Below are 113,141 nucleotides of genomic sequence, written 5' to 3' on the forward strand. Positions count from 1 at the left end.
GCGCGTCGCGCTCGGCCTGATGTTCATCGCCCACGCCTATCTCAAGCTCGCGATCTTCACCGTGCCGGGCTTCGCCGGCTTCCTCGGCCAGCTCGGCCTGCCTGGTTTCCTGGCCTGGCCGATCATCCTCGCCGAACTCGTCGGTGGCCTCGCCATCCTCACCGGCTTCTACGGCCGCTATGTCTCGCTGGCGCTGCTGCCGGTCCTGCTCGGCGCGCTCGCCGTCCACGCCCCCAATGGCTGGCTCTTCACCGCGCCGAACGGCGGCTGGGAGTATCCGGCCTTTCTCGCCCTGACGGCCTTCGCCCATGTGCTGATCGGCGACGGCGCCCTCGCCCTACGCTCCGGCCCGCTCCCGGGCTTGCGCCGGGCGGCCCTTGCCTGAGCCGCCGATTTCCGGCTGAACGGGTGGCGGGTTGCTGCAACCCGCCGCCCGCACCATTTTACGGGAACCCGTTCAAGGGCACCCTGCCCCCGGAGCCGACGCCTTGCCGAACCCGCCCTACACAGTCGCCTGGGACGATTTCCGACTGATCAAGGCGATCGCCGAGGCCCGCAGCCTGCCGGCGGCGGCAGAACTGATCGGCCTCAACCATTCGACGGTGTTTCGCCGCCTCGGCCAGATCGAGGAAGCGCTCGGCACGCGCCTGTTCGAGCGTCATCGCAGCGGCTATGTGACGACGCCGGCCGGCGAGGAGATGGCGGCCCTGGCGGAACGGCTCGACCATGACATCACCGGCTTCACACGCCGCCTCGCCGGGCGCGAGATCCTTCCTGCCGGCGAGTTGCGCGTCACCACCAATGATTCCCTGCTGGTCGAGTTGCTGACACCGCTCTTCAGCGCCTTCATGCGGCAATGCCCCGACATCCGGCTCGACGTCCTGCTCGGCAACCAGGCCCTCAACCTCAGCAAGCGCGACGCCGACGTCGCCATTCGTGCCACCGACACGCCGCCGGAAAACCTCGTCGGCCGGCGCGCCGCACGGATCGGCTGGGCTCTCTATGGACGCGGCGAGGATTTCCCGGAAGGTCCGCCCGCCGAGCAGAGCAAGCTCGCGCAGGCGCGCTGGGTTTCGCTCAACGACCAGTTCGGCGCCTTCAAAGTCGTGCAATACGTGCAGAAGCACATCGAGCCGGAACGCGTCGTCTACAAGCTCAACACGGTGCTCGGCTTGGCCGAGGCCGTCGAGGCCGGGATCGGGATCGGCTTCCTGCCCTGCTTCATCGGCGACAAGCGCCCCGGGCTGAAGCGTCTCGGCCCCCCACAGGCCGGCTATGCCGCCGATCTCTGGCTCCTCACCCATCCGGATCTGCGTCAGGCCCCGCGCGTGCGGCTGTTCCTCGATTTCATGGCGAGCGAGCTCACCCGCCTGCGGCCATTGGTCGAAGGTGTGCCCGAGGCAGCGATCCAGCAGCGCGCGAACGCCCCGGTCTCACAAAAGGACTGAACGGGCGCGGCTCACACCGCCGGAAATGCGCTGCTTCCTGTCTTTGATGTTTCCATCGAGCTGTGCTGCGCCCTAGACTGCAGCCATGGAAATCGCGATCCCGCTCATCATGGGGCTGACGCTGATCTGGCTGATCGGCCGCGGCACGCCATGGAACGCCAAGCTCATGACGCTCGTGGTGACGCTCGCCGTGATCGTCGTGATCCTGCTGCTGGAGCGCAATGGCTTCTGGCCCGACGCCTTCCGGCGCTGAGGCGGGCGGGCGAAGGCCCGCCATGACCGCCTGCCGGCCCCGTCAGGCTTCTTCGGCACTCTCGACAGTGCTCAAGGCGCCATGCAACAGGCGCCGGCACTCCGCGAGCTCGTGCAATGTCGCCTTGAGGAAAGCCAGATCGTCCTGGCTGGGCCATTCCGGCTGGGACGCTTGCGGCAACGAAGAGAGCAGCGCTTTTGCAGCGAAGCCCGGTTCGCCGGCCGGCCGCGACTGTGACGCGGCGGCCTCGCCGGCAGCCGCCATTCCGGTCGGAACCGCGGCGGGCCGCATCGCAGCGCCGGACTGCGGCGCAATCTCGGCTCCACGGCCGATCGCCTGGACATGGCGCGGCCCCTGCTCCTTGAGGATCCGCTGCAGGCCCTTGATCGTGTAGCCCTCGCCATAGAGCAGGCGGCGGATGCCCTTGAGCAGGGCGACGTCGTCGGGGCGGTAATAGCGTCGGCCGCCGCCGCGCTTCAGCGGCTTGATCTGGGAGAAGCGCGTCTCCCAGAAGCGCAGCACATGCTGGGGTATGTCGAGATCTTCGGCGACCTCGCTGATCGTACGGAAAGCGTCTGGGCTCTTGGTGTCCAATTCGGCCTCGGTATCGCCGTTGTGGAACTCCAGGCTCACTCCTCGTCACCCTCGCCATTCTGCCCGTTGATCCGGGCCTTCATCACGTTCGAGGGCTTGAATACCATCACGCGACGCGGCTCGATCGGAACTTCTACGCCAGTCTTGGGATTACGCCCGATTCGCTCGCCCTTGTCGCGCACGACGAAGGAGCCGAACGAAGAAAGTTTGACGTTCTCGCCACGCGCCACGGCGTCGCAGATCTCGTCGAGGACCGCTTCGACGAGCTTGGACGATTCCGTCCGCGACAGGCCGATCTTCTGATAGACCGCCTCGCACAGGTCCGCGCGCGTCACAGTTTGCCCTGCCATCAGCTCCCTCCAAAGGCGTTACCGAGCAGCCACTACCTTGTCGAAGCATCACGCACCGGAATAGCGGATGCCAGAACCGGGCGCTTTCGGACGGGCGCAGCAGCGCTCCGATCCGAAACTCGCATGCGGCTCTCAACCAAGTGTCGGCACGGGCGCGCTCTGGATGACCGCCCCCGCATTTTCGCCTTCTGCTCTAGGCGCCAAGGTCATTCCGGTCAATCCTCGCGCTGCACGCAAGGGTTGAATTCTTGATATTCGTCAGCAATTTACGTCAAAAAAAAGCGATAAATCGAAACAACTTAGCCAAAAGGTCGAGAGGGCGTCACCAGCGGATCAGGGCGGAGCCCCAGGTGAAACCGCCCCCCATCGCCTCGATCAGCACGAGCTGGCCGCGCTTGATCCGCCCATCAGCATGGGCTTCGGCCAGGGCAAGCGGAATCGAAGCCGCCGAAGTGTTGCCATGCCGGTCGACGGTGATGACGACCCGGTCCTCGCCGATGCCGAGCTTGTGGGCGGTGGCGTCGATGATGCGGCGATTGGCCTGATGCGGCACGAACCAGTCGATATCGTCTCCGGACAGCCCGGTCTCCTCGAAGGTGTGGCGCACGGTCTCGGCAAGGTTGATCACCGCGTGCTTGAAGACCTCCCGGCCCTCCATGCGCAGGAACCCGACCGTCTTGGTCGAGCCGGGCCCGCCATCGACATAGAGCTTGTTCTTGTAGCGCCCGTCGGAGCGGATATGGGTGGTGAGTACGCCGCGATCGGCCAGGGTGCCTTCGCCCCGCTCGGCGGTGAGCACCACGGCGCCGGCGCCATCGCCGAAGAGGACGCAGGTGGTGCGGTCCTCCCAGTCGAGGATGCGCGAGAAGGTCTCGGCGCCGATGACCAGCGCCGCCTTGGCGGCACCGCTCGTCAGGAATTTGTCAGCGGTGGCGAGGCCGAAGACGAAGCCGGAGCAGACCGCCTGCAGGTCGAAGGCCGCGCCATGCGTGATGCCGAGATCGGCCTGGATCTGCGTCGCGGTCGCCGGGAAGGTGTTGTCGGGCGTCGCCGTCGCGACGATGATCAGATCGATCTCGCTGGCGTCGATACCGGCATCGGCGAGCGCCGCCTGGGCCGCCTTCAGCCCGAGCGTCGCAGTGGTCTCGCCCTCGGCCGCGACGCGACGCTCGCGAATCCCGGTTCGCTGAACGATCCACTCGTCGGTGGTGTCGACCTTCTTGGCCAGATCGGCGTTGCTGACGATCTGCGCCGGCAAATAGGAGCCGCAGCCGCGCAGGACGGATCGCAGGATGGACAAAGGAGCGTCTCTCTTCCCTATTCGCTGACGGCCGTCTGCATGCTCTTCGGGCTCGCATCCGGGCGCGAGGTCGCCGCGACCATCTCGCGCACCTTCGCCATCAGGTTCTCTCGTGCCATCTCGTAGCCCATTTCGGCGGCACTGGCGAACCCGATCGCATCCGTGCCGCCATGGCTCTTGATGACGATGCCTTCCAGGCCGAGGAAGACGCCGCCATTGACCTTGCGCGGGTCCATCTTGTCCTTGAGCGCCGAGAAGGCACCACGCGCGAAGAGATAGCCGATCTTCGACATCAGCGACCGGCTCATCGCGGCGCGCAGATATTCGCCGATCTGCCGGGCCGTGCCCTCGGCGGTCTTCAGGGCGATATTGCCGGTGAAACCTTCGGTGACGACGACGTCGACCGTGCCCTTGCCGAGATCATCGCCCTCGACGAAGCCCTGATAGTCGAGATGGGCGAGATTGGCCTCGCGCAGGATGCGACCGGCTTCCTTGACCGCCTCGACGCCCTTGATCTCCTCGACCCCGACATTGAGCAGGCCGACGCTCGGACGATCGATGTCGAAGACGACGCGCGCCATGGCCGCGCCCATCACGGCGAGATCGACCAGATGCTGCGCATCGGCGCCGATGGTCGCGCCGACATCGAGCACGACGCTCTCGCCGCGCACCGTCGGCCACAGGCAGGCGATCGCCGGGCGGTCGACCTGCGGCATCGACTTCAGGCAGAACTTCGACATCGCCATCAAGGCACCGGTATTGCCGGCCGAGATGGTGACATCGGCCTCGCCGGTCTTGGTCGCGTCGATGGCGCGCCACATCGAGGATTTGTAGCGGCCATAGCGCAGCGCCTGGCTCGGCTTGTCGTCCATTTTCACGGAGACATCCGTGTGGTGGAAGACGGTGGCGGCCTTGAGCTTGGGATGCGCGTCGAGCAGCGGCTCGACGATCGCCTGATCGCCGAAGATCACGAATTTGGCGTCGGGGCGGCGCTCCAGCGTGAGGGCGGCGCCGGGGATGACGATGGACGGACCGTGGTCGCCGCCCATCGCATCGAGCGCGAGTGTAACCGGACGTGTCATGAGGAGGCGATCAGTTCCAGGGGCGGCGCCCCTGGCTGGAGCGGCTCGACGCGGCCGGACAATAGCGAGTTGAACGCGAGCCGCAAGAAAAAGCGGCGACCAGGGCCGGTATCATTCCTCCCCCTTCAGGCGTGCCAGCGCCGCGAAAGGCGATTCGGGGGCAGCTTCAGGCGCAAGCTCGTCGAAGCTGGCGCCGGGCTTGCGCGGATAGGGGTCGAGCGCCAGCGCCAGGAATTCGAGGGTGATCGCGCCGAGATCGATGACGCCGTCGACGATCGGCTCCGGCGGATCCTCCTCGTTGAGCAGGACTTCGATGTCGATCTCGCCTTCGCCTTGGTCGGCCCCGGCCGCGGCGACGATCTCCGCCTCCGGCAGGAAGTCGAGCTTGACCGGCACGGTCAGCGCGACGGGAAAGGCCTCGAGCGAGACGACGCAAATCTGGTGCAAGGCCGCGCCGATCTTGCCTTCGAGCTTGACCCGATCGCCATTGCGGGACAGCGAATAGCTCGCCGTCAGCTTCTCGACGGAGGCGACGCCGAGATGGCGCGCGATCGCGGCGAAATCGGATTGCGGCGCCGCGAGCTCGAAGGTCATCGGCCGCAGCGTGATGGTCTCGACGCGAACGGGATGGCGCAGCGGCAACGCGTCCTTGCTGGCGGAACTCATTTGGACAGGCTGCTCTCGAACTTGGGAAAAATCGGATCGGCGGCGAGGATACCGTCGAGATCGAGGGTCGCCAACTGTGCCGCTACGGCACGAGCATGGCGGGCGAGCGCCTCGGCATCAGCCTGTGGCGCAATGTTCCGACTCAGCGCGACGGCGAGTGCGTCGGGCCCGGCCGTCGCCGCGAGCGCGTCCTCATAGGCGCCGACCCGGCCATAGAAGCTGCGGCCGATCTTCTTCAGGCGCTTGGGCACCGAGACATCGCCGACGCCCCCCTGGCGAAAGCCGAGCTCGAGATAGCTGAAATTGGCATCGACGAGGTCCTGGGCCACATCCGCCGCCGGTTCGGGCAGCTCGCGCAGCCGCCGCAGGACCAGGAAGACATGAAGCGTCAGCGCCTCGAAGCGACCCTCGAAATCATCGGGCACGCCGCCTTCGAGATAGAGCGCGGGCTCGCGCGAAGCGGAGACAATGCGCCCGAGCAAAGCGTTGACCGGCACCATCCGGTCGGTCCTTCTGCCGAACAGACCGAAAATCACCGCCGCCACCCCACAGTTTGCGCTCGCCTTGCCAAAGCCATGCTCGGGCGTTACGCCAAGCATACCCCTCATGACAAGCGCGGCCTCGCTGTCGCGTGCCTGCCGTTGGACCCTCTCCGCATGACTGCTCCGACCCGCCGCACTGTCCTGATCGGCTCGCTCGCCGCCATGTTGCCGCTCGCCGCCTGCAGCGGCACCAATCTCGGCTTTCGCGTCCCGACCTCCGCCGGCCTGAACGAAGAATTCACGCGCGGCTTCGTCATGGATGACGATCTCATCGCCAAGGTCAGGCCAGGCATGGATGTGCAGACGGTGCTGACCACGCTCGGCACGCCTTCGACGACCTCAACCGTCGGCAACCGCACCTTCTATTACATCAGCCAGACCGTGCGCCGCCGCTTCCAGTTCCAGGACTTCACGGTGATCGACCAGCGGGTGCTGGTGATCTATTTCAACAAGGCCTTCAAGGTCGAGCGCATCGCCAATTACGGCCTGCAGGACGGCGTGATCTTCGACTTCATCAGCCGCACCACCCCGACCGGCGGCGAGGAGCAGAGCTTCCTGCGCAACCTGTTCCGCGGCGTCACCAAGTTCAACCCGCTCGGCTCCTGAGCGGTAGGCGAGCAGCATGACTGCGCTTGATCCGCATGAGCAGAAATGCCTTGCCGACATAGAGCAGTATGGCTGCCACATTCTCCATATCATGGAGGGAGATGGGTACCCTCCCTTCTCCTATTCGGTTGGCATAAATCGCTCGTCCGACGCTCCTGAATTGATCGTCATAGGACTGTCGCGAGAGCTCTCGCACAACATCATCAACGAGTATTGCCACAGAGCCCGCACCGGGCGGCGTTACCAGGCCGACGATGTCGGCGAGGAATTCCTGGATGGCTTCTCCTGCCACTTCAGAAAAGTCGCCCGAGAGCATTATCCTTGGCATTTCGGCTGGAACCTCTGGCTCTATGACGGGCCGCAGTTCGAGGCTCTGCAACTCGTATATCCCGACACCCGGGGCATCTGGCCATGGCAGGTCCCCGAGGACGACCCTTTCAGACGGTGGCAACCGCTCCTGGACGTATCCGGAACGGCTTAGAAGGAGCGCCAGTCAGCTGGCGGACTTGCGCCCCGGCAGTGTCATCGCGAACACGCCGATCACGACCAGCGCGAGTCCGGCCCAGGCGGTCGGGCTCAGGCGCTCGTCGAGAAAGATCACGCCAATGGCGACCCCGGTCGGCACGCGCAGATAGGCGACAGAAGTCGCCCCGACCGTGCCGAGCCGGTCGATCAGCCGGAAATAGATGATGAAGGCGAGCGCGGTCGAGAACAGCGACAAGGCCAGCAGCGCCTGGATCGAGCTGGCCGACGGCGCGAGCGTCCAAGGCCGGTCGACGAGCAGGCTGAAGGGGATCAGGATCGCAGCGCCGCAGATCAGCGAGCCCGCCGCCGGCATGATCGGATCGAGCCCCTTGAAGTTGCGGCCGAACAGCGCCGCGCCGCCATAGCAGGCCGCGGCCGCAACCAGAGCAAGCTGCGCCCAGAGCTCGCGGCCGAAACCCGACAGCGCCTCGACGCCGATGATCAGACAGACTCCAAGCATGCCGGCGGCGACGCCGAAGAGCTTGCGCCCGGCGGCCGCTTCGGCGCGGAAGAACAACAGGCTCAGCAGGAAAGCGAAGATCGGCGAGCCGGCGTTCAGGATCGAAGCCAGGCCCGCCTCGACGCTGGTCTCGGCCCAGGCGATCAGCGTGAAGGGCACGGCGCTGTGCAGGCAGGCCTGGATCAGGAATCGCCGCCAGATCACGGGCTCGCGCGGCAGGGCGAGTCCGCGCAGGTGGATGACGACAAGCAAAATCGCGCCGGCGATCAGGGTGCGCGCCGCGATCAGCGTCAACGGCGGGATCGTCTCGACGCCGAGCCTGATGAAACTGTAGGAGGCGCCCCAGAGTGTCGCCAGCACGAGCAGCAGGGCAATGTCCGTCACGTGTCCGGAGCGTGCAGGGACGTAAGCGGCTGGGGCGGTCATCGGGCTCTCCTTGGATCGGTCGACCATGACAGCTGGCGATACGCCGGTCGTGCAGGAACACTACGGATCTGGCCGTAGGCTCGGAGCTTGATTCAGCTGCCTCGCGAATTGATTCCGTTTCAGCGCGCAAGATATTGCGAGCAAAAGAAAAACCCCGCGGATCGCTCCGCGGGGCCAGGCCTTGTTCAGGCGGGTCTCGCCGCTCAGCTATGCGCCAGGATGGCGAGCAGCAAGAGCGCGATGATGTTGGTGATCTTGATCGCCGGGTTCACGGCGGGGCCCGCCGTGTCCTTGTAGGGGTCGCCGACGGTGTCGCCGGTGACCGAGGCCTTGTGAGCCTCCGAGCCCTTCATGTGGCGCACGCCGTCCTTGTCGACGAAACCGTCCTCAAAGCTCTTCTTGGCGTTGTCCCAGGCGCCGCCGCCCGAGGTCATCGAGATCGCGACGAAGATACCCGTGACGATGACGCCCATCAGCATGGCGCCGACCGCCGCGAAGGCCTGGTTCTTGCCGGCGATGGCGTTGATGACGAAGAAGGTCACGAAGGGCGCGAGCACCGGCAGCAGCGAAGGCACGATCATTTCCTTGATCGCGGCCTTGGTCAGCATGTCGACGGCCCGGCCATAGTCCGGCCGGTCCTTGCCTTCCATGATGCCCGGCTTCTCACGGAACTGCCGGCGCACCTCCTCGACGACCGAACCGGCGGCGCGCCCCACCGCCGTCATCCCCATGCCACCGAAGAGGAAGGGGATCAGGCCACCGAGCAGCAGGCCGACGACGACGAAGGGGTTCGACAGCGAGAAATCGACGCTGACGCCCTTGAAGTACTGGAAGGTCGTCGAGCCCGCCTTGTTGGCCTCAGCCACGAAGTAGTTGAGGTCCGAGGTATAGGCGGCGAACAGCACCAGCGCGCCGAGCCCCGCCGAGCCGATCGCATAGCCCTTGGTGATCGCCTTGGTGGTGTTGCCGACCGCATCGAGCGCGTCGGTGGACTGGCGGACCTCCTTGGGCAGGCCGGCCATCTCGGCGATGCCGCCGGCATTGTCGGTGACCGGGCCGAAGGCGTCGAGCGCAACGACGACGCCGGCGAGCGCCAGCATGGCGGTGGTGGCGATGGCGATGCCGAACAGGCCGGCGAGGCCATAGGCGACGATGATGCCGGCGATGATCACGATGGTCGGCAGCGCCGTCGATTCCAGGGACACAGCAAGGCCCTGAATGACGTTGGTGCCGTGGCCGGTGACCGACGCCTGGGCGATCGAGACCACCGGGCGCTTGCCGGTGCCGGTGTAGTATTCGGTGATGACGACGATCAGCAGCGTCACCGCGAGGCCGACCAGCGAGCAGGCGAAGAGGCCACCCGAGGTGAAGGCGACGCCCTGCCCCGTGGTGAACTGGGTGCCGAAACCGCCGAACATCACATGCGTCACCGCCGCGATCGCACCGATCGAGAGCACGCCGGCGGCGATGAAGCCCTTGTAGAGCGCGCCCATGATCGACTGGTTGGCGCCGAGCTTGACGAAGAAGGTGCCGATGATCGAGGTCACGACGCAGGCCGCGCCGATCGCCATCGGGTAGAGCATCATCGTGTTGAGAACCGGCTGGCCGGCAAAGAAGATCGCGGCGAGCACCATGGTCGCGACCAGGGTCACGGCATAGGTCTCGAACAGGTCGGCGGCCATGCCGGCGCAGTCGCCGACATTATCGCCGACATTGTCGGCGATGGTCGCCGGATTGCGCGGATCATCCTCGGGAATGCCGGCCTCGACCTTGCCGACGAGGTCGGCGCCGACATCGGCGCCCTTGGTGAAGATACCGCCGCCGAGACGGGCGAAGATCGAGATCAGCGAGGCACCGAAGCCGAGCGCCACCAGCGAATCGATGACGACGCGGCTGGAGGGCGCAAAACCCTTCATCGAGGTCAGGAAGCCGTAATAGACGGCGACGCCGAGCAGGGCGAGGCCGGCGACCAGCATGCCGGTGACCGCGCCGGCCTTGAAGGCGACGTCGAGCCCCTGGCCGAGCGACTGCATCGCGGCCTGGGCAGTGCGGACATTGGCGCGCACCGAGACGTTCATGCCGATGAAGCCCGCAACGCCGGAGAGCACGGCGCCAATCAGGAAGCCGATGCCGACATAGGCCCCGAGCAGCCAGGTGAGGCCGACGAAGAGCACGACGCCGACCATAGCGATGGTGACGTATTGCCGCTTGAGATAAGCCTGCGCGCCCTCTGCGACAGCGCCGGAAATCTCCTGCATGCGCTGATTGCCGGCGTCGCGTTTCATCACGTCGCTATAGGCCCAGATGCCGTAGACGATCGAAAGCGCACTCAGAAGTATGATGATGAGCAAGGCCGACATCGACTTTCCTGTCCCTGAGATCTGCATCTGGGGCAGGACGCCCCGACGGAGCCGGCTTGTCGCCGGTCTGTTGAACGCCAGGGACTGCTCTTCCGGGCTCTAGAATCGCGCCCGTAGCGCCGATCGCCAGTGTCTGCCGAATTGTTGCCAAGTTTCCGACGGAATCGCAAACCCGACAACTGACAATTCGGCAGACTTGTCAGGCGGCGGCGGAACGGCGACGCAGACCCTGCCAGGCGACCAGGACGAGCGCGACCGCGACCGGAGGGAAAACCAGCCAGTTGACGCTGTCCCAGCCGCCGGCGCTGAGCAGGCCGCCGGCCGAGAAGGAGGCGATGGCGACCGAGCCGAAGACCAGGAAATCGTTGGCGGCCTGGACCTTGACCCGCTCCTCCGGGCGATAGCAGTCGGTGACCAGCGCGGTCGCGCCGATGAAGCCGAAATTCCAGCCGACGCCGAGCAGGACGAGCGCGATCCAGAAATGCGCGACGCTGAGACCGCTGAGGCCGACGATCGCGGCAACGGCCGTCAACAACAGGCCGAGCGCAGTAATCTTCTCCTTGCCGTAGCGGGCGATCAGGCGCCCCGTGAAGAAGCTCGGCCCGAACATCGAGAGCACATGCCACTGGATGCCGAGGGCGGCATCGCCGATCGAGTGGCCGCAGGCGACCATGGCGAGCGGCGCCGCGGTCATCACGAAGCTCATCAGCCCGTAGGCGACAAGCGCCGCCGTCACCGAGGCGATGAACTTCGGCTGGCGCATGATCTCGGAGAGCGGCCGGCCGCCGCCGGAACGCTTCTCCACCACTGGGGGAGCGCGCAACAGGAGGACCACGCCGACGGCGAGCAGAGCGAGCCCGCCCTGCGCCAGGAAGCTCGCGGCGAAGGGCGCGGCCGGCGTCAGGTCGCGCGTCCAGTAGACCGATTGCGGGCCGATCACGCCGCCGACCAGCCCCCCGAGCATCACCCAGGAGATGGCGCGCGGCTTGAAGGCTTCGCTCGCCGTGTCGGCCGCGGCGAAGCGATAGCTCTGCACGAAGGAGCCGTAGACACCACAGAGGAAGGTGCCGATGCAGAACAGCCAGAACAACCGGCTGCCGGTGCCGCTGGCGGCGATGCTGGCGCCGACGATGCCGATCAGCGCCCCGATCAGATAGCCGTTGCGGCGGCCGAGCCGGCGCATCAGCATCGCGGCCGGGATGACGCCACAGGCGATGCCGAGCTGCATCAGGCTGACCGGCACGGTGGCGAAGGCCTGGTCGGTAACGAGCTGCGAGCCGACGATGCCACCGAGCGAGACGACAATCGCGGGGCTGGCGCCGCCGAGCGACTGGGCGCAGGCGAGGACGACCGCATTGCGCTTCGCCAAGGTGTCGTCGCTCACCGGAACATGCTGGTTCATTTGCAGGCCGCCGACTTTCCGCGGCCGGGGCCGCTCTCAGAAATGAACGAAGGAGCCTCGCGCAAAGCTGCGCGGCCTGCCCGCCTCGCTGTATCGCACGGTCCCTACCTCCGCCGTGACGCGGCCGATGCGCGCAAGACCGAGCCCTGCCGCCTGTGCCGCTGCGGCAAGGGAAGGAAATTCCACCTCGGACGCCGTGCAGAGAATTTCGTAGTCGTCGCCGCCGGTCCAGGCCAGTTCCGCCAATGCGGGATCAGCCATGACGGCATTGCGGGCCGCGGCCGAGAGCGGCACCGCGTCGAGCTCGATCTCGGCGCCGACGCGCGAGGCCGCGAGCAGCTTGCCGAGGTCGCCGACGAGCCCGTCCGAGACGTCCATCGCCGCCGAGGCATGAAGCTGCAGGGCCTGGGCGAGCGCCAGGCGCGGCTGCGGATGCAGATAGCGGTCGGCCAGGAAGGCGCGGTCGGCCTCGCAGAGGCGGGCGACCCAACCCGGCCTGTCCGGGCCGTGCGCCCGCAGCCCGAGCGCGCCATCGCCGATCGTCCCCGTGACCAGCACGAGATCGCCGGGCTTGGCGCCCGAGCGCAGCACCATCCGCCCGGCAGGCACGCTGCCGAAGGCGGTGATCGAAAGCGTCAGCGGGCCGGTCGTCGAGACCGTGTCCCCGCCGATCAGCGGGCAGCCCGCCTCGCCCGCGACAGCCGCGAGCCCCGCGGCGAAGGCAACGAGCCAATCCTCGGCCCAGCCCTTGGGCAAAGCGAGCGTCAGCACGAAACCGTCAGGACGCGCGCCCTTGGCGGCGAGATCGGAGAGGTTGACCGCCAGCGCCTTGCGCGCGATCGAGCCGGCGGGGTCGTCCGGGAAGAAGTGCACGCCGGCGACCAGCGCGTCGGCGGTGACGACGAGCTCGTAGCCCCGCGCCGGCCGCAGCAGCGCCGCATCGTCGAGAAGCCCGAGGCCGTCACGACCGGCGATCGGTGCGAAATGCCGGGCGATCAGCTCGAATTCGCCGGGGCGCACGTCTTCTCTCGACATTGCGATCTCACTTGCCAAGTGCACCCTCATCCTGAGGAGCCCCGAAGCGGCGTCTCGAAGGATGCTTCAGAGGATGCCAAGGGTGCAATCTGGTTCATCCTTCGAGACGCCGTTCCTGGCGGAACGGCTCCTCAGGATGAGGGCTCGGAGGTTGCCCTCCTGCTCACGCCGCCGGGACGTCGAATTCCTCGGCGCGGAACTCGCGGGCGAGCTTGTCGAGCACGGCGTTGACCATGCCGATCTCCTCACCCTGGTAGAAGGTGCGGGTCACCGCGACATATTCGGAGATCACGGCGCGCGCCGGCACGTCCTTGCGGAAGGCGAGCTCGTAGGCTCCGGCACGCAGCACCGCACGCACCACCGCCTCGACGCGCTTCAACGGCCAACCCGCTGCGAGCGCATCGTCCACCGCGCGGTCGACCAGACGCTGCTCGCTGACGACGCCGCCGAGCAGGTCGCGGAAGAAATTCAGTTCGGCCTTCGGCAGCTCGATATCCTCGACCTCCTTGCCGATCCAGAAATGCTCGAACTCGGCCATGGCCTCGACCACGCCGCGCCCGCCGACCTCCATCTGGTAGAGCGCCTGCACGGCCGCCAGCCGCGCGCCGCGGCGCATTTCGGCCCGGCTCATTTCGACTCCTCCACCAGCGAGCGCTTGTAGCGCAGCACCGAGAGCGCAGCTTCAGCCGCGCCGCCGCCCTTGTCCATCTCGGAACGATTGGCACGGGCCCAGGCCTGGGCCTCGTTCTCGACGGTCAGGATGCCGTTGCCGAGCGGCAGGGCGAAGGCGACGGAGAGGTCCATCAACGCGCGCGAGCTCTCGCCGGCGACGATGTCGTAATGACCGGTCTCGCCCCGGATCACGGTGCCGAGCGCGACCACCGCCTCATAGGGATCGACAGCCTCGTCGGCGGCGCGCAGGCCGATGACGATCGCAGACGGGATCTCGAGCGCGCCGGGAACGGTGACGCGATCGACGCGACAACCGGCCTTTTCGAGCACGGCGAGCGCGCCCTGCAGCAGTTCGTCGGCGAGGCCGTCATAGAAGCGGGCCTCGACCACGAGGACGCGTGCGCCGTCGAGCGGAGCGGCTGAGGCAGCCGATGATTGCCGGGGTCCGGCCATGCGGGAATTCCTTCTGGTATCGTCGAGGCGCCTTCGACCGGGTCGAAAGCAATCAAGCCCTCGTCCTGAGGAGCCGTTTCGTCAGAAATGGCGTCTCGAAGCATGGTCCAGAGCGCGCTGGACCATCCTTCGAGACGCCGCTGCGCGGCTCCTCAGGATGAGGGCTGAGGCAGGACCGGCTCTTAGCCCTGCCCGCGCGCCTCCGCAAGCCGCGCGGCATACCGCGCCATCAGATCGACCTCGACATGAACGCCGTCCTCCTGCTTGCGCTGCCCCCAGGTAGTGACGCTGAAGGAATGCGGGATCAGCAGGACGGTGAACACGTCGTCCTCGACGGTGTTGACGGTCAGCGAGGTGCCGTCGAGGCAGATCGAGCCCTTGGCCGCGATGAAGCGGGCGAGGCCCTGCGGCGCGCGGATATGGAAGCGCGCTGTCGCGCCCCAGGGTTCATCCGGATCGGGCGCGATGGCGTCGACCTTGATGATCCTGCCGACGCCGTCGACATGGCCGGTGACCAGATGGCCGCCGAGTTCGTCGCCCATCTTCAGCGAGCGCTCGAGATTGATCGGCGTCCCGACATCCCAGTCGCCGACCAAGGTCTTGGACAGCGTCTCGGCCGCAGCCTCGACCTGGAAGACGCAGCCCGGCTCGCCATCCTCGCGCGGGCTCAGGGCGGTCACGGTGAGGCAGACGCCGGCGCAGGCGATCGATGCGCCGATCTCGATGCCCTCTGCCTCCCAAGGGCAGGAGATGGCGAGCCGCTTCAGGCTCGGCCCCATCTTTCGCGCCTGGGTGACGGTGCCAATGGCGGTGACGATGCCGGTGAACATCAGGCAATCCTCGTGAAGTGCTGGAAACGGTCCTGGCCGATGATCCCGGCTTCGGCGATGGCGTACATCTTGGGATCGGCGAGCAGCGCCGCAAGGCCCGGCCGCACGGCGACGACGCCGGCTTCGCCGAGCACGATCGGCGAGGTCGAGAGGATGACCTCGTCGGCAAAGCCGGCCAGCGCCAGCCTTTCACCGATGGTCGGCCCGCCCTCGGAAAAGACCCGGGTGATGCCGCGTGCCGCGAGCAGCCGCAGCGCCTCGCCGAGATCGAGATGGCCGTCGGCGGCGCGTCCGACGCGCATCACCTCAACGCCGGCGGCGACGAGGCGCGCCTCGGCCTCGACCGGCGCGTCCTCTGCCGCGATCACCCAGACCGGCACCTCGCCGGCGCCGCGCACCAGCTGGGAATCCAGCGGCAGGCGCAGATTGGAATCGAGCACGACCCGGACCGGCGAACGGATCTCCAGCCCGGCGAGCCGCACGGTCAGGAGTGGATCATCGGCAAGGACGGAGCCGATACCGAGCATGATCGCGTCGTAACGGGCACGCTCGCGGTGAACCCATTCACCGGCTTCCGGACAGGAAATCCTGATGCGGGCCCGCCCTGCCCCACCGGCGAAGCCGTCGGCGGTACGCGCCACCTTGAAGGTCACCATCGGCCGGCCCTGCGTGACGCGCAGCACATGGCCGCGATGGCTGCGCTGCGCCTGATCTTCGAGCACGCCGGTGACCACCTCCACCCCGGAACTGCGCAGGAGTGCATGGCCGAGCCCGGCGATGCGGGGGTTGGGATCGGCCATGGCCGAGACGACGCGGCGCACGCCAGCGAGCAGGGTGCGCTCGACGCAAGGGGTGCCGCCGCGCAGGGTCCGGTGCGAGCAGGGCTCCAGCGTCACATAGAGCGTGCCCCCTGCCGCCGCGGAACCGGCCTGCTCGAAGGCCATCGCCTCGCCATGCGGTCGGCCGCCAGGCTGAGTGTGGCCGGCCCCGACGACGACCGGTCCCTCCGGCCCATTACGGGTCACCACGGCCCCCACCGATGGGTTCGGCCAGGTCTGGCCGAGGCCGCGCGCACCGAGCTCCAGCGCCTGGCGCATGAAGGCGCGGTCGATCTCGTCGCGATCAGACATCGTCGCGCGGCCTGGCCCCTTCGCCGACGGGCTCGGCTTCGCCCTCCCCCTCATCGCTGCTGAGCTGGCCGAGCAGCTCCTCGAAATCTCGGGCCTCGCGGAAATTCCGGTAGACCGAGGCGAAGCGGACATAGGCGACGTCGTCGAGCGATTTCAGCCCTTCCATCACCAGCTCGCCGATGGTCGAGCTCATGATCTCCGCCTCGCCCGAACTTTCGAGCTGGCGCACGATACCGTTGACCAGCCGTTCGATACGCTCGGGAGCCACGGCGCGCTTGCGCAAAGCGACCTCGATCGAGGTCTGCAGTTTGTCACGATCGAAGGCGGTGCGCCGGCCCGAGCGCTTGACCACGGTGAGCTCGCGCAGTTGCACCCGCTCGAAAGTGGTGAAGCGGCCCCCGCAATCCGGGCAGACGCGCCGGCGCCGGATCGAGGCGTGATCGTCGGTCGGCCGCGAATCCTTCACCTGGGTGTCGAGCGAGCCGCAATAAGGACAGCGCATACCTTGGGCCTCGAGGGTTGCTTGAGGGACAATACCGTCCGCGGCCCTTCCTTGCCCCAGCCATGCCGTCGCAGGCCAGCGAAAAACGACCGGGCGGCGGCAAGGGGGCAAGCGCAATATCGCATGGCGCTATGGCCGATGAAGGGAAACGCCTCGCAAAAAAGACGCAGGGCGAACTGCCTTCTCATGCCAAGATGGAGCCTGCGACCCGCATGCCCTTCACCGTTTGCGCTGCCTGCCGATCCCCATCGCTCGCCAATCGGAGTTTAGCAGATGTCCAACGACACTACGGGCGACGCCTTCGGCGGCCTGGTCGTGCTGGCGTTCGACCTTCTCGACAGCGAGATCCACAGGTCTCCCGAACGTCTCGCCGAGATCCTCAAGAGCCCGGTCGTGCTGGCGACCGCCCAGAAGGGGCTCTTGAGCTTCGCGAATGCCAAACTCAAGAGCCAGACCACCCAGCTCTCGCCGGACGACATCCAGAAACTCCGCTCGATCGGCGACGATGTTCTGTCCAAGGCCGCCGACGAATACTTCAAGCAGATCAAGAAATCGTCGGCGTACAAATCCCTGGAGAAGCAGGTCGATGCCTTCAAGCAGGCGGCCGGCTCGTCAGCGCTCGGCGTCTGGGTCGATCAGCACAAAGGCGTCGTCTATGTCGTCGGCGCGGCGCTCGCGCTCGGCGCAGGCGCGGCACTGTTCGTCACCAAGCCGAACAGCGGAGCGGTGACGCTCGGCCTGCAGCAGCTGGAGAAGCTGCAGTTCGAGGTCGTCAAGCTCGGCGCGCTGAAGCTCGGCGTCGGCGGCATCGTCTTCGACCCGACGGCCGAACTCGTCGGCGCCAAGCTGACAAGCAAGCTGAAATGGGACAGGCTGAAGCTCGATCTCTCGCTTCAGGTGGTGACCAGATCTGCGGCCATCGACAAGGTGGAAGGCGAGGTCATGGTCAAATACGGCTCCTTCGACCTCACCGGCATCGTCAAGAAGGACGTCAGCAAGCCGACCGTCGATCTCAACCTCAAGCTCAGCGCGACGGAGGATCACTTCAACGTCGCGGTCGCCGCACAGGTCAAGGACGGGCAGTTCGGCGGCAGCGCCGCGGCCGGATACAAGGTCACGAAGGGGCTCGACCTCAGCGCGGAACTCAGCCGGACCGGCCGGGGCGACGCGCCCGGCGGACCGGAGAACCTGTTCATGATCAAGCTGACCGGGACGTTCCCCTAAAGATCGCCCCGGCCGGAGCCTGCTCAGTAGATCGGGAAGCGCGCCGTCAGCGCCTGCGCCTTGGCCTTCACCGCCTGCTCGACCGCGGCGTTGCCCTCTTCGCCATTCGCAGCAAGCCCATCGAGCACCTCGGCGATCAGCTCGCCGACGCGCTGGAACTCGGCGACGCCGAAGCCGCGCGAGGTCGCCGCCGGGGTGCCCAGGCGGATGCCGGATGTGACCATCGGCTTCTCCGGATCGAAGGGGATGCCGTTCTTGTTGCAGGTGATGTGCGCGCGTCCCAGCGCGGCCTCGGCGGCCTTGCCGGTGATCTTCTTCGAGCGCAGGTCGACCAGCATCAGATGGTTGTCGGTGCCGCCGGTGACGAGGTCGAAGCCCTTGCTCTTCAGCGTCTCGGCCAGCGCCTTGGCATTGGCGACGACGGCATGGGCATAGGTCTTGAACTCGGGCTGCAGCGCCTCGTGGAAGGACACGGCCTTGGCGGCGATGACATGCATCAGCGGCCCGCCCTGCAGGCCCGGGAACACCGCCGAGTTGATCTTCTTGGCGATCGCCTCGTCATTGGTCAGCACCATGCCGCCGCGCGGGCCGCGCAGGGTCTTGTGCGTGGTGGTGGTGACGACATGAGCGTGCGGGAACGGCGAGGGATGGGCGCCGCCGGCGACGAGACCGGCGAAATGCGCGATATCGACCATGAAATAGGCGCCGACCTTGTCGGCGATCTCACGGAAGCGGGCGAAATCCCAGTGGCGGGCATAGGCCGAGCCCCCGGCGACGATGAGCTTCGGCTTGTGCTCGACCGCGAGGCGCTCCATCGCGTCATAGTCGATCTGCTGGTCGACGACGCAGACGCCGTAGGGCACGACCTTGAACCACTTGCCCGACTGGTTGACCGGCGCGCCATGGGTGAGATGGCCGCCGGCGGCGAGGTCGAGCCCCATGAAGGTGTCGCCGGGCTGCATCAGCGCCATGAACACAGCCTGGTTGGCCTGACTGCCGGAGTTCGGCTGGACATTGGCGAACCCACAGTCGAACAACCGGCAGGCACGCTCGATCGCCAGCTTCTCGGCGATGTCGACGAACTGGCAGCCGCCATAATAGCGCCGGCCGGGATAGCCCTCGGCATATTTGTTGGTCATCACCGAGCCCTGTGCCTCGAGCACGGCGCGCGAGACGATGTTCTCGGAGGCGATCAGCTCGATCTCGTCGCGCTGGCGACCGAGCTCGAGCTCGATGGCACGGGCGATCTCGGGATCGCGATCGGCGAGCGAAGCGGCGAAGAAGGAGTTCGAGAGATGCTTCTCGGGGGCGGCGTCACGGCTCATGGTCTGCTCCATCGACGCGCCGCCTGCGGCCGGCACGGTGCCGACCCGAGGCGCGTCCGTTTGGCTTGGTCGCGAGGCCGGCGCAACCCTTGCCCGGCGCTGGCGCGTGCTTAGACCATGCCCGGCAAAAGGGGAATGCGGTTTTGTCGCCGTAGAGGCGCAACCGGTGCGTGCCGTCGTCGCGTCAGAAGAGTCCGCTACAAGCGCCGTCGCAATTTCGCCGCCTCAGCGGCGGAACCATGGCGAAGTTCGGGCGTTGCTCATCCAGCGGCGGAGGCGACCATGGGCTTCGGACTTCTCGAAATCGCGATCGTGATGAGCTGCATCTCGATCCTCGGCTACATCATCGCCGACAATTTCGTCTGACGGCGGGATCGAACGCGCCGAAGAGAACACTGACAACAGAAAGGGCTCCCGGACAGCTGTCCGGGAGCCCTTATCAACTGGACGGCAGGAAAGACCTGCTCAGATGTCCTGCTCGCCCTGGAGGCGGGCGACCGGGACCGGGCCGAGCCCGTCCTTGTTGTAGATGTCCTCGCGGAACTGCACGCCGCCATCGGGCGTCGCCCAGGCGGTGATGTAGACCCAGTAGCAGGGTACGGGGTTGGCGATGCGGGCGTTGATGCGCTCGCCGGACTGGATCGTCTCGTCGATCTTGGCGCGATCCCAGCCGGGGGTCTCCTTCAGCAGGAAGGTGATGTAGTCGCGCACGTTCTGGACGCGGATGCAGCCCGAGGAGACGAAGCGGAAATCGTCGCCGAAAATGCCCTTGGCCGGCGTATCGTGCATGTAGACGCCATGCGGGCTGGGGATATTGATGCGCACGAAGCCGAGCGAGTTGAACTCGCCGCCCGGATCCTGGCGGAAGGTGTAGCGCGTCGCCTCGTCCGAGTTCCAGTTGACCCGCTCGGGCGCGATCTCGCCGCTCGGGCCGATGATGCGGATCCGGTTCTCGGTGAGATAGCCCGGCTGCTTGCGCATCATCGGGATCAGATCCTTGCGGATGATCGAGGCCGGCACGGTCCAGGTCGGGTTGAAATTGACCTCGGGAATCTTGGTCTGCAGCAGCGGCGACTGGCGATCGGCCTTGCCGACGCCCGCGGCGTGGCGGGTCGCGACATGGCCGTTCTCGACGGTCTCGATCGCAGCCGCCGGGATATTGGCGACGACGTAGCGGTTGCCGAGATTGCCCGACCAGGTGCGCAGCCGGACGACGTTGGTCTCGAGCTGGCGGATACGCCGCTCGATCGGCACGTTCAGCGCGTTCAGGGTGGCGCGGTTGACGCTGCCGGTGGTCGACAGGCCCATGCGTGCCTGGAAGCGGCGTACCCCGCCCTCGACATAGGAATCGAAGACATTGCTGGTTCCGACCGACGCATCGAGATCGCCGGTGATGATCAGGCGCTGGCGCAATTGCACGACGCCCTGCCCCTTCGAGCCCACGGCGAGACGATCACCGACCTGCAGTACCGGCCAGCCGCCGCGCGCGGCGAGATCGCGATAGTTCGCGATCGCCTGCTCGGTCGCGGCGAGCGCCGCCGGGGACAGCATCGGGGTAGAGGAGCGCAGCACCACATTGCGGGCGCCCGCATCGTAGTTCTGGCGCCATTCGGCCTGCTGGGCGAAAGCCGGCAGGCTGACGCCGGCGGCGGCGCTCGAAAACAGGGCCAGCACCGTCTCGCGACGCGTCAGGCTGATATGCGGCATCGATCGTACCCCTCGGACTTCGCAGTCAACATAAAGCGGGACGAAATCCGCCCCTTCAGCACGGCCGGGCCGCGCTGGTTGCTGGGGACGATCCCCTACCACAGTTAACACGCTATGATGAGAGCGGCATTTTTGGGGCGACGTTGCGTCGCGTTCAATTGTGCTTGATCGGTGCCGGGCTATCGCCGGCAGTCGCAGCGGCGCACCCCGGCCCTCCGGCCGGGGGGATTTGCGGATCGGACGGCAGCGCGCGGCCGGCCGCGCGGCCTCAGAGCTTGTAGCGGATCTGGTCGGTCCAGAAGCGCTCGAGACGCAGCAGGGCGTTGTTCATGCGCTCGAAATCATCGGTCGCGATGCCGCCGATCTGCTCGACCGTGCGAACGTGCTTGTCATAGACGCCCTTCACCAGGTTGTGCACCTCGTGGCCCTTCTCGGTCAGGCTGATGCGCACCGAACGCCGGTCGATCCGCGAACGGGCATGGTGCAGGAAGCCGAGCTCGACCAGCTTCTTGACGTTGTAGGACACGTTCGAGCCGAGATAGTAGCCGCGGGTCCGCAACTCGCTGGCGCTGAGCTCGGCATCGCCGATATTGTAGAGCAGCAGGGCCTGGACGCTGTTGACGTCGTCGCGGTTGCGACGCTCGAATTCGTCCTTGATGACATCGAGCAGACGCCGATGCAGGCGCTCCACCAAGGTAAGCGACTCAAGATAAAGCGGCTTCACCTTGAGTTGAACTTCCTCTGACACGGCCGGAGCCGCAGTCTTTACGTTGGTTTTCATGGTATATCCCGCCTGTTGTATACCGGCCAGGATTTGTCTCCCGGTCCGCTTCTGAGAGACACCATAGGGAGGGCGGATGAAAACGAGTTTAAATATCAGGATGAATCAGGGATTTACCCATTTGGGTGAATGCGAAATGAACCGCAAATCCCTTAAGCTAAAGCGTTTCTTACCATGGCCACTCGCATTCGAGCGGCCGCGGCGCGTTCAGTCCTCCTGGTTTTCGGCCGCCCAGGTCGCGACGAAATAGGCCAGCATCAGCATGACATAGCTGCCGATCAGCACCGGCGAGAGCGGCAGCCAGCGCGGGAAGAAGAAGCCGAGCAAGAGCTGGCTCATCGCCGCCAGCAGCCAGAGCACGCCGCCCCAGGTCGCGGTCAGCCAGAGGCCGACGGCGGCTACGAGATCGAACACCGCAAAATAGACGGTGATCGCCTGGAAGGTCAGCGGACGTGCTTCGAAGGGGGGGACGGCATCGGCGCCGAGACCGAGGATCACGGCCCATTGCAGCAGCCCCTTGGCCATCCAGGCGACGGAGAGCAGGCGCAGCAGCCAGACCAGCATCGTCCGCCAGCGCCTGCCGCCGGACTTGCCCTCACCGGCAGCGCCGCCGGACTGGCTGCGCAGGACATCGCTCTCGCGCGTCAGGCTCACGCCGGGCGGCCCAGCACGAGCTCAGTCGCCCCCAGCGGCGCGAAATGGGCCTCGACAGCGGCCGGATCAAGCGCCTCGATGCTGGCCGGCTGCCAGACCGGAGCCTGGTCCTTGTCGATCACCACCGCCCGGACGCCCTCATAGAAATCCTGACCATGGGCGATACGCGAGACGATTCGGAACTCCAGCGCCATGGCTCCGGCGAAATCGAGGGATGCACCGCGGCGCATCTGCTCGAAGACGATGGCGACACTGGTCGGCGATTTCGCCCTGATGATGGCGAGCGCCTTGGTGGCGAAGGCGTCGCCTGCGGCGGCGCCCGCCTCCAGACGCGCGAGAATGCCGGCCAGCGTCGGCGCGCCGAAAGCGGCGGCCATGGCCTGGCGCTCGGCGAAGAGCTTGCCAGGCGCGACCGGCTGCGCGAAGGCGGCGAGGATCTCGTCGACCGGCGCGGTTCCGGTCAGCGCCTCGGCGAGTTCGCCCATGCGGGCCGAAGCGGCGGCGTGCGTCGCCAGACCGAAGGCCAGCGCATCGCCCTGGCCGACACGGTCACCGGTCAAGGCGAGGTAGACGCCGGCGGCATCCGGCAGGCGCGGCAGCGCGAAGGTCGCCCCGACATCCGGGAAGAAGCCGATGCCGACCTCGGGCATGGCGAAGAGATAGCGCTCGCCGGCGACGCGATGGCTGCCATGCAGCGAGATACCGACGCCGCCGCCCATGACGATGCCGTCGATCAGCGAGATATAGGGCTTGGGATAAGCCTTGATCCGCGCATTCAGGATGTATTCCTCGCGCCAGAAGGCGAGCATCTCGTCCTGCCGGCCGGCCTTGCCGAAATCGTGGAGGGCGCGAACGTCGCCGCCGGCGCAGAACGCCTTCTCGCCGGAGGCGGTCACGACGATGCGGGTCACCGCCGGGTCGTTCTCCCAGGCGTCGAGCGCGCGCGCAAGCTCGCGCACCATGCCATGGCTCAGCGCGTTGAGTGCCTTGGGACGGTTGAGCAGGACGAAACCCGCCGCACCGCGCCGCTCGCAGATGATCTCCTGGTCCTGCGTCATGTCCGAAATGCCATCCTGCTGTCGCTTCCGGTTCTGGAAGCCGTGGCCGGGCTTGTCAACGCGAGGCGGCGGACACCCCGCCCGGGCCTGGGCGCACGGCGCGACACGCCGGGCCGGCATGCGACGCCAGTACCTGTTTTGGAATGGTTCCGATGTGCTAAAGCAACGCTCAAGACTGCCGTCGGGCAGGTTGGAGGCGTTCATGGCATCTCGGGTTGTGCGGTCCTTTCCCGCCCCGCAAGCAAGACTGGTCGAGGCCCCGACCTCGACCTCCCTCGGCCTCACCCGCCGCTTGCGCCGCAACCGCAAGGCCGACTGGTCGCGCCGCCTCGTGCGCGAGAACCTGCTGACGGTCGACGACCTGATCTGGCCGATCTTCCTGATGGATTCGCGCGAAGCGCGCTCCCCCGTCGCCTGGATGCCCGGCGTCGACCGGCTCAATATCGACGAGGCGGTGCGACAGGCGGCGGAGGCCGCGGCGCTCGGTATCCCGGCCATCGCGCCCTTTCCCTTCGTCGAGCGCGAATTGCGCGACCCGACCGGCTCGGAAGCGCTGAACAGCCGCAATCTGATGTGCCGGGCGGTGAGGGCGATCAAGGCGGCGGTGCCGGAGATCGGCATCATCTGCGACGCCGCGCTCGACCCCTACACCTCGCATGGCCATGACGGCGTCATGGACGGTGAGAAGGTGCTGAACGACGCCAGCGTCCATATCCTGACGCAGCAGGCCCTCGCTTTGGCCGAGGCCGGCGCCGACGTCATCGCGCCCTCCGACATGATGGACGGGCGCGTCGCCGCGATTCGTGCCGAGCTCGACGGCGCCGGGCTCGAGGACGTCCAGATCATGGCCTATGCGGCGAAATACGCCTCGGCCTATTATGGCCCGTTCCGCGACGCGATCGGCACCAATGCCACGCTGATCGGCGACAAGCGCACCTATCAGATGGACCCGGCCAATTCCGACGAGGCGATCGCCGAGGTGGCGCTCGATCTCGAGGAAGGCGCCGACATGGTGATGATCAAGCCCGGCCTGCCCTATCTCGACGTCGTGGCCCGGGTGAAGGAGACCTTCGCGGTACCGACCTTCGCCTATCAGGTCTCCGGCGAATACGCGATGATCATGGCCGCCGCCAATAATGGCTGGCTCGACGGCGACAAGGCGATGCTGGAGAGCCTGCTCGCCTTCAAGCGCGCCGGTGCCGACGGGGTGCTGAGCTATTTCGCGCCGAAGGTCGCGCGGATGCTGAAGGAACGCGGCTGAACAAGGGCCGTCATTCTCGGGCGCAGCGAAGCGCAGGCCCGAGAATCTCCTGAAAGAGATGCTCGGGTCGAGCCCGAGCATGACGCTCTACATGAGACATGTTCCGCGCAGCCATGAAGCGCGTTAGCCTCAGCGTCGATGCGCGCGCTGCTCACGTCGATTCTGCTCTGCCTGGCGCTCGCCTCCTGCGGGCAGCGCTTCGACACCGACCAGCGGCGCGCCTGCCGGCTGGCGATCCCGGCGCTTAACCCCGGCGACAGCACGATCGTGATCGAGGGCAGCGGCCAGGGCCCGCGCCCCGGCATATTGCGCATCGTCTACCGGGTCGAGCGCCCCGACCTGCAGCCGAGGCGACGCACCATCGACTGCATCTTCGCCGGCGAGGGCACGCCGCTACCGCGCGGCGCGCTCGCCGGCCTCGCCTCGGACGGGCGCCCGATGACCGATGCGAGCTTCCTGCTGCTGCGGCGCTTCTATCTCGAGAACAAGGCCGATCCGCCGGTCGACCCCGAGGCGACGCCGATCGCGCACCTGCCGCTGCTGCCGCCGGGGCTCGCCTATTTCCTGCAGCAGGCGCTATCCGCCCTGCCCTCGGCCGCGATCTACGCCCTGCTCGCCAGCGCCTATGCGCTGATCTACGGGCTGAACGGCCGCATCATCCTGACCTTCGGCGAATTCTCGGCCCTGGGCGCCGCCGCCGCCGTGGTCGGCGTCGCCGTGGTCTTCTCGCTCGCGCCTTCGACCCCGGCCTCCGGCCTCGCCATCGCCTTCCTGGTCGCCATCGCGGTCAGCGCCATACACGGCTTCGCCATGGGTCGCTTCGTGCTGCGCCATCTCGACAAGGCCAATGGCCAGCAGGTGCTGATCGCGACGATCGGCCTCGCCATCGCGCTATCCGAGTATCTGCGCCTCGCACAAGGTGTCGAACTGCGCTGGCTGCCACCGGTGTTCAACGAGCCGCTGCCGCTGGCCCGGGCCGAGAACTTCATCGTCACGACCACGCCGGTCGGGCTCGCCATGACGACCGGTGGATTAGCTGCGGCGCTGGGACTGATCCATTACCTGCGCCGCTCCGCCTATGGCCGGGCCTGGCGGGCCGTGGCGGACGATGCCCGCACCGCCGCCCTGTTCGGCGTCGATGCGCGCGCCGTGCACGACCGGGCGGTGATCATCGCCTGCGCGGCCTGCGGCGCGGCCGGCGTGATCGTCACGGTGATCTATGGCGGCATGGGTTTTTCCGGCGGCTTCACGCTCGGCCTCAAGGCGCTGGTCGCGGCCGTGCTCGGCGGCATCGGCTCGGTTCCGGGCGCCTGCCTCGGCGGGCTCGCCATCGCCGCCTTCGAGATGGCGTGGTCGACGGCGATGCCGCTCGAACAGCGCGACATCGCCGTCTATAGCTTGCTCGCCGTGACGCTGATCCTGCGTCCCGGCGGCTTCTTCGGCGATGGCGCGCTGTCGCCGCGCCAGGTCTGAAAAGCGCTCCGGGGGGAAAACGTGGCAGAGACCGCATTCGCCGTCAGCTTCGCCGATGTCGAGGCCGCAGCGCGCACCATAGAGGGCCATGTGCTGAGGACGCCGCTGATGCCGGCGCCGCGCCTATCGGCCCTGACCGGGGCCGAGATCCTGGTCAAGCACGAGAACATGCAGGCCACCGCCTCGTTCAAGGAACGCGGCGCGGTCAACAAGCTGCTCAGCCTCTTCGACGAGGAGAAGCGCCGCGGCGTCATCGCGATGTCGGCCGGCAATCACGCCCAGGCGGTCGCCTATCATGCCAGGCGCTTCGGCATTCCGGCGACGATCGTGATGCCGGAGCCGACGCCGCTGGTGAAGGTCGAGAACACCCGCGCCCATGGCGCCGAGGTCGTGCTCTTCGGCGAAACATTGTTCGAAGCCGCCGAGCAGGCCCGCAAACTAGCGCAGGAGAAGGGGCTGGTCTTCGTCCACCCCTATGATGATGCCGCGGTGATGGCCGGCCAGGGCACGGTCGCGCTCGAAATGCTGCGCGAGGCTTCGGATCTCGACGTCCTGCTCATCCCGATCGGCGGTGGCGGGCTGATGGCCGGCAATGCGGTCGCTGCCAAGGCGCTGAAGCCGGGCATCGAATTGATCGGCGTCGAGGCGGCGCTCTACCCCTCCTTCCACAATGCGCTGCACGCAGCCGAGCTGCCGATCGGCGGCGCGACGCTGGCCGAGGGCATCGCCGTCAAGACGGTCGGCGTGCAGACCCTGCCGATCGTCAGGGCGCTGGTCTCAGACATCGTGCTGGTCGGCGAAGACCTGATCGAGCGCGCCGTCAACGCCTATGCCTGCCTGCAGCATACGCTCGCCGAGGGCGCCGGCGCGGCTGGGCTCGCAGCCATGCTGCAGCAACCCGAGCGCTATCGCGGCCGCAAGGTCGGGCTCGTTCTCACCGGCGGCAATATCGACACGCGGCTGCTCGCCGCGATCATGGTGCGCGAGCTCGAACGCGAGCAGCGCATCGCCGCCTTCCGCCTGACCGCCAGCGACCGGCCGGGCCTGCTCGGCAAGGTCGCGAGCCTGCTCGGCGCGCTCGGCGCCAACATCCTGGAGGTCAGCCATGGCCGGCTCTTCCTCGACGTCCCGGCCAAGGGCGTGACGCTCGACGTCACCGTGGAGACCCGCGACGAGCACCATACCGCGGCAATCGAGCAGGCGCTGTGCCGGGAAGGCTTCGCGCCTCGGCGCATCTATCCGCGCGGCCAGGAGCCCGGCCCCTCCGGGCCGTGAGGTCGCCTTGCAGTCTTCGGCATCCCACTTGCGGAACCGGGTAACCGATCAAACATTGTTGGAGCGGGCGCCAATTCCGATCAGCAGCCTGCCCGCACGGACAAGGAAGGTCGACCACCAAATGAGCCAGCCCTCTTCCTATCGCCAGCAGCCCCTCCCGTTGGAGGAGCGCCCGGTACAGGATACGCGCGGCGTGCTCGGCTCGCGGCTGTTCGCCTGGATCGGCGACGTCGTCATCCTGTTCTTCCTGACCTGGATCGTCCTCGTCCTGCTCGGCATCCTCGGCATCGTCACCTTCGGGCTGACGTGGCTCCTGATGGGCGGCGCGACCATCGGCGTCGCGCTCGGCTACGCCGCCATCACGATCGGCGGCCGCAAGCAGGCGACGTTCGGCATGCGCATGGCGGGCCTTCGGGTAGAAACCGCCTCCGGCGGGCGCCCGGATGCGCTGGCAGCCGCCGTGCACGCGCTGTTCTTCTATGTCGCGGCCGGCACGGTCGCGCTCTGGTTCCTCGACATCCTCTGCGGCCTGGCGCGCTCCGACCGGCGCCTCGGTCACGATCTGCTGACCGGCCTGGTCGTAGTGCGCGCCTGAACCGCGCAGCGCTTGTTGCCGGCGTCGTGGGTGCTACACTCGCAGCACGCGATTGACGGAGCCCTTCGAACGTGACGCGCCCCCTGCGGGATGCTCCGCAATTCTATCTGACCTCGCCGACGCCCTGCCCCTATCTGCCGGGCCGCGAGGAACGCAAGGTGTTCACCCACCTTGTCGGCGGACGTGCACGCGATCTCAACGACGTGCTCTCGCAGGGCGGCTTCCGGCGCTCCCAGAGCATCGCCTACCGCCCGGCCTGCGAGACCTGCCGGGCCTGCATCTCGGTCAGGATCGTCGTCGACGATTTCCGGCCATCGCGCAGCTTCCGCAAGGTGCTGTCCCGCAACAGCGACCTGATCGGCGAGGCGCTGCCGCCGCAGCCGCGCTCGGAGCATTACTCGCTGTTCCGCACCTATCTCGACGTGCGCCATCCCGAAGGCGGCATGGCGACGATGTCGGCGCTCGATTTCGCCATGATGATCGAGGACACCCATGTCGAGACCAGCCTGGTCGAATATCGCCGGCGCGGGCCCGATAGCGGCTTCACCGGGCGCGGCCAGGGCGATCTCTTCGCGCTGGCGCTGACCGACCGGCTCAGCGACGGACTCTCCATGGTCTATTCGGTCTATGATCCCGATCTCGAGCTGCGCTCGCTCGGCACCTTCATGGTGCTCGACCATGTCGAGCGCGCCCGCAAGCTCGGCCTGCCTTATGTCTATCTCGGCTATTGGGTCGATGGCTCACCGAAAATGGCCTATAAGGCGCGCTTCCTGCCGCAGGAGCGGCTGATGCCGCAGGGCTGGGAACGCGTCGGCTGATCGCCGAGCGGCACCGACGCCGGAAAGGCGGGAGCCATGTCTAGCGCCGGCCCGTGAGTATCTAAATCGTTTGAGATGCACGACCGGGCTGCAGAACGAGCACTTGCCCATGCGGGCGGCAACGGGCGATAGCTAGCCGCGAGGGCCGCCGCCCTCTCAGGCGGCCCGTATTGGAGGAAATATGGTCGACCAGCTGACCGAGCGCCTTGAGCGCTGTTACACCGGCGTAATTCACGACATTCTTCGCGAAATGGGGCTGAAGGACTTCGTCCTGCCGTCCGAACTGCGCCCGCTTCTGCCCGGAACCAAGCTGGCGGGTCCGGCCTTTACGCTCGAAGGCAAGACCGGCGAGTTCGACGCGCATGAGACGCTGCTCGCCTGGACCGGCCTGCTCTCGCGCGCCAAGCCCGGCCATGTCTGGGTCTGCCAGCCCAACACCGAGGGCTGCGCGCTGATGGGCGAGCTCTCGGCCGAGACCCTGAAGAACAAGGGCGTGCGCGGCTGCGTCATCGACGGCCTGGCCCGCGACACCGAGTTCATGATCGACATGGGCTATCAGGTCTACTTCAAGGCCTATACGCCGCGCGACATCGTCGGCTTCTGGCAGCCCAAGGCGGTCGAAGAGCCGATCAAGATCGGCGATGTCTGGATCCGTCCGGGCGACTTCATCCTGGGCGACCGCGACGGTGTGGTCCGCATCCCCGCCGAGATCATCGAGGAAGTGCTGACCAAGTCCGAGACCGCGATCACGGCCGAGAACAAGGTCCGCACCGCAATCCTCGCCGGAACCGACCCCCAGCAGGCCTATCTGCAGTTCGGCAAGTTCTGATGAGCCACGACCCGCGCCTGATCCTGCTCGATCCCCGCGACAACGTCTTCGTCGCGCGCACCCGCCTGCCAGCCGGCGAGGCGATCGAGACCGGGGCGGGCGCGGCGACGCTCGACCGCGATGTGCCCCTGGCACACAAGGTCGCACGCCGGGCGATCGCGCCCGGCGATAAGATCCTGAAATACGGCGCGCCGATCGGCGTCGCGACGGCCGCGATCGCACCCGGCCAGCATGTCCATGTCCAGAACATGCGAAGCGACTACACGCCGACCCATCATCTCGAAGACGAGCGCGAGGCTGGAGCAACCCGATGACCGAGCTCAGGGGCTATCTGCGCAGCGATGGCCGCAAGGGCATCCGCAATGTCGTGACAGTCGCCTATCTCGTCGAATGCGCACATCACGTAGCCCGCGAGATCGCCCTGCCCTGGCGCGAGAACGAGGTCCACGCCATCGGCTTCCCCGGCTGCTACCCGAACCCTTACGCCGAGCGGATGATGGAGCAGCTTTGCACCCATCCCAATGTCGGGGCGGTGCTGCTGATCTCGCTCGGCTGCGAGAGCTTCAACAAATACGCGCTGGAGCGCGTCGTCCGCGCCACCGGCCGGCCGGTGAAGACGATCGTCATCCAGGGCACGGGCGGAACGCGCGCCTCGATCAAGGAGGGGCGCGCCTGGGTCGAGGAGCAGCGCACCCTGCTCGACGAGACCGAGACCGTTCCTATGGCGGTGAACGAACTGGTGATCGGCACGGTCTGTGGCGGCTCCGACGGCACCTCCGGCATCACCGGCAACCCGGCGGCCGGCCGCGCCTTCGACCAGCTCATCGCCGAGGGCGCTGCCTGCATCTTCGAGGAGACCGGCGAGCTGATCGGCTGCGAGCACATCATGGCGGCGCGCGCGATCACGCCCGAGCTCGGCGCCGAGCTGGAAAAATCCGTCGCCAAGGCGGCGCGCTATTATGCGACGCTGGGTTATGGCTCCTTCGCCGCCGGCAATGCCGAGGGCGGGCTCTCGACCATCGAGGAGAAGTCGATGGGCGCCTATGCCAAATCGGGGGCATCGCCGATCTCCGGCCTGATCAAGCCGGGCGACATCCCACCCAAGGGCGGGCTCTATCTTCTCGACGTGGTACCGGATGGCGAGGTCCGCTTCGGCTTCCCCAACATCAACGACAATGCCGAGATCGCCGAGCTGATCGCCTGCGGCGCGCATTGCGTGCTGTTCGTCACCGGCCGTGGCTCGGTCGTCGGCTCGGCGATCTCGCCGGTCGTGAAGATCTGCGCCAACCCCGAGACCTATCGCCGGATGAGCGACGACATGGATGTCGATGCGGGCCGCATCCTCGAAGGACGGGCGAGCCTCGACGAGGTCGGCACCGAAATCCGCGATCTCGTCGTCTCGCTGGCGCAGGGCGTGCGGACCAAATCCGAAGAGCTCGGCCATCAGGAGTTCATCCTGACCTATAAGAGCTTCGAGCCGCTCGGCCCGGCCTGTCTGCCGGCCGCCTGAAGCGCCTCAGCCACCGCTGGCAGCGGGCGGAGCAGCAGAGCCGCCGCTCGCAGGAGCCGACCAGTTGGTGGTCCAGGTCTCCGTCAGCGAGCGCAGGGACGTCCGCAGGAAGAGGCGCAGATCGGTGCTTTCGCCGGGGCGCAGCGCCACATCGACGATGGCCCGGAAGCCTTTTGCCGCGAAATTGGGAGCCAGGATCGTGCTGGTGACGGCCCCGGCCGATACCGAGGCGACGGCTGTGACGCGCTTGGGATCACTCAGGTAGAACTCGAGGTCGCCGGCGTTGAAATCGACGATGAAGCGCTTGCGGACCAGCCCCGCAGCGGTATCCGGCACATCGTCGGCCGCAAAACTGCTCTGGACCTGCCCCATGGCGTGCAAGGTCTCTGTCGTCGAGACGCTCGTCATCCGGTAGTTCAGCTCGGTCTGGCGCCCCGGTTCGAGCGGCGTCTTCGGAGTCCAGCAGCAGACGATGTTGTCGAACTCCTCGCCCTGGGTCGGGATCTCGATCAGATCGACGCGCCCCTCGCCCCATTCGCCGACCGGTTCGATCCAGTAGCCCGGCCTCGCATGGTAATGCGCCTCGAGGTCCTGATAGTGGCCGAACTCCCGATCGCGCTGGATCAGACCGAAGCCGCGCGGGTTCTTGTCCTGGAAGGAGGAAATGGTCAGCGCCTTCGGGTTGCGCAGCGGTCGCCAGATCCATTCGCCGACGCCGGTATGGAGCATCAGCCCGTCGGAATCGTGGATCTCGGGACGGAAATCCGTGCGCTGCTCGCGGTCGCCCTCGCCGGCCAAGAACATCGAGGTCAGCGGCGCGATGCCGATGCGCTGGATCGGCTTGCGCGGAATGATCGTCGCCGTCACCGCAACACTGGTCTGGGGTCCGGGCGTGACCACGAAACGGAAGGCGCCGCTGACCGAAGGGGAATCGACCAGCCCGTGGATCACCAGATCGAGGCTTTCCGGCTTTGGCCGCTCCAGCCAGAGCGAACGGAAGAATGGAAACTCCTCATCCGCCTCGCCGCCGACATCGAGAGCGAGCGCCCGCGCCGACAGGCCGTAGCGATGGCCACGCCCGAGAAAACGGAAATAGCTGGCGCCGAGGAAGGAGATCACCTCGTCCTGCAGCTTCAGGTCGTTCAGCGTCGTCGTGACCGAAAAGCCGGCAAAGCCCAGCGAGACCGGCAGCTTCTGCGGCACAGGCGCCTTGCCGAATTCGAACAGCGCCATGTTGTACGGAAGCGGAATTGCATTGCCGTTCGAGACGACATGAATCTGGACGGGCCGGTCGTGCAGGAAGCCGAGATGGAACAGTTGCAGACGGAAATCCGCTCCGTCCTGCTGCCAGAGCGCCTTGTCGCGACGAAACCTGATCTCGCGATAGCTGTCATAGGTCAGCGCCTTCAGCGCGTCAGGGATATCGGGCTGCGTATCGTCGAAGGGCCGCTCGGCGAGTATCCGGGCTTGATTGACGACCTCGGCGTAGCTGAAACTGCCCTGGCGCGGCGTCCCCGGCACCGGAGCATCCGGTGCGGCTCCGCCCGGCGGATTGGCGGCATTCTGGGCCAGGGCAGGCCCGGCGAGCGCCGCGCTCGAAGCCAGAAGGGCGAGAACCGAGCGGCGCGAAGGCGGGATGACGGCCGCCTGCCGACGAGGCGGCTGGGAGATGACGGGACGAATCTTAGGGTCTCGGGAGGAGAAGTTCACGCAAGGCTCCGGGCAAGTATCCTTCTGTCGCCACATGCCGTGGCCGGTGCCTCGAAAACATGGCACTCGGAAGGAAGTTCCGGGGCAGCCCGGCAGAGACGACCTGCTGCGCGGTCGGAACTGGCTCACCGCGCCCTGTGCCCGCGATCCCAAGCTTGTCGAACCGCCCAAATTGGGCCTTCGGCTTAAGACTAAATCAAAGAGACATGAGGCAGATTGCGGTCTTCGCTCGCAGCGTCGCGCGCTCACAATGGCCGGACCTACCCATGTTGCAGTCGCTCTCCCGCATGCCGGCGGACATGTCCTCGGACTCGCGGCGCCAGCTTCTCAATGCCGTGACCGACCTGTTCCTGCTCGACGGCGAACCCAGCGACATCTCCAAGGAGCATTACGGCGACATCGCGCTACGCACCCTGCCGCATCTCGACAGCGAGGACCGCAAGCAATACGCCGATAGCGTCGCGGCGACGCCGAGCCTGCCGCACCAGGTCGCGGTTTCGCTGGCCGAGGACGCCGATTCCGAGGTGGCGAAGCTCGTGCTGAAGCTGTCTCCGGTCCTCACCGACACCGACCTCGCGGCCATCGCGGTGAGCCAGACTCAGGCGCATCTCAATGCAATAGCCGAACGCGCGCGCCTTTCGGAAAGCGTCACCGACATCCTGGTCGAGCGCGGTGACAATGCCGTGCTGCGCACCGTCAGCGGCAATGAAGGCGCGCAATTCTCCGAGCACGGCTTTGACCGGCTTCTCGAACGAGGCGGCGACGATGTCGCGGTCGGCGAGGCGCTGGTCCGTCGCAGCGACCTCTCGCCGCAGCGCGTCCAGCGCGTGCTGCGCATCGTCGAGCAGGTCGCCGAGCAGGGCGAACGCAGCCAGGATTCGGCCGCGCTCGCCAGGCAAGCGCGGCAACAGCGACTCGAGGTCAAGCTTTTGCTGGCCGATCTGCGAACGAAGGTCCGCACGCTCGCCGAAGTGGTGACCATGCTAGCCGACGAGGACCGGGCCTTCCATCTCGCCCAGGTGCTGGGCGCGGCCGCGGAGATCAGCAACGAACAGGCATTGCGGGTGCTGTTGCAGCGCGACGTCAGCGGCATCGCCGTGCTGGCCCGCGCGCTCGACCTCGACCAGGAAACCTTCCGGGCGGTCCTCAGCCTGCGCGGTCGGCGGCTCTACTTCGCGGCCAAGACGCTCGAGGATGATCTGCGCAACTATACGAGGCTCGACAGTGCGACCGCCGACCGAACCATGCGCTTTCTGCGGCTGAAGACCAAAGTCGCCTGAGCCGGCCTGAGCCGACGCCACAAAAGCGCGACAATCGCGCCCTCATCTGCTAGGTCATGAGCATGAGCGCGCCCGCATTCCTGGCACGAGCGAGAGGTCTTGCCCTTCTCGCCGGATTTGCGAGCCTGACCTGCGCCGGAACATCGGCCCAGGCCCAGGCCTTCCTGCCCTTCACGGGGTTCGCGACCCTGCCGAGTTTCGCCTGGTCACAGCCCACGCTGGCGCCAGGCGGGGTCAAGTGGGAAGGCTCCTACGCCCGCATCTCGAGCGGCTTCCAGGTCACCAGCTCGAAGCATTACGGCACCTCGGCGGGGCCGACCATCGGCCTCGAAGGCGGCAAGATGTGGCGCGACGGCGACTTCGTCTACGGCATCGTCGGGGCGCTGGAATATGCGCCGGGCTTCGGCGGCTACAGCAATCCCGGATTCGGCCAGGCGAGCTTCACCCGCGACATCGCCGGCGCCTTCCAGATCAAGGCCGGCGTGCTCGCGACGCCGGACGTGCTGCTCTACACCAAGCTCGGCATGGCGGCCGCCAACGAGACCTATCGCTACGGCGCGACGCCGTTCTCTGCGCCATTCTCGCGTTCCGACATCGCTGTCAGGCCGGAGGTCAGCGCCGGTGTCGAATGGGCGGTCACCGACAAGATCACGCTTGGGCTCGAAGTCGGCATGGTCGGCCCTGCGATCCGCTGAGAGATTGAATCAAGCCGCTGACGGATTGATTCCGGAGTTCCGCGCAGACCCCTGAAATAACGTCACTTTTTGACGAGGCGAGGCCCTGTATACTCCAGAGCGCTTCAAATGCTGGCCGGTGCCTCTGTCTGCGAGAAAGGCTCGGGTCTGCGCCCGAGGACGACGCTTCGACTACCCCCCGAACTTGTTGCTCTTCGGGAAGCCCTTCGGCGGCAGGCGACCAGCCTCCGCCCGGTGACCGAGCCACTCCAGCAGCTCGGCCTGTGCCACCGTCCAGGTGCGTGCCGAGGTGTCGAGCCAGGTCAGCCCGTCGGCCAAAGCGAAGACCTTGGCGTCGGAGAGCCCGCCATCCTTGTAGCGCTGCAGCTTGACGCCCTTGCCCCGGCTCATCTCCGCGACCTCCGAAATCGGGAAGCAGAGCAGCTTGCGGTTCTGGCCGATGATCGCGACATGGTCGCCCTCGACCGGCACGGCGAGCATCGCCTCGACCGGCGTATCGACGTTCAGCACCTGCTTGCCCTTGCGGGTATTGGCGACGATGTCGTCGCTGGAGACCACGAAGCCGCGTCCCTCGGTCGTCGCCATCAGCAGCTTGAGCCCTGGGCGATAGGGGAAGGCGGCGACGATCTCGGCGCTCTCCTCCAGCTCGATCATCAGGCGGATAGGATCGCCGAAGCCGCGCCCACCGGGCAGCTTCGAGGCCTCCAGGGTGAAGATCTTGCCGTTGGTCGCCATCACCAGGATCTTCGCCGTCGTCTCGGTGAAGAAGGCGGTGCGCAGCCCGTCATCGCCCTTGAAGGACAGGCCCGACAGATCCTGGACATGGCCCTTCAGCGCCCGGATCCAGCCCTTTTTCGAGATCACCACCGTCACCGGCTCGCGTTCGACCATGGCCTGCGTCAGGTCGATCTCGGTCGTCTCGGGCATGTCGGCGAAGCTGGTGCGACGCTTGCCGATCGCGGTCTCGGGGCCGAACAGCTTCTTCACCTCGCGGATGTCCCAGGAGATGGTCTTCCACTGCGTCGCGTCGGAGGCGAGCAGCCCCTCGATCTGGCCCTTCTCGGCGGTGAGTTCGTCGAGTTCGGTCTTGAGCTGCATCTCCTCGAGCTTGCGCAGGGCGCGCAGCCGGGTGTCGAGGATGGCGTTGGCCTGGATCTCGCTGAGCTCGAAGACGCGCATCAGCTCGATCTTCGGCTCGTCCTCCTCCCGGATGATTTTGATCACCCGGTCGAGGTCGAGATAGACGATCAGCAGGCCGCGCAGGATCTCGAGCCGCTTCTCGATCTGGCCGAGACGAAAGCGCGAGCGGCGCAGCAGCACGTCGCGGCGATGGTCGAGCCAGGCGCGCAGCGCCTCGGCGAGACCGAGCACGCGCGGCACCAGTCCGCCGGTCAGCACGTTCATGTTCATCGGAATGCGCGATTCGAGCTCGGAGAGCCGGAACAGCGATTCCATCATCAGGGCGGCGTCGACATTGCGGGCCCGCGGCTCGATGACGATGCGGATGTCCTCGGCCGACTCGTCACGCAGATCGGCGACCAAAGGCAGCTTCCGCTCGTTCAGGAGCTCGGCGATCTTCTCGATCAACCTGCCCTTCGAGACCATATAGGGGATCTCGGTGACGACGACCTGCCAGGCACCGCGCTCGAGCTCCTCCTTCACCCAGCGGGCGCGGGTGCGGAAGGCGCCGCGCCCGGTGCTGTAGGTCTCGATCATCGAGGTCCGGCTCTCGACGATGATGCCGCCGGTCGGGAAATCCGGTCCCGGCACGAAGGTCATCAGTTGCTCGGAGCTCGTCTCCGGGTGCTGGATCAGATAGAGCGCCGCGTCACAGAGCTCGGCGGCGTTGTGCGGCGGGATCGAGGTCGCCATGCCGACCGCGATGCCCTGCGAACCGTTGGCCAGCAGGTTCGGGAAGGCGGCCGGCAGCACGACCGGCTCCTCGTCCTCGCCATTATAGGTCTCGCGGAAATCGACCGCGTCCTCGTCGATACCGTCGAGCAGCAGGCGCGCGACCTCGGTCATGCGCGCTTCGGTATAGCGGTAGGCGGCGGCGTTATCGCCGTCGATATTACCGAAATTGCCCTGTCCGTCGACGAGTGGATAGCGCTGGGCGAAATCCTGCGCGAGGCGCACCAGCGCGTCGTAGACCGACTGGTCGCCATGCGGGTGGAACTTACCGATGACGTCGCCGACGATGCGGGCGCATTTCTTGTGGACCTGGCCGGGATCGAGCCGGAGCAGGCGCATGGCGTGCAGGATGCGGCGATGGACCGGCTTCAGCCCGTCGCGCGCATCCGGCAGAGCGCGATGCATGATGGTGGAGAGCGCATAGGCGAGATAGCGCTCCTCGAGCGCGGTCTTCAGATCGACGCGCTCGGACTCCTCCTCCGGCGGCGGCTCGACAGGCTTACCCATGGTGCACTCAACCTCGACTTTGCGGCCGCGTCCGGCCGCGAATCACTTCCCATGAAGATGCAGGCCCGCGCTGGCAACTGCAAAGTTTACCGATGCGCCCGCCGTGAAAATCAGTGGATTTTCGTGGCCAGCTCCAGCAGCCGAGCTCGTTCGGGCGGTTCGGCGAGCCCGCGCGGCTCGTAAAGGTATCGTCGCAGGAAATGCCCGGTCAGCGCAAAGCCGGCGGCGATCTCGGCCGGCAGCGGCTGGTTCGCGCCCTGCCCTTCGCTGAGGAAGCGCGGAAGGGCCAGCAGGCGGTCGAGATAGGGCTCCGCTGCCTTGCGGCTCACCGCCTTTCCCGATTTCGGCGAGACATGGCTGAGCTCCTCGCGCACACCCGTCACGGCGCAGCGGTTGAGCTCGAGCCCGAAGCCGAGTTCACCCAGCATGGCGAGCTCGAAGCGCACGATCAGCGCCGGCGCGAGACGGACCTCGTCGAGATGCTCGATCAGCACGCCGAGCCCTTCATGCAAGGCGGGATGCGGATCACGTTCCGGCAGGAGCCGCAGCAAAGCGGCGATGCTGGCGAGCCCGTAGAGCGCGACCGGTTGCGCCATCAGGCGGGCGGCGTGGGAGCTCAGGAGCTCGACCTTGTACTCGCCGAGATGCTCGTCGAGCCGCGCTCGCCAGGTCAGCGAAACCGCGTTCCCCGGCTGGAGAACGGGCTGCTGCCGGCTCGAGCGGCCACCGCGGACGAGACCGAGATGGCGACCATGGAGACGCGTCATCACCTCCAGGATCACGGCGCTCTCGCCATGCCGGCGGACGCCGATGATCGTGCCCTCGTCGCTCCATTCCATGATGCGCAGTTAGGGTGCCGCTGTCGTGCAGGTCAAATGACGCGTGTCATCCCGGGCGAAGCGCAGCGAAGACCCGGGACCCATTCCTGATCCACTCCGGCATGGATCCCGGATCGGCGCGGCTTCGCCGCTTGTCCGGGATGACTTACTGGAAAAGTGTCACGCCACATACTGAGCGATCCCACCGCCGAACGACCAATCCTCGCGCTTGACCTCGACCAGGCTGATGAAGATGTCGTCCGGCCTAAGCCCCGGCTCGCGCTGGAGGTTCGCGGCGATCGCGGCATAGAGCGCCTTCTTCTGGGTGACGCCGCGGGTGTTGGCGACGGTGATCTGGACGATCACCAGACGGTCCGAGCGCTGAAAACCGAAATAGTTGGCATCGAAGACGAATTCCTCGGCCTCATGCTGATGGACGACGGCAAACAGGTCGTTCTCGGGGACCTCGAAGGTGGCGCGCAGGGCGCGATAGACACCGTCGACGATGGCGGCGGGATGCGAGGCCGGGTGGCCGCGGCGCATCGAGATTCGGATCAGGGGCATTGCAAACTCCGTTGGCAAGCGGGCGAGCCCGCGAACACCCCAAAGCTAGGCTTGTCCCATAAATCCGAAAATCGTATCAATGATGATATCAGTGATATCTATTGATGATCATATGACCACCACGCTCGATCTCGACGCCGTCAGCGCCTTCCTGCGCACGGCCGAACTCAGCAGCTTCACCCGCGCGGCCGAAGCGCTCGGCACGGCGCAGTCGCTGGTCAGCACCAGGATCAAGCGGCTCGAGGCGAGCCTCGGCCAGAGCTTGCTGCAGCGCCATCCCCGGCTGGTCCGGCTCACTCCGGACGGCGAGCGCTTCCTGCCGGCCGCACGCGAACTGATGGCGGCGCATGAGCGAGCCCTTCAGGCCTTCCGGCAGCCCGCCGAACGCATCATGATCGGGATCAGCGAACAGGCGGTCGGCGCCGACGCCCCTACCCTGCTGGCGCGGCTGGCACGGCAGGATTCGACCCTCGTCATCGGGTTGCGGATCGAGCCTTCCGCAGCGCTGGAGGTGGCCTATGAGCGTGGCGAACTCGATGTCGCGGTCATACTGCGTCTCGGCCAGGGACGGACGGGCGAAGTGCTGCGCCGCGACGTCTTCGGCTGGTTCGCAGCCCCTGCCCTGCCACGGCCCGACGGGCCGCTGCCACTGGTCAATCTCGTCGCCGAATGCCGCCTGCGGCTGCATGCCGTCGCAGCGCTGGAACACGCCGGCCGGCCCTGGCGCGAATCCTTCATCGGCGGCGGCATGGCGGCGGTGCTCGCAGCTGTGGAAGGTGGGCTCGGCGTCTCGCCGCTCGCGGCACGGATCGCGCCACGCGGGTCGGTCGATGTCGGCGCCGCGTGGGGCCTGCCCGTTCTCGGTGCCTCCGAGGTGGTGCTACGCAGCAATGTCGTGACGCCGCGCGCCAACGCCTTCGTCAGAGAACTCGCGGCGGCGTTCCGGGCGGGGTGAACAAAACCGTATCTCGAACCATCATGCGCGCCCTTGTGGCGAGCATCCACGTCTTGAACACCGCCTTGCCCGAAGGAAGACATGGATGGTCGGGACAAGCCCGACCATGACGGAAGCGCCTACGCCACCACCCGCTCGACCCGGCTGATCACCCGCTTCTCGCGCAGCTCGCTGACGATCGCCGAGAGGTGCTTCAGGTCCCAGACCGTCAGGTCGATGGTGACGTCGGTGAAATCCGGCGTCGGACGGACCATCTGAACCGCATCGATATTGCCGTCATGCTCGGCGATCGTCGTGGTGATCTGGGCGAGCGAGCCCGGCTCGTTGATCGAGTTGAGCTGGATGCGCGCCGGGAAGCGCTGCGGGCGCTTGTCGTCGAGGTCCCAGCGCACGTCGAGCCAGCGTTCCGGCTCGTTGTCGAAGGCGGCGAGCGAGGGCGACTGGATCGGATAGATCGTCACCGCCTCGCCCGGCGTCAGGATGCCGACGATGCGGTCGCCCGGCACGGCGCCGCCGCCCGGCGCGAAGCGCACCGGCAGGTCGCCGCCGAGGCCGCGGATCGGGATCGCATCGGCGCCGGGGCTCTCTTCCGGCAGTTTGAACTTCAGGTTCTCGCCGCCCTGGCGCAATTCGAACCAGCCCTTGCCGGCCGCGCCGCCCTTGCTCTTGGCATCGAGCGCGAGGCGCTTTTCGGGCTCCAGATCCGGATAGACCGCCTTCACCACGTCGCCGGAGAACATCTCGCCGCGGCCGACGGCCGCGAAGACATCGTCGACGGTGCTGCGCGCAAGGCGCTTCAGCGCCGCCTTGAGCTTCTCGTCGGAAAAGGCACGTTCGGCGCGCTGGAAGGCGCGTTCGAGGATCTGGCGGCCGAGCCCGGCATATTGCCGGCGCACGGCGGCGCGGGTGGCACGGCGAATGGCAGCGCGGGCCTTGCCGGTGACGGCCAGCGATTCCCAGGCAGCCGGCGGCGCCTGCCCCTCAGCGCGGGTGATCTCGACCTCGTCGCCGTTCTGCAACTCGGTCAGGAGCGGCGCGATCCGGCCATTGATCCTGGCCCCGACCGCGGTGTTGCCGACATCGGTATGGACGGCATAGGCGAAGTCGATCGGCGTCGCGCCGCGCGGCAGCGCGATCAGCCGGCCCTTCGGCGTGAAGCAGAAGACCTGATCGTGGAAGAGCTCGAGCTTGGTGTGCTCGAGGAACTCCTCGGGGTTGTCGCCCTCGGCCAGGAGATCGACGGTGCGGCGCAGCCATTGATAGGCGCGGCTCTCATCCGCCTCGCCGATCGCGCCGGCGGTACGCCCGTCCTTGTAGCGGGCATGGGCGGCGATGCCGTATTCGGCGACGCGGTCCATCTTGTCGGTGCGGATCTGCAGTTCGACGCGCTGGCGGCCGGGACCGACCACGGTGGTGTGCAGCGAACGGTAGTCGTTCTGCTTCGGCGTCGAGATGTAGTCCTTGTAGCGACCGGGAACCATCGGCCAGGTCATGTGCACGATGCCGAGGACGCGATAGCAGTCCTCGGGCTTCTCGACGATGACGCGGAAACCGAAAATGTCGGAAAGCTGCTCGAAGGAGACGGATTTGCGCTCCATCTTCTTCCAGATCGAATAGGGGCGCTTGCGCCGGCCATAGACCTGCGCCTCGATGCCGCGCTCGGCGAGCTTGGTTTTGAGATCGTTCTCGATCTCGCTGATGACGCGGCCCTCGCGCTGGGTCACCTCCTCCAGTCGCTTCGTGATGGTCTCGTGGGCTTCCGGCTTGATGTGGCGGAAGGCGAGCTCCTCGAGCTCCTCGCGCAATTCCTGCATGCCCATACGGCCGGCGAGCGGCGCATAGATCTCGACCGTCTCCTCGGCGATGCGCAGGCGCTTCTCGGGCGCCATGTAGTGCAGGGTGCGCATATTGTGCAGACGGTCGGCGAGCTTCACCAGGAGCACGCGGATATCGTCGACGATGGCGAGCAGCAGCTTGCGGAAGTTCTCGCCCTGCGCCGCCTTCTTGGAGACGAGATCGAGCTTCTTGATCTTGGTCAGCCCGTCGACGAGGCGGCGGATGTCGGGACCGAAGAGGTTCTCGATCTCCTCCAGCGTCGCCTCGGTGTCCTCGACGGTGTCGTGCAGGACGGCCGCGACGATGGTGGCGTCGTCGAGCTTGAGATCGGTGAGCAGCGCCGCGACTTCCAGCGGATGGGCGAAGAAGGGATCGCCCGAGGCGCGCTTCTGCGTGCCGTGCGCACGCATCGCATAGACATAGGCGCGGTTGAGGAGCTCCTCGTCCGTGTTGGGATTGTAGCGCTTGACCCGGTCGACAAGCTCGTATTGCCGCATCATGCCCATGCGGGCCCCGCTCCGCCTATCGCCGTCATAGAATTCATCCAATATCTGCATAGGCCTGCCGGGCGGCAAGGCGGTATGCCGCGCATCGGGCATGAAAAAGCCCGGCAGGGCCGGGCTTTAGCAATCATCGTCAACAATTGTTCACACTGCCCGGCCTTGGCCGAGGCGCATGCGCTCAGTCCTCGTCGTCGGCGCTCTCGGTCGGCGGCACGAGCCCATCGAGGCCGCGCAGCAGGTCCTCTTCGCTCATCCGGTCGAACTGGACTTCCGAATCGGGCGTGGCGACATGCGACTGCGAGGTCAGCAGCGGCACCGGGTCGGCCTCGGGCTCGTCGACCTCGACATGCTTCTGCAGCGAATGGATCAGATCTTCCTTGAGATCCTCGGGGGTCAGCTTCTCTTCGGCGATCTCACGCAGGGCAACGACGGGGTTCTTGTCGTTGTCGCGCGGCACCAGGATCGAGGAGCCGGAGGCGATCATGCGGGCGCGATGGCTCGCGAGCAGAACGAGCTCGAAGCGGTTCTCGACCTTGTCGATGCAATCCTCAACGGTAACGCGAGCCATCCCGCGGGCTCCTTCCAGATGTCGTCGATGCGATGGAAACGATGAAGGGCGCTCTTACAGGCAGAACGCCACAGATGCAAGGTTTTACGCCGCCCTGCGCGGGCCGCCGGCAGGCACCCATGCCCGTCACGGCGCCGCGACCGACTTGAGCCACTGCCGGGCGGCCTGGACGTCGGCCCTCGCCGCGCCTTCCTCGGTGGCGAGCAGATGATAGGAATGTCCCTCGACGACCGGCCCGAACGAGTGGACGAGGACGCCGCGGGACAGCTCGTCCTCGACCAGGACCAGACTGGCGATCGCCACACCCTGGCCGGCGATCGCCGCCTGGATCGCGTGGTTCTCGTCAGTGAAGCGCAGGCCGGCTTCGGCGTTCATCCCCGTGATCCCGGCCGCGGCCAGCCACCGCGCCCAATCCGGCTGCCAGTCCCGGCGCTGCCACTCCGAATGAATAAGTGTGACACCCCGCAGGTCGGCCGGCCCCTGGATGCCGAGCGCGGGGCTGCAGACGACCCCGAAACGTTCCTGGCACAAGGGTTCCGAAACGAGGCCTGCGAACGGGCCTGGGCCGTAGCGCACCGCCAGATCGGCCGTATCGCGCGACAGATCGACGGTCGCATCCGAGGCATGCAGCCTCAGCGTGATCTGCGGCCACTGCGCCTGGAAGGCGTTCAGAGCCGGAATGAGGCGGCGGGCAGTGAAGAGCGTCGTCGCGGTAACGGTCACCGCCCTGACCTCGCTCTGCGGGCCGAGATCGGCGATGGCGCGCGCGAAATCGTCGAAGCCATCCCTGAGCACCGGATAGAGCCGCTCGCCGGCCGGGGTCAGCGAGACGCGCCGGACATGCCGATGAAACAGCGAAAGGCCGAGCGTGGCTTCCAGCAAGCGAAGCTGATGGCTGACCGCGGTCGGCGACACCGCCAGCTCCTGGGCGGCCTTCTGAAAGCTCAGATGCCGAGCCGCCGCCTCGAAGGCGCGAAGCGCACCGAGCGGCGGGAGTTTCCGGATCGCGCTCATGGCTGAATTGAAATCATCTATCGGCTGAGAAATTCGCTTTTGTCTGCAATTTCTTAGAGCGATACCTGAGGAGAAGCGAGAGTTTCGCATGAGAAATTCGACTTCATGGAGCCCCCTCATGACACCGCTTCACATCCTGCAGATCGATGCCAGCGCCCGCCCCGGGCGGTCTGGAACTGATCCTCGCGGGTCGCATACCCGTCGACTGACCGATCGCTTCGTCAATCGCTGGCGAGCTGCGCGACCGCAGGACAGCCTGACCTATCGCGATGTCGGGCAGCAGCAGCCCTCGCCCGTCAGCGGCGACTGGATCGCTGCCGCCTTCACCCGGCCCGAACGCCGAGACGGCCCGGCGCAGGCGCTGCTCGCCGAGAGCGACCTGCTGACGAGCGAGCTTCTCCGTGCCAACCTGATCGTGATCGGTGCGCCGATGTACAACTTCGGCCTTCCGGCGCAGCTCAAGGCCTGGGTGGACAATGTCGTGCGGGTCGGTGTCACCTTCGGCTTCGACCGCAGCCGGCAAGGCGAGCCGTACTGGCCGATGCTGCCCGCCGGCAAGCGGCTGGTCATCCTCTCCTCGCGCGGCGATTACGGCTACGGTGCCGGCGGGCGCCTGGAGGCCATCAATCTCGTCGAACGCAGCCTGACCGTGCCGATGGGCTATATCGGCCTCACCGAAACGCATGCGATCGCCATCGAATACGACGAGTTCGCGGACGAACGTCTGCGCGCATCGATTGCCGCTGCCGAGACCGCCATCGACGGGCTGGTCACAAAGCTCGTGCACCAGGCCGCTGCGCCGGCGGATCGGGCGCTGGAAACGGCCTGACGCATCGGCGGCGGCGCCCCCCGATCTGCGGCAATCAGAGCCCGCGCATGCGGGCCACGAGCTCCTCGAGGCCGAGCTCCGGCCGGCCTGCGGTTCCCGACCCGTGACCAGCCATGGCCGGAAGCTCCTCCGGTCGCTGGTCGAGGAAACGCATGCGCATCGTCGTCGCGACCGCCTCGCCGAAGGCGATCGCCTCGCGATTGCCGATCGAAGGCAGGAAGGCAAGCGTGCTGGCCGAGGCGTCGGCAATCGCCGCGCGGATGATCTGCTGGTCGGCGTCATTGGCGAGGCGCATGGCGAAGACCGTCGAGCATTGCGACAGGATCGTCGGATCGAGCTCGCCCGGGCGCTGCGTGACGATGCCGAGATAGGCGCCATATTTGCGGCCTTCCCGTGCGATGCGGGCGATGGCGTGGCGCGTCGGCGCGAAACCCAGGCTCGGATCGTGCGGCACGTAGCGATGCGCCTCCTCGCAAAGCAGCAGGATCTCGTATCCGCCCCGGCTCGAGATTGCGAGATCGAAGGCCAACCGCGCCAGGCTCGAGGCTACCGCGTTCACCACCTCGGAAGGCAGGCCGGCAAGCTGGAAAACCGTGACCCGCCGGCCCTGATGCGGCACGCGGAAGATCTGGCCGATCACCGGCGCGATCGTCTCGATGCTGTTGGCATGGGCGAAGAGAAAACCATAGCGCGGATCGGCATGCAGCGTCTCCAGACGCACGCGCAGCGAGCGCAGCGCAGTACGCGGATAGCGCTGCTCGTGCAGGCCGATCAGCTCGTCGATCGCAGCGAAGAGATCGACCATGCGATAGGGCACGGCGAGGCCCGCCGCTCCGCCCATTTCCGCCGGGCGGCGCGCGCCCAGATCGAGCGGCCGCTTCAGCACGCTGCTGCCGAGGTCGCGCGCCATATCGTGGGCGGCGCCGCTGCGGTAACGGCTGCGCGCGACGGCGATCACCTCGCGCAGGATCTCGGCCTCCTCCTCGACCAGCGGGCGGCCGCGGAAGACGATGTCGGCGAACTCGTCGAAACGAAAGGTCCAGAACGGCAGGTCGAGCGTCTGGGCGTCGATACGGACCGAATTCTCGGGAAAGGCGTGGGCGTATTCGTTGTGTGGATCGAGGATCAGCACGCGCAGATTCGGCTTCGCCGCCACAGCCTTGCGCAGCAACAGGGCGACCGCGCTCGACTTGCCGACCCCGGTGGTGCCAAGCACGGCGAAATGGCGCGAGAGCAGGCGCTCGACGCTGACCGTCGCAGGAATTGCGCCGTCCTGCGACAAGGTTCCGATCTCTGCGCCTTCCTGGCCCCCGAGATCGTGGACGGCGGCAAGGTCGCGCGAACGAATACGGTGCGCCAGCGCGCCCAGCGGCGGATAGGTCGAGATGCCGCTCTGGAAACGGCAGCTCCCATCCGGCCGGTCGACGACCTCGCCCAGAAGCTCGACCTCGATGCCGATCGCGTTCGCGCCGCTCTCCTCCCAGCCCGGATTCATCACCCGCATCTGATAGACCATGCCGACGATGCGGCTCTCGCCGAGATTGATCGAGATCAGGCGGCCGACGGCCCAGATATTGTTCGGACCGAGGGCCGGCCCGGAGACCGTAGCGGCGATGGTCGCGCGCGCGCCTGAGCACGAAACCACCCGGCCCAGCGACCGATCGGGTGACTGGCTGGCGTCGCGCCGATCCGGCGAAACGTCCGCTTCGAAATGTTTTCGGTCCGAGACGGAGTACTGCATCGCCGCAGAATAGCGCGCAGGCCTTAACAACAGATCGCTCCCCGCACAGGCGGCCGGCGCGAAAAAATCGCTGATGGCGCTGCGACCGATCAATAACGCTGAAGAAGCCGATCAACTCCGTTGCCTTGAGCCGGAGCCGGCCAGGGCGTAGAGGCTGGAGCAGGATCTGGGGAGCGTGACGATGCCGAAGAACCGCCTGCGCCTTGGTGTGAATGTCGACCACGTCGCCACGGTGCGCAATGCCCGCGGCGGTGCCTTGCCCGATCCGGTTCGCGCCGCCCATCTTGCCATCGCCGCCGGCGCCGACGGCATCACCGCCCATCTGCGCGAGGACAGGCGCCATATCCGCGACGTCGACATGGCGCGGCTCGCACGCGAACTCTCCAAGCCGCTCAATTTCGAGATGGCGGCGACCGAGGAGATGATCGGCCTCGCCGAGAAGCTGAAGCCGCATGCCGCATGCCTCGTGCCGGAGAAACGCGAGGAGCGCACCACCGAGGGCGGGCTCGACGTTGTCGGTCAGGCGGCAGCTCTCGCCCCCGCGATCACGCGCCTGGCGGCCGCCGGCTGCCGTGTCTCGCTGTTCATCGAGCCGGACGAGGCACCGATCGCGATGGCGGCGAAGCTCGGCGCCCCGGTGGTCGAGCTCCACACCGGCACGTGGTGCCACGCCGTCGCCGATGGTCATGCCGACAAGGCCGAGGCTGAATTCCAGCGCCTCGCCAGCGGCGCCGCCTTCGCCGCCTCGCTCGGCCTCGAGGTCCATGCCGGCCACGGGCTCGACTACGACACCGCGCGCAAGCTCGCGACCGTGCCCGGCTTCGTCGAATTCAACATCGGTCATTTCCTGATCGGCGAGGCGATCTTCGTCGGCCTGGCAACCGCGCTGGCCACGATGCGCCGGGCGATGGACGAGGGCCGCGCCGCCGGATGATCGTCATTGCGGGCGCAAGCGAAGCAATCCAGAGAAACGCCCTGGCTTGCTTCGTCGTTGCGCTCCTCGCAATGACGGTGGAGTTCCCAGCGAAGTCCTCATCGGCTAAAGCCTCGGCATGATCCTCGGCATCGGCTCAGACCTCTGCGACATCCGCCGCATCGAGAATTCGCTGGCGCGTTTCGGCGAACGCTTCACGCAGCGCATCTTCACCGAAGGCGAGCAGGCGAAATCGGACCGCCGGGCGACCCGGGCGGCCTCCTATGCCCGCCGCTTCGCCGCCAAGGAGGCCTGCGCCAAGGCGCTCGGCACCGGCATCAGCCATGGTGTGTTCTGGCGCGACATGGAAGTGGTCAACCTGCCCGGCGGCCGGCCAACCATGAAGCTGACGGGCGGCGCCGCGACAAAGCTCGCGCAGATGACCCCGCCAGGGCATGAGGCCATCGTCCATGTCTCGCTGACCGACGATCCGCCGATGGCCCAGGCCTTCGTGGTGATCGAGGCCAGGCCGAAGCAAGCCTGAAGAGGCCTACCGCTCAGGGCGACAGCTTGCGGTCGAGCACGCCCGTCAACAATTGCGTGATGGTGGTGTCGCTATACCCGCAGAGGATGCCGACCAGAAGCGCGGCATAGACGTCGCTCCTGTACTCGTACAACTTCAGATCGTTGATTTCGGGCCTGAGCAGCCCGGCGCTCATCAGGATGCAAAGCAGCGCGGTGATCACCCCGACGAGCGTGAATCGCAACCATGGCGAGAGATGCGCCGCGTCGAAATTGCCGAGACTGTCGAAGCTCAGGGTCAGATTGCGGACGAACGCAAAGAACACGACCCCGAGACAGACGCCGATCGCCAGAAACATGACCGTCGCCATGAAGCCGTTCGCGACGGCGAGCCCCGGAAGATAGGCTGCGAGGAGCTGCACCGCATGCGGCAGCAGCGATTTCAGAAGGATGACGCCGACGACGACCCACAGGGCTGTCCGCAAAGTCGCGATCAAATGGCGCTTGCGGATCGCCGGCCCCTCCTCCGCCACGAACTCGGCTTCGAAATGGCCGAGGGCAAGCATAGCATTGCTGATCTGCCCCTCTTCCAGCCCGTGCTTGGCATGGCTTTCCAGCGCGGCGAAATGATGCTTGCGCGCCGCCTCGCCCTTCACCAGCAAGCCGACCTTGCGGCAGGCGTTTTCGAGACGGTCCAGGAATACACGCACATCGGGCGGCACCGGATTTTCGAGCCAGGGCGGCGCCGAAACATGCAGATCGCCATTGTCGTCGATCCAGGTCTTGAAATAGCGGATACGCAGGTCCTCCTGCGAGAAGGCCTCGTAGGCAGCATTGCCACGATCGAGATCGCCGCCTTCGAGCGCGGCCTTGACCTCGTCGAGCAGGCCGCTGAGGTAAATGGCACGCCCCGGCGTCGGAGGAACCCGCACGCGAATACGGTCGAACAACGTCCGAAACCGCCTGCCCAGTTCGTCGGCCACCGGTGACGGCGCCGCGCCCGGCACCGGCTTCAGCAGCAACGCCCCGCTCGCGCTGTCGATCTCGACTTCGAAGAAGACGGCCGCCATTGCCCGCTCCGATTGCCTGATTGTCTCGATGGTCCGCTGAAGAACGTCCCGAAGCCGGCAGCCTTGCAGGATGGCGCCGGTCAAGGAGTATCGCCGCTACGATGCGGTCACTTTTTCGGTCCGAGGACCGGAGGCCAGGGATCGATGAAAATCTTCATGACCCTGCCGTCCTCCGGATCGATGCCGATCCACGCCCTGGACTGCTCGCCCATCGCCGCGCCCGGCCCCGGGCCCGGCGCCGAGGATGGAGCCGGCATCGTCACAGTTCTGGCGGCGTCCTTGAACGCTCTTTGCAGGAGATCGACATCCTCAGGCGAGCGCGCCCCCGCCGCGCCGAAGACCGCAATTGCTTCAATCGCCTGTTGGAGCTGTACAATGCCGATCTTTGGCCGGTCGTCTGCCCCCTGAGACATCTCGATGCCCCCCCGCAATCGACCACCCGCTCGTCGCAAGTCATGCTCGCGACATCGGATAGCGCAGGGAGATTGCGCCACTATTGCGTGTATATCAAGGAGAATAGTCATCCTGCGTGCAAAGAAAAACCTCGCCGCGCGGCGAGGTTTTCATTGCCACCCGCGGGCCGGAAAAGGCAGCGCTGCACTGCCTTCTCTAGCCCACGGGGCGTTCTGTAAAACGGCCATCAGGCCTCGTCGTTGATCCAGCGATAGAGCACACCGCCAAAGATGCCGCCGAGGATCGGGGCCAGCCAGAACAGCCAGAGCTGCGAGATCGCCCAGCCGCCGACGAACAGCGCCGGGCCGGTCGAGCGCGCCGGATTCACCGAGGTGTTGGTCACAGGAATGCTGACGAGATGGATCAGCACGAGCGCCAGACCGATCGCCAGGGGCGCGAAGCCGACCGGAGCCTGCTTGCTGGTCGCGCCGAAGATCACGAAGAGGAAAACCGCCGTCATCACGAATTCCATGACGAAAGCCGAGCCGAGCCCGTATTTGCCGGGCGAGTGTTCGCCATAGCCATTGGAGGCGAAGCCCTTGGCGACGTCGAAGCCGGGAGCGCCGCTGGCGATGAAGTAAAGTACCGCCGCGGCCGCGATGCCGCCGATCAACTGCGCCACGACATAGGCAGGCACCTGCCCTGCAGGGAAGCGGCCGCCGGCGGCGAGGCCGATGGTCACGGCGGGATTGAAATGGCCACCCGAGATATGGCCGACCGCATAGGCCATGGTCACGACGGTCAAGCCGAAGGCGAGCGCGACGCCGAGCAAACCGATGCCGACCTGCGGAAACCCGGCGGCGATCACGGCGCTGCCGCAGCCCGCGAAGGTGAGCCAGAAGGTGCCGATGACTTCGGCGGCATACTTCTTTGCACTCATGTTGATTCCCCCAAAACGTCAGTCATCGGCAAGACTGTTCTTGCGCGGCACTTTCGTCAACGCGGATCGCTTTCCTTCCCGCGCACCAAGCAAGCCGGCCATGCGCCTTCCGGAGGCTGCACCGCGCACGAGGCCGTGACGCGATGCGCGTTGTCCCTCGCCCGACATTCGGCTAGACCGCGCATTCGAACAGGTAGCCAGCGGGAGCCCCTTGTGGCCAACGACGCCGAAATCAAGAGCAAGGCCAAGGACGAAGGCGGGTTCCTGGAGACGGTCAAGGTCGTCGTCCAGGCGCTGCTGATCGCGCTGGTGATCCGGACCCTGCTGTTCCAGCCCTTCAACATTCCCTCGGGCTCGCTGATCCCGACGCTGCTGATCGGCGACTACCTGTTCGTCTCGAAATACACCTATGGCTATTCGAAGCACTCGGTGCCGTTCAGCCCGCCGCTGTTCAAGGGACGAATCTGGGCTGCCGAGCCGAAGCGCGGCGACATCGCCGTGTTCAAGCTGCCGAGCGATAATTCGACCGACTACATCAAGCGCGTCATCGGCCTGCCGGGCGACCGGATTCAGATGATCGACGGCGTGCTGCACATCAACAACCAGGCGGTGAAGCGCGAGCGCATCGCCGATTTCGTCACCACCGACCCATGGGGCCGCACCACCCCGGCGATCCAGTATCGCGAGACGCTGCCCAACGGCGTCAGCCACCAGATCATCGAGCGCGAGGGCGACACCGGCACCTTCGACAACACGCCGGTCTTCCAGGTTCCTGCCGGCCACTTCTTCATGATGGGCGACAACCGCGACAACTCGCTGGATTCGCGCGATCGCAGCGTCGGCTATGTGCCTTTCGAGAATTTCGTCGGACGCGCCGAGATCATCTTCTTCTCGATCGACGAAGGCGCCTCCGCCTGGCGCCTCTGGGAATGGCCCTGGACGGTGCGCTGGAGCCGCATGTTCACGACGATCAAGTGACGAAACCTGGTGAAACCGGCCGCAAGCTGCCGGATCTCGCGCGGCTGGAAGCACGGCTCGGCCATCGCTTCGCCGAGCGCTCCCTGCTGGAGACGGCGCTGACCCATATGAGCGCCGATCAGCGGCGGCTGGCCAGCTATCAGCGCCTCGAATTCCTGGGCGACCGGGTGCTCGGCCTCTCCATAGCCGACATGCTGTTCACCACTTTCCCGCAGGCCGAGGAAGGCGACATGTCACGTCGCCTCGCCGATCTCGTGCGCAAGGAAACCTGTGCCGAGGTCGCCACGACCTGGGAGCTCGGCCCCAATCTGCGGCTCGGCGAAGGCGAGATCCTGGCCGGCGCCCGCAAGAACAAGGCGATCCTGGCCGATGCCTGCGAAGCCGTGATCGGCGCCGTCTTCATCGATGGCGGCTATGCGGCCGCCCGCAAGCTGGTCGAGGCCGGCTTCGGCCAGCGCCTCCTCAAGCCCGCAACGCCGCTGCGCGACGCCAAGACGGCGTTGCAGGAATGGGCGCAGGGCCAGGGCCATCCGACGCCGACCTATGCCGAACTCGGCCGCTCCGGGCCCGACCATGCCCCGGTGTTCCGGATCGTGGTACGGATCGGAACCCTGGTGGAAGCGGAAGCCGAGGGACGCTCGAAGCGTCTCGCCGAGCAGGCCGCCGCCGAAACACTCCTGCGCCGGCAGGGCCTGTGGAACGAGAATGCGGAGGGCGAGCATGGCTGAGCCTCAATTGCCGACCCGATGCGGCTTCGTCGCGCTGATCGGCGCCCCCAATGCCGGCAAGTCGACGCTGCTGAACCAGCTCGTCGGCGCCAAGGTTTCGATCGTCTCGCGCAAGGTGCAGACCACGCGGACCCAGGTACGGGGCATCGCGCTGTCCGGCCCGGCCCAGATCATCTTCGTCGACACGCCCGGCATCTTCGCGCCGAAGCGCCGGCTCGACCGCGCCATGGTGACCAGTGCCTGGGGCGGCGCAAGCGATGCCGACCTGATCGGCGTGCTGATCGATGTTGAGCGCTTCGACCATGAGGAGAACACCCGGCTGCTCGAGAAGCTCGCCGAGCTGAAGCAGCCGAAATTCCTGATCCTCAACAAGATCGACACGGTCGCCAAGGAGAAGCTGCTCACGATCACCGCGCAGCTCAACGAGCGCGACAAGTTCGAGACCACCTTCATGATCGCGGCCCTGACCGGCTACGGCATCAAGGACATCCTGACCTGGCTCGAGACGCGGCTGAATCCTGGTCCCTGGCTCTATCCGGAAGATCAGATCTCCGATGCGCCGCTGCGCTTCCTCGCTGCCGAGATCACGCGCGAGAAGATGTTCGAGCGGCTGCATGACGAGCTGCCCTATCGCTCGACCGTCGAGACCGAAAGCTGGCAGCAGCGGCCGGACGGCTCGGTCAGGATCGAGCAGACGATCTATGTCGAGCGCGAAAGCCAGCGCAAGATCGTGCTCGGCCAGGGCGGACAGACGATCAAGGCGATCGGCCAGAAGGCTCGCGTCGAGATCGCCGAAGCGGCCGAGGCGAAGGTCCACCTGTTCCTGTTCGTCAAGGTCCGCGAAAACTGGAGCGACGATCCCGAGCGCTACCGCGAAATGGGGCTGGAGTTCCCGAAGGGCTGAGGCGCACGCCCCTGCGGCGAGGATAATGACCTCGCCAGCCGGGCGCCGTGCAGGCACCGCTCCGGCGAGGTGCCACGGAATTTCCCGCCCGCGCCGGAATTTCGACCGTCAATAGACATTGTTAGACCGTCATTTTTCTCGATCCCTTTTGTCGAAGCCTATTTGAGCGGGAGTTATTGCCATGGCAGCCGAGTCACGCATCGCCCTCTTCATCGACGGCGCGAATCTCTATGCGACCTCGAAGCAGCTCGGCTTCGACATGGATTATCGCCGGCTGCTCAAGGAGTTCCAGGGCCGCGGCAACCTGATCCGCGCCTTCTACTTCACCACCCTGATCGAGAGCGAGGAATACACCTCGATCCGCCCGCTGGTCGACTGGCTCGACTATAACGGCTACCGGGTCATCACCAAGGCGGCGAAGGAGTTCACCGACGCGAGTGGGCGCCGGCGCGTCAAGGGCAATATGGACATCGAGCTGGCGATCGAGATGCTCGAGCTCGCCCCCTATCTCGACCATATCTATCTCTTCTCGGGCGATGGCGATTTCCGTCCGCTGGTCGAGGCGGTGCAACGCAAGGGCGTCAAGGTCTCGGTGGTTTCGACCATCAACACCAGCCCGCCGATGATCGCCGACGATCTGCGCCGGCAATGCGACGAGTTCGTCGAGCTCGGCAACCTCATGCAGAAGGTCGGGCGCGATCCCACCGAGCGGAGTCCGCGCGGTCCCGCCGGCCATGGCGCTCCCAGCCATCCCGGTCTCGAGCGGCGCTACGGCATCCGCCAGAGCGACGAGCCGACCGACAGCTGAGAGCCCAATAGTTCGTTCGCCCTCCAAATGCCTCAGCCCGCCTCTTCCCGTCATTCCGGCCGCAGCGAAGCGGAGCGCCGTAATCCATCGCAAGGCTCTGCGTCCTAGGATGGATTCCGGAGCGGAACGGCTGCGCCGCTTGTCCGGAACGACGATGATGGTCGGGTTAGAATAGCCGCGGCGACACTATCCGCCGGTCTTCAGGATTCGCGCCTTGTCGCGGTTCCAGTCGCGGGCCTTCTCGCTCTCGCGCTTGTCGTGCAGCTTCTTGCCCTTGCCGAGACCGAGCTCGACCTTGGCCCGGCCCTTCTCGTTGAAATAGACCTTGAGCGGAATCACGGTGAAGCCCTCGCGCTGGATCGCGCCCATGAGCTTGTTGATCTGGCGGCGGTGCAGCAGCAGCTTCCGCGGCCGGCGGACATCGTGGTTGAAGCGGTTCGCCTCGAGATATTCCGGGATATGGGCGTTGAACAGGAAGAGCTCGTCGCCCATCGGGCCGGCATAGCTCTCGCCGATCGTCGCCCTGCCGCCGCGCAGCGACTTGATCTCGGTGCCCTGCAGGGCGATCCCGGCTTCCAGCGTCTCGGTGATCGCGTAGTTGTAGCGGGCCTTGCGATTATCGGCCGCGAGCTTGTAGCGCTCGGGATCAGGCTTGGTCATTCAGGAAACTCCGGCGTCCGGCGGCCGCGACTGGCGGCCGCCGACAGCCTCACTTAAGCATTGAGCAGCCCGGCGTGAACCATGGCGCCGCGAATGATCTCGCCAGTGGCCGGCGTCACCGGCAATAGCGGCATGCGGACCTCCTCCCCGGCCCGGCCGAGCAGCTTCAGCCCGTGCTTGGCTCCGGCCAGGCCCGGCTCCTTGAACACCGCGTCATGCAGCGGCACCAGCCGGTCCTGGAGCTTCAGCGCGCCGGCATAGTCGCCCTTCAGCGCGCAGACCATCAGCTCGGCGCAGAGCTTGGGCGCGACATTGGCGACGACCGAGATGCAGCCATGGCCACCGGCGGCCATATAGGCCAGCGCCGTCATGTCCTCGCCCGAGAGCTGGATGAAGTCCGGCCCCATGGCATGGCGCTGCTGCGAGACACGCGCGAGATTGGCGGTGGCGTCCTTGACGCCGGCGATGTTCTTCAGCTCGTAGAGCCGCTTCATGGTCTCGACCGACATGTCGACCACCGAGCGCGGCGGGATGTTGTAGATGATGATCGGGATGCCGATCGCGTCGTTCACCGCCTTGAAGTGCTGGTACAGGCCCTCCTGGGTCGGCTTGTTGTAATAGGGCGTCACCACCAGAACGCCCTGCGCGCCGGCCTTCTCGGCATGCCTGGCCAGCGAAATCGCCTCGATCGTGTTGTTGGAGCCGGCGCCGGCGATCACCGGCACCCTGCCCTTGGCCTGATCGATGACGATCTCGGTGACGCGGCCATGTTCGTCATGGCTCAGGGTCGGGCTCTCGCCGGTGGTGCCGACGGGCACGAGCCCGTGGCTGCCACTCTCGATCTGCCAGTCGACCAGCGCCCGAAGGCATGCCTCATCGATTTTGCCGTCCTTGAACGGCGTCACCAGCGCAGTGAGCGAACCGGTGAAAGGCGCATGCTTGGTCATGGGCGGTCCTGAAATCGACATAGTTGCGCGAGAAACGGGCGACAGACATAGCCTTTCAGCCGCAGTCCGCAAAGCCGGCAACCCATCAAAAATCGTGGCCGCATAGTTAGGACTTCGTAAAGCTCCCTGCGGGAGCATGGCTTACTGCTACGATCCGGCTTGCTTGGGGGGACCCCTTGATGGCGCTATCGCCGGGCCGACGGTTCTTCGGAGCTGGCCTGACGCTCATTCTGGTGGCAACCGGACCCTGCACCGCGGGTCCAGACGGCTCGCACCCCTTCCAGGAGGAGCGACTGGCGAGCGTCGACACGCGCGCAGCAGATGCCGGAAGCAGCAATGTCGATGTCGGCGTCACCGCCTCGCTCGCGCCGCAGACGGAGCCGCCCGCCTCGCCCCTCCCCCCGGCCGAAATCATCCAGCCGGAAGAGCGGATCGACCTCGCCCCACTGAAGAAGGCGGTCGCCGCCTATCGCACCGGCAAACTCGAGGAAGGCGACGGCATCGCCCGTGGCATCGACGACAAGGCGGTGCGCGGCATGCTGGAATGGGTCGCGCTGCGCAGCCTGACCAATGTCGTGAGCTTCGAACGCATCGCCGAGTTTCTCGACGAATTCCCGAACTACCCGGGCACCACACCCTTCCGCCGCCGGGCCGAAGCGGCCTTGGTCACCGACCGGCGCCGGCCCGACACCATCCGGCGGTTCTTCCATGGCCGCGAGCCGATCAGCCCGGCCGGTCGCGTCGCGCTCGCCCGCGCACTGGCCGCAGAGGGACGTCAGGACGAGGCCTTCGCGCTCGCGCGCCGAACCTGGCTGGAAGACCATCTCGGCGCCGGACTCGAGAAGATCGTCCTCGACAATTTCGGCGACAAGCTGACGCCCGCCCATCACCGCCTGCGCGCCGAGCGCTATCTCTTCGCCGGGAATGGCGAAGCGGCACTGCGCAATGCCGCCCGCGTGTCGAAGGACTATGTCGCGCTGGCGAAAGTCAGGCTTGCCTCGGCAAAGGCCAAGGGGCCGATCGCTCAAAAGCAGATCGAGGCCGTGCCGGCCGCCCTGAAGAAGGACATTTCCTTCGCCTTCCTGCAGGCGCAGCAGGCCCGCCGCAGCGGCAAGGCGGCCGAGGCGGCCAAGGCCCTGGCCGATATCCCGCGCGATCCGGCCCTGCTCGGCGATGGCGATGGCTGGTGGACGGAACGTCGGCTGGTCGCCCGCAAGCTCCTCGACGAGGGTGACGCCAAGGCCGCCTATGCGGTCATCTCCGGCCACGGCGCCGAGGACGCCGCCGAACGCATCGACGCCGAATGGCATGCCGGCTGGATCGCATTGCGCTTCGAGAAGGACGCCGAGCGGGCGGCTAAGCATTTCGCCGAGGCCGCCAAGATCGCGGAGACGCCGATCTCGGTGGCACGCGCCGCCTATTGGCAGGGCCGCGCAGCCGACGCGCTCGACAAGGCCGAGGCGGCACAAGCCTTCTATGCCCGTGCCGCCGAGCACCCCGTCGCCTATTACGGCCAGCTCGCCCGGGCCCGGCTCGGCCTCAACGACCTGCCGGTCCGCCGCACCGTCGCGGCGCCGCTCGCGCATCTGCCCGGCTTCAAGGCGGCCATGCTGCTCTACGACATCGAAGCGCCCGACCTTGCCGGCCAGATGCTGATCGACCTGTCGCAACGCCTGCATGATACCGCTGCGCTCGAGGCGATCGCCGACATGGCGCGCCAGCGCGCCGACGCCAAGACTCTGCTCACCATCGGCAAGATCGCGCTGCAGCGCGGCTTCCCCCTCGACGAGGCGGCGTTCCCGACCTTCGGCGTGCCGGAATTCCCGACCGTCGGCGATCCGATGGAGCGGGCCATCGTCCATGCCATCGCCCGCCAGGAAAGCGCCTTCGATCCGGCGGCGGTCTCGCATGCCGGAGCGCTCGGCCTGATGCAGATGATGCCGGCAACGGCGCGCGAGACCGCAAGGCGGGCCCAGCTGCCCTTCGAGCTCGAGCGCCTGACCAGGGACCCGCTCTACTCGGCGCAGATGGGGGCCGCCCATCTCAACGACCTGCTCGGCGACTGGCGCGGCTCCTACATCCTGACCTTCGCCGCCTATAATGCCGGGTCTGGCAATGTGAAGAAATGGATCACCGCCTATGGCGATCCCAGGCTGCCGGAGGTCGATGCCGTCGACTGGGTCGAGCGCATCCCGTTTACCGAGACGCGCAACTATGTCCAGCGCGTCATGGAGAACCTGCAGGTCTATCGCCAGCGGCTGAACCAGCGCACCGCCTACATGATCGACCAGGATCTGAAGCGCGGCGGCAAGCGCGAGTGAGGCGAACGGCACCATGGCCCTTGGCCATGGCAGGCGAGCCATGTCACAAGCAGCGTGAATGCGCCGTTCCCGTCACCTGAAAACACGCGTCATTCCGGCTGCCGCGATGCGGAGCAGTTCCGGAATGGCGCAGCTGGAAAACATGGGTCGCCATGGACGCCGATAGCGGATTCCGCTCGCTCTTCATCAGCGCCCGCGACGGGCTGAAGCTGCATGTGCGCGACTATGGCTCGCTTGCGGCCTTGTCGCTGCCCGTGGTCTGCCTGCCGGGCCTCGCCCGCACCGCCGCCGATTTCCACGAGCTGGCACTGGCGCTTTCCGGCGACCCGGCGCAGCCCCGGCGGGTTCTCGCACTCGACTATCGCGGACGCGGCGGCTCGGAATACGACCGCGACTGGCGCAACTACGAGATCCGCGTCGAGCTCGACGATCTCATGCAGGTTCTCGCCGCCACCGGCATCGAGGAAGCCGCATTCGTGGGAACTTCCCGCGGCGGGCTCCTGACCATGGCGCTCGCAGTGGCGCGCCCCGGCCTGATCAAGGGCGTGGTGTTCAACGATGTCGGCCCGGTGATCGACGCGCGCGGGCTGCTGCGCATCCGCGGCTATGTCGGCAAGCTGCCGACGCCGCGCAGCTTCGCTGAGGGGGCCGAGATCCTGAAGCGGCTCGCAGACCAGCAATTCCCGCTGTTCGGCGATGCCGAATGGGAGATCATGGCGCGGCGCACCTGGAAGCAGCGCAATGACACGCTCGTTCCCGACTATGATCCCAGGCTGCTGAAGACGCTCGAGGAGCTCGATCTCGAGGCGCCTCTTCCGGTTCTCTGGCCCTATTTCGCAGCCCTCAACCACGTCCCGGTACTGGCAATCCGCGGCGAGAACTCGGACCTCCTGGCCGAGCAGACATTGCTCGAAATGGGCCAGCGCCATCCGCATTGCGAGATCTTCACCGCGCCCGGACAGGGCCACGCCCCGCTGCTCGGCAGCCGCGACATGACCAGGCGGATCGGCCGGCTGATCGGCCGGGCGGAGAAGCACGCCGCCTGAGCCTGCCCGTTTCGCGAGCGGGCGCGGCCGTCAATCCTTGCCGCGCCGCTCCTTCTCGGCGCGCGAATGCGCTGTCTCGCCGCCGGCGGCGAGGATGCGGGCCTCGACCCGCCATTGCTCGGCGACATCGCGTCCGGGAAAACCGGTATGATGGGCGAGATAACGCAATTCCTCGCTGCCGAGCGGGGCGATCTGGTCGAAATGCCAGATGCCGAGCCGGTTCAGCTTCTCGGCGACCACCGGGCCGACCCCATCGATCAACGTCAGATCGTCGGGCTTGCCGCTGCGCGCGGCCGACAGAAGATTGCCCGGACAGATGCCCTCGAGAGCAGCCCCGGACAGGGCCACCGGCTCGGCCTGATCGGCGGTTGGGGCCGCGCCGGCCAGCGCCTTGGCCTGTGCGACCCATTCCTCACGCTCGATCCGCCCGGGGAAGGCGAGATAGGCGCCGACCCATTCGACGTTCGCGGGCGTCCAGGCGGCGATCTGGCTGAAATGCCAGATGCCGAGCGCATGCAGACGCTCCTCGTTCTGCGGCCCGACGCCCTTGATCAATTTGAGATCGTCGGCGGCGCCGCCGCGCGCCGCGACATAGCCGGCCGGCCGGAGCCCGACAATGGCCTCCTCACCGTCGAGCTTGGGCATGGGCGCTGGCTCTGGCGCGACCGCGGAGCCGGCCCGTGCCGCCATGCCCGGGGCGGGCAAGGCGCGCGCCGGTTGCGGCAGCGCCAGACGTGGCGCCGGCAGGGCGAGCGCTGCTTCGGGGACCGCCGCAGCCCCCTTGAGCAGGGAGCCGACGACGCAGCCGGCCGCATAGACCGCAACATAGAGCAGCCCGGTCTCGACCCAGAAGGCCGGCTGGTTGTTCAGCACGCGCAGCCAGACCAGCGCGGCGGCGCCGGCCCAGAGCAAGGCGACCAGCATCGCCGGACCACCGAACAGGGTTCGCAGACCATCGCGGCTGGTCAACCAGCCGAACACCAGGCCGATCGCGAAGGCTGCGACCAGGAACCAGACGAAATGGAGCGCAAGATATAGCATGGCGTGCGGCCCTATTTCGCGACGGTGAACTGAACGCGGCGGTTCTTGACCTTGGCGTCGGGGTCGCCATGGGCGACCAGCGGCCGGTCGACGCCATAGCCCTTGACCTCGAGCTGTTCGGGCTCCAGCCCGCGCCGGATGAGTTCCTCGCGCACACGGAAGGCGCGCCGGCGCGACAGATCGAGATTGTTGAAGCCGGCGCGCTCGCCGTCCATGTTGGCATGGCCCTCGACGGTGACACGCGTATCCGGGCAATGTTTCAGGATCGCCGCGGCCTCGGTCATCGCCCTTTCGGTCACCGAATCGAGCGTCACGACCGCCGTGCCCTGGCCGAACATCACATAATAGCGCTGGGTCAGGGCATCGAGATCGTTCTGGCAGGTGCTCGGCGGATCGATGACGCAGCCGGTCTGGCGCATCCCGATCTCGGCCTTGCCGGTGAAACCTTCCGGCAAGCCGCTCGCGGCGTTGGTCTCGACCTCCGAGCGGATCAGCTCGCGGCAGGTCAGCCCCTGAACACTGACCTCGTGGTCGACGAGATCGACGGAGCCCAGATCGAGCCGAAGCAGATCCTGCACGGCGCTGCGGGCCGCGACCCCGAAGCCGGCCGGAGCCGCAGGCACGATCGTCGTCTCATCGCGAATCTTGCCGCGCAAGGGCGAGGCCTCGATCAGCTCGGCGATCGCCTGCTTCGAGCCGGCATCCGGCAGATGGCCCGACAGCGTTCCGCCTGTCCTGTCGACCGCGGCGGAGAAGCCATAGCGGCTGAGGGTCAGCAGCGGCGCGCCGGACAATCCCAGCCCCGCGGGCAAGGATTGCGCCTTCAGTGCCTCCTGCAAGGCCGTCCAGCTCGCCAGATCGCGCGCCGCGCCGGTCACCGTGAGATTGCCGCCGGCCAGGCTGACGCTGCCGCGCTCGATCTTCTCGAGCAGTCCGAGGGCGAAGCGCGTGACGGCGTCGAAATCGGCGGCGTCGCGCAGATTGGGCTCGACACGCGTCCGGTCGGTCAACGCGCCGCCCCGCAGAGCGGCGCGGGCGAGTTCCGCCGCAGCGGCCTGGGCGGCGGCGTTGGGTGCGATGCCCGAGAGCGCGATGCCAGCCTCTGTCTTCTCGGCACGCCATTGCAGCGGACGCGCCGGCACTGGCGCCGTCGCCGGCGGGGCGGGCGGAGCCACGACCACGGCCGGAACCGATGGCGCCGGCTTCGGTGCCGGTTGCGGCCCCGGTGCAGGCGTTGGCGCAGGCGGCGCGAAGCTGAGATCGAGCGGCGGCGCCTCCGGCAGCGGCGGCATCACCGGCGCCGGCGGTGGCGGCGGAGGGGCCGGCGGGCAGGAGATCGCCGCCAGTGCGACCGATTCCGGACCATCGGCCTGGGCGATGTTCAGGCGCAAGGCCTCGCAGGCGGCGAAGTCCTGCGGCCCCTCGCCGCCGATGCGGTAGCGCGTGCCGTCGATCTCGACCTTGCCGCTACGCAGGCGCGCCAGCTCGGAGAGGGCCCGGCCGACCCGCGCCAGGAAGGCCGGTGGCTCGCCGCTCGCCGGCTGGGTGCGGTCAGTAATGGCGCCCGCCCCGGGAAAGGCCCGCGCCGCAAGGCCCGAGACTTCGTTCTTGACGGCTTCAGACGGATAGAAGCCCGACAGGCTAACCGCCCCAGCCGCATTTTTCTCGGCGCTCCAGACATAAGGAGAGACGACCGGCGGGTTGAGCGCGCAATCGACCCGCGAAAAGCCGGCAGGAGGGGCTGCCGCTGCGGCAGCGCGCAGCGCCAGGAAGGCTTCGGGCGACGAAGCCGTCCCCTCGACACAGAAGCGCGTATCGTCGAGCGCGACCTTTCCGGCAGAGAGCCTGCCGAGATCCGCGATCATCGCCCCGGTCAATGCCGGGAAACCCGCCGGCGCACCGAAGGCGATCTTCTGCTGGTCCTCGATCCGCAAGGCAGGTCCGAGACCGCGCGCAGCGGCGAGATTGGCTTTCGCAGTGCTCTCGTCAGGCACGAAACCCGTCAATGTCACCTTGTCGGCTTCACGGCTCGCCGACCAGCTATAGGGCTTCTGCGCGACGACCTGTGTCAGACCCCCGAGAACCCGCCGGACACCGAACTCCGCCTTCAGCTGCGCCAGCGCCTTGGCGGCGCCATCGGCGCTCGTCGCCTCGCCATCGAGATAGACGTCGCGTCCATCGACCCGGGCCGAGACCTCGCGGATCCCCGGAGCCGCGCCCGCGAGCGCACCGGCGGCTAGAGCTCGCGCCTCGACATCCTTGCGCACCGCTTCGCTCTGAATCAGGTTGGCCGAGCTCCACAGCACTGCCAGCGGAACGAACCCCCACAGCCAACCGGCCTGCCGTGCCATCCCCGATCCTCGCCCCTGCCACCGACTCGAACCGAATCCGGTCCCTCGCACCGGTGAGAATCAGGCCTCATCACACTGGCAAGTCAAGCAAGCCGGCAAGCTTCTGCCCTGGAATTCGCCCTTCCCCTCCCGGCTGGCGGCCAATGGTGCGCGAAATCCTCAAAACGAAAGAAGCCCCGGGTTTCCCCGGGGCTTCCATCATCACGATCGGAAGATCGATCAGAAGTCGCGCTGGATGCGGAAGCGGCCAGCCCAGGCGTCGTCCGCCTTCACGAGCGAACCACCGTTGGCCAGAGCAACCCGGTTGCCGAGGTTGTTCGAGGCCAGGACCGACTGGCGCATGTCGGTGCGGGTGTAGAGCACCTCGACGCCGATATCCAGACCCGAAACCGGCGACCAGATCAGGTTACCAGCAACGATGAGCTCCTTCGGATCGAGCGGACGCGAAATCTGGCCAGCGACGGCCTGATTGGTCAGCACGTAGCCGAGCTTCAGCTCAGAGTACGAAGCGATGAGCTCCGAACGCAGGGTCGGGGTCCAGAAGTGACGCAGAGCGGCAACGATCGACCAGCCGGTCGACGAGTCGACCTGACCGAGCGCGTTCACGCCGAAGTCACCAACCGCGAGCGCAGCGTTCTGAGCGGCGATGCGGCCCGAACCGAAGTTGCCACCCCAGCCGAGATAGCCGAGAGCGCCGTCAGCGTAGGCAGCCTGCAGGAACAGGAAGTCGCCAGCCGCAAGCATCGGCAGGTTGATCTTCACGCCACCCTGGATGGCCCAGCCCATCTCGTCCTTGTTGCCGACGAAGACGCCAGCGCCGTTGGCGATCGCCGGGTTGCCGGCGGCAGCGCCGCCCGGACCGAACACGGTGTTCAGGCCGGCGTTGTTGATGCTGCGCTGGGTAAGAGCAGCCGACAACTGGGCCGAACCCCAACCCTGATCGACGCGCAGCGAGGCGACGACGTCCGGGTAGTCCTGACCGAGGTAGTTGGAAACGCCGCCGGGGCTGACGACAGCCGCTTCACGCGAACCGGTACCCGAGACGCGATCTTCGAGCGACAGGGTGGCCGAGAAGCCCGAACCGAAGGTGGCGGTGTAGGCCAACAGGTTCAGACGCGAGTCAGCCGTACGAACGGTGGTGAAGCCGAGGTCGTTGGCGTAGAAGTCGAAGAACGACTGAGCGCGACCAGCGGTGATCGGGCCGAACTGGACGAAGGCCAGATCGAGGTTGGCGCCCGAAGCAGCGGTGCCGCCGGTGGTGCGCGGAGCGCCCGGAACGACGATGCCCTGGTTGCCGCCGATCGTGTTGTTGTACACGCCGGTGCTGTTGGTCAGCTCATAGCGGAAGAAGGTCCGCAGGGTGCCGTAAGCGGTGGCGGTACGAGCGTCGACGTTCAGACGGCCACGAGCGCGGCTGCCGTAAGCGTCGTTGCCGTCGCCATAACGCGAGCCGACAGCGTACTCAGCGCGAACACGACCGCCGATGCGGAGGCAGGTGTCGGTGCCAGGGATGTAGAAGAAGCCAGCGCCGTAAGCGGAGCAGACGCGAACGTATTCGACCGGAGCAGCCTTCCGCGAAGGAAGGTCGGCGGCCTGAGCCCCGGCAACCGCGGCGATACCGGCGGCAGAACCGAGGAGGAGGCTCTTAACGAGCTTCATTTGATAACCTCCAAAAGAGTTTCGAGACCCTCGGGCTTCGGTGACTTCGTGATCCGGACGGCCCCAGGAGACCCCACCGGTGAAACCACCTATCCCGGTCTTCCCCCCCCGTCCCTGAACCACTCAGAGGCGAAGTTGAAAAACAGCGACCGGGAATGTCCCGCCGCACAGTCACCATTACGAATGCCCGCCCCGCGATCAACCTCCATCGCACCTACCCCACAGCCAAGCGGGCGCTTTGGACCCTGGTGTTGCACGCCTGCCACGCTTTGAGCGTGGAACTTAGGGAACTGTTAACCAGCGGGGACCGGAACGACCTCATCATAGGCCGGCGCGGGCCCTTTCCGGGCCGAATCTGCGATCTCACGGGGAAGCGGTGATTCCCGGAGCGATCCGACTCAATATTCCCATTCGGCACCGACACCGACCGCGGCGCTGCCGTCGGCATTGGTTTCGGCCTGGAGCTTCAGCCGCCGAGTCAGGTCGATGCCGACCGAGACACCGCTTTCGGAAGGCTTGGCTCCCGCCTTCACGCCGAGGGTGATGTTGTCGGACAATGCACGCGAGACGCCGACCGTCGGCCCGTCAGGGCCCATCTGGACGTCGAGATTGTCGACCCCGAGCTGGCGCCGCAGCTTCTCGAAGACGTCTTCGCCACCGGCGCCGGAAAACTGCGCCGCGGTCTGGGCGAGCTGCAAGGCCTGGAAAGGCGAGAGCGAGCCGGAGGCGCGTTCGAAGAGCAGCCGCGACAGCACCTCGTCCGGCGGCAGTTCCGGCGAGGAGCTGAAGGTGAATTCCGGCGCCGACGCCTGCCCGCTGACGATGATCCTCGCGGTGACCTCGGCAGCGCGCGTTTCAGCGACGAAATCCAGCTCCGGCATGACGTCACCCGAAAAGGTCACGCGACCGCGGCTGAAATCGAGGCGCTGGCTCAGCACGTTCAGCCGGCCGCGCCGCAGGTCGAACCCGCCGTTCAGTACCGGATTCGCCGAGGTTCCGCCGACGCGCAGCTCACCGCCGAGCTCGGCGTCGATGCCGCGACCGCGGATGAAGACGCGTCCCGGGGCGGAAACCGTGATGTCGAGCGCGGCATCGAAGGCCGGCGCGCGGGCGCCCTTGCGCTGCGCCGCGGCCCGGGCCTTGCGCTGCGCTGCGAGCCGCTGCGCAGCCTGGCCCTTGGCATTGACATGGCGGATGCCGTCGACGGGGCGCAGGCTCGACGGCAGCCGGTCCGGCACGGCAACCTCGATCGAGACCACGCCGATCCGCCCAGCGATTCGCGGGCGCTGCGCCAGCGGTCCGGCGAGATCGAGCCCGAGATCGGCGACCGCGGTCACCAGCCCGTTGGCGACGAGCTGAGCACGCTTGCCCTCGATGCGGATGGTTCCCGGAAAACCCGCCTCCGGATCAAGCCGGACATTGCCGCTGGCCGAGAGCGTGCCGCCGCCCGGGGTCTGGGCCGAGAAACGTTCGATGGCGAGGTCCGGCCCGCGCGCGGCGAGGCGCGCCTCGAGCCTGGTCAGCCTCACACCCTGGAGGGCATCGCTGAAGCTGCCATTGGCGAGCGTCGCACCGCCGGCAAGCTGGGGCGCGGACATCGTTCCGCTGACCCGCATGTCGATGGCGACCTGCCCGGTCAGGTTCCGGCCATCGGCGGCGAGCTGGGTATTGGCCAGCGCAGCATCGACCCGGCCCTGGATGGCGAGATCGAGGGCGCCAGCACCTCCGAGCGGCGCGCTGCCCTTCGCCGTCAAGGCGACGAAGCGACCGGCGTTAAGGCTGGCGTCGAGGCTGGTCTGGCGACCGTTCAGGGTGCCCTGCCCGGCGATCTCGATCGGCGGCAGGCCGGCCTGGCGGGTCTGCGGGGCGACCAGGCGTGCAATCTTCACCCGCCACGGGCCGGTCGGGGCTTCCGGCGTGCCCTTGATCGTTGCCTCAGCGTCGAGCGTGCCGGAGAGGTCGAGCGCCGGTGAGGCAAGCCGCGCGGCCGAGAGCGGCACGTTCTGCGCCTGGAAGCGCAGATCAAGGGTGCGCCCGGCCTCGCCGTCGAACACGATGCGGCCGGCGTCGACGGCGAGGGCGAGATCGCGGATCGCGACGCCGCCATCGGTGGCGGTGAAGCTCGCCGGCTTGGAAAGCGCGATGCGGCGGCCGTCGCGGCTGGCGGTGAAGCTGGCCAGATCGAAGCGCAGCGGCTCGGCGACAGAGAGTCTGCCCTTGGCCGCGAGCGCAAAACCACGGGCGGACGCGTCGAGGCTGATATCGCTGGTCTCGGCGGCGCCCTGCGAAACCAGGCGGATCGCGTTGACCGGCTCGCCGGCGATGACGGCCCGGTCGATCTGGACATTGCCATCGATGCGCGGCTTGCGCAGGGCATCGACGACGGCGAGCGTGGCGTCGAGCTTCTCGAGCGTCAGGCTCGGCGCCGACAGGCGCTGCGCATTGGCCGTGAGGTCGATGTTCTGGCCGCCATTCGGCCGGGCGAGGCGCAGATCGGCGTCGATGCGGCCACCGAGCTTGGCGAGCGCCAGGGCGGAGAGGTCGTCGAGATTGCGGGCGGCGAGCTTCAGAGCGCCTTCGGCGAGATTGGCGGCATCGAGATCGAGCGCGCCGTTCAGCGTGACCGAGCCGATGGCGATGTCGAGCTGCGGCAGGCTCCAGCCGCCGGGATCGCGCTTGGCGAAGCGCACCATGCCGGTCGCCGGTCTGCCTTCGACCTCGCCGGAGAGCTTGGCCTCGCCGGCGAGCGCGCCCTGCAGGTCGCGCAGCACAGCATCGAGCGCCAGACGCGGCACCGGCCGGCCGAGCGCCGTGGCGTTGCTGATTCCGGCGCGCAGCGTCGCATCGAGCTTGTCGAGCGGGCCGGACAGGGTGGCGTCGAAAGCGCCCTGCCCCGACAGCCGGGCGTCGGCGCGACGCAGATCGGGAATCGCGATGTTGGCGCGCAGATCCGAGCCCTGGGCGCCGAGCGCGCCGTCCGCGGCGGCGCTGACATGGGTGCCGGCGATGCGCAGGCCGTTGACGATGACCCCACGACCACCCGGCAGCCGGACTTCGCCGCCAAGCGTCAGCTTGCCGGCCAGCAGGCGATCGAGCGCCGCCTGGTCGAGGCCGAGCGCCTCGGCCGAACCGTCGAGCTTCACCGCATAGCTCTTGAGATGCGGCTCGGCATCGATCGCGGCGGCGACGGTCGCCGCCCCCTTGAGCTTGCGCTCGGCCAGGCCACTGAGGCGGGAGAGGTCGGGCAAGCGCGCCTGGGCCTTGCCGAGAATGCGCTTGGGGCCGAGCTGGCCGACATAATCGAGCTCGGCACCGCCGAAGGCGAGCTTCAGCGTCTCGAACGCGCCGCCGCCTTCGCTGGCAGTGCCGCGCAAGGTGAAACGGACACGGTCGCCGACGAAGCGCGCGAGCGCGGCATCGGCGAGCGCAATTCCGGAGGCCTCGCCATCGGAAACCAGAACCGTCCGGGTCGCGGGATCGCCGAGCGGGCCGCTCGGCGTCGCGGTGAAGGTCAGGCCGAGCTTGCCGAGCTTGCCGGCCGGCACCGAGGCGCCCTCGGCCTGCAGGCTGGCATCCACGCGCGGCCCGGCAGCCGGCCCCTGAATCCTGGCGTCGAAGGCGAGCTTGGCGATCTCGGCGCCCGAGGCGACGGTGCGGCCCTCGGCATTGGGCCGGGCCGCCGCCGTCACCGTGAAATCGAGATTCTTGTCGGCGCTGTAGAGGCCCTTCACATCGAGCCTGGCCAGGGCCGAGACCAGCGCCAGCTCCTCGACCGCAACCGCGCCGTCATCGGCGAAGCCGACCGCGCCGTCGAGCCGGGTCGAGCCCTGGAAGACCGGTGCGACCGGCGCCGGCATCAGGCCGGCGATACGGGAATCGAGCGCGAGCAGCAGGCGGCGACCGGCGCCGCGGCGCGAAAGGTCGGCGGTGCCGTCGGCGCCGATGGTCGGCCCGGCATTGAAGGCGAGCGTCGCCTTGAAGCGGTCGAGCGGGCCGTCGCCGGAAAGGTCGAGCTTGACCGGAGGGCGATCGGGCAGATCGGCGATGGTCGACAGCAGGCCGCCCTCCGGCTCGTCGAGCTTGACCGCCAATTGGAGCTGCGTCGTCTGCGGCACGAAACGCAGATTGACGTCGAGACTGCCGCCCATGTCGAGCCGGCGCCCGGCGAGGCGCAGATCGAGCCCCTCATTGGGCGGGCCGAGCCGCGCGGCGCCGTTGGCCGTGAGCCGTGCCGGCGCGCCGATCACGGTCGGCCCGAGCGCCAGTTCGCCGAGCTGGAAGGCCTCGATGACCACCTTCAGCGGCAGTTCGGGCAAAAGCGGCCCGTCACTGGCCTGGGCGGCCGCGGCGGCCGGATCCGGCAGCGGCCTGCGCAGGATCTCGAGCTTGCCGATCTCGAGCCGGTTGACCTCGAGCCGGCGCAGCAGGAGCGCGCTTCGCGTCCAGCTCAGGCGCGCCCGGTCGAGACGAAGCCAGGGGCCGTCGCGGTCGGAGATGACGATGTCGCGGATCGTCGCGTCGGAAGACAGCGCGCCGTCGACGGCGCCGATCGAGACCTGGCTGCCATCGGTCGAGAGCGCCTTGGAGATCAGATCGGCGAGGACGCCGCGCTCGCCGGCGTTCTGGGCGAAGCCGCCGAGGCCGGAGAGCAGCATGGCGCCTGCGGCGATGAGCAGTGCCGCGATGGCGCCGAGCAGCTTTGGGAAACGGAGCGCGCCCATCAGAAGGCCTGCCCGATGCTGATGTAGAGAGCGACGGGCTTGTCGCCCTTGCGCGGGTTGAGCGGGGCCGCGACGTCGACGCGGATCGGCCCGATCGGCGTATAATAACGCAGGCCGAGCCCGGCGGCGAGTTGCAGCCGCTCCTTGAAGTTCGGCACCTGCGATTCGAAGGCCATGCCGGCGTCGAAGAAGGGCACGATACCGATCGTGTTGGTGATCTTGATGCGCGCCTCGGCCGAAGCCTCGAACAGGCTGCGCCCGCCGGTGAGGTGATCGAGCGGCCCGAGCGGCGACAATGTGCGGTAGGCGTAGCCGCGCACCGAACCGCCGCCGCCGGCATAGAAGCGCCGCGTCGCCGGGATATCGCCGAGGTCGGCACCGGCGATCGAACCGAGCCCGATCCGGCCGGCGAGAACATAGCGGCTGTCCTCGTCGAGCGAGTAATAGCCGGACAGCGAAGCCTTGCTCTGCAGGAAGGGGGCATCCGTGTCGCCGAAGGCGGCATAGGGTGCGACCGAGGCGGTGAGGCGGATGCCACGCGTCGGATCGAGCAGGCTGTCGGTGGAATCATAGCGCAGCGAGAGCGGCACGCCGGCGATCAGATAGTCGACCTGGCCAAGCACGTCGCTGGTCTGCCCGCGCTCGACCTCGAGCCCGGCCTGGACCGAGAAGCTGTCGCTGAAGCGATGGCGGATGCTGGCGGTTCCGTTGACGTAGCGGGCGGTGTAGCCGCCATAGCGGTTGGTGCCGACGCGCTCGCGCGTGCCGACCGCATCGATCAGCAGATCGTTGCGGCTGCCGCCGAGCGCTGGCTTCATGAAGCCGACGGCGAAGCGTCCACCGAGATCGGATGGCAGGAAATCGCCGAAGCGCTGGATCTTGGTGCCGTCGATGCGCGGCGCGAAGAAGAGATCGCCCTCGACGCGCAGCCGCTCAGCCCCGCCGAACAGGTTGCGATGCTCCCAATAGGTCCTCACCGCCGGGCCATCGATGGTCGAGTAGCGCGCGGAGAAGCCGACCACGCGCTTGGGCCGTTCGGAGACCTCGACGAAAATCGGCAGGTTGCCCCGCGCATCGAGGGCCGTGCCCTCGCGCATCCGCACCGCGCCGACGGCAGGAATCGTCGCGATCGACTTGCGGGTATCGGCGAGCTCCTTGGGCGAATAGGGATCGCCGGGCTCGAGATAGATGAAGGAGCGGACCACCGCCTCGGGGATGTCGCCGGTCTCGCCGATGCCGAACTCGCCGAATCCGGCGACCGGACCGGGATCGACGACCAGAGAGACGTCCATGATCTTGGCAGCATGGTCGACCACCGGCCGGATCTCGACAACCTTGGCGAGCGGGCGCGAATGGGCCCGCCAGTAATCGACCAGTGCCGCCTGCGCCGCGCGCAGCGACGCCGAGCTGGCCGGATCGCCCGGCTTCAGCCCCGAGACCTTGGCCGGATCGGCGATGACCGCGGTCGGATCACGCTTCTCGCCGGCTACGATATCGACATTGCGCAGGGTGAAGAGCGGCCCGGGATTGACGGTGACGACGACAGGCGCCGGCGCACGGTTGCGAAAGCGCTCGGCCGCGGCGGCGAAGCCCGGCGGCGGCTCGCCGGCCTGGCTTACGACCGCTCCGTCGACTGCGATGCTGACCTGGGCGTTGAAATAGCCGCGCGCCCAGAGCGCATCGAGCATCGGGTCGATATCGGCGCTGGCCCGGCGCGCCAGCGTATCGCCGTCGGGCGGCGCATCCTGCCTCAGGCGATAGAGGAGCGAGGCATCCTGCAGGTTGCGCGTCAGCGCGCTCGCATCGGGTGCGTCATCGAGCTCGAAGTTCAGCTCATAGGGCAGCGTGGTGGCGCTGACGGCCGGCGGCTTCTCCTTCGAACCGAACAGTCCGAAGACGTCGAGCGAGGACAGGTCGAAGGCACGGGCCGGCGGAGTTTCGGCCACAAGCATCACGACGAAAGCGCACAAGCCCCCGCCCGCAATACCGAGCCCCCTCCTCCGTCTCGACAGCATCAAACCTCCAACGCAACGCGACTAAAATGCAGAAAATGAGTTCATTTTGTGATCCTGCCGCCAGTTGATCACAATTCAACGCTGCCGATCCGCAGCGACAATCCGAGCACCCGCGAGGTAAACGTACCGTTACACCCCCGCAACGGAAGCGCTCGCGGGCATGGCTTCCCGCGAGCGCAAATTGCTTACGCCAGCGCGAAGGAGATCGCCGTGATCGGGTCGAGCCGGGCGATCACCGGGCCGAGCGTCGGCGCGAGCACGCCGCCGCAGAGACTGCCGGTGGTGATGATCTGCCCCGCCTTGAGGCCGCCGAGCGGCGTCTCGGCTGGGCGATTGGCCCAGGCCAGCGCGGTCACCAGCGGATCGCCATTGGCGTGCTCGGCCGGGCGGTCATAGAGGACGTCGCCGTCGAGTTCGACCGTGCAGGTCAGCGAACGGACATCGTCGAAAATGCTGAACGGAACCTCCGGGCCGACGAAATAGCCACCATGGCCGAGCGCATCGGCGAGCCAGAGCGGAAAGGCGACATGAGTCCAGTCGGCGATGCGGCTCTCGACGATCTCGATCCCGACCAGCGCGGCGTCGCAATGCTCGATCAGCTCGGCACGGGTATAGGGGTTGCCCGGCCGCAGCGGCATGTCACGCCCGAGCCGCACCGCGAGCTCGATCTCGACGCGCAGCTCGGCGCCATGGGCGGAGCGATAGGTATCCCCGGACTTCAGATAGGGCCCCGGCATCGGCGCGGCGATCGGCCGGCCGCCCTCGGCGATCGAAACCTTCAAGCCGGCATCGGCATAGCCCATCGCCTTCTGCACCTTGGCCTGCACGGCGAGCGCGGCGTCGATATCGGCCGGGACCGGCAAGGTCGCGATCTCGACCAGGCTGTGGCCGCGGCGGGCGCCGGTCAGCGCCTCGGCAAGGGTGTCAATCGTCGTCGCCATCGTGCTGGGTTCCTGTCGCAGCAGCCTCGTAGGCTTCCTTGGCTACAGCATCGGTCTACGAATGGGAATTCGTCAGGCGCCGGGGCGGCTGCCGCCAGGCGCGGGCCGGCAGCGCGCTAGAACTCATGCGACCGGAACGATCAGAAGAGATTCGATGACCAGATCAGAGAACGACCGCCGCATCGACTATGTCGAATTCGTCGTCGCCAACCTTGCGAGGGCGCGGGCCTTCTACGAGGCCGCCTTCGGCTGGAAGGTGACCGATTACGGCCCGGAATACTGCGCCTTCTCCGATGGCCGCCTGGAAGGCGGCTTCACCACGCAGGGCACGCCGAGGCCGGGCGGGCCGCTGGTCATCCTCTATGCGGACGACCTTTCCGCCGCCCAGGCCTCGATAGAGGCCGCCGGTGGACGGATCGTGCGGCCGGCCTTCGGCTTTCCCGGCGGCCGACGCTTCCACTTCGCCGATCCGGACGGCTATGAGCTCGCGGTCTGGACGAAGGGCTGACGTCGCGCCGTCGTTCCCAGGCGAAACCTCTGGGTCCGCCCCTCGATCGAATTCTGAGGCGCGGACCCGGGAACCTCGTTCAGGGGAGGCTCGGGCCAAGCCCGGGCCTGACGAGGGACCTTGGCCTCACTTGCCCCAGCGCAGGGCCAGCGGATCGAGTTCGCGCGCGAGTTCGATCAGGCCCTCGCGGGTCTTCGGGTGCAGCGGCACCAGCGGATGGCGGACGGCCTCGCTCTTGATCACGCCGCCTTCCTTCATCAGCGCCTTGGTGGCGCGCAGGCCGCATTGGCGGTTCTCGAAATTGATGATCGGCAGGACGTCGCGATAGAGCCCGGCGGCCTTTTTGCGGTCGCCCGCGGCATGCGCCGTGACGATCGGCTTGATCAGGTCTGGGATCATGGCCGAGGTCATCGTCCCGGTGGCGCCGGCGTCGAGATCGGCCATCAGCGTGATCGCCTCCTCACCGTCGAACGGCCCGACGACCGCCTTGCCGCCGGCCTCGATCAGGGCGCGTAGCTTGTTGGCGGTACCCGCGATCTCGATCTTGAAATAGCAGACGAGCGGAACCGCCTTCGCCAGCCGGACCATGAAGGGCACGCTCATATTGACGCCGGCGAGCGGCGCGTCCTGCAGGATGATCGGCAGGCCGCTGGCGTCGGCGACATGCGCGAAATGCTCGATCATGCCGTCCTCGTCGGCCTTGAGCAGGGCGCCGTGATAGGGCGGCATCATCATCAGCATCTTGGCGCCGGCATCGGCGGCGGCCTTGGCGCGCTGGGCGGCGATGCGGGTCGAGAAATGCGAGGTGGTGACGATCACCGGCACACGGCCCGCGACCTGCTCGATCGAGAGCAGCATCACCTGATGGCGCTCCTCATCCGTCAGCAGAAACTGCTCGGAATAGTTGGCGAGGATGCAGATGCCGTCGACGCCCTGGTCGATCATCAGATCCATGACGCGCCTGTTACCCTCGATGTCGAGGTCGCCATTGTCGTGGAAGATCGTCGGCGCGATCGGGAAAATGCCCTTGTAGACTTCGGTCATGGCAGGACTCTCTGCGGCGGTGGAGCCGTCAGGCCTTGGCGGCCCGGGCGGTCGCAAGCTTGCGAATGCCGCGCCTGGCCGAGCCCAACAGCGGGAAGAGGAGGAGAGAAAGCGCGATCGCCATCAGCGACCCGACCAGCGGATTCGACCAGAAGATCGAAAGCGAGCCCTGCGAGAAGATCATCGACTGGCGGAAGGCGTCCTCCGCCTTGTCGCCGATGACCATGGCGAGAACCAGCGGCGCGATCGGATAATCGAGCTTCTTGAAGAAGTAGCCGACCAGGCCGAAGGCCAGCGCGAGCCAGATGTCGAATTCCTTGCTGGCCACCGTATAGGCGCCGATGAAGCAGACCACGACGATGGCCGGGCCGATGATCGAGAACGGAATGCGCAGGATCGAGGCGAAGAGCGGCACGGTGGCGAGCACGACGATAACGGCGACGACGTTGCCGAGATACATCGAGGCGATCAGGCCCCAGACGAAGTCGGGACGCTCGACGAACAGCATCGGGCCGGGGTTGAGGCCCCAGATCATCAACCCGCCCATCATCACCGCTGCGGTCGCCGAGCCGGGAATGCCGAGCGCCAGCATCGGCAGCATGGCGGCGGAGCCGGCAGCATGGTCCGCCGTCTCGGGCGAGATCACGCCCTCGGGCTCGCCCTTGCCGAATTTCTCGGGGGTGCGCGAGGAGCGCTTGGCCATCGCGTAGCTCATGAAGGAGGCCGCCGTCGGCCCGCCCGGCGTGATGCCCATCCAGATGCCGATGATGCTGGAACGCAGCAGCGCGAACCAGTAGCGCGGCAGCTTGAGCGCGGTCAGAAGCACGTCGCGGGGACGCACCTTGGCCTTGACGCCGTCGAAGCGCAGCCCCTCCTCCATGGTCTGGAGCAGTTCGCCGAGGCCGAACAGGCCGATCACCGCGATCAGGAAGCTGACGCCGGCGAGCAGCACGTCGAACTCATAGGTCAGGCGGACATTGCCGGAGACCGAGTCCATGCCGATCGTGGCGAAGGCGAAGCCCATCGCCATCGAGACGATCGTCTTGAAGGGCGAAGCGCCGCCGAGGCCGACAAAGCTGGCGAAGGTCATGAAATAGACCGCGAAATACTCCGGCGAGGAGAATTTCAGCGCGAAGCGCGCAACCCAGCCCGAGAGCAGCGTGATCAGAATGACGCCGGCCATGGCGCCGAAGCCGGCCGAGAGGAAGGCGAAGGATAGCGCCTCGGCCGCCCTGCCCTGCTTGGCCATCGGATGGCCGTCGAAGGTGGTGGCGACGGAAGACGGCTCGCCGGGAATGTTGAACAGGACCGAGGTGGTCGAGCCGCCGAACAGCGCGCCCCAATAAAGCGAGGTCAAGAGGATGATCGCCGAGACCGGGTCCATGGTGAAGGTCAGCGGCAGCATCAGCGAGACGCCGTTCGGGGCGCCGAGCCCGGGCAGCACGCCGACGAGGATGCCGAGCAGCACGCCGGCCATCATCAGAGCGATGTGATGAGCGGTCAGCGCGACTTCGAAACCGTGGAGGAGCGAGGCGAAGTTTTCCATGGGGTGTCCGGCTCGCGAAGGTCAGAGGCCGAGCATCGTCTCGACAGGCCCCTTGAGCAGGGAGACCTGGGCGAACTTCTCGAGGCCGAAATAGAAGAAGGCGGCGGTACCGAAGGCGGTCGCAAGCGTCGGCAACCAGCCGAAGCGCCCCTGGAAGCGCATCGCGAAGACGAGATAGAGGACCATCGCGACATACATGCCGAGCGTCACGCTGAGCACGATGAAGGCGAGCATCGGCAGGAAGAAGGAGATGACCCGCTTGGCCTGCTCGCGGTCGAGGAAGCTGTCGGCCAGCGCGGCCGAACCACCCAGCCTGCGACCGACGGTGGATACCAGCGTTCCGAGACTGGCGAGCGCGATGAGCAGGCCGCAATAGAAGGGAAAGGCGCCCGGCTGCGGACCGGAGGAATCCCAGCCGATTCCGAATTCGCGCGCGCCGTTGACGATGACCAGCCCGAAGGCGAGCGTCGCCAGGGCTGTCCCGATTTCGGCCTGGAAGCGGGTGATCATCGACAGCCTTCCATCCCTGGTGATTTTTGCGACGGGAAGCGGGCTCGAAGGCCCGCTTCCCGGAGTTCGTCTCGGGCTCGACCCGGCTGCCGAAACGCCTTGGCCCCTTAGGCCAGCGGGCCGTCCCGTCAGCGGCGGGTCAGTTGACGACCCAGCCTTCGTTCTTGAAGGTCTTGGCGTTGGCCGCCTCGTCCTTGGCGACGAAGTCGGTCAGTTCCTTGCCCTTCATGAAGCGGGCGGTCTGCGCGGTGCGGGCGACGAACTCGGCCCATTCCGGGGTCTTGCTGACCTTCTCCATGACGTCGGCATAGAAGCCGACCGCATCGGCCGGAACCTCGGCCGGCAGCCAGACGGTACGCGGCATCTGGAAGGATTCGAGCGGCAGACCGGCTTCCTTGCAAGTCGGGATGTCGCCCCAGCCCTTGCCGTTGTGGACCGGCTCACCCTTGGCGAGACGCACCGGCGAGAAGACGCAGAGCGGCTTGACCTGGCCGGCCTTCCACTGGCCGATATTCTCGTTCGGGTTGTTGGTGTTGGAGTCGACATGGCCGCCCGCAAGCTGGGTCGCGGCCGCGCCGCCACCCTGGAAGGGCACATAGATCCACTTGGCGCCGGTGGCGTCCTGGATCATCGCGGTCAGCGTCTGGTCGGTGTCCTTGGACTGGCTGCCGGCCATCTTGAAGCTGCCGGGCTTGGCCTTCACCGCGTCGATATAGGCCTTGGCATCGTTATAGGGCGAGTTGCCGTTGACCCAGATCAGGAACTCGTCGAGCGCCAGAGCGGCGACCGGGGTGAGATCGGAGAATTTGTAGCCGAGCTTGGCGACGTAGGGCAGCAGATAGGCGTTGTTGGTGCCGAAGACGACCTTGTGGGCATCGCCCTTGCCGCCCTTGCCATAGATGAAGGCCTCGGCGCCGCTGCCACCGCCCTTGTTGAGCACCACGATCGGCTGCTCGACCAGCTTGTGCTTGGTGATGATCGACTGAATGACGCGCGCGAAATTGTCGGTGCCGCCGCCCGGCCCCGAGGCCACGACGAATTCGATCGGCTTGGTCGGCTGCCAGGCCTGGGCCGGCATCGCCATCGCGAAGGACGCGGCGACGAAGCTCGCCGCGATCGTGAACTTCTTCATGCTGTTCTCTCCCTTGCTTCAACTGATCGGGCGGCTCTTATGTGGCCGCCCTGCCGGAGTTTCCTCAGGCCGCGGTCTTGCGCGCCGCCCTTCCCTCGCTCGCCATCTTGATGGCCAGCGACAATGCCGCCCGGCAAGCGCCGAGATTGGCGATGCCCTTGCCGGCGATCTCATAGGCCGTGCCATGAGCCGGCGTGCAGATCGGGAACGGGAAACCGCCGATCAGGGTGACGCCGCGATCGAAGCCCATCAGCTTCATCGCGATCTGGCCCTGGTCGTGATACATCGTCAGGACGGCGTCGAAATCGCCATTCTTGGCACGCAGGAACACCGTATCGGACGGGAACGGCCCCTCGACCGTGTAGCCCTTGGCCTGTGCCGTCTTCACCGCCGGCTCGATCGTGTCGACCTCGTCGCGGCCGAAATTACCGCCGTCGCCGGCATGCGGATTGATGCCAGCGACCGCGATGCGCGGCGGATTGAAGCCGGCGGCGCGCAGATTCTTGTCGGCGAGGTCGAGCGCCCGCAGGATGCGCTCCTGGGTGATGTTGTTCGCGACCTCCGACAGCGGGATATGCGAGGTGACCCGGCAGTTCCAGAGCTCGTCGAGCACGTTGAACTCGCTCGCCGGACCTTCGAAGGCGATCGCATCGCGCACGAAGCGGATCTCGTCGTCATAGCCCGGATAGGCGAAGCGCATCGCCGCCTTGTTGAAGGGCGTGAAGAACACCGCATCGGCCTTGCCGGCAGCGGCGAGCTGCAGGGCCCGGCGGAAATTATCGGTCGCCGCCTTGCCGCCGGCGAGCGTCGCCTTGCCGCGCTGGAGATCGGCAGGATCATGGTTGGCGAGATCGACGAAGACCGGCTTGCCGGCAGCGGCCGGCAGCGCATCGCCTTCCTTGACGACATGCAGATCGGGCGCCAGCCCGGCATCGGCAGCGCCGAGCTGGAAAAGGCGGAAATCACCGAAAACCACGTAACGCGCGGCGGAGCGCAGATCGGGCTCGGCAAGAATGCGCGCAGTGAGCTCGGGGCTGATGCCGGACGGATCGCCCATGGCGACTGCAATAACCGGCAGGGCGTTCTTCGCCTCAGTTTCCAAGGAATCCTCCCGTAATCCGGTCATAGGCCGGCAATCTGGCATGGGCCTAACATGCGCCCAATGGCTAGGCAAGTATTCTGTATGCAGCATAATCAATGTGACATAAGATGCTCCTGGAAAGGTACCTTCGACCGGCGCCCTCTGTCCGGAAGCTGGCGTTTCCACAAGTTTCCATGACCTGGGCGCCGCAGCATCGGCCATGCCGAGCGGAGGCCGCGTTGACATGGCGAAAACGCCATGCGGTACAGGACGATTGAGAAGGAGCGTCGATGACGAGCGGAGTCGGGACGTTGAGCGAAGCGTCGGAAGCCTATCCGCGCATTCAGCGCCGGACCTTGCACGACGAGGTGCTCGAGCGCATGCGCGACATGATCATCGAGGGCACCCTCGCGCCGGGCCAGCGCATCAATGAGGGGCTGATCGGGGCACAGCTCGGCGTTTCGCGCACACCGCTGCGCGAGGCGATCAAGACGCTGGCCAGCGAAGGCCTGGTCGAGATCCAGCCGGCCAAGGGCGCGATCGTTCGCAAATTCAGCTCGACCGATATGCGCAACATCCTCGAAGTGCTGAAGAATCTCGAGCAGCTCGGCGGACGTACGGCCTGCGAGAACGCCTCGGACGAGACGATCGCGGCGATCCGGGCTCTGCACGATGCGATGATGGAACAATATCGCGTCCGGAACCGGCTCGAATATTTCAAGCTCAATCAGGCGATCCATTCCGCGATCGTGGCCGCGTCCGGCAATGACGTGCTGATGGAAATGCACGGCACCCTCCAGGCCCGGATCAAGCGGCTGCGCTTCATCGGCAATGAGGGTCCGGACAAATGGGCCGGAGCCGTCGCCGAGCACGAGGCGATGATCGAGGCGCTGGAAAAGCGCGACGCCGAGGCGCTGACCGAGGTCATCCGCCTGCATATGGACTCGACGCGGCTGCGGGTCTGGGACGTCCTCTGAACCGGCGCCCGGCTTCCTTCCCGGGACCGGAGCCGAACGCTCTGGCCAGATGCCTTGCATCGACACTCACAGCAGCGAGTTCGGGCTTCAGGCGACAGCCGGGCCGGCCAGCACCGCGCAGGGCGAAGCCGCTCCGCCAGAGGATGTGGCCTGCTCAGCCTGCGCCGGAGGTCAGCGCGCCTTGACAGTCCTTTCGCCCTCGCCTCCGCTGGCAGCAAGAAGGCGAGCGGGAGGAAGCGCGGGCCATGCTGACGCTGCGCCAGATCGAGGTGATCCGGGCCATCATGATCACCGGCACGATTGCGGGCGCGGCGAAACTGCTCAACGTCTCGGCTCCCGGCATCAGCCGGCTGATGAAGCACACCGAGCGGACCTTCCGCCTCAAGCTGTTCGAGCGCCGGCACGGACGCTATGTGCCGACGCCTGAGGCCAACGACATCTTCGAGCAGATCAACGGCGTCTACCAGAAGGTCGACGACCTCCACTACACCCTGGCGCGGATCGAGCGCGGCGACGGCGTCGAGCTACGGCTCGGCTCGGTGCCCAGCATCTGCAACGTCATGGTGCCACGGGCGATCGAACGCCTGAAGCGCAAGCATCCGGACCTGCGCATCGAGATCAACATCCTCAAGATCGAGGAAGCGCTCGACTATCTCCTGCTCGGCAAGGGCGAGATCGCGGCGATGAGCTACCGGCTTGACCATCCGGGCCTCGACTTCATCCCGCTGGCGATGGGCGAACTGTTTTGCATCGTGCCTGAAGGCCATGCGCTCGCCGGGCGCGCCAGCGTCTCGGCCAGCGAGATCGTCGCGCACCCGCTGATCGGCATCGACCCGAACGACCCTTACGGCCGGATCATGAGCGAGATCTTCGTGCGCAGCGGGCTCAGCTTCGAAATGGCGATCAAGGCGCGCTTCGGCACCACCGTCTGCGCGCTGGTCAAGGCCGGGCTCGGCATCGCGATCATCGACCAGTTCACCGTCGCGCATGGCGCAATGCCGGGGGTCGCGGCGATCCCGATCGAGGAACCGACCCAGTTCCAGACCTATGTCGCGATCAAGAAGGACAAGGCCCCGTCCCTCTATGCCGAGAGCTTCGTCAAGCTGCTGCGCGAGGAGATGAATGCGGTGGTGATGCCGCTAGGGCATGGCGAGGCCTCGTCTCCACCCAAAAGATAACATCGAGTTAGGTAGATGCGATGGATTGGTTATCGCGTTAGGGCGCTCGTTCAGCTTATCTTTCGTCAGCGCGCAGCCCGCCAAGACGGGCGCGCCGGGAAGGGACGGACATGCCGGCAAGCGTCAACGCCAGGAAAGCCAAGCGGGTGCTGCTCGCGCTGATCGGCTATCCGATCGCCCATTCGGCGACGCCGGCGATGCAGGAGGCGGCGGCGCGCGCCGCCGGCTTCGAGGCGCATTACCACCTGATCGAGGTCGAAGGCGCGCAGCGCGACGACCTCGCCGCCATGCTCGAGGGCGTGCGCCGGCTCGGCTTCTCCGGCATCAACGTCACCTACCCCTACAAGGAAGCGGTCGTGCCGCTGCTCGACGCGCTTTCGCCGGAGGCCGCGGCGATGGGGGCCGTCAACACCATCACCGTCGCCGATGGCCGGCTCACCGGGCACAACACCGATGCCAGCGGCTTCGCCACGGCCTATCGCAAGCTCGGCCGGAACGACGGCGACAGGCCGGTCGCGATCGTCGGCGCCGGCGGTGTCGGCAAGGCGATAGCCTTCGCGCTGGCCGGCAGCGGCGTCGGGGCCTTGCGGCTCTACGACATCGACCGCGGCAAATGCGAGGCCCTGGCGCAGATGCTCGCCGGCCGCGCCCGAATCGAGATCGCGGCCAGTGCGGCTGCGGCCGCGGAGGGCGCCGCCGGCATCGTCAACGGCACGCCGCTCGGCATGGCGCCGAACCGCGAAATGCCGCTGCCGGCCGGCGTTCTACGAGCATCGCAATGGGTCGCCGATTCCGTCTACCATCCGCTCTGGACACCGCTCATGAAGGCTGCGCAAAGCATTGGCGCGACGGTGATGAGCGGGCGCGAGCTCGCCATCCACCAGGCACTCGACGCCTTCGCGCTGTTCACCGGCGCCGAAGCGTCGGAAAGCGCGATGAGCCGCGCGTTCGACGCCGCGATGGCAGAGCGCGCCGGCGAGCATGCTGCATAAGAAGACGGCCCGGCACGACCGGGGCGACAAGAAACGAAGCTATCGGAGGAGATACAGATCATGAAGTCGCATTGGATCATCGCCGCTGCGCTCAGCGCCGGCATCGCCCTGCCCGCCTCGGCGCAGGACAAGGTCAAGCTGATCAACGTCGTCGAGCTCTCGGGCGCGGGTGCCACGGCCGGCACCAATTTCAAGAACGGAATCGACCTCGCCGTCGCCGAGATCAACGCCAAGGGCGGCCTGCTCGGCAAGCAGATCGAGATCATCCATTACGATACCCAGACCAATCCCGGAAACACCCGCGCCGCCGTGCAGCGCGCCATCGACGAAGGCACCTATGCCGTGCTCGGCCCGGTTTTCTCCGGTCCGATCGGCGCCTCCATGCAGATCGCCCAGCGCGCCGAGATCGCCCAGATCGTCGGCGGCGAGGCCGCCGGCCTGACCAAGCAGGGCAACCAGTATCTGTTCCGGACCTCGCTCAGCCAGGCGGCGGCGATGCCGAAGATCGCCAAATATCTCAAGGACACCGTCAAGGCCGGCTCGGTCGCCGTGGTCTGGGTCAACAACGACTTCGGCAAGGGCGGCCGCGACGCGATCATCCCCGAACTCGAGAAGGCCGGAATCAAGGTCGCCGCCGACGTCTCGACCGAGCAGGGCCAGGCCGATTTCTCGGCCGACGCGATCAAGATCAAGAACGCCAATGCCGACGCGGTCTTCGTCTATCTCAACGAGGAGGAGAGCGCCCGCTTCCTGCGCGCCGCCAAGCAGCAGGGCGTCAACAAGCCGATGGTCGGCGAGACGACGCTGCTCGGTGCCAAGGTGATCGAGCTCGCCGGCGAGGCTGCCAATGGCGCCAAGGGCCATGTCGGCCTGTCGATCGACGCGCCGATCCCGGCCTTCCAGGAATTCGGCAAGAAGTTCCAAGCCAAGTACAACTACGCTTCCGACCATAACGGCATGAAGGGCTATATGGGCGTCTACATGATCAAGTGGGCGACCGAGAAGCAGAAGAAATTCGACAAGAAGGGCCTCGCCGACACGCTGCGCGGCGCCACGATCAAGCCCTCGGAAGAGCCCGGCATCCTGATGGAGACCACCATCGAGAAGAACGGCGATCTCGATCGCGAGAGCTTCCTCGCCGAGGTCAAGGACGGCAAGCAGGTGATCACGGCGACGCTGCCGAAGATCAACCCGTAACAGCGGGGAGCCGCATCGTCATTGCGAGCGGCAGACAGGACAAGCGTGGGGAACCCCTCTCCCGAATGGGGGAGGGGCAGGGGTGAGGGACCGCGGCCGATCGTGAAGGCGCTACGGCTTCGTTGCGCCCTCTGTGGTTAGGGCAGGCCCTCATCCCTGCCCTTCTCCCACACGGGAGAAGGGTTCCCCGCGGATGTTCCACCCGTCGGCATCTTCTGGAAAGCCTTGGCTAAAACGAGCTTTCCAGTCCACGGCCCAACACCGAGCGAGAACACCGCCATGGCCGAATTCATCGCCTATCTCATCGCCGGCGTCGCTACGGGCGCGATCTACGCCCTCGCCGCCATCGGCTTCACTCTGGTCTGGCAGACCTCGCAGACCATCAACTTCGCCCAGGGCGAGTTCGTGATGCTGCCGGCGGTGCTGGTCCTGCTGGCGATCAAGCTGTTCAGCGCGCCGATCTGGCTCGCGGCGATCATCGGCATCGCGGCCTTCATCCTGATCTTCGGCGTCGGCTTCAAGATCGCCGTGGTCGACCCGATGATCCGCCATGGCGTGCTGCCCCTCGCCATCGCCACCATGGCGCTCTCGATCATCATGAAGGAAGGCGCCAAGGACGGCTTCTCGGCCGAGGCCCAGAACTTTCCCTCCTTCGTGCCGACCGACACGCTCTCTATCTTCGGCGCGGCGATCTCGCTGCAGCACCTCGCCATCATCGCCGTCGCCTTCGCCGTGATCGGCGCGCTGCAATGGTTCGTCGGCGGCACGAGGCTCGGCCGCCAGATGCAGGCGACGGCGCAGAACCCGACGGTGGCGCGTATCCTCGGCATTCCGGTCGAGCGCATGGTGCTTTTGACCTTCGTGATCAATGCGGCGCTCGCCGTCGTCGCCTCGGTGCTGATCTCGCCGATCTATCTGGCAAAATTCTCGAATGGCGAGGTGATCGGCCTGTTCGCCTTCATCGCCGCCATCGTCGGCGGCTTCAACCAGGTGCGCGGCGCGCTGGTCGGCGGCCTGATCGTCGGCATCGTCGACAGTCTCGCGGCCGGCTACTTTTCGAGCCAGTACAAGCTCGCCGTGCCGCTGGTCCTGCTGATCATCATCATCCTGCTCAAGCCGGAAGGCCTGATGGGCCGGAGAGAGGAGCGCCGCGTATGACCGCGCCCGCAAGCCGCGCCGCCGTCCGCACAGCACCGAGCCGCGCACCCGCCCTCGGCGGTTTCGCCGACGGCACGCTGATCACCCTCGCGCTCGGCGCCGTCATCCTCTGGTTCGTCCCCTCCGGCATGGGCCGCTACGGCACCTATGTGCTCTCGCTCTGGCTGGTGATGGCGATCGCCGTGATGGGGCTCAATCTGACGCTCGGCTATGCCGGCCTGAAATCGCTGGCGCAGGCCGCCTTCATGGGCATCGGCGCCTATATCACCGCGCTCCTCACCACCAAGACCGGCATCTCCTGGTATGCAGCCTTCGCGATCTCCGGCATCGCAACCTTCGCGGTCGGCCTCCTGCTCGGCTTCCCGGCGCTCAGGGTCAAGGCGCATTACCTCGCCTTCGTGACGCTCGCCTTCTCGACGCTGGTCTGGCTGGTGATGCGCAACGAGCAATGGCTGACCGGCGGCGTCTTCGGGCTCTCCAACATCCCGCGGCCCTCGCTGTTCGGCTTCAAGCTCGACGGGGCGCTCGCTTTCCACCGCTTCGTGGTGGTCGTCACCTTCCTGCTCGCCGTGCTGCTCTGGTGGATGATCCGCTCGCCCTGGGGCCGGGCCTTCACGGCGCTGCGCGAGAACCCGATCCGGGCGGCGAGCCTCGGCATCGACACGCGCATGTATACGCTGCTCGCCTTCGCGATCGGCTCGGCCTATGCCGGCTTCGCCGGCGCTCTCTACGCCCCGCTGGTCGAGTTCATCGACCCCTCGCCCTTCTCGCTGTCGCAGAGCTTCTTCCTGCTGCTGATGGTGGTGGCGGGCGGCGCCGGCTATCTGCTCGGACCGTTCATCGGCGCGCTGCTCGGCGTCGTGCTGCCGGAATGGCTGCGCTTTGCCGGCTCGCTCTACCTGATCATCTTCGCCGCCATCGTGATGCTGCTCCTGATCGCCTGCCCGCAAGGGATGAGCGGGCTGATCGAACGCGGCTGGGCCTGGATCACCGGCCGGAACAAGGCGGGAGGCGGCCGATGAGCCAGGTGCTGGAAGTCACCAACCTCCACAAGGCCTTCGGCGGCATCAAGGCGGTGAACGGGGTTTCGTTCTCGGTCAATGAAGGCGAGATCCTCGGCATCATCGGCCCCAATGGCTGCGGCAAGTCGACCCTGTTCAACTGCATCCTCGGCCAGCTCGAGCCGACCGAGGGCACGGTGAAGCTCGACGGGCTGGATGTCACCAATATGCGCCCCTCCGAGCTCAATCGGCTCGGCGTCAGCCGCACCTTCCAGCTGCTGCAGGTCTTCCCCGAGCTCACCGTGCGCGAGAACCTGATCCTCGCCGGACAGGAGCATCAGGGCTCGATGCTGTCGCGCTTCTTCGGCGCCCGCGATGCCGGGCTCGGCGAGGCCGCCGACCGGATGATCAGCTTCTTCAAGCTCGGTCATCTGATCGACGCCAAGGCCGGCGGGCTCTCCTATGGCCAACAGAAGCTGCTCGACGCCGCCATGGCCTTCATGGCCGGGCCGCGGCTGGTGCTGCTCGACGAGCCGGCCGGCGGGGTCAACCTGACCATGCTCGGCGACCTGAAGGAGCGCCTGCGGGCCATCAATGCCGAGCAGGGTTCGACCTTCGTGGTCATCGAGCACAACATGGACTTCGTGATGTCGCTGTGCACGCGCGTTCTCGTGCTGGCCGAGGGCAAGGTGCTGGCGGAAGGCACGCCGGCCGAGGTCCGCGCCAATCCGTCGGTGATCGAAGCCTATCTGGGGCATTGAGGAGCGATCCATGACCCCCCCCATCCTCGAGCTCGACGGCGTGGTCGGCGGCTACGGCGCCATGACCATCCTCAACGGCACGACATTCAAGGTTCGCCGCGCCGCGATCACCACCGTGATCGGCCCGAACGGCGCCGGCAAATCGACGGTGTTCAAGGCGATCTTTGGCCTGCTCAAGGTCCGCGAGGGCCACATCCGGCTCGATGGCCGCGACATCACCAACTGGAACCAGCGCAAGCTGCTGGAAGCCGGGATCTGCTATGTCCCGCAGGGCCGCAACATCTTCCCCGAGCTCTCGGTGCGCCACAATATCGAGCTCGGCAGCGTCGCCGCGGGCGCCGGCATCACCGACATGCCCAGGCGCCTGGAAGCGGCGCTCGACCGTTTTCCGGCGCTCCGCCGCAAGGCCGACCAGCAGGCTTCGACCCTGTCCGGCGGCGAGCAGAAGCAGCTCGAAATCGTCCGCGGCCTGCTGCTCGACCCGCAGCTCGTGCTGATCGACGAGCCCTCGATCGGGCTCTCGCCGATGATGGTGCAGGAGACCTTCGGCATCCTGAAGGACCTGCGCGCGAAGGGCGTCACCATCCTGATGGTCGAGCAGAACGCCCGCTCGGCGCTGGAAATCTCCGACGAAGGCCTCGTGCTCGAACTCGGCCAGACCAGGATGCAGGGCCCGGCCGCCGAGATCCTCGCCGATCCCCGCGTCGGCCAGCTCTTCCTCGGCGGCGCGATGACGGACGCGGCATGACGATGCCCTGGCCCTCCTCACCCCTCATCCTGAGGAGCCGCGCAGCGGCGTCTCGAAGGATGATCGCGAGGGGCACCGGAGCCACGATCTGGAGCATCCTTCGAGACGCGATCCCAATGGGATCGCTCCTCAGGATGAGGGTTTCATTTTCGACCAGCTGAGGACAGTCATGAACCCGACCTCGATCGCCACCGTCTCGATCAGCGGCGACCTCGCCGAGAAGCTGACGGCGATCGCCGCCGCCGGCTTCGACGGCATCGAGGTCTTCGAGAACGACTTCCTGAGTTTCGATGGCGGACCCCGCGATGTCGGGCGGATGGTCGCCGACCTCGGCCTGAAGATCTACGCATTCCAGCCCTTCCGCGATTTCGAGGGCATGCCGGAGCCGCTGCGGGCCCGGACCTTCGCGCGTGCCGGCCGCAAGTTCGAGGTGATGAACGAGCTCGGCGCCGAGCTGATGCTGATCTGCTCGAACGTCTCGCCGCAATCCCAGGGCGGCATCGACCGGGCCGCCGCCGATTTCGCCGAGCTCGGCGATCTCGCGAAAAAGCACGGCGTCAGGGTCGGCTATGAGGCGCTGGCCTGGGGCCGGCACGTCAACGACTACCGCGATGCCTGGGAGATCGTCCGCCGCGCCAATCATGAGCGCATCGGCCTGATCCTCGATTCCTTCCACACCCTGGCCCGACGCTCGCCGCTGGAGCCGATCGCCAGCATCCCGGGCGACCGGATCTTCCTAGTCCAGCTCGCCGATGCGCCGAAGCTCGACATGGACGTGCTGAGCTGGAGCCGGCATTTCCGCAACTTTCCCGGCCAGGGCGACCTCGACGTCGCCGGCTTCGTCAGAGCTGTCGCGGCGACCGGCTATTCCGGTCCGCTCTCGCTGGAGATCTTCAACGACCAGTTCCGCGCGGGATCGACCAAGCGCCTCGCCACCGATGGGCTGCGTTCGCTGATCCAACTCGGCGACAAGGTCGCCCGGCTGGAGGCGCCGGCCAGGGCCGAGATGCCGGACCGCTCGCCCTGCCTCGCTGTCGAGTTCATCGAGTTCGCGCTCGACGAGGAGCCGGCACATGAACTCGCCGCGCTCTTCACCGCCCTCGGATTCCATCAGAGCGGCACGCATCGCAGCAAGGCGGTGACCCGCTGGAGCCAGGGCGGCGTCAACCTGATCATCAACACCGAGAAGGACGGTTTCGCGCAGTCGCATGCGATCATGCATGGTCCGGGCGTCTGCGCGCTGGCGCTGCGTGTCGCCGATGTCGAGGCGACGATGGCGCGGGCGCGAGCGCTGAAGGTGCCGACCTTCGAGCAGCGGGTCGGCCCCGGTGAGATGGAAATCCCGGCGATCCGCGGCGTCGGCGGCAGCCTGATCTACTTCACCGAGCCGAAGGGGGAGCGCTCGCAGAGCTGGGAGAACGACTTCCTGCCGGTCGAGGACGACAGCGACCGCCCTGCCCTGCTTACCGGCGTCGACCATATCTCGCAGTCGATGGACTATGACGAGATGCTGTCCTGGCTGCTGTTCTATACCTCGCTGTTCGCGCTGGAGCGGATCCCGCAGCTCGCCATCGCCGACCCCGCCGGCCTCGTCGAGAGCCGGCCGCTGGTCAATGCGGATGGCAGCCTGCGCTTCATCCTCAACGGCTCGCAGGCGACGCGGACCCTGTCGTCGCGCTTCGTCTCGGAGCATTTCGGCTCCGGCGTCCAACACATCGCCTTCTCGGCGCCGGACATCTTCGCGGCGGTGACGGCGATGCGCGAGGCGGGCCTATCCTTCCTCGACATCCCCGAGAACTATTACGACGACCTCGAAGCCCGTTACGACCTCGATCCCGCCTTCCTCGACCGTCTGCGCGAGCACCACATCCTCTACGACCGCGATGGCGAGGCCGAGTTCCTGCAGGTCTACACCCATGTCTTCGCGCAGCGCTTCTTCTTCGAGATCGTCGAGCGCCGCGGCGGCTATTCGGGCTTCGGCGCGGTCAACGCGCCGGTCCGGCTCGCCGCCCAGGCGCGCGAGGCACGGCCCGTGACCGTGCCCCGCCCGCTGCGAGAGGATTAGCTCGTCAGCACCACCTTGCCGACGACGCGGCCGCTTTCGAGCAGCTCATGGGCCTCGGCGATGCGCTCCAGCGGGAAGCGTATCGCCACATCATGGCTGAGCCAGCCCTGGCGCAGCCCCTCGCCGATCGCGGCGGCGGCCGCGTCATGCGCCGCCTCGTCCATGACATAGACGAGCACGCAGCGGATCGTCGCGTCGAGCGTGATCAGCGGCCAGAACGGCAGGGCCGGCTCCGGGATCGCGTCGGAGGCGTAGGTCGCGACCACACCCCGCGGCGCCAGCACCTGCATCGTCACCTCGAGATTGTCGCCGAAGGCCACGTCGACGACGCGATGAACGCCGCGCTCCGTACCGGTGAAGGCGCGGATGCCGGCGGGCAGGTCGTCGCTCAGGCGGTTGAGCACGAGATCGGCGCCCGCCGCCCTGGCCGAGCGCGCCTGCTCTTCCCGGCTGACCGTGGCGATCACCCGCGCCCCGCCCTGCTTGGCAAACTGGATCGCATAACGGCCGACAGCACCGGCGCCGCCTGTGACGAGGACGACCTTGCCGGTGACCGGCCCGTCGGCAAAGACGCAGCGATGCGCCGTCATCGCCGGCACGCCGAGGCAGGCCCCCTCCTCGAAGGAGACGCTATCCGGCAGCGGCTGGACCTGCCGCGCCGGCAGCGCGACATACTCCGCCGCCCCGCCGAAAGGGCGGCCGAGCGCCGCCTCGTAGAACCAGACCCGCTCGCCGACACGGTGCTCCAGCTCCGGCGAGCCAGCCGCGACCACCTCCCCCGCGCCGTCCTGATGCGGGATTATCAGCGGGAACGGCATCTGGTCGCGGCCGAGCCAGCCGGCACGCGCCTTCCAATCCGACGGATTGATGCCGCTGGCACGGACACTGACCAGCAACTCGCCCGGTCCTGGCGCCGGATCGGGCCGCTCACCCAGTTGCAGGACCGCGCTCGCCGGCCCCTTGCGCTCGTACCATGCCGCTTTCATCGCCGTGCTCCTGCATAATTGCGAAAGCAGGCAAATGCCGTCATAGCTCGCATTGTACAAGTACGTACAAAAGAAGCATGTACTATCATGAATGTAAGTATGAAGAGCGAGATCGAGACACCGGCGACAGAAGCGGAGACAAGGCCGAGGCGGCGCCCGGCCGGCCGTACCGGCTGCGGAGTCGAGGCGACGCTCTCGGTCGTCGGCGGCGTCTGGAAGCCGGTGCTGCTCTTCCATCTGCTGCGCGGCAAGCTGCGCTTCAACGCGCTCTGCCGGCTGACGCCGCGGGCGACGCAGCGGATGATCACCTTGCAGTTGCGCGAGCTGGAAAACGACGGCGTGCTGCGCCGGATCGTCTATCCGGAAGTGCCGCCGAAGGTGGAATACGAGCTCACCGAGTTCGGCCGCTCGCTCGAGCCGGTGCTGCTGAGCATGCGCGCCTGGGGCGAGGCCTTCCAGGCGCGCATGGACGGATCGGACAAGCCGCCCCGGACCTGTTGAGCCGGGTCAGGCCCGCAGCGCCTCCAGACCCTGCCAGTCGAAGGCGATGCCGTGGCCCGGACGCGAGGGGGCGATCGCGAGCCCTTCCTCGATGCGCAGGGGCTCGGCGATGTAGCGGTCCAGCCCAAAACCGTGCGCTTCGAGGAAGGCGCCGTTGGGAGCGGCCGCGAGCAGGTGCACGGTGACATCATGCGCGCCGTGCGAGGTGACCGGCAGGTTGAAGGCCTCGGCGAGGTGGACGATCTTCTGGAAGGCGGTGACGCCCCCGCAATTGGTGACGTCGGGCTCGGGGAAGGTGACGCCGCCGGTGGCGACGAGCTGCTTGAACTCCCAGAGCGTGCGCAGATTCTCGCCGGCCGCGACCGGCAGGCCGCCCTCGCGGACGATGCGGGCGTGGCCCGCGACGTCGTCGGGGATGATCGGCTCCTCCAGCCAGGTCAGCTCATAGGGCTGGAAGGCGCGGGCGGCGCGGATCGCCTCGTCGACGCTCCACTTCATGTTGGCGTCGACCATCAGCGGGAAGCCGTCGCCGAGATGGCTGCGCATCGCCGCGACGCGCTCGACATCCTCGGCGAGGCGCTTGCGGCCGACCTTCATCTTGATCGCCCGGAAACCCTTCTTCAGATTGCCGTCGGTCTGCGCCAGCAGCTTCTCCAGCGGGTAGTCGAGATCGATGCCGCCGGCATAGCAGGAGACCCGGTCGGCATTGCCGCCGAGCAGCTTCCACAGCGGCTGTCCGAGGCGCACGCCCTTCAGATCCCAGAGGGCGATATCGGCCGCCGAGAGCGCGAGCACGGTCGGGCCGCCGCGGCCGCCATAATGCTGCGCCCACCAGATCTTGTTCCAGAGATGCTCGATGCGGTCGGCATCCTCACCGATCAGCAGTTCCGGCAGTTCGCGGCGCAGGATCGCATCGATGGCGGCACCGTTGCGGCCGCAGGTATAGGTGTAGCCGACACCGACCGCGCCGTCGGCATCGGTGATGCGGAGGGTGTTGAGCTCGAAGGCCAGCATCTCGCCATGCATGCTGTCGCTGACGGCGACCTCGAGCGGGATGCGGTAGAATCCCGCCTCGACCTTGCTGATGCGTGCCATGAAACCTCCCTCGATCGGCGCCCGAGACTGTGGGCGTCCTGGGGAGGAAGCCTAGGGAGGCCGCCGCCGCATCGGAAGGCGCCGGCCTGCATACGGGCCGGTGCCAGGACGCGGGACAGGAAGAAGCCGGGCCGCATCGGCCCGCACAAGCGCATCACCACCAGGCCCGGCCGCTCACCGTGACCTTCGACGACATTGGAAAGGTCTCCTCGGCTTCGAGCCGGATCTTCGCGACCTGCCCGCGGGACGGCGGGCGAAAGGCACGCTGGAACTCCGCCGGAAGCGGCACCGTGATCGGCTGGATCTCGGAAATCGTGCCATCCGCCTGCTTGAACCCGTCGGCGACCCGGACGGGATCACCGACCCGGACGTCGTAGAGCGTCCCGGTCTCCAGATAGACCAGCGCGTATTTGTGGCCGACATAAAGCTGCATGAGATTGTCGCCAGGCCGCAGAACATCGCCCTGAACCGCCGTTTTGGGTCCGATGATGCCATCGGCGGGCGAAGTGATGACTCCGTCATTATAACTCCGGCGCAGCTGCTCCAGGGCGGCCCTGGCCTCGCCCAGCGACAAATCGAGCTGGGCGAGCTGCTGGATCGTGCCGCGGCGCTCGGCCTCGCGCGAGACCTTCTCCTGCATGGCGGCATAGCGATCTTTCTGGACATTCGCCGCAAAGGCGTCGGAGACGAAGCCGAGCCCGGCACGGGAGGTGTTGACCTTGCGCAATTGCTGCTCGGTCTCCTTCAGCCGTTCCTCGGCGGTCTTCATCACGGCATTGGCGACCTCGAGCTTGATCGCAAGCTCGGCCTGCCGCGCCGTCGTCTCAGCCGCCCGGGAGGTCAGCGTCGCCATCGCCTCCATGATCTGCGGCGAACTGACCAGGGCCAGGACATCGCCCTGCTTGACCATCTGCCCCGGCTGCGCCGCCATCCTGGTGACCTGGACGGAATAGGGCGAGGCGACGATGACGTGATCGGACAGGATCAGGCCTTCCGCTCGCAGCCAGAGCAGATTTCCGAACAGCACATTGCCGAGATAGGCGAAGGTCGCGATCACCGCGGCGATGTAGATGTACCGCCCGTAGTTTCGCCTGGCCTTCTGGTTGGCACGCACATCGTTGAGGAACTTGTCGGCGCGCTCATGGTCGCGCAGCTGAGTGATCATGACCTCACGACTTCCAGTGAGCCTGGTGGGAGACGCGTGACGGCGAATAGGAATCGCGTGACGAGGCGCGATAGATCCATTCCTCCCCGTAAGCGTGCAGCCGCACGCAGCGCATGAAAACGCCGTTGTAGAGCCCGAAGGTCAGGATGTAGGGCGCGATCGTCCAGACCATCCCGGCGCTGTAGCGACGGCAGATCGCGAGCGCCATCAGGAAGCCGATGGCATCCAGGACGAGATAGATGATGGCGACCGCGATCAGGATGTTCAGGGCGCCGACGCCGAAGCACAGGAACAGCCAGCCGACATAGATCGGGAAGACCAGCGTCACGAGCCCGTTCATCACCAGCCACTCGCATTGCTCGAAAGTCTCCAGCAGCAGGAACCTGCGGCGACCGGCCCGGAACGTGTCGCGGAACTTGCGCATGCGTGTGCGCAGGGTGTCGCGATCCCAGCGGCGGCGCTGGCGCACCAGTGCGGCGACGGTCGCCGGCGTGTCGGTGAAGCACCAGGAATCCGCCGCGAACCTGATCTTCCAGCCGCTGCGGCGCAGGCGCAGCGTCAGGTCGAAATCCTCGCCCGGTCCAGGGGCGAGCAGACCGACCTGATGGATCGCCTCACGGCGGAAGGCTCCGAAGGCCCCGGAAGCGCAGACGACCATGTCGATCGTATCGAGGGCGCGCTTTCCCATGCCGATGGAGACGATGTACTCGATCGCCTGATAGCCGGTGACGGCGGAATAGTCGTAATTGCGCACGCCGATCGAGCCGGTAGCCGCTCCGACGCGCGGATCGGTGAAGGGCTCGATCAGCCTGGCGATCGCGTCGCGGTCATAGGAGCAGTCGGCGTCCAGATTGATGATGATGTCGCCCTTGGCGAGCGAGAAGCCGAGATTGCAGGAGGCTGACTTGCCGCTGCGGACCTGGTTGGACAGCGCGATGTCGATCTGGCCTCGAAGCCGGTATTTGTGGATGATCTCGCGCATCCCATCGGTCGAGCCGTCGTCGATGAAGATGATCTCGTCGATCTTGCGGGTCTGCTCGCTGAGTGACTTCAGGCAGCGCTCGATCGCATCGGCTTCGTTATGCCCCGCGATGACGACGCTCAGCTTCAACCCGTCGAGATAGCGCTGTTCGGCGGGCGTCGGTTTCTGCTTCCTGGCGAAGCTCGCGGCGAAGACCGCCATCCCCGACAGCGTGTAGCGCGGCACCTCCAGCAGGATCATGAACCAGAACATGGCGAGCCATGTCGCCCAGTCGAGCTGCCCGAGCATCACGAACGGGGCGCCCAGATCCAACATGGTCAGGCCCGCCGGTTGAAGAGGCCCTCGATCGCGACGTCCTCTATCAGCGTGAAGCGAAAGCCGGGGTCGACCTTCAGGACGTCGCGGATCCGGGCGGAGGCCTGCTGCAGGGCACGTGCGGCATCGTGCGGTCCGGTACGCGGCATCAGGATCAGAAAGCCCTCGGCATGCTCGCGCACCGCATCGACCTCGCGTAATGCGCTGTGCAGGGCATCGCCGACGAGATGCATGCTCTGTTCCCAGAGTCGCAGATCGCGCGCCGCGATCGCATCGCGATTGGCGAAGGTGATGTTCGCGACCTGAAAGGGCGAGCCGAACTCGCGCTGCTCCTTCCGCGTATGCTCGAGCAGCAGACGGAAGCGATCGGCTCCCGGGCCGGCCGGCAGGCCGGCACGATCCGCGCCGTGGAGCAGGCGGCGCTGGCCAGCTGCGGTCAGGCTGTAGGAATACCAGGTCCGCGCCGGAACCTGATCCGGCGCATGATGAGCGCCGCAGTCCATGCATTTGAAGCCGACCGCGGGCTTGTCGTTGATCGCCCCGCAATCGTCGCAGCGACTGATCGAGCCGGGCTTGTCGTAATCGAGGCCGATATGACGCAAGGGCCGGGCGCATTTCGGGCATTTGAAGCCGCCATGGCTGCGAAACTGCGTTTCCGGTGCCTCATGCGCACATTGGAAGTGATGGACGACCACCTCCTCGCTGATATTGGCGGAGCGGCAGGAATGGCACTCCTCACGCACCGAGAGATGCGCCGAGCGGCATTGCGGACAGCAGAAGAGACGGTCGAAGAAGCGGCGCGTGAGATAGCCCTTGTTGTCGAGCCCCACCGCCAGCTCCGAGACGTTCTCGAGCGGTCCGGCGACCGGGTAGCGCACCAGATCGCGCGAGCTGGGATCGTGGACCGGCGCCAGCCCCTGCCCCCGTGAATAGACCCGGGCGAGCAGGAGGTCCTCGGGCGCGGCACTGTGGCGGATGCTCACCGGCATTTCGCGCAGCCGGGCCTGGATCGCATAGGCGCGTTCCCAGGCGAATTGCTCGCCCTGCCCGGCAGCATCAATGCATTGGCGATCGTCCGGAACCAGACTGACGATCGGCACCAGCGGATCGCCGACATGGCCGAGGATGGTGCGCAGCGCGTGATCCGGGACGGCGACCGTCAGGACCACCGCATCGATCGGTTCTCCGCGCCCCGCGAGCTTCCAGCCCGGCGGGTAGCGGCATTCGTCGTGAAGCCTCGGGTAGGCCAGGAAATTCGCGGTCGGCGTCAGTGCAAATCCGTCGACCCCCATGAGCATGACGATACTCCATGCCGAAGGCGACGAGGCCGGCCATGCCGGGCCGGCCACCGTTCCCCTACGCGACGCGAACGAGTGCTCTCAGAAATTTGGTAACACATCTTAACCATACGAGAACGGCAAAGGCCCGCGCCTTGGGAGAGCATACGGGCTACTCCGTTCTGGCTCGCCGGATGGCCACACAAATGCGCGATGCGCCCGCCCCGCGCCTTTTTCGGCGCGGGTGCCTAACATCGTGACCGCCGCCATAGCAGGCCGGCCGGGGCCTTGCGGCTGTCCCGGATGCGGCTCAGCCGCGCAGCATCTGCATCGGCGCCGGGTAATAGCGGAAACCTTCTCCGGCCCTGGCGAGATTGCCGAAGCCGGGCCAGGCGAAATGATAGGACATCACCGGCGTCTTGCTCTCGGCCAGCATGCCGAGCAGCTTCACCCGCGACTGAGCCGCCTGCTTGGGGTCGCTGTCATAGGCGAACTCCATCAGCGGCTTCTCCAGCAGCAGCACGGCATGGTGGGTGAGGTCGCCGAGGAAGGCGAAGGATTTTCCACCCGAGGAGACCAGGAAGATGTGATGGCCGAAGGTGTGGCCGGGCGCGGCGATGGCTTGCACGCCGGGCAGGAACTCCTGTCCGTCCTTGAAGAAGACGATGCGGTCGCGCACCGGCAGGAGATTGGCGCGCGCATGCTCGATGAAGGCCTTGAGCGGCGAGCCGAGCTTGCTCTCATCGGTCCAGAAATCGAAATCGGTCTGGCTGAGATAGATCTGGGCGTTGGGGAAATGGGCCTTGCCCTCGGCCGAGCAGATGCCGCCGATATGGTCGATATGGGCATGACTGCAGACGATGGCGTCGATGTCGCCGGGGTTGATGCCGGCTTCCTGCATGCTCTTGAGCAGCCGCCCGGTGGTTGGCCCGAACGCCTTCGAGAAGCCCATGCCGGTGTCGAACATCACCAGCCGGTCGCCGAAATTGACGATCGGGATGTTCTGCTCGAGCACGACATTGTCCTTGGGGAGGAAATTCGTCTCCAGCATCTTGTAGACCTCCTCCTTGGAGACGCCGGCGAAGTTGCTGCCGGGATCGCCGAGCGGCAGCGGTCCGTCCGAGACGACGCTGACCTCGGCCTGCCCCAGCGCAAAGCGGTAGAAATACGGCGCCTGGCTGCCCGCGAGCGGCGCCTTGGCCAGTACCGGCCCGGCAGCCGGCAGGCTTGCACCGACGGCGAGCGCCGCCGCTCCCGAGAAGAAGCCGCGGCGGCTGGTCGGCGATGTGATGAGCTTCGACATGGCGTTCCTCCTGGGTTGAGAGCGACGCCGGGTCTGTCCCGCCGCCCGGCCTTTGCCGCCGCGGAAGCTTGCACGCCCCCCCAGTGGACGGCCAATAAGCCTTCGCTCTAGTCTGCATAAGCGAAAGCTGCCGCCGGCAGCCCGATGGCACCGATGGGTTGGAGGGTCTGGAACGACGATGGATCTGCGCCAGTTGCGCTACTTCACGGCCATTGTCGAACAGGGCTCTTTCTCGAAGGCTGCGACCAAGCTGCGTGTGGCCCAGCCGGCCCTGAGCCAGCATCTGCGGCATATGGAGGACGAGCTCGGCGTGGCTCTCCTGCACCGCGGGACGCGCGGCGTGGTGGCGACCGAGGCCGGCGAGCGCCTGCTGGAACGGGCCCGAACCATTCTCGCCGAGTTCGCCGGCTTGCGCGATTGCGTGCGCGGCGAGACGGTCGCGCCGGCCGGCGAGGTCCGCATCGGACTGCCGGGGACGGTCAGCGAACAGTTCAGCGTGCCGCTGATCGAGGCGGCGAAGAAGCGCTACCCGGCGGTGCGCATCCGGATCGCCGAGGCGATGAGCGGCTTCGTGCTCGACTGGCTGCGCAAGGGCGAGGTCGATCTCGCCGTGATCTACTCGACCTCGGACCCGAAGGGCCTCGGCATCCATCACGTCCTGACCGAGGAGCTCTGCCTGTTCGCCGTACCGGGACTGACCGCGCTCGGAACCGCGCCCGGCAAGCCGGTGACGCTGGCCGAGGCGGTGGGGCTCGACCTGATCCTGCCGGGACCGGGCCATGGCCTACGCGACCAGATCGACGAGGCGGCGGCCGACATCAACGCCACGGTCCATGCCGCCGTCGAGATCGAATCCTATGCGCAGATCAAGCGGCTGGCAGAGCGCGGCCTCGGCTACGGCATCCTGCCGCGCATGGCCGTGAGGGCGCAGGAAAAGGCCGGCATCTTCCGGACCTGGCCGATCGAGCAGCCTTCGCTCTATCGCAAGGTCCATCTCGCCTATTCGACCGAGCGGCCGATGCCGGCGGCGGCGCGAGCCATCGGCCAGCTCTCCTGGGATATCCTGCGCGGCCTCGTCACCGACGAAAGCTGGGCCGCGACGCTGGGCGAGGACGGCGATCGGCCGGCCTTATATGGCTGATCGGCATTTCGTCTTTGACAGCCGGCAGCTTCGGCGCCCACTCTCCCGGACATCCTCAGCCCTCATCCTGAGGAGCCGCGAAGCGGCGTCTCGAAGGATGCTCCAGCAGGTTCTGGAGACAACCCGTCCATCCTTCGAGACGCGATCTGCGATCGCTCCTCAGGATGAGGGCTGCGACCAACGAAGCATACGATGCGAGGATACGCCTTGAAGACCCGTGCCGCCGTCCTCCATGCCAGCCCCGTCGCCGCGCCCTATGCGCAGTCGAAGCCGCTCCGGATCGAGGAGGTCGAGCTCGCCCCGCCCGGCATGGGAGAAGTGCTGGTCAAGGTCCGGGCCGCGGGCCTCTGCCATTCCGATCTCTCGGTGATCGACGGCAACCGGCCGCGCCCGGTGCCGATGGTGCTCGGCCATGAGGCGGCCGGCGAGGTCGAAGAGGTCGGTCCCGGCGTCACCGACCTCAGGAAGGGCGACCGTGTCATCATGGTCTTCGTCCCGTCCTGCGGCCATTGCGCGCCGTGCAGCGAGGGGCGCCCTGCCCTGTGCGAACCCGGCAATGCCGCCAATGGCGTCGGCGAACTGATGGCCGGCGGGCGCCGGCTCTCGCAGAACGGCAAGCCAGTCAACCACCATGTCGGCGTCTCCGCCTTCGCCGAGCATGCGGTGATGTCGCGGCACTCACTGGTCAAGATCGAGGCCGACATCCCGCACGAGATCGCGGCCCTGTTCGGCTGCGCCGTGCTGACCGGCGTCGGCGCCGCCGTGAACACCGCCAAGGTCCGTGCCGGCGAGACGGCCGCGGTGGTCGGCCTCGGCGGCGTCGGACTCTCCGCCTTGCTCGGCGCCGTCGCCTGCGGCGCCTCGCGCGTCATCGCCGTCGACCTCTCCGACGAGAAGCTGAAAATCGCCCGCGAACTCGGCGCCACCGACACCTTCAACGCCGGCGCGCCGGACGTGGTCGAAGCGATCCGCGCCGCCACGAAGGGCGGTGTCGACCACGGCCTCGAAATGGCCGGCTCGGTCAAGGCGCTGGAACTCGCCTACCAGATCACCCGGCGCGGCGGCACGACCACGACTGCCGGCCTCGCCAACCCCGCCCATACGATGTCGCTGGCGCCGGTGAGGCTCGTCGGCGAGGAGCGCACGCTGAAGGGGTCCTATGTCGGCTCCTGCATCCCGGTGCGCGACATTCCCCGCTTCATCGACCTCTATCAGCGCGGCCGCCTGCCGGTCGACAAGCTCTGGACCAGTTCGAGCCCGCTCGACGGCATCAATGAGGGCTTCGACGCGCTGCATGAAGGCCGGACGATCCGGCATATCATCCAGATGTGAGGCCTATTCCGCGGGCTGGTTGCCGGTCGCCGTAGCGCGAGAGGCGAGCGCGGTGACCAGAGCGGCCGTCGACATCAGAACCACCGCCAGCGCCGGGAGCGCCGCGAAGCCGGCGCGGGCATAGAGCGGCCCGAACCCGCTCGTGCCGACGAAGAGCGCGAGATAGGTCACGCCGCTGTTGAGGCCCATGATCGCGCCGCGGCGGGCCGGATCGAGCGCGGCCAGCCTGAGGATCAGCACGTTCAGCGCGGCGTGATTGGCCATGCCCCAGCCGAACATCACGGCGAGCAGTGCGGGATAGGAGCCTGCGACCAGGCTCATCAGCAGATAGACGCCGCCGACCACCGCGAAGAACAGCGGCAGCAGCCGGGCCGGGCCAAGACGATCGATCCAGCGGTCGAGAAAGGCGGTCGCGCCGAAGCCGAGGCCGTAGCAGAGGGCGAGCAGGCCGGCGGCGCTGACGGGCAGACCCAGCGTCCGGTGCAGATGGTCGCCGACATAGGCGTAGACGCCGTAGAACGAGGCCATGAAGGCGGCGCAGGCGAGAAGCAGCGGCGCGATGCCGGGAACGCGCAGGGCCGAGAGCGGCGACGGCGCGGCGCGGCCAGTCGGGCTTCCACCGGCGGTGAGCTTGGTGGTTCCAGCGACGGCCGCGAAGCCGGCGATGACGACGATGCCGTAAACCATGCGCCAGCCGAAGAGATCGGCGATCACCGCCGAAAGCGAGACGCCCGCGACCATGCTCAACGTCCAGCCGAACAGGACGACGCCAAGCGTATCGCTCTCGCGACCGGGCGGCGACGCCAACGCGGCGAGCGTGTAGATCGCAGGAAGCGCGACGCCCGCGGCGAGCCCGGCCAGCAATTGCGCGCCGATGAAAGCCGGCAGGACCGGCGCGGCCGCACTCGCCGCGAGCGCGACGAGAAAGGCGAGCAGCGCATGGCGCAGCATCCGCCCCGGCCCGAAGCGGTCGATCAGTCCGGCGAGCAGCAGGGCGCTCGCCGCCGTGCCGAGGCCGAAGGCGGCCGAGGCCGTCATCACCGCCGGCACGCCGCTGGCGAAGCTTTCCGCCACCCGGGGTGCGATCGGGCCGAGCGCGAGGGAGTTGGCGCCGACCAGCCCGATGCACAGGCAGAGGGCATAGGCGACCGCCGGAACCCGAGAGGTGATTTGATCTACATTCGTCATTTCGGCAAATTGATCGAACTGCATTCCGGTTCAATCGGAGAATATCGAATGCTCGAAAAAACAGATGGGGTTCGGCGCGGCCGTGCTTCCGAGCGCGAACTCGATGCGATGGACCGAAAGCTGTTAGGCGTGCTCGTCGAGGATGCGACCACGAGCTATGCCGAACTCGGCGAGCGCGTCGGCCTGTCGCCGCCGGCGGCGCATGAGCGGGTGAAGCGGCTGCGCCGGTCGGGGGCGATCAGACGGGTCGCCGCGCTGATCGAGCCGGAAGCGACCGGCAAGACGCTGCTCGCCTTCATCCATGTCGACACCACCGGCTGGGGCAAGACGACGACGCTGCTGGCGATCGAGGCCCATCCCGAGGTGGAGGAGATCCATTCCGTCGCCGGCGACACCTGCATGCTGCTGAAGGTCCGCACCGAGAGCACGCACGCGCTCGAAGGCCTGCTGGCGAAGATCTACGACGTGCCCGGCGTCACCGCGACGCGCAGCTATGTCGTGCTCTCGACCTATCTGGAGCGGCCGGTCCAGCCGGGGCTCACCGCGGAGTGGCCCGGGCGGGTGAAGGAACCGCGCGCGCCGGGCGGCACAGCAAGCGGCTGAGCCGAAGGCTCAGCCGAACAGGGCCGGATTGACCACCGGGCGCGGCCCGACCGGCACCTTGAGATGGTGCAGCCGGATCGGCTGGTGCAGGAGATAGCCGCGCTCGTCGCGCTCCGACAGCGTCTCGAAGCGGGCCTGCAGCTTGCCGCGCGCCGCCAGCGCCTGCGCCTCGCGCGCCGGGTCAGCCGCGATCGCGCGCGCGATGAAGGCGGCGAGATCCGGAAAAGCCTCGATCCGATCGAATTCGATCCGGCGTTGCTCGCTGACGACGCCGCGACGCAACGCCCTGACGATCGCCTCCTGGGCCGCCTGGCGGACCTCGGTCTCGTCCTCGATCAGGCGCAGCGCATCGAAGAAGGTCCCCTCCGAGAGCGGCTCGACGACGATGACGGTGCCACCTTTGCCGACGACGCGGGCCGCCTCCTCGAGCGCCGGCAGCATCTCGGGGACCGGCACGTGATGCAGGCTGTTGAGAAAGATCGCCGCATGCATGGAGGCATCGCCCCAGGGCAGATGCCGCGCGCCCGCCTTGTGAAGCTGGGCCTTCGGGACGAGCCTACGCGCCGCCTCCAGCGCCGCCTCGTCCGGATCGACGCCAGCCATGCGGGCGCCACGTTCGGCGAGCGCGCGCAAAAGATATCCCCGGCCGCAGCCGATATCGAGAATGCGCCGGTCCTGCAGGGGCGCCAGCAGCGATTCGAGAATATCGACGGTGTCGCCTGCCGGCCGGGTGCCCATGACCATTATTGCATACGCGGCCCGGAGGCCGGCGCAAGAGCCCTTTTCGAAAGAGCGCAGTCGGGATCGCCGGAGACGGACGGGAGCGCGCCCGCCCGGCGATCCTCGCAGAGCTTAGGAACTCAGCCGTGCTTGTGCACGATGGTCTTGGTGACCGCGAACTCCTCCAGGGCCATGAAGCCCTTCTCGCGGCCATGACCGCTCTTGCCGGTGCCACCGAAGGGCAGTTCGATGCCGCCGCCGGCACCATAGCCGTTGATGAAGACCTGGCCGGCGCGGACGCGCTTGGCGACGCGCTGCTGGCGCCCGCCATTGCCGGTCCAGACACCGGCGACGAGGCCATAGTCCGTGGAGTTTGCGAGCCGGACCGCATCCTCCTCATCCTCGAAGGAGAAGGCGGCGAGCACCGGCCCGAACACCTCTTCCTGCTCCAGCCGGTTGCCGCGCGGCACCTGGCCGAACAGCGTCGGCGTCACATAGAAGCCGCCATTCGGCACGCCCTGGGCGATCGCGCCCTCGGCGAGGACCGGGATGCCCTGCTCGCGGGCCTGGTCGATGAAGCTCTGCACCCGGGCGCGCTGCTTGGCGTTGATCACCGGGCCGCAATCGAGGTCCATCTCCGGCGTGCCGGCGCGCAGCTTGGTGAACTCCTTGGCGACGGCGCCGATGAAGTCGTCATAGACGTTCTTCTGGACGAGCACGCGGCTGCCGGCCGAGCAGGTCTGCCCGGTGTTCTGGACGATGGCCTTGCAGACGGTCGGGATCGCGGCGTCGAAATCGGCGTCGTCGAAGATGATCTGCGGAGACTTGCCGCCGAGCTCGAGCGTGCAGGTGATGAAATTGTCGGCGCAGGCCTTCTGGATGATCTGGCCGACCTGCGGCGAACCGGTGAAGGAGATGAAGCCGACGCCGGGATTGCGGCAGAGCGCCTCGCCGGCCTCATGGCCGCGGCCGGTGACGATGTTGATCGCGCCATCGGGGAAGCCGACCTCCGAGGCAAGTTCGGCCAGCCGCAGCGCGCTCTGGCAGGCATCCTCGGCCGGCTTCAGCACGACCGCATTGCCCATGGCGAGCGAAGCGGTGAGCGAGCGGCCAATCATCTGCGCCGGATAGTTCCACGGCAGGATATGGCCAGTGACGCCATAGGGCTCATGGACGACGTTGACGCTGTAGCCGTTGAGGAACGGGATGATGTGGCCGTGCACCTTGTCGGCGGCGCCGCCATAGAACTCGAAATAGCGGGCGGTCGCCTCGATATCGGCCCGCGCCTGCGCCATCGGCTTGCCGGTGTCCTGCGCCTCGATCTTGGCCAGTTCCTCGAAATGGTCCTGGACCTTGAGGGCGAGCTTGGAGATCAGCCGACCGCGCTCGGCGGCGGTGAGCTTGCCCCAGGCGCCTTCATAGGCGGCCTGCGCCGCCTTCACGGCATCGTCGATGTCCTGCGCGTTGCCGCAGGCGATGCGGGTGAATTCCTCGCCGGTCGCCGGAGCGAGCACGGCCATGGTCTCGCCGGTGCGGCCGGCCACATAACGGCCGTTGATGAAATGCTGGGTCATGTAAAATCCTTCCAAGTCCTGCGAGGCGAGTCCTGTGAGGCGAGCCTCGACCTGTGGCGCCCCTTGTGAGGGATCGTCAGGGCTGGCGATAGTCGGCCGTGCGATCAGATGCCCTGCACTGGCCGCACGACGAATCGCAGCGGGCGGCACGCGGCCATCCCCTCGCCCGCACTCTTCCACACGGCACCGAGATGCGCATGGGTCTCAATGCAGCCCGGCCGCGGCGAGCGAGCTTGCCGCCAGCGCAGCCTCGCTGACTTCGCCGCGCTCTATGGCATAGGCCTTCTCGGCGAAATTGCGCAGCAGGCTCGGATTGGATTCGGTGATCAGCAGGGCGATGTCGGGGTGGCTGTCGCGCAAGGTCCGCAGCGCCGCCGCATAGCGGTTCGCCAGCACCGGGGCGAGGCCCTGGAAGGGCTCGTCGAGCAGGATCACCCGGCTGCCGATCATCAGAGCCCGCGCCAGCGCCGCCATCTTGCCCTGGCCGCCGGAGAGACCCGCCGCCGGCCGGTGGCGCAGTTCGGCGAGCTCGGGCAGCACGGCGTAGATCCCGTCCAGCCGGCGCGCGATCTCGGCCGCCGGCAGCTTCATCACCTCGGCCGGCAGGCGGATGTTCTCCTCGATGGTGAAGGCCGGGAAAAGCCGCCGATCCTCCGGCGCGTAGCCGATGCCGAGGCGCGGGCGCAGATGTGCCTTGACTGCGTCGAGCGGGCGCCCATCGAAGCTGATCTCGCCCTCGGTCACCTTCATGAAGCCCATGATCGCGCGCAGCAGGCTGGTCTTGCCGGCGCCATTGCGGCCGATCAGCGCCACGGTCGCACCCTCGGCCAGCGAGAGATTCGCCCGGCGCAGCACCTGCACGCCCTCGATCTCGGCTGAAAGTCCCTTGATCTCCAGCATGATCAGACTCCCACTCCGATCACGGTCTCGCGCACCTCGGGATGGTTCAGGATCTCCTCGGGCGAGCCTTCGAGCGCAATCCTGCCGCCAGACCAGACGGCGACGCGGCTGGCGTAGCGGGCGACCACGTCCATATCGTGCTCGACGAAGATCGCTGTGGTGGCGCGAGCGTCGAGCGCGCGCGTCAGCGTGTCCATGACCTCGAATTTCTCGGTCGAGGAGACGCCGCTGGTCGGCTCGTCCATGAAGATCAGCTTCGGTTCGAGCGCGAGCGCCACCGCGATGTCGACGAGCTTGCGCATGCCTTCCGGGAGTTCGCGCACGATGCGGTCGCCGATCGCCTTCAGCCCGACCATGTCGAGCAGTGCCCACATCTCATCCGCCTTCGGATGGCGCTCCATGACCAGGAAAGGCGACCAGGAGCCCTCGCGGGCGGAGAGCGCCAGCAGCAGGTTATCGATCACCGTATTGTCGAGGAAGAGCTGCGGGATCTGGAAGGAGCGGCCGATGCCGAGGCGGGTGATGGCACGCGGCGAGAGCGCGGTGATGTCCTGCCCCGCGAAGATGACGCGGCCGGATTGCGGCTTGAGATAGCCGGTGCAGAGATTGATGAAGGTGGTCTTGCCGGCGCCGTTCGGACCGATGATGGCGATGCGCTCATTGGCCGATACCCTGAGCGAGGCGCCGTTCGCCGCCTGCACGCCGCCGAAGCGCAGATTGAGGTCGCTGGCCTCGAGAATGACGCTCATCGCCCGCCCTCCTTGCGGCGCGAGCCGGTGGCGATACCGTAGAGCCCGGCCGGCGCGAAGAAGATGATGGCGAGCAGCATGACGCCGAGCACGGCATGCCAGGTCTCGGGCGCGTAGACTGCCGCATAGCCGCGGATGATCTGGAACATCAGCGCCCCGAGGAATGGCCCGGCAACGCCGCCGATCCCGCCGAGAATGGCGATGAAGACGAACTCGCCGGAGCGCACCCAATAGGCCAGCTCCGGCGTGACATGGCCGGAGACGAGCGCGATGACCGCTCCTCCCAGACCCGCCAGCAGGCCCGAGAGCAGATAGGCTCCGAACAGCACCTTGCGCGGGGAGACGCCGAGATATTCCAGCCGCGTCTCGTTCGACTTGATCGCCTCCAGCGCCTTACCGCCGGGCGAGGTGAGATAGCGCGCGACGAAGAGCGCGGCGACGAGGCAGAGGCCGAGCGTGATGTAGAAGATCCAGAGCTCGAACTGCTCGCGGCCGAATTCCATGCCGGCGAGCGTCGGGCGCGGCACGCGTTTGCCGTCGGCACCGCCGGTGATCGGAAAGAGCTTCTCCAGCAGCGAAAAGAACACCATGGAGATGGCGAGGTTGAGCATGCCGAAGAAGATCGCCCGGTAACGCACGATGAACAGGCCGACGATGGCGGCGAGCAGGCCCGACGCCGCGGTGGCGACCGGGATCAGGATCAGCGCCTCATGGCCGAGCTTCGCGGCCGCCATGAAGGCAATGGTATAGGCGCTGAACGAGAAGAACAGGCCATGGCCGAAGGAGACCTGGCCGGCGCGCAGCAGCACCATGATGCCGAGCGCCGCCAGCCCCTCGCAGAGCGCGACGGTCAGGATCACCGTCGACCAGGGCGAGAACAGCGGGAAGAGCGCGAGCGCGACGAGCAGCGCGGCGCCGAGGACGAGCTGGCGCACCATCACACCTTCCTCGTCTGCACGGTCGAGAACAGGCCCTGGGGACGGACCAGCAGCACGACCATCATGATGAGATAGGGGATCAGCACGTCGAACTCTGGCGCAAAATAGACCGCGGCGGAGCGCCCGAGGCCTATCAGCAGGGCCGCGACCGCCGCGCCCTCGATGCGTCCGAGCCCGGCGGTGGCGGCGACCGCGAAGGAGAGCACCAGCGTGCCCGCCCCGATGCCCGGCGTCAGCGAGGTCGTGGCCGAGGCGAGCGCGCCGCCAAGCGCCGCCAGAGAGGCGCCGATGATGAAGGTGATCAGGTAGACGCGAGCCGCGTCGATGCCCATCGCCGTCGCAGCCTCGCGGTCCTGCGTCACCGCGACGATGGCCCGGCCGAAACGGGTCCGGCGCAGGAAGAAGCGCAGGCCGACGAGCACGGCGAGCGCCACCAGCGGCATCAGGATGAGCTGGTATTTGGTGTAGAAGATGCCGAAGACCTCGACCGTGCCGAGCCAGTTCATCGGCGCATTGGCAAAATAGGGCTGCACCCCGAACACCACCTTCTGCGCGTCCTCCAGGATCATGAAGACCGCGAAGGTGACGATCAGCTGCAGCACCTCCTCCTTGCCGTAGACCCGCCGCAACAGCACGATCTCGACGAGACCGCCGACCACGGTGCCGACCAGTGCAGCCGCGACGAGCAGGAAGGGAAAAGCGAGCCAGGCTGGCAGGCCCATCGCGCCGATGGCGAGGACGCCGGCGGCGGCGACATAAGCGCCGATCGCGTAGAACGAGCCATGGGCGACGTTGATGATGCCGAGCACGCCGAAGATCAGCGACAAGCCCACCGCGACCAGAAAGATCAGCGAGCCATAGGCCAGACCGTCCAGCGCGGCGAGGAGAAGCATTTCAGGAGGCATGCAGACCGTTCTTCAGAAACTGATTCAAGTGCTTGAGAGCCTGATTCAACAGGCCCCGTCATTCCGGCCGCAGTGAAGCGGAACGCCGGAATCCATCGCAGGGAACTGCGCTCTACGATGGATCCCGGGGCTGCGCGGCTAGAGCCGCTTGTCCGGAATGACGGGCGCGGTGCCGGCGTTCACTTCGCGTAGTCGAAGGTCTCGATCGACTTGTCGTTGACCAGGGCCTGGGTCGCCTTGGCGAACCAGTCGAGCGACTTCTCGCCGACCGGCGTCGTCACCAGTTTGCCGGGATAGAGCGCCATCTTGTCGTAGACTGCGAAGGGGTATTCGGGCACGCGCTTGGTCGTGCCGAGCATCTGGTCCTCCAGCCCCTGATGGTCCGCGCGGATGGTGATCGTGCCGGTCAGCGACTTGAACTCCAGCCCCTCGAAGGCGGCGATGACCTGTTCCTTGCTCGGCCATTTGCCACCGGCTGACGCCCCGGCCTTCTCATAGGCCTTGGCGAGGCCGGTCAGGGCCTGCTGCATGTGGAAGGTCGGGTAGATCGGATAGACGCCGGTCTTGTCCTTGTACTTCTTGACGAAGGCCTGCATCTCCGGCGTGTTCTTGGTCTTCGGGTGCAGCCAGTAATGGTCTCCGCGGGCGCCGACGATGACGCCCTCGGGCAGCACGTTGCCGAGCCGCTCCAGCGAGCTTTCGGCCAGCGGCAGCACGAAGGTCGACTGCTTCAGGAGGCCGCGCGCCGCCGCCTGCTGGACAAAGGTGTCGAGGTCGCCGCCCCAGGAGGTCGAGAGCACGACATCCGGCCGCAGCGCCGAGAGCCGCGTGATCTCGGTCGAGAAATCAGGCGCGCCGAATTTCGGGAAAAGCTCGGCCACGACCTTCACATCGGGCTTCAGCGCCTTCAGCCCGGCCTGGAACAGAGCCCAGGATTCACGGCCCCAGGCATAGTCCTGGTTGACCACCGCGATCGACTTGAAGTCGGGCTTGGTCTTCATCAGGTAGAGCAGCGTCGCCATCATCTCGGCGCCGGCATGCCCTTGCGTGCGGACGGAGTATTTCCACTTGCCGTCCTCGAAAATGGTCTGCGTGCCGCAATCCCACATCACGTTGACGACCTTGAGATCTTCCGCGACCGGGGCGAGCGCATTGCAGGAGCCCGACGAGATCGCCCCCAGCATGACCTGCGCGCCCTGTTCCTGGACGACGCGGCGATATTCGGAGAGGAGCTGGTTGGTGCCGGCACCCTCGTCGACATAGACCGGCTTCACCGGCACGCCGAGAATACCGCCCTTGGCGTTGAGCTCCTCGATCAGCAGGTCGGCCGCGTTCTTGCCGGGCACGCCGAACACCGAAGCCGGACCGGAGAGGAAGGTCGCGATGCCAACCACGAGCTCCTTCGGCTTGTCCTGTGCCAGCGCCGGCAGCGACGCCAGCACGCCGGCCAAGACGGCACCCGCCACCGCCAGTTTCATCCTCACCATGATTTCCTCCCTGGTATCCGCGAAACGGGGCCGGCGCTCTTTTGCGGCGCCTGAACCATGGCGAAGGGGCGCATAGGCAGGCCGAGGTCACAAGTAGGATAAAGCGATGAAGCCCATAGCGATTTTCTATAGTCCCTCGCCCGACCTGCGAGCCGGCAGCGCTATGCCCCCCATCGCAAAAGATTATTTGACTTGGAGAGCGCGAGGACGGCCTCTCGCGACATCTTCAGCCCTTATCCTGAGCAGCAGTGCGTCAGGATGCGTCTCCAAGGATCGAGGGCTGGTGGAAAGCGTGACGGCAATAGGCGGACTAGCAGATCAAGATGACGGATGCTCTGGAAGGAATCCTGGTGGTGGCGCTGGAACAGGCGGTCGCGGCGCCGGTTGCGAGCTGCCGCCTCGCCGATGCCGGGGCGCGCATCATCAAGCTCGAACGGGCGGAAGGCGATTTCTCGCGCGGCTATGACGATTACGCCGAGGGGCTGTCCTCCTATTTCGTCTGGATTAACCGCGGCAAGGAATCCTGCCGGGTCGACCTCAAGAATCCGGGCGACCTCGCTCTGGTCGAGGCCATGCTGGCGCAGGCCGACGTCTTCATCCAGAACCTCGCGCCCGGCGCCACCGGCCGGCTCGGCATCGGCTCGGCCGAGTTGCGCCAACGCTACCCGAAGCTGATCACCTGCGACATTTCCGGCTATGCGCCGGGCACACCGCACTACACCCGCAAGGCCTATGACCTCCTGATCCAGGCCGAAGCGGGCCTCTCGGCGATCACCGGCAGCGAGAGCTCGGGGCCGATGCGGATCGGCGTCTCGATCGCCGACATCGCCACCGGCAACGCCGCCTATGCCGCGATCCTGGAGGCACTGCTGCGGCGGGCCCGCACGGGGCAGGGCTCGCAGATCCAGCTCTCGCTGTTCGATACCGTCGCCGATCTGATGAACGTGCCATATCTCACCCGGCGCTATGGCGGGATCGAGCCGCCGAAGCTCGGCCTCGCCCATCCCTCGATCGCACCCTATGGCGTCTTCCGCCTGGCCGATGCCGAGGTGCTGCTGGCGGTGCAGAGCGAGCCGGAATGGCGCATCCTCGCCCGCGACGTGCTGCGCGACGACGCGCTCGCCGACGATCCGCGCTTCGCGACCAATGTGCTGCGCGTGCGCAACCGCGCCGTGCTCGACGCGGCGATCCAGGCCATTCTCGCGCCGCGCGGCTTCGCCGAGACGACCGCCGCGCTCGACAAGGCGCGCATCGCCTATGGCACGGTCTCGCATGTCGGCGACCTGATCAGCCATCCCGCCGCGACGGCGCTGCCGGTCGAGACGCCGAACGGCCCGGTCGAGGTTCTGGCGCCGCCAGCGATCGTCGACGGCAAGCGCACCGTGATGCGGCGCGTGCCGGCGCTCGGCGAGCACGAGGCGGCGCTGCGCCAGGAATTCGGGCCCAAGACGGCGCGCACGGCCTGAGTTGATCCGATGACGCAGCCCGAGCACACCGAAATCCGCGACGCCGTCGCCAGGCTCTGCGCCGATTTTCCGGGCGAGTACTGGCGCAGGCTCGACCGCGAGATGGCCTATCCCACCGAGTTCGTGACCGCGCTGACGCAGAGCGGCTTCCTCTCGGCGCTGATCCCCGAGACCTATGGCGGCGCCGGCCTCCCCCTCTCGGCCGCCGCCGTGATCATGGAGGAGATCCAGCGCCAGGGCTGCAACGGCGCGGCCTGCCATGCCCAGATGTATGTGATGGGCACGCTTCTGCGCCACGGCTCCGATGCGCAGAAGCAGCAATACCTGCCCAGGATCGCCTCGGGCGAGTTGCGCCTCCAGGCCTTCGGCGTCACCGAGCCGACGAGCGGCACCGACACCACCGCGCTGCGCACCACGGCCCGACGTCAGGGCGACCACTACCTCGTCAACGGCCAGAAGATCTGGACGAGCCGGGCCGCGCAATCCGACCTGATGCTGCTGCTCGCCCGCACCACGCCGCGCGAGCAGGTCGCCAAGCGCACCGACGGGCTCTCGGTCTTCATCCTCGACATGCGCGAGGCGCTGAAGGCGGGCCTCACCATCCGGCCGATCCGGACGATGATGAACCACGCCACCACCGAGGTCTTCTTCGACAATGTGAAGGTGCCGGCGGAGAACCTGATCGGCGAGGAGGGCAAGGGCTTCCGCTACATCCTCTCGGGCATGAATGCCGAGCGCATCCTGATCGCCGCCGAATGCATCGGCGACGCGAAATGGTTCATCGAGAAGGCCTCGGCCTACGCAAGAGAGCGGCAGGTCTTCGGCCGGCCGATCGGCCAGAACCAGGGCATCCAGTTCCCGATCGCGAAGGCCTACGCCAATATGCGCGCCGCCGAGCTGATGGTGCGCGAGGCGATCCGCCTCTACGAGGCCGGCGCCAACCCGGGCGCGGAAGCCAACATGGCCAAGATGCTCGCGGCCGACGCCTCCTTCGAGGCGGCCAATGCCTGCATCCAGACCCATGGCGGCTTCGGCTTCGCTGAGGAATACGATGTCGAGCGCAAGTTCAGGGAGACGCGGCTCTATCAGGTCGCGCCGATCTCGACCAACCTGATCCTGTCCTATCTCGCCGAGCATGTGCTCGGCATGCCGCGCAGCTATTGACCATTCAAGTCGTCCCGGGCGCAGCGCAGCGCAGACCCGGGATCCATGCCTGAACCGTTCCGGAATGGATCCCGGGTCTCCCTGCGGTCGCCCGGGATGACTTGGAATATGGAACCAAGGATACCTTCGTGAACATCGACCAGCTGAAATCCTGGATCGGCAGGACGGAAGAGGCTTCCGACCTCGTCACGCCGCGGCTCGTCACGAGCTACGAGGCGACGTTTTCCCCTCATCTGGCACCCTACGAGGAAGACGAGGCGCCCCTCGCCCTGCACTGGTGCCTCGCCCCGCCGATCGCGCCGATGGCCGCGCTCGGGGAGGACGGCCACCCGGCCAAGGGGGGGTTCCTGCCGCCGATCCCCCTGCCGCGGCGGATGTGGGCCGGCGGGACGATCGAGACGATCGCACCCCTGCGCACCGGCGACGAGGTCACCCGCCGCTCGCGCATCGCCGATATCGCCTACAAGGAGGGCCGCAGCGGACCGCTCTGCTTCGTCGCCGTCGACCATGAGATCGTCACCGCGCGCGGCCTCGCCCTGCGCGAGCGCCACAACATCGTCTATCGCGAAGCCGCACAGCCCGGCGCCGGACCGGCCGCGAGCATGCCCCCCGTCCCGACCGAGCCCCGCGCCGCCGATCTCGCCTGGACGGTCGAAGCCTCGCCGGTGCTGCTGTTCCGCTATTCGGCGCTGACCTTCAACGGCCACCGCATCCATTACGATGAGCCCTATGTCACCGGGGTCGAGGGCTATGCCGGGCTCGTGGTGCACGGTCCGATCCAGGCGACGCTGATCATGAACATCATCGCGACGCTCTCCGGCGGCGAGCCGATCCGGCTCGACTATCGCGGGCTCGCCCCGCTGATCGCCGGCGAGCCTTTCCAGGTGAAGGCCAAGCGCCTGGCCGACGGCGCGATCGCAGCTTGGACGGAAGGTGCCGACGGGCGGGTGCGGATGGAAGGCGTGAGCCGCTAACCGCAGCCGTCATTGCGAGGGGCGAAGCGGCGAAGCAATCCAGGAGCGGCCGAGCTCTGCCCCCTCTTGGATTGCTTCGCTGCGCTCGCAACGACGAAAGCCCCGATGTCACGGTCCTGCCATGGTGCTAGCGTCTCTCGCAGCACCTTGCTCAGGAGCCGACGATGGACCACGCCCCCCGCTTCAGCCGCCGCGAGACGCTCAAGGCTGGAGCGGCCATCGCCGCTTCGGCCGCCCTGCCCGCCGCGCTCGCGGCGCAGGCTCCGGTGCGCCTGAAGCTCCGGCTGCTCGAGACCACCGATCTGCACGTCAATGTCGTGCCTTACGACTATTTCCGCGACGCGGCGGACGACACGGTCGGCCTCGCCAAGACGGCGAACCTGATCAAGGCGGCGCAGGCCGAAGCCAGGAACAGCCTGCTCTTCGACAATGGCGACTTCCTGCAGGGCTCCTCGCTCGGCGATTATGTCGCCTACAAGAAGGGGCTGAAGGCCGGCGAAACCCATCCGATGATCGCCGCGATGAACGCCCTGCCCTATCAATGCGGCACGCTCGGCAATCACGAGTTCAATTACGGGCTCGACTTCCTCGAGCACGGCCTCGCCCGCGCCGAATTCCCGATCGTCTGCGCCAATGTCGAGCGCGTCGGCGGCGGCATGCTGATCGAACCCTGGCGGATCTTCGAACAGAGCTTCGAGGACGAGGCCGGTGCCAGGCATATCCTCAACATCGCGGTGATCGGCTTCGTGCCGCCGCAGATCATGCAATGGGACAAGGCCCATCTCGAACGCAAGGTCACGGCAACCGACATCGTCGAGGCCGCGCAGAAATACCTGCCGGAGATCGCTCAAGCCCATCCGGACCTGACCATCGCGCTCTGCCATTCCGGCATCGCCGGTGGCGAGCGCAAGGGCGGCGAGGAGAACGCGGCACTGCATCTTGCGAAGCTCGACGGCATCGACGTCATCCTGACCGGGCACCAGCATCTGGTCTTCCCCGGAGCGAAGGCCTTCGACGGCATCGCCGGCGTCGACAACAGGAAGGGCGCGCTGCACGGCAAGCCGGCCTGCCAGCCCGGCTTCTGGGGCTCGCATATCGGCGTTCTCGATCTCGTGCTCGAGAAGCGCGAGGGCGGCTGGAAGATCGCCGAGTTCAAGGTCGATCCCAGGCCGATTTTCGAGCGCACCCCCGACCGCAAGATCGTGCCGAAGGCGCAGGCCGAAACCGCCATCCTCGCCGCGGTGAAAGCCGACCATGAGGCGGCACTGGACTATATGCGCGAGCCGGTAGGCGCGACCTCGGCGCCGATCAGCAGCTTCTTCGCCCTGGTCGCCGACGATCCTTCCGTGCAGATCGTCGCCGATGCCCAGATCGCCTATGCCAGGCCGCTGATGGCACAGACACAATACAAGGATCTGCCGATCCTCTCCGCCGCAGCGCCCTTCAAATCCGGCGGACGCGGCGGGCCGACCTTCTTCACCGACATCCCGGCCGGGCCACTGGCGATCAAGAACGTCGCCGACATCTATCTCTACCCGAACACGGTACAGGTCGTGAAAGTCACGGGCGCGCAGCTGCGCGAATGGCTGGAGCGCTCGGCCGGCATCTTCAACCGCATCGACATCGCGAAGTCCCAAGAACAGCCACTGATCAATCCGGGCTTCCCGGCCTTCAATTTCGACGTGATCGACGGCGTCACCTACCGGATCGACGTGACCCAAGCCTCACGCTACGACCTCGACGGCAAGCTGGTGGCCCCCGAGGCAAGGCGCATCGTCGACCTCGCCTTCCAGGGGAAGCCGATCGACGAGAAGGCACAGTTCCTCGTCGTCACCAACAACTACCGCGCCTCCGGCGGCGGCAATTTCCCGGGCACCAGGACGACCATCGTGCTGGAAGCACCGGACCTCAACCGCGATGTGATCGTCCGCCACATCATCGAAAAGAAGACGATCGACCCGACCGCCGACGGCAACTGGTCGCTTGTGCCACTGCCGGCCGGCGTCAACGTCACCTTCCCGACCTCGCCGGCGGCGGCCGGCAAGAAGCCGGAAGGGCTGAAGGCGCAGGCCGTGGGCGATGCCGGTGAGGGGTTCGTGAAATATCGGCTGGGTGGATGAGAGGCCACGCGGCGCGGATCATCGGTAGCTCACGACCTGTTCTTCGTCACCCAGCAGGCCGAACCACTCTGGACGCTGCGCCAAACGCCGTTCGATTTGCAACCAGCGAGCGGCGGCGTGCAGACACGCGCGACGCAGGCGGACGGGTTGTTGCCGACCTTGCTGCAGTTCTGCTCGCAGCTTCTGAACATGGCCGAGCAGGAACCGGTGGCCGGCTTGCACCCTTCCTGCGCGCGCGCCGGGCCGCCGACGCCCAGGATGAGCGCGAGGACCACGCCGGCAAAGACCGCCAATCTGGCCATATTCAACCCTCCGCAATGGCGGAGCCGATCGTGGCTGCAGCGCCCGGCACGTCAATGATGCAAGCTCGGTACCTCGACCGCTCCGGCAAGCGCCGAGGCAATGCGGCTCGCGCGTAACGCTCAGCGCGCCAGCTGCCTGACCCGCACAGTGCCGTTGTGCTAACAGCCCGGCATGCTCAAGCGCTTCTTCGCCTATTACCGGCCCCATCGCGGCCTCTTCCTGCTCGATTTCTCCTGTGCCGTGATTTCGGGGCTGCTCGAGCTCGGCTTCCCGATCGCGGTCAAGCTGTTCGTCGACGAGTTGCTGCCCGGCGGCGACTGGCCGCTGATCCTGCTGGCCTCACTCGGCCTGCTGGCGATCTATCTGGTCAATACCGGGCTGATGGTGGTGGTGACCTATTGGGGCCACATGCTCGGCATCAACATTGAAACCGAGATGCGCCGCAAGGCCTTCGACCATCTGCAGAAACTCTCCTTCGGCTGGTTCGACAACCAGAAGACCGGCCATCTCGTCGGCCGGTTGACCAAGGATCTGGAAGAGATCGGCGAGGTCGCCCATCACGGGCCGGAAGACCTGTTCATCGCGGTGATGACCTTCATCGGCGCCTTCGGGCTGATGCTGATGGTCCATGTCGAACTGGCGCTGCTCACGGCGGTGATCGTGCCGCTGATGGCCTGGCTGACCAGCCGCTATGGACGGCGGATGACCAAGACCTGGCAGAGCCTGTTCGGCCGGGTCGGCGCCTTCAACGCCCGGATCGAGGAGAATGTCGGCGGTATCCGCGTCGTCCAGGCCTTCGCCAACGAGGAGCATGAGCGCAGGCTGTTCGCGCAGGACAACCAGCGCTACCGCACCACCAAGCTCGACGCTTACCGGCTGATGGCCGCCTCGGTCTCGCTCTCCTATTTCGGCATGCGGCTGACCCAGATGGCGGTGATGATCGCCGGCAGCTATTTCGTGCTGACCGGCGGCCTCAGCGCCGGCGGCTTCGTCGGCTTCCTCCTGCTGGTCAACGTGTTC

General features: G+C 67.0%; 104 protein-coding genes (2 of these 104 cut by a window edge). 45 read left to right on the forward strand and 59 right to left on the reverse strand.

Annotation, left to right across the window (positions count from 1 at the left end; all coding sequences use genetic code 11):
- The 3 genes from ACWGRX_RS14360 to ACWGRX_RS14370 all read left to right on the forward strand — a co-directional run.
- A protein-coding gene (locus ACWGRX_RS14360) for a DoxX family protein (protein ID WP_452118087.1) crosses the window boundary here: on the forward strand, nt 1-385 show its 3' portion. Its footprint begins 41 nt before the window's first position; the window shows 385 of its 426 coding nt (coding positions 42-426); its start codon lies beyond the left edge, outside the window; it ends in the stop codon at nt 383-385.
- Between the two features lie 103 nt (nt 386-488).
- Entirely contained in the window at nt 489-1,448 is a 960-nt protein-coding gene (locus ACWGRX_RS14365; RefSeq protein ID WP_452118088.1) for a LysR family transcriptional regulator, read from the forward strand.
- A gap of 85 nt (nt 1,449-1,533) precedes the next feature.
- On the forward strand, nt 1,534-1,701 hold the full coding sequence (locus ACWGRX_RS14370) for a hypothetical protein (RefSeq protein ID WP_452118089.1): 168 nt from the start codon (nt 1,534-1,536) through the stop codon (nt 1,699-1,701).
- Between the two features lie 42 nt (nt 1,702-1,743).
- On the opposite strand, the gene ACWGRX_RS14375 is transcribed toward ACWGRX_RS14370, so the two are convergent.
- The 6 genes from ACWGRX_RS14375 to ACWGRX_RS14400 form a co-directional block, all read right to left on the reverse strand.
- Nucleotides 1,744-2,334, reverse strand: a complete 591-nt coding sequence (locus ACWGRX_RS14375; protein WP_452118090.1) for a MerR family transcriptional regulator — start codon at nt 2,332-2,334, stop codon at nt 1,744-1,746.
- Nucleotides 2,331-2,645 carry an integration host factor subunit alpha gene (locus ACWGRX_RS14380; RefSeq protein WP_291636494.1) on the reverse strand — a complete coding sequence of 105 codons (315 nt, stop codon included), beginning with the start codon at nt 2,643-2,645 and terminating at the stop codon, nt 2,331-2,333. Before ACWGRX_RS14380 ends, ACWGRX_RS14375 begins: the two co-directional genes overlap by 4 nt.
- A 322-nt stretch (nt 2,646-2,967) precedes the next feature.
- Nucleotides 2,968-3,945: a beta-ketoacyl-ACP synthase III gene (locus ACWGRX_RS14385; RefSeq protein WP_452118091.1), complete on the reverse strand. Its 978-nt coding sequence runs from the start codon at nt 3,943-3,945 to the stop codon at nt 2,968-2,970.
- A gap of 17 nt (nt 3,946-3,962) precedes the next feature.
- Nucleotides 3,963-5,027: a phosphate acyltransferase PlsX gene (plsX, locus tag ACWGRX_RS14390; protein ID WP_291636498.1), complete on the reverse strand. Its 1,065-nt coding sequence runs from the start codon at nt 5,025-5,027 to the stop codon at nt 3,963-3,965.
- Nucleotides 5,028-5,138: 111 nt separating this feature from the next.
- Nucleotides 5,139-5,693, reverse strand: a complete 555-nt coding sequence (locus ACWGRX_RS14395) for a YceD family protein (protein WP_452118092.1) — start codon at nt 5,691-5,693, stop codon at nt 5,139-5,141.
- Nucleotides 5,690-6,193 carry a ubiquinol-cytochrome C chaperone family protein gene (locus ACWGRX_RS14400; RefSeq protein ID WP_452118093.1) on the reverse strand — a complete coding sequence of 168 codons (504 nt, stop codon included), beginning with the start codon at nt 6,191-6,193 and terminating at the stop codon, nt 5,690-5,692. Before ACWGRX_RS14400 ends, ACWGRX_RS14395 begins: the two co-directional genes overlap by 4 nt.
- Nucleotides 6,194-6,349: 156 nt before the next feature.
- On the opposite strand from ACWGRX_RS14400, the gene ACWGRX_RS14405 reads away from it, so the two are divergent.
- On the forward strand, nt 6,350-6,841 hold the full coding sequence (locus tag ACWGRX_RS14405) for an outer membrane protein assembly factor BamE (protein ID WP_291636504.1): 492 nt from the start codon (nt 6,350-6,352) through the stop codon (nt 6,839-6,841).
- Between the two features lie 16 nt (nt 6,842-6,857).
- Nucleotides 6,858-7,322, forward strand: coding sequence for a DUF4262 domain-containing protein (locus ACWGRX_RS14410; protein WP_452118094.1), 465 nt, complete (start codon nt 6,858-6,860; stop codon nt 7,320-7,322).
- 12 nt (nt 7,323-7,334) lie between these two features.
- Here the strand turns inward: ACWGRX_RS14410 and ACWGRX_RS14415 are convergent, their stop codons facing one another.
- The 9 genes from ACWGRX_RS14415 to nrdR form a co-directional block, all read right to left on the reverse strand.
- Nucleotides 7,335-8,252 carry a DMT family transporter gene (locus ACWGRX_RS14415; protein ID WP_452118095.1) on the reverse strand — a complete coding sequence of 306 codons (918 nt, stop codon included), beginning with the start codon at nt 8,250-8,252 and terminating at the stop codon, nt 7,335-7,337.
- 203 nt (nt 8,253-8,455) lie between these two features.
- Complete coding sequence (locus tag ACWGRX_RS14420; protein ID WP_452118096.1) at nt 8,456-10,612, reverse strand: sodium-translocating pyrophosphatase; 2,157 nt, start codon at nt 10,610-10,612, stop codon at nt 8,456-8,458.
- Between the two features lie 199 nt (nt 10,613-10,811).
- Entirely contained in the window at nt 10,812-12,014 is a 1,203-nt protein-coding gene (locus tag ACWGRX_RS14425; protein WP_452118097.1) for an MFS transporter, read from the reverse strand.
- A 36-nt stretch (nt 12,015-12,050) separates the two neighbouring features.
- Nucleotides 12,051-13,049 (reverse strand): thiamine-phosphate kinase, encoded by a 999-nt coding sequence (thiL, locus tag ACWGRX_RS14430; RefSeq protein ID WP_452118098.1) that lies wholly within the window; start codon nt 13,047-13,049, stop codon nt 12,051-12,053.
- Nucleotides 13,050-13,212: 163 nt separating this feature from the next.
- On the reverse strand, nt 13,213-13,680 hold the full coding sequence (nusB, locus tag ACWGRX_RS14435) for a transcription antitermination factor NusB (protein WP_452118099.1): 468 nt from the start codon (nt 13,678-13,680) through the stop codon (nt 13,213-13,215).
- Nucleotides 13,677-14,174 (reverse strand): 6,7-dimethyl-8-ribityllumazine synthase, encoded by a 498-nt coding sequence (gene ribH, locus ACWGRX_RS14440; protein WP_291640108.1) that lies wholly within the window; start codon nt 14,172-14,174, stop codon nt 13,677-13,679. Before ribH ends, nusB begins: the two co-directional genes overlap by 4 nt.
- Nucleotides 14,175-14,356: 182 nt before the next feature.
- Nucleotides 14,357-15,004 (reverse strand): riboflavin synthase, encoded by a 648-nt coding sequence (locus ACWGRX_RS14445; RefSeq protein ID WP_291647893.1) that lies wholly within the window; start codon nt 15,002-15,004, stop codon nt 14,357-14,359.
- Entirely contained in the window at nt 15,004-16,134 is a 1,131-nt protein-coding gene (gene ribD, locus ACWGRX_RS14450) for a bifunctional diaminohydroxyphosphoribosylaminopyrimidine deaminase/5-amino-6-(5-phosphoribosylamino)uracil reductase RibD (RefSeq protein WP_452118100.1), read from the reverse strand. Before ribD ends, ACWGRX_RS14445 begins: the two co-directional genes overlap by 1 nt.
- Nucleotides 16,127-16,636: a transcriptional regulator NrdR gene (gene nrdR / locus ACWGRX_RS14455; protein ID WP_291640114.1), complete on the reverse strand. Its 510-nt coding sequence runs from the start codon at nt 16,634-16,636 to the stop codon at nt 16,127-16,129. Before nrdR ends, ribD begins: the two co-directional genes overlap by 8 nt.
- 273 nt (nt 16,637-16,909) lie before the next feature.
- Between nrdR and ACWGRX_RS14460 the strand changes: the two genes are divergently transcribed.
- A complete protein-coding gene (locus ACWGRX_RS14460) occupies nt 16,910-17,860 on the forward strand; it encodes a hypothetical protein (protein ID WP_452118101.1) in 951 nt (316 codons plus the stop codon).
- A gap of 23 nt (nt 17,861-17,883) precedes the next feature.
- Here ACWGRX_RS14460 and glyA read toward each other — a convergent pair whose 3' ends face one another.
- The 5 genes from glyA to ACWGRX_RS14485 all read right to left on the reverse strand — a co-directional run bounded on the left by glyA (nt 17,884) and on the right by ACWGRX_RS14485 (nt 23,385).
- Nucleotides 17,884-19,185 carry a serine hydroxymethyltransferase gene (gene glyA / locus ACWGRX_RS14465; RefSeq protein WP_452118102.1) on the reverse strand — a complete coding sequence of 434 codons (1,302 nt, stop codon included), beginning with the start codon at nt 19,183-19,185 and terminating at the stop codon, nt 17,884-17,886.
- Nucleotides 19,186-19,650: 465 nt separating this feature from the next.
- A complete protein-coding gene (locus tag ACWGRX_RS14470; RefSeq protein WP_452118103.1) occupies nt 19,651-20,892 on the reverse strand; it encodes a L,D-transpeptidase family protein in 1,242 nt (413 codons plus the stop codon).
- 268 nt (nt 20,893-21,160) lie between these two features.
- Nucleotides 21,161-21,673 carry a transcriptional regulator LdtR gene (gene ldtR, locus ACWGRX_RS14475; protein ID WP_452118104.1) on the reverse strand — a complete coding sequence of 171 codons (513 nt, stop codon included), beginning with the start codon at nt 21,671-21,673 and terminating at the stop codon, nt 21,161-21,163.
- Nucleotides 21,674-21,880: 207 nt separating this feature from the next.
- Nucleotides 21,881-22,327 carry a DUF6163 family protein gene (locus ACWGRX_RS14480; protein ID WP_291647884.1) on the reverse strand — a complete coding sequence of 149 codons (447 nt, stop codon included), beginning with the start codon at nt 22,325-22,327 and terminating at the stop codon, nt 21,881-21,883.
- Entirely contained in the window at nt 22,324-23,385 is a 1,062-nt protein-coding gene (locus tag ACWGRX_RS14485; RefSeq protein WP_452118105.1) for an enoyl-CoA hydratase/isomerase family protein, read from the reverse strand. The genes ACWGRX_RS14480 and ACWGRX_RS14485 overlap by 4 nt, the downstream gene beginning before the upstream one ends.
- Nucleotides 23,386-23,587: 202 nt before the next feature.
- Here ACWGRX_RS14485 and hemB point away from each other — a divergent pair, with 202 nt between their 5' ends.
- From hemB to ACWGRX_RS14525, 8 genes are all read left to right on the forward strand, one after another.
- Nucleotides 23,588-24,646 (forward strand): porphobilinogen synthase, encoded by a 1,059-nt coding sequence (gene hemB / locus ACWGRX_RS14490; RefSeq protein WP_452118106.1) that lies wholly within the window; start codon nt 23,588-23,590, stop codon nt 24,644-24,646.
- A gap of 138 nt (nt 24,647-24,784) precedes the next feature.
- Nucleotides 24,785-26,119: a branched-chain amino acid ABC transporter permease gene (locus ACWGRX_RS14495; RefSeq protein WP_452118107.1), complete on the forward strand. Its 1,335-nt coding sequence runs from the start codon at nt 24,785-24,787 to the stop codon at nt 26,117-26,119.
- A 21-nt stretch (nt 26,120-26,140) separates the two neighbouring features.
- Nucleotides 26,141-27,394, forward strand: a complete 1,254-nt coding sequence (locus tag ACWGRX_RS14500; RefSeq protein WP_452118108.1) for a threonine ammonia-lyase — start codon at nt 26,141-26,143, stop codon at nt 27,392-27,394.
- Nucleotides 27,395-27,515: 121 nt separating this feature from the next.
- Entirely contained in the window at nt 27,516-27,989 is a 474-nt protein-coding gene (locus tag ACWGRX_RS14505; RefSeq protein WP_291640132.1) for an RDD family protein, read from the forward strand.
- A 71-nt stretch (nt 27,990-28,060) separates the two neighbouring features.
- Nucleotides 28,061-28,807, forward strand: a complete 747-nt coding sequence (locus ACWGRX_RS14510; RefSeq protein ID WP_291640134.1) for an arginyltransferase — start codon at nt 28,061-28,063, stop codon at nt 28,805-28,807.
- 181 nt (nt 28,808-28,988) lie between these two features.
- The gene (locus ACWGRX_RS14515; protein ID WP_291640135.1) at nt 28,989-29,636 is read left to right on the forward strand and encodes an RraA family protein; all 648 of its coding nucleotides are present in this window, start codon (nt 28,989-28,991) and stop codon (nt 29,634-29,636) included.
- Nucleotides 29,636-29,950, forward strand: a complete 315-nt coding sequence (locus ACWGRX_RS14520) for a UxaA family hydrolase (RefSeq protein WP_291640137.1) — start codon at nt 29,636-29,638, stop codon at nt 29,948-29,950. The genes ACWGRX_RS14515 and ACWGRX_RS14520 overlap by 1 nt, the downstream gene beginning before the upstream one ends.
- Nucleotides 29,947-31,146: a UxaA family hydrolase gene (locus ACWGRX_RS14525; RefSeq protein WP_452118109.1), complete on the forward strand. Its 1,200-nt coding sequence runs from the start codon at nt 29,947-29,949 to the stop codon at nt 31,144-31,146. Before ACWGRX_RS14520 ends, ACWGRX_RS14525 begins: the two co-directional genes overlap by 4 nt.
- A 6-nt stretch (nt 31,147-31,152) precedes the next feature.
- Here the strand turns inward: ACWGRX_RS14525 and ACWGRX_RS14530 are convergent, their stop codons facing one another.
- A complete protein-coding gene (locus ACWGRX_RS14530) occupies nt 31,153-32,856 on the reverse strand; it encodes an OpgD/OpgG family glucan biosynthesis protein (protein ID WP_452118110.1) in 1,704 nt (567 codons plus the stop codon).
- Nucleotides 32,857-33,122: 266 nt separating this feature from the next.
- Between ACWGRX_RS14530 and ACWGRX_RS14535 the strand changes: the two genes are divergently transcribed.
- Both ACWGRX_RS14535 and ACWGRX_RS14540 read left to right on the forward strand, forming a co-directional pair.
- Nucleotides 33,123-34,136: a DUF2336 domain-containing protein gene (locus tag ACWGRX_RS14535; RefSeq protein WP_452118111.1), complete on the forward strand. Its 1,014-nt coding sequence runs from the start codon at nt 33,123-33,125 to the stop codon at nt 34,134-34,136.
- Nucleotides 34,137-34,198: 62 nt separating this feature from the next.
- Complete coding sequence (locus tag ACWGRX_RS14540) at nt 34,199-34,831, forward strand: outer membrane protein (RefSeq protein ID WP_452118112.1); 633 nt, start codon at nt 34,199-34,201, stop codon at nt 34,829-34,831.
- A gap of 171 nt (nt 34,832-35,002) precedes the next feature.
- Here the strand turns inward: ACWGRX_RS14540 and parC are convergent, their stop codons facing one another.
- From parC to ACWGRX_RS14555, 3 genes are all read right to left on the reverse strand, one after another.
- Nucleotides 35,003-37,249, reverse strand: a complete 2,247-nt coding sequence (gene parC, locus ACWGRX_RS14545; RefSeq protein ID WP_452118113.1) for a DNA topoisomerase IV subunit A — start codon at nt 37,247-37,249, stop codon at nt 35,003-35,005.
- Nucleotides 37,250-37,359: 110 nt separating this feature from the next.
- Entirely contained in the window at nt 37,360-38,088 is a 729-nt protein-coding gene (gene recO / locus ACWGRX_RS14550) for a DNA repair protein RecO (RefSeq protein WP_291647861.1), read from the reverse strand.
- Nucleotides 38,089-38,247: 159 nt separating this feature from the next.
- On the reverse strand, nt 38,248-38,631 hold the full coding sequence (locus tag ACWGRX_RS14555; RefSeq protein ID WP_452118114.1) for a tautomerase family protein: 384 nt from the start codon (nt 38,629-38,631) through the stop codon (nt 38,248-38,250).
- A 112-nt stretch (nt 38,632-38,743) separates the two neighbouring features.
- Between ACWGRX_RS14555 and ACWGRX_RS14560 the strand changes: the two genes are divergently transcribed.
- Entirely contained in the window at nt 38,744-39,586 is an 843-nt protein-coding gene (locus ACWGRX_RS14560; protein WP_452118115.1) for a LysR family transcriptional regulator, read from the forward strand.
- 119 nt (nt 39,587-39,705) lie between these two features.
- Here the strand turns inward: ACWGRX_RS14560 and ACWGRX_RS14565 are convergent, their stop codons facing one another.
- The 3 genes from ACWGRX_RS14565 to ACWGRX_RS14575 form a co-directional block, all read right to left on the reverse strand.
- Nucleotides 39,706-41,922, reverse strand: a complete 2,217-nt coding sequence (locus tag ACWGRX_RS14565) for a RelA/SpoT family protein (RefSeq protein ID WP_291640172.1) — start codon at nt 41,920-41,922, stop codon at nt 39,706-39,708.
- Between the two features lie 181 nt (nt 41,923-42,103).
- Nucleotides 42,104-42,493, reverse strand: coding sequence for a DNA-directed RNA polymerase subunit omega (gene rpoZ, locus ACWGRX_RS14570; RefSeq protein WP_291640156.1), 390 nt, complete (start codon nt 42,491-42,493; stop codon nt 42,104-42,106).
- A gap of 126 nt (nt 42,494-42,619) precedes the next feature.
- Entirely contained in the window at nt 42,620-43,507 is an 888-nt protein-coding gene (locus ACWGRX_RS14575; RefSeq protein WP_452118116.1) for a LysR substrate-binding domain-containing protein, read from the reverse strand.
- A 118-nt stretch (nt 43,508-43,625) separates the two neighbouring features.
- Between ACWGRX_RS14575 and ACWGRX_RS14580 the strand changes: the two genes are divergently transcribed.
- Nucleotides 43,626-44,336, forward strand: a complete 711-nt coding sequence (locus tag ACWGRX_RS14580) for an FMN-dependent NADH-azoreductase (protein ID WP_452118117.1) — start codon at nt 43,626-43,628, stop codon at nt 44,334-44,336.
- A 34-nt stretch (nt 44,337-44,370) separates the two neighbouring features.
- On the opposite strand, the gene ACWGRX_RS14585 is transcribed toward ACWGRX_RS14580, so the two are convergent.
- Complete coding sequence (locus tag ACWGRX_RS14585; RefSeq protein ID WP_452118118.1) at nt 44,371-46,107, reverse strand: ATP-binding protein; 1,737 nt, start codon at nt 46,105-46,107, stop codon at nt 44,371-44,373.
- A gap of 151 nt (nt 46,108-46,258) precedes the next feature.
- Here ACWGRX_RS14585 and ACWGRX_RS14590 point away from each other — a divergent pair, with 151 nt between their 5' ends.
- Complete coding sequence (locus ACWGRX_RS14590; RefSeq protein ID WP_452118119.1) at nt 46,259-47,011, forward strand: pyridoxine 5'-phosphate synthase; 753 nt, start codon at nt 46,259-46,261, stop codon at nt 47,009-47,011.
- Nucleotides 47,012-47,129: 118 nt separating this feature from the next.
- Nucleotides 47,130-47,534 carry a holo-ACP synthase gene (gene acpS / locus ACWGRX_RS14595; RefSeq protein ID WP_452118120.1) on the forward strand — a complete coding sequence of 135 codons (405 nt, stop codon included), beginning with the start codon at nt 47,130-47,132 and terminating at the stop codon, nt 47,532-47,534.
- A 13-nt stretch (nt 47,535-47,547) separates the two neighbouring features.
- Here acpS and ACWGRX_RS14600 read toward each other — a convergent pair whose 3' ends face one another.
- From ACWGRX_RS14600 to aqpZ, 3 genes are all read right to left on the reverse strand, one after another.
- A complete protein-coding gene (locus tag ACWGRX_RS14600) occupies nt 47,548-48,582 on the reverse strand; it encodes a hypothetical protein (protein WP_452118121.1) in 1,035 nt (344 codons plus the stop codon).
- Nucleotides 48,583-48,689: 107 nt separating this feature from the next.
- A complete protein-coding gene (locus ACWGRX_RS14605; RefSeq protein WP_452118122.1) occupies nt 48,690-48,995 on the reverse strand; it encodes a hypothetical protein in 306 nt (101 codons plus the stop codon).
- Between the two features lie 227 nt (nt 48,996-49,222).
- The gene (gene aqpZ, locus ACWGRX_RS14610) at nt 49,223-49,915 is read right to left on the reverse strand and encodes an aquaporin Z (RefSeq protein ID WP_452118123.1); all 693 of its coding nucleotides are present in this window, start codon (nt 49,913-49,915) and stop codon (nt 49,223-49,225) included.
- A 213-nt stretch (nt 49,916-50,128) separates the two neighbouring features.
- Between aqpZ and lepB the strand changes: the two genes are divergently transcribed.
- The 4 genes from lepB (at nt 50,129) to ACWGRX_RS14630 (ending at nt 53,333) form a co-directional block, all read left to right on the forward strand.
- Nucleotides 50,129-50,893, forward strand: coding sequence for a signal peptidase I (gene lepB, locus ACWGRX_RS14615; protein ID WP_291639537.1), 765 nt, complete (start codon nt 50,129-50,131; stop codon nt 50,891-50,893).
- On the forward strand, nt 50,845-51,621 hold the full coding sequence (gene rnc / locus ACWGRX_RS14620) for a ribonuclease III (protein WP_452118124.1): 777 nt from the start codon (nt 50,845-50,847) through the stop codon (nt 51,619-51,621). The genes lepB and rnc overlap by 49 nt, the downstream gene beginning before the upstream one ends.
- Entirely contained in the window at nt 51,614-52,525 is a 912-nt protein-coding gene (gene era / locus ACWGRX_RS14625; RefSeq protein ID WP_452118125.1) for a GTPase Era, read from the forward strand. Before rnc ends, era begins: the two co-directional genes overlap by 8 nt.
- A 181-nt stretch (nt 52,526-52,706) precedes the next feature.
- Nucleotides 52,707-53,333, forward strand: a complete 627-nt coding sequence (locus tag ACWGRX_RS14630; protein ID WP_291639532.1) for a LabA-like NYN domain-containing protein — start codon at nt 52,707-52,709, stop codon at nt 53,331-53,333.
- A gap of 186 nt (nt 53,334-53,519) precedes the next feature.
- On the opposite strand, the gene smpB is transcribed toward ACWGRX_RS14630, so the two are convergent.
- Nucleotides 53,520-53,993, reverse strand: coding sequence for an SsrA-binding protein SmpB (gene smpB, locus ACWGRX_RS14635; RefSeq protein ID WP_291639530.1), 474 nt, complete (start codon nt 53,991-53,993; stop codon nt 53,520-53,522).
- A 53-nt stretch (nt 53,994-54,046) separates the two neighbouring features.
- Nucleotides 54,047-54,940: a 4-hydroxy-tetrahydrodipicolinate synthase gene (gene dapA, locus ACWGRX_RS14640; protein ID WP_291639528.1), complete on the reverse strand. Its 894-nt coding sequence runs from the start codon at nt 54,938-54,940 to the stop codon at nt 54,047-54,049.
- 179 nt (nt 54,941-55,119) lie between these two features.
- On the opposite strand from dapA, the gene ACWGRX_RS14645 reads away from it, so the two are divergent.
- Together ACWGRX_RS14645 and ACWGRX_RS14650 are read left to right on the forward strand one after the other, a co-directional pair.
- On the forward strand, nt 55,120-57,261 hold the full coding sequence (locus ACWGRX_RS14645) for a lytic transglycosylase domain-containing protein (RefSeq protein ID WP_452118126.1): 2,142 nt from the start codon (nt 55,120-55,122) through the stop codon (nt 57,259-57,261).
- Nucleotides 57,262-57,413: 152 nt separating this feature from the next.
- A complete protein-coding gene (locus ACWGRX_RS14650; RefSeq protein ID WP_452118127.1) occupies nt 57,414-58,307 on the forward strand; it encodes an alpha/beta fold hydrolase in 894 nt (297 codons plus the stop codon).
- 30 nt (nt 58,308-58,337) lie between these two features.
- Here ACWGRX_RS14650 and ACWGRX_RS14655 read toward each other — a convergent pair whose 3' ends face one another.
- The 6 genes from ACWGRX_RS14655 to ACWGRX_RS14680 all read right to left on the reverse strand — a co-directional run bounded on the left by ACWGRX_RS14655 (nt 58,338) and on the right by ACWGRX_RS14680 (nt 71,035).
- Nucleotides 58,338-59,348, reverse strand: coding sequence for a hypothetical protein (locus ACWGRX_RS14655; RefSeq protein WP_452118128.1), 1,011 nt, complete (start codon nt 59,346-59,348; stop codon nt 58,338-58,340).
- Nucleotides 59,349-59,359: 11 nt separating this feature from the next.
- Nucleotides 59,360-61,699 carry an OmpA family protein gene (locus tag ACWGRX_RS14660; RefSeq protein WP_452118129.1) on the reverse strand — a complete coding sequence of 780 codons (2,340 nt, stop codon included), beginning with the start codon at nt 61,697-61,699 and terminating at the stop codon, nt 59,360-59,362.
- Nucleotides 61,700-61,918: 219 nt separating this feature from the next.
- A complete protein-coding gene (locus tag ACWGRX_RS14665) occupies nt 61,919-63,358 on the reverse strand; it encodes a porin (RefSeq protein ID WP_291639518.1) in 1,440 nt (479 codons plus the stop codon).
- A gap of 398 nt (nt 63,359-63,756) precedes the next feature.
- Nucleotides 63,757-68,079 carry a translocation/assembly module TamB domain-containing protein gene (locus ACWGRX_RS14670; protein WP_452118130.1) on the reverse strand — a complete coding sequence of 1,441 codons (4,323 nt, stop codon included), beginning with the start codon at nt 68,077-68,079 and terminating at the stop codon, nt 63,757-63,759.
- Nucleotides 68,079-70,031 (reverse strand): autotransporter assembly complex protein TamA, encoded by a 1,953-nt coding sequence (locus ACWGRX_RS14675; RefSeq protein WP_452118220.1) that lies wholly within the window; start codon nt 70,029-70,031, stop codon nt 68,079-68,081. Before ACWGRX_RS14675 ends, ACWGRX_RS14670 begins: the two co-directional genes overlap by 1 nt.
- A gap of 248 nt (nt 70,032-70,279) precedes the next feature.
- On the reverse strand, nt 70,280-71,035 hold the full coding sequence (locus ACWGRX_RS14680; protein ID WP_452118131.1) for a fumarylacetoacetate hydrolase family protein: 756 nt from the start codon (nt 71,033-71,035) through the stop codon (nt 70,280-70,282).
- Between the two features lie 154 nt (nt 71,036-71,189).
- Here ACWGRX_RS14680 and ACWGRX_RS14685 point away from each other — a divergent pair, with 154 nt between their 5' ends.
- Nucleotides 71,190-71,543 carry a VOC family protein gene (locus tag ACWGRX_RS14685; RefSeq protein WP_452118132.1) on the forward strand — a complete coding sequence of 118 codons (354 nt, stop codon included), beginning with the start codon at nt 71,190-71,192 and terminating at the stop codon, nt 71,541-71,543.
- A 126-nt stretch (nt 71,544-71,669) separates the two neighbouring features.
- Here the strand turns inward: ACWGRX_RS14685 and ACWGRX_RS14690 are convergent, their stop codons facing one another.
- The 5 genes from ACWGRX_RS14690 to ACWGRX_RS14710 all read right to left on the reverse strand — a co-directional run bounded on the left by ACWGRX_RS14690 (nt 71,670) and on the right by ACWGRX_RS14710 (nt 76,832).
- Nucleotides 71,670-72,587 (reverse strand): dihydrodipicolinate synthase family protein, encoded by a 918-nt coding sequence (locus ACWGRX_RS14690; RefSeq protein ID WP_452118133.1) that lies wholly within the window; start codon nt 72,585-72,587, stop codon nt 71,670-71,672.
- A gap of 28 nt (nt 72,588-72,615) precedes the next feature.
- The gene (locus ACWGRX_RS14695) at nt 72,616-74,133 is read right to left on the reverse strand and encodes a tripartite tricarboxylate transporter permease (protein ID WP_452118134.1); all 1,518 of its coding nucleotides are present in this window, start codon (nt 74,131-74,133) and stop codon (nt 72,616-72,618) included.
- Nucleotides 74,134-74,154: 21 nt separating this feature from the next.
- A complete protein-coding gene (locus tag ACWGRX_RS14700; protein WP_291639507.1) occupies nt 74,155-74,643 on the reverse strand; it encodes a tripartite tricarboxylate transporter TctB family protein in 489 nt (162 codons plus the stop codon).
- Nucleotides 74,644-74,782: 139 nt separating this feature from the next.
- Entirely contained in the window at nt 74,783-75,775 is a 993-nt protein-coding gene (locus tag ACWGRX_RS14705; protein WP_452118135.1) for a Bug family tripartite tricarboxylate transporter substrate binding protein, read from the reverse strand.
- Nucleotides 75,776-75,839: 64 nt separating this feature from the next.
- Nucleotides 75,840-76,832 (reverse strand): 4-hydroxythreonine-4-phosphate dehydrogenase PdxA, encoded by a 993-nt coding sequence (locus ACWGRX_RS14710; RefSeq protein ID WP_452118221.1) that lies wholly within the window; start codon nt 76,830-76,832, stop codon nt 75,840-75,842.
- A gap of 314 nt (nt 76,833-77,146) precedes the next feature.
- Here ACWGRX_RS14710 and ACWGRX_RS14715 point away from each other — a divergent pair, with 314 nt between their 5' ends.
- From ACWGRX_RS14715 to ACWGRX_RS14755, 9 genes are all read left to right on the forward strand, one after another.
- Entirely contained in the window at nt 77,147-77,833 is a 687-nt protein-coding gene (locus tag ACWGRX_RS14715) for a GntR family transcriptional regulator (RefSeq protein ID WP_291639503.1), read from the forward strand.
- Between the two features lie 245 nt (nt 77,834-78,078).
- The gene (locus ACWGRX_RS14720) at nt 78,079-79,011 is read left to right on the forward strand and encodes a LysR family transcriptional regulator (protein WP_452118136.1); all 933 of its coding nucleotides are present in this window, start codon (nt 78,079-78,081) and stop codon (nt 79,009-79,011) included.
- Nucleotides 79,012-79,121: 110 nt separating this feature from the next.
- Nucleotides 79,122-80,003: a shikimate dehydrogenase gene (locus ACWGRX_RS14725; protein ID WP_452118137.1), complete on the forward strand. Its 882-nt coding sequence runs from the start codon at nt 79,122-79,124 to the stop codon at nt 80,001-80,003.
- Nucleotides 80,004-80,063: 60 nt separating this feature from the next.
- On the forward strand, nt 80,064-81,200 hold the full coding sequence (locus tag ACWGRX_RS14730; RefSeq protein ID WP_291639497.1) for an ABC transporter substrate-binding protein: 1,137 nt from the start codon (nt 80,064-80,066) through the stop codon (nt 81,198-81,200).
- Nucleotides 81,201-81,479: 279 nt separating this feature from the next.
- The gene (locus tag ACWGRX_RS14735) at nt 81,480-82,358 is read left to right on the forward strand and encodes a branched-chain amino acid ABC transporter permease (RefSeq protein WP_452118138.1); all 879 of its coding nucleotides are present in this window, start codon (nt 81,480-81,482) and stop codon (nt 82,356-82,358) included.
- Nucleotides 82,355-83,380, forward strand: a complete 1,026-nt coding sequence (locus ACWGRX_RS14740; protein ID WP_452118139.1) for a branched-chain amino acid ABC transporter permease — start codon at nt 82,355-82,357, stop codon at nt 83,378-83,380. Before ACWGRX_RS14735 ends, ACWGRX_RS14740 begins: the two co-directional genes overlap by 4 nt.
- Nucleotides 83,377-84,120: an ABC transporter ATP-binding protein gene (locus tag ACWGRX_RS14745; RefSeq protein WP_452118140.1), complete on the forward strand. Its 744-nt coding sequence runs from the start codon at nt 83,377-83,379 to the stop codon at nt 84,118-84,120. The genes ACWGRX_RS14740 and ACWGRX_RS14745 overlap by 4 nt, the downstream gene beginning before the upstream one ends.
- A 10-nt stretch (nt 84,121-84,130) precedes the next feature.
- Entirely contained in the window at nt 84,131-84,868 is a 738-nt protein-coding gene (locus ACWGRX_RS14750) for an ABC transporter ATP-binding protein (protein WP_452118141.1), read from the forward strand.
- 169 nt (nt 84,869-85,037) lie between these two features.
- Nucleotides 85,038-86,933, forward strand: a complete 1,896-nt coding sequence (locus ACWGRX_RS14755) for a bifunctional sugar phosphate isomerase/epimerase/4-hydroxyphenylpyruvate dioxygenase family protein (RefSeq protein WP_452118142.1) — start codon at nt 85,038-85,040, stop codon at nt 86,931-86,933.
- Here ACWGRX_RS14755 and ACWGRX_RS14760 read toward each other — a convergent pair.
- Nucleotides 86,930-87,919, reverse strand: coding sequence for an NADPH:quinone reductase (locus ACWGRX_RS14760; protein WP_452118143.1), 990 nt, complete (start codon nt 87,917-87,919; stop codon nt 86,930-86,932). The genes ACWGRX_RS14755 and ACWGRX_RS14760 overlap by 4 nt on opposite strands.
- 87 nt (nt 87,920-88,006) lie before the next feature.
- On the opposite strand from ACWGRX_RS14760, the gene ACWGRX_RS14765 reads away from it, so the two are divergent.
- Nucleotides 88,007-88,420 (forward strand): winged helix-turn-helix transcriptional regulator, encoded by a 414-nt coding sequence (locus ACWGRX_RS14765; protein WP_452118144.1) that lies wholly within the window; start codon nt 88,007-88,009, stop codon nt 88,418-88,420.
- Between the two features lie 6 nt (nt 88,421-88,426).
- Here the strand turns inward: ACWGRX_RS14765 and ACWGRX_RS14770 are convergent, their stop codons facing one another.
- The 5 genes from ACWGRX_RS14770 to ACWGRX_RS14790 all read right to left on the reverse strand — a co-directional run bounded on the left by ACWGRX_RS14770 (nt 88,427) and on the right by ACWGRX_RS14790 (nt 94,545).
- Nucleotides 88,427-89,515: a mandelate racemase/muconate lactonizing enzyme family protein gene (locus ACWGRX_RS14770; RefSeq protein ID WP_291647809.1), complete on the reverse strand. Its 1,089-nt coding sequence runs from the start codon at nt 89,513-89,515 to the stop codon at nt 88,427-88,429.
- A 154-nt stretch (nt 89,516-89,669) separates the two neighbouring features.
- Nucleotides 89,670-90,680 (reverse strand): HlyD family secretion protein, encoded by a 1,011-nt coding sequence (locus ACWGRX_RS14775; protein ID WP_291647807.1) that lies wholly within the window; start codon nt 90,678-90,680, stop codon nt 89,670-89,672.
- Nucleotides 90,681-90,684: 4 nt separating this feature from the next.
- Nucleotides 90,685-91,977, reverse strand: a complete 1,293-nt coding sequence (locus ACWGRX_RS14780) for a glycosyltransferase family 2 protein (RefSeq protein ID WP_452118145.1) — start codon at nt 91,975-91,977, stop codon at nt 90,685-90,687.
- A 2-nt stretch (nt 91,978-91,979) separates the two neighbouring features.
- On the reverse strand, nt 91,980-93,275 hold the full coding sequence (locus tag ACWGRX_RS14785) for a TackOD1 domain-containing metal-binding protein (RefSeq protein ID WP_452118146.1): 1,296 nt from the start codon (nt 93,273-93,275) through the stop codon (nt 91,980-91,982).
- A gap of 289 nt (nt 93,276-93,564) precedes the next feature.
- Complete coding sequence (locus ACWGRX_RS14790; protein ID WP_452118222.1) at nt 93,565-94,545, reverse strand: MBL fold metallo-hydrolase; 981 nt, start codon at nt 94,543-94,545, stop codon at nt 93,565-93,567.
- Between the two features lie 190 nt (nt 94,546-94,735).
- On the opposite strand from ACWGRX_RS14790, the gene ACWGRX_RS14795 reads away from it, so the two are divergent.
- Together ACWGRX_RS14795 and ACWGRX_RS14800 are read left to right on the forward strand one after the other, a co-directional pair.
- Nucleotides 94,736-95,698 (forward strand): LysR family transcriptional regulator, encoded by a 963-nt coding sequence (locus ACWGRX_RS14795; protein WP_452118147.1) that lies wholly within the window; start codon nt 94,736-94,738, stop codon nt 95,696-95,698.
- 207 nt (nt 95,699-95,905) lie between these two features.
- The gene (locus tag ACWGRX_RS14800) at nt 95,906-97,030 is read left to right on the forward strand and encodes a zinc-dependent alcohol dehydrogenase family protein (RefSeq protein WP_291638291.1); all 1,125 of its coding nucleotides are present in this window, start codon (nt 95,906-95,908) and stop codon (nt 97,028-97,030) included.
- A gap of 3 nt (nt 97,031-97,033) precedes the next feature.
- Here the strand turns inward: ACWGRX_RS14800 and ACWGRX_RS14805 are convergent, their stop codons facing one another.
- Nucleotides 97,034-98,218, reverse strand: a complete 1,185-nt coding sequence (locus tag ACWGRX_RS14805) for an MFS transporter (protein WP_452118148.1) — start codon at nt 98,216-98,218, stop codon at nt 97,034-97,036.
- A gap of 48 nt (nt 98,219-98,266) precedes the next feature.
- On the opposite strand from ACWGRX_RS14805, the gene ACWGRX_RS14810 reads away from it, so the two are divergent.
- Nucleotides 98,267-98,821, forward strand: coding sequence for an Lrp/AsnC family transcriptional regulator (locus tag ACWGRX_RS14810; protein ID WP_452118149.1), 555 nt, complete (start codon nt 98,267-98,269; stop codon nt 98,819-98,821).
- A gap of 9 nt (nt 98,822-98,830) precedes the next feature.
- Here the strand turns inward: ACWGRX_RS14810 and ACWGRX_RS14815 are convergent, their stop codons facing one another.
- From ACWGRX_RS14815 to ACWGRX_RS14845, 7 genes are all read right to left on the reverse strand, one after another.
- Entirely contained in the window at nt 98,831-99,559 is a 729-nt protein-coding gene (locus ACWGRX_RS14815; protein ID WP_452118150.1) for a class I SAM-dependent methyltransferase, read from the reverse strand.
- 122 nt (nt 99,560-99,681) lie between these two features.
- Entirely contained in the window at nt 99,682-101,115 is a 1,434-nt protein-coding gene (locus ACWGRX_RS14820) for an aldehyde dehydrogenase family protein (protein WP_291647790.1), read from the reverse strand.
- A gap of 204 nt (nt 101,116-101,319) precedes the next feature.
- Nucleotides 101,320-102,015, reverse strand: coding sequence for an ABC transporter ATP-binding protein (locus ACWGRX_RS14825; protein WP_452118151.1), 696 nt, complete (start codon nt 102,013-102,015; stop codon nt 101,320-101,322).
- A 2-nt stretch (nt 102,016-102,017) separates the two neighbouring features.
- Entirely contained in the window at nt 102,018-102,764 is a 747-nt protein-coding gene (locus ACWGRX_RS14830; protein WP_452118152.1) for an ABC transporter ATP-binding protein, read from the reverse strand.
- Nucleotides 102,761-103,702, reverse strand: a complete 942-nt coding sequence (locus tag ACWGRX_RS14835; protein WP_452118153.1) for a branched-chain amino acid ABC transporter permease — start codon at nt 103,700-103,702, stop codon at nt 102,761-102,763. Before ACWGRX_RS14835 ends, ACWGRX_RS14830 begins: the two co-directional genes overlap by 4 nt.
- Nucleotides 103,702-104,607: a branched-chain amino acid ABC transporter permease gene (locus ACWGRX_RS14840; protein WP_291638283.1), complete on the reverse strand. Its 906-nt coding sequence runs from the start codon at nt 104,605-104,607 to the stop codon at nt 103,702-103,704. Before ACWGRX_RS14840 ends, ACWGRX_RS14835 begins: the two co-directional genes overlap by 1 nt.
- A gap of 179 nt (nt 104,608-104,786) precedes the next feature.
- Nucleotides 104,787-106,094, reverse strand: coding sequence for an ABC transporter substrate-binding protein (locus ACWGRX_RS14845; protein ID WP_452118154.1), 1,308 nt, complete (start codon nt 106,092-106,094; stop codon nt 104,787-104,789).
- 323 nt (nt 106,095-106,417) lie between these two features.
- Here ACWGRX_RS14845 and ACWGRX_RS14850 point away from each other — a divergent pair, with 323 nt between their 5' ends.
- The 4 genes from ACWGRX_RS14850 (at nt 106,418) to ACWGRX_RS14865 (ending at nt 111,818) form a co-directional block, all read left to right on the forward strand.
- The gene (locus ACWGRX_RS14850) at nt 106,418-107,560 is read left to right on the forward strand and encodes a CaiB/BaiF CoA transferase family protein (protein WP_452118155.1); all 1,143 of its coding nucleotides are present in this window, start codon (nt 106,418-106,420) and stop codon (nt 107,558-107,560) included.
- 9 nt (nt 107,561-107,569) lie between these two features.
- On the forward strand, nt 107,570-108,724 hold the full coding sequence (locus ACWGRX_RS14855; RefSeq protein WP_452118156.1) for an acyl-CoA dehydrogenase family protein: 1,155 nt from the start codon (nt 107,570-107,572) through the stop codon (nt 108,722-108,724).
- Between the two features lie 134 nt (nt 108,725-108,858).
- The gene (locus tag ACWGRX_RS14860) at nt 108,859-109,698 is read left to right on the forward strand and encodes an HTD2 family dehydratase (protein WP_452118223.1); all 840 of its coding nucleotides are present in this window, start codon (nt 108,859-108,861) and stop codon (nt 109,696-109,698) included.
- Between the two features lie 164 nt (nt 109,699-109,862).
- Nucleotides 109,863-111,818 (forward strand): bifunctional 2',3'-cyclic-nucleotide 2'-phosphodiesterase/3'-nucleotidase, encoded by a 1,956-nt coding sequence (locus tag ACWGRX_RS14865; RefSeq protein ID WP_452118157.1) that lies wholly within the window; start codon nt 109,863-109,865, stop codon nt 111,816-111,818.
- A gap of 29 nt (nt 111,819-111,847) precedes the next feature.
- Here the strand turns inward: ACWGRX_RS14865 and ACWGRX_RS14870 are convergent, their stop codons facing one another.
- Nucleotides 111,848-112,120 carry a hypothetical protein gene (locus tag ACWGRX_RS14870; RefSeq protein ID WP_452118158.1) on the reverse strand — a complete coding sequence of 91 codons (273 nt, stop codon included), beginning with the start codon at nt 112,118-112,120 and terminating at the stop codon, nt 111,848-111,850.
- 172 nt (nt 112,121-112,292) lie between these two features.
- Here ACWGRX_RS14870 and ACWGRX_RS14875 point away from each other — a divergent pair, with 172 nt between their 5' ends.
- Nucleotides 112,293-113,141, forward strand: the 5' portion of a protein-coding gene (locus ACWGRX_RS14875) for an ABC transporter ATP-binding protein (RefSeq protein WP_452118159.1). 876 nt of this gene lie beyond the right edge of the window; the window shows 849 of its 1,725 coding nt (coding positions 1-849); it begins with the start codon at nt 112,293-112,295; its stop codon lies beyond the right edge, outside the window.

The organism is Allobosea sp. NPDC055594, assembly GCF_053618995.1.

Coding starts and splice junctions, on each gene's coding strand:
- ACWGRX_RS14370 (WP_452118089.1), top strand. CDS start 1,534: ATGGAAATCGCGATCCCGCTCATCATGGGGCTGACGCTGATCTGGCTG.
- ACWGRX_RS14380 (WP_291636494.1), bottom strand. CDS start 2,645: ATGGCAGGGCAAACTGTGACGCGCGCGGACCTGTGCGAGGCGGTCTAT.
- plsX (WP_291636498.1), bottom strand. CDS start 5,027: ATGACACGTCCGGTTACACTCGCGCTCGATGCGATGGGCGGCGACCAC.
- ACWGRX_RS14395 (WP_452118092.1), bottom strand. CDS start 5,693: ATGAGTTCCGCCAGCAAGGACGCGTTGCCGCTGCGCCATCCCGTTCGC.
- ACWGRX_RS14400 (WP_452118093.1), bottom strand. CDS start 6,193: ATGGTGCCGGTCAACGCTTTGCTCGGGCGCATTGTCTCCGCTTCGCGC.
- ACWGRX_RS14405 (WP_291636504.1), top strand. CDS start 6,350: ATGACTGCTCCGACCCGCCGCACTGTCCTGATCGGCTCGCTCGCCGCC.
- ACWGRX_RS14410 (WP_452118094.1), top strand. CDS start 6,858: ATGACTGCGCTTGATCCGCATGAGCAGAAATGCCTTGCCGACATAGAG.
- ACWGRX_RS14415 (WP_452118095.1), bottom strand. CDS start 8,252: ATGACCGCCCCAGCCGCTTACGTCCCTGCACGCTCCGGACACGTGACG.
- ACWGRX_RS14420 (WP_452118096.1), bottom strand. CDS start 10,612: ATGTCGGCCTTGCTCATCATCATACTTCTGAGTGCGCTTTCGATCGTC.
- ACWGRX_RS14425 (WP_452118097.1), bottom strand. CDS start 12,014: ATGAACCAGCATGTTCCGGTGAGCGACGACACCTTGGCGAAGCGCAAT.
- thiL (WP_452118098.1), bottom strand. CDS start 13,049: ATGTCGAGAGAAGACGTGCGCCCCGGCGAATTCGAGCTGATCGCCCGG.
- nusB (WP_452118099.1), bottom strand. CDS start 13,680: ATGAGCCGGGCCGAAATGCGCCGCGGCGCGCGGCTGGCGGCCGTGCAG.
- ribH (WP_291640108.1), bottom strand. CDS start 14,174: ATGGCCGGACCCCGGCAATCATCGGCTGCCTCAGCCGCTCCGCTCGAC.
- ACWGRX_RS14445 (WP_291647893.1), bottom strand. CDS start 15,004: ATGTTCACCGGCATCGTCACCGCCATTGGCACCGTCACCCAGGCGCGA.
- ribD (WP_452118100.1), bottom strand. CDS start 16,134: ATGTCTGATCGCGACGAGATCGACCGCGCCTTCATGCGCCAGGCGCTG.
- nrdR (WP_291640114.1), bottom strand. CDS start 16,636: ATGCGCTGTCCTTATTGCGGCTCGCTCGACACCCAGGTGAAGGATTCG.
- ACWGRX_RS14460 (WP_452118101.1), top strand. CDS start 16,910: ATGTCCAACGACACTACGGGCGACGCCTTCGGCGGCCTGGTCGTGCTG.
- glyA (WP_452118102.1), bottom strand. CDS start 19,185: ATGAGCCGTGACGCCGCCCCCGAGAAGCATCTCTCGAACTCCTTCTTC.
- ACWGRX_RS14470 (WP_452118103.1), bottom strand. CDS start 20,892: ATGCCGCATATCAGCCTGACGCGTCGCGAGACGGTGCTGGCCCTGTTT.
- ldtR (WP_452118104.1), bottom strand. CDS start 21,673: ATGAAAACCAACGTAAAGACTGCGGCTCCGGCCGTGTCAGAGGAAGTT.
- ACWGRX_RS14485 (WP_452118105.1), bottom strand. CDS start 23,385: ATGACGCAGGACCAGGAGATCATCTGCGAGCGGCGCGGTGCGGCGGGT.
- hemB (WP_452118106.1), top strand. CDS start 23,588: ATGGCATCTCGGGTTGTGCGGTCCTTTCCCGCCCCGCAAGCAAGACTG.
- ACWGRX_RS14495 (WP_452118107.1), top strand. CDS start 24,785: ATGCGCGCGCTGCTCACGTCGATTCTGCTCTGCCTGGCGCTCGCCTCC.
- ACWGRX_RS14505 (WP_291640132.1), top strand. CDS start 27,516: ATGAGCCAGCCCTCTTCCTATCGCCAGCAGCCCCTCCCGTTGGAGGAG.
- ACWGRX_RS14515 (WP_291640135.1), top strand. CDS start 28,989: ATGGTCGACCAGCTGACCGAGCGCCTTGAGCGCTGTTACACCGGCGTA.
- ACWGRX_RS14520 (WP_291640137.1), top strand. CDS start 29,636: ATGAGCCACGACCCGCGCCTGATCCTGCTCGATCCCCGCGACAACGTC.
- ACWGRX_RS14525 (WP_452118109.1), top strand. CDS start 29,947: ATGACCGAGCTCAGGGGCTATCTGCGCAGCGATGGCCGCAAGGGCATC.
- ACWGRX_RS14535 (WP_452118111.1), top strand. CDS start 33,123: ATGTTGCAGTCGCTCTCCCGCATGCCGGCGGACATGTCCTCGGACTCG.
- ACWGRX_RS14540 (WP_452118112.1), top strand. CDS start 34,199: ATGAGCGCGCCCGCATTCCTGGCACGAGCGAGAGGTCTTGCCCTTCTC.
- parC (WP_452118113.1), bottom strand. CDS start 37,249: ATGGGTAAGCCTGTCGAGCCGCCGCCGGAGGAGGAGTCCGAGCGCGTC.
- recO (WP_291647861.1), bottom strand. CDS start 38,088: ATGGAATGGAGCGACGAGGGCACGATCATCGGCGTCCGCCGGCATGGC.
- ACWGRX_RS14555 (WP_452118114.1), bottom strand. CDS start 38,631: ATGCCCCTGATCCGAATCTCGATGCGCCGCGGCCACCCGGCCTCGCAT.
- ACWGRX_RS14560 (WP_452118115.1), top strand. CDS start 38,744: ATGACCACCACGCTCGATCTCGACGCCGTCAGCGCCTTCCTGCGCACG.
- ACWGRX_RS14565 (WP_291640172.1), bottom strand. CDS start 41,922: ATGATGCGGCAATACGAGCTTGTCGACCGGGTCAAGCGCTACAATCCC.
- rpoZ (WP_291640156.1), bottom strand. CDS start 42,493: ATGGCTCGCGTTACCGTTGAGGATTGCATCGACAAGGTCGAGAACCGC.
- ACWGRX_RS14575 (WP_452118116.1), bottom strand. CDS start 43,507: ATGAGCGCGATCCGGAAACTCCCGCCGCTCGGTGCGCTTCGCGCCTTC.
- ACWGRX_RS14580 (WP_452118117.1), top strand. CDS start 43,626: ATGACACCGCTTCACATCCTGCAGATCGATGCCAGCGCCCGCCCCGGG.
- ACWGRX_RS14590 (WP_452118119.1), top strand. CDS start 46,259: ATGCCGAAGAACCGCCTGCGCCTTGGTGTGAATGTCGACCACGTCGCC.
- acpS (WP_452118120.1), top strand. CDS start 47,130: ATGATCCTCGGCATCGGCTCAGACCTCTGCGACATCCGCCGCATCGAG.
- ACWGRX_RS14600 (WP_452118121.1), bottom strand. CDS start 48,582: ATGGCGGCCGTCTTCTTCGAAGTCGAGATCGACAGCGCGAGCGGGGCG.
- ACWGRX_RS14605 (WP_452118122.1), bottom strand. CDS start 48,995: ATGTCTCAGGGGGCAGACGACCGGCCAAAGATCGGCATTGTACAGCTC.
- aqpZ (WP_452118123.1), bottom strand. CDS start 49,915: ATGAGTGCAAAGAAGTATGCCGCCGAAGTCATCGGCACCTTCTGGCTC.
- rnc (WP_452118124.1), top strand. CDS start 50,845: ATGGCCCTGGACGGTGCGCTGGAGCCGCATGTTCACGACGATCAAGTG.
- era (WP_452118125.1), top strand. CDS start 51,614: ATGGCTGAGCCTCAATTGCCGACCCGATGCGGCTTCGTCGCGCTGATC.
- ACWGRX_RS14630 (WP_291639532.1), top strand. CDS start 52,707: ATGGCAGCCGAGTCACGCATCGCCCTCTTCATCGACGGCGCGAATCTC.
- smpB (WP_291639530.1), bottom strand. CDS start 53,993: ATGACCAAGCCTGATCCCGAGCGCTACAAGCTCGCGGCCGATAATCGC.
- dapA (WP_291639528.1), bottom strand. CDS start 54,940: ATGACCAAGCATGCGCCTTTCACCGGTTCGCTCACTGCGCTGGTGACG.
- ACWGRX_RS14645 (WP_452118126.1), top strand. CDS start 55,120: ATGGCGCTATCGCCGGGCCGACGGTTCTTCGGAGCTGGCCTGACGCTC.
- ACWGRX_RS14650 (WP_452118127.1), top strand. CDS start 57,414: ATGGACGCCGATAGCGGATTCCGCTCGCTCTTCATCAGCGCCCGCGAC.
- ACWGRX_RS14655 (WP_452118128.1), bottom strand. CDS start 59,348: ATGCTATATCTTGCGCTCCATTTCGTCTGGTTCCTGGTCGCAGCCTTC.
- ACWGRX_RS14660 (WP_452118129.1), bottom strand. CDS start 61,699: ATGGCACGGCAGGCCGGTTGGCTGTGGGGGTTCGTTCCGCTGGCAGTG.
- ACWGRX_RS14665 (WP_291639518.1), bottom strand. CDS start 63,358: ATGAAGCTCGTTAAGAGCCTCCTCCTCGGTTCTGCCGCCGGTATCGCC.
- ACWGRX_RS14670 (WP_452118130.1), bottom strand. CDS start 68,079: ATGGGCGCGCTCCGTTTCCCAAAGCTGCTCGGCGCCATCGCGGCACTG.
- ACWGRX_RS14675 (WP_452118220.1), bottom strand. CDS start 70,031: ATGCTTGTGGCCGAAACTCCGCCGGCCCGTGCCTTCGACCTGTCCTCG.
- ACWGRX_RS14680 (WP_452118131.1), bottom strand. CDS start 71,035: ATGGCGACGACGATTGACACCCTTGCCGAGGCGCTGACCGGCGCCCGC.
- ACWGRX_RS14685 (WP_452118132.1), top strand. CDS start 71,190: ATGACCAGATCAGAGAACGACCGCCGCATCGACTATGTCGAATTCGTC.
- ACWGRX_RS14690 (WP_452118133.1), bottom strand. CDS start 72,587: ATGACCGAAGTCTACAAGGGCATTTTCCCGATCGCGCCGACGATCTTC.
- ACWGRX_RS14695 (WP_452118134.1), bottom strand. CDS start 74,133: ATGGAAAACTTCGCCTCGCTCCTCCACGGTTTCGAAGTCGCGCTGACC.
- ACWGRX_RS14700 (WP_291639507.1), bottom strand. CDS start 74,643: ATGATCACCCGCTTCCAGGCCGAAATCGGGACAGCCCTGGCGACGCTC.
- ACWGRX_RS14705 (WP_452118135.1), bottom strand. CDS start 75,775: ATGAAGAAGTTCACGATCGCGGCGAGCTTCGTCGCCGCGTCCTTCGCG.
- ACWGRX_RS14710 (WP_452118221.1), bottom strand. CDS start 76,832: ATGGGCGATCCGTCCGGCATCAGCCCCGAGCTCACTGCGCGCATTCTT.
- ACWGRX_RS14715 (WP_291639503.1), top strand. CDS start 77,147: ATGACGAGCGGAGTCGGGACGTTGAGCGAAGCGTCGGAAGCCTATCCG.
- ACWGRX_RS14720 (WP_452118136.1), top strand. CDS start 78,079: ATGCTGACGCTGCGCCAGATCGAGGTGATCCGGGCCATCATGATCACC.
- ACWGRX_RS14725 (WP_452118137.1), top strand. CDS start 79,122: ATGCCGGCAAGCGTCAACGCCAGGAAAGCCAAGCGGGTGCTGCTCGCG.
- ACWGRX_RS14730 (WP_291639497.1), top strand. CDS start 80,064: ATGAAGTCGCATTGGATCATCGCCGCTGCGCTCAGCGCCGGCATCGCC.
- ACWGRX_RS14735 (WP_452118138.1), top strand. CDS start 81,480: ATGGCCGAATTCATCGCCTATCTCATCGCCGGCGTCGCTACGGGCGCG.
- ACWGRX_RS14740 (WP_452118139.1), top strand. CDS start 82,355: ATGACCGCGCCCGCAAGCCGCGCCGCCGTCCGCACAGCACCGAGCCGC.
- ACWGRX_RS14745 (WP_452118140.1), top strand. CDS start 83,377: ATGAGCCAGGTGCTGGAAGTCACCAACCTCCACAAGGCCTTCGGCGGC.
- ACWGRX_RS14750 (WP_452118141.1), top strand. CDS start 84,131: ATGACCCCCCCCATCCTCGAGCTCGACGGCGTGGTCGGCGGCTACGGC.
- ACWGRX_RS14755 (WP_452118142.1), top strand. CDS start 85,038: ATGAACCCGACCTCGATCGCCACCGTCTCGATCAGCGGCGACCTCGCC.
- ACWGRX_RS14760 (WP_452118143.1), bottom strand. CDS start 87,919: ATGAAAGCGGCATGGTACGAGCGCAAGGGGCCGGCGAGCGCGGTCCTG.
- ACWGRX_RS14765 (WP_452118144.1), top strand. CDS start 88,007: ATGAATGTAAGTATGAAGAGCGAGATCGAGACACCGGCGACAGAAGCG.
- ACWGRX_RS14770 (WP_291647809.1), bottom strand. CDS start 89,515: ATGGCACGCATCAGCAAGGTCGAGGCGGGATTCTACCGCATCCCGCTC.
- ACWGRX_RS14775 (WP_291647807.1), bottom strand. CDS start 90,680: ATGATCACTCAGCTGCGCGACCATGAGCGCGCCGACAAGTTCCTCAAC.
- ACWGRX_RS14780 (WP_452118145.1), bottom strand. CDS start 91,977: ATGTTGGATCTGGGCGCCCCGTTCGTGATGCTCGGGCAGCTCGACTGG.
- ACWGRX_RS14785 (WP_452118146.1), bottom strand. CDS start 93,275: ATGCTCATGGGGGTCGACGGATTTGCACTGACGCCGACCGCGAATTTC.
- ACWGRX_RS14795 (WP_452118147.1), top strand. CDS start 94,736: ATGGATCTGCGCCAGTTGCGCTACTTCACGGCCATTGTCGAACAGGGC.
- ACWGRX_RS14805 (WP_452118148.1), bottom strand. CDS start 98,218: ATGACGAATGTAGATCAAATCACCTCTCGGGTTCCGGCGGTCGCCTAT.
- ACWGRX_RS14810 (WP_452118149.1), top strand. CDS start 98,267: ATGCTCGAAAAAACAGATGGGGTTCGGCGCGGCCGTGCTTCCGAGCGC.
- ACWGRX_RS14815 (WP_452118150.1), bottom strand. CDS start 99,559: ATGGGCACCCGGCCGGCAGGCGACACCGTCGATATTCTCGAATCGCTG.
- ACWGRX_RS14820 (WP_291647790.1), bottom strand. CDS start 101,115: ATGACCCAGCATTTCATCAACGGCCGTTATGTGGCCGGCCGCACCGGC.
- ACWGRX_RS14825 (WP_452118151.1), bottom strand. CDS start 102,015: ATGCTGGAGATCAAGGGACTTTCAGCCGAGATCGAGGGCGTGCAGGTG.
- ACWGRX_RS14830 (WP_452118152.1), bottom strand. CDS start 102,764: ATGAGCGTCATTCTCGAGGCCAGCGACCTCAATCTGCGCTTCGGCGGC.
- ACWGRX_RS14835 (WP_452118153.1), bottom strand. CDS start 103,702: ATGGTGCGCCAGCTCGTCCTCGGCGCCGCGCTGCTCGTCGCGCTCGCG.
- ACWGRX_RS14840 (WP_291638283.1), bottom strand. CDS start 104,607: ATGCCTCCTGAAATGCTTCTCCTCGCCGCGCTGGACGGTCTGGCCTAT.
- ACWGRX_RS14845 (WP_452118154.1), bottom strand. CDS start 106,094: ATGGTGAGGATGAAACTGGCGGTGGCGGGTGCCGTCTTGGCCGGCGTG.
- ACWGRX_RS14850 (WP_452118155.1), top strand. CDS start 106,418: ATGACGGATGCTCTGGAAGGAATCCTGGTGGTGGCGCTGGAACAGGCG.
- ACWGRX_RS14855 (WP_452118156.1), top strand. CDS start 107,570: ATGACGCAGCCCGAGCACACCGAAATCCGCGACGCCGTCGCCAGGCTC.
- ACWGRX_RS14865 (WP_452118157.1), top strand. CDS start 109,863: ATGGACCACGCCCCCCGCTTCAGCCGCCGCGAGACGCTCAAGGCTGGA.
- ACWGRX_RS14870 (WP_452118158.1), bottom strand. CDS start 112,120: ATGGCCAGATTGGCGGTCTTTGCCGGCGTGGTCCTCGCGCTCATCCTG.